Origin of the sequence: Sphingomonas phyllosphaerae (assembly GCF_029623345.1) — a bacterium.
GTDB classification, from domain to species: Bacteria; Pseudomonadota; Alphaproteobacteria; order Sphingomonadales; family Sphingomonadaceae; genus Sphingomonas; species Sphingomonas phyllosphaerae_C.
Genome location: NZ_JAPYKH010000010.1, coordinates 57,672 through 140,266 on the forward strand (window position 1 = coordinate 57,672; position 82,595 = coordinate 140,266).

An 82,595-nucleotide genomic window follows, 5' to 3' on the forward strand; every position below is an offset into this window, starting at 1 on the left:
TGACGGTCGCGCCCGAGACCAGCCCAGGGAGCGCCTCGGGCAGCAAAGCGCGCGTGACGATCTGCCAGCGAGTCGCCCCCATCGCCTGCGCGGCCTCGATCGTGGCGCGCGGGATCTCGCGCAGCGCCTGCTCGACCAGCCGCGCGTAGAAGGGCGCCGCGCCGACCACCAGCGGCGGGATCGCGCCCGCGACGCCGAGGGAGGTGCCGACCAGCAGCAGCGTCAGCGGGATCATCACGATCAGCAGGATGACGAACGGGATCGAGCGCAGCACGTTGACCACCACCCCCGCCGCGCGGTTGAGCCAGCGCCGCTCGGCCAGCCGGCCGCGATCGGTGAGGAACAGCAGCACGCCGAGCGGCACGCCCAGCACGATCGTCAGCGCGAGCGAGGCGCCGAGCATCACCAGCGTGTCGCGCGTCGCGACCGCGATGTCGCCCCACACCAAGTTGCCGAACCAGCCGCTCACGCCGCCTCGCCCAGCAGCGCCAGCGTGGCGGCGTGGCGCGCGTCGCCGAGCACCGCGTCGGTCGCGCCGCTCTCCACCACGCGCCCGCGGTCGATCACCGCCACCTCGTCGCAGATCGCGCGCACCACCGTGAGCTCGTGCGTGATCAGCACGATCGTCAGCCCCAGCTCGCGGTTGAGCTCGCCCAGCAGCGCGAGCACCGATCGCGTCGTCTCGGGATCGAGCGCGCTGGTCGCCTCGTCGCACAGCAGGATGTCGGGCCGGGTGGCGAGCGCGCGCGCGATGCCGACGCGCTGGCGCTGCCCGCCCGAGAGCCGCGCCGGGTACGCGCCGGCCTTGTCCGCCAGCCCGACACGCGCGAGCAGCGCGGCCACGCGCGCGTCGCGCTCGGCGCGGGGGACATCGGCGAGCTCGAGCGGCAGCGCGACATTGCCCGCGACGGTGCGGTTGGCGAGCAGCCCGAACGACTGGAAGATCATGCCGACGCGCCGCCGGAGCGCGCGCAGCCCGGCGGCGTCGAGCGTCGACAAAGCCGCGCCGTCGACGCGCACCTCGCCCGCGCTCGCGCGCTCCAGCCCGTTCAGCAGCCGCAGCAGCGTCGACTTGCCCGCGCCAGAGCGACCGATCACCCCGAACACCGCGCCGCGCGGCACCTCCAGCGTCACCTCGTCGAGCGCGAGCGTGCCGTCGGGGAAGGTCTTGGACACGCGCTCGAGCGCGATCATGCGGTACCCATGACCTGCGCGGCGAAGCGCTCCATCTCCTCCGCCTGGGGGCTCATCTGGAGCAGCAGCAGGTCGAGCCCGGCCGCCTCATATTCCGCGATCCGCTCCCTGAGCTGCTCGGGCGTGCCGACCAGATTGGGGCGCAGCCCGCGGTTGGAGACCGCATATTCCTGCAGCTTGAGCTCGCGTTCCAGCTGCGTGCCCGACAGCCACTGGTCGAAATTGGCGTAGCCCACGGGCAGCTCGGCGACGGTGGTGATCCGCTCCAGCTCGCGCTTCGCCTCGGCCTCGCTGTCGCGCACGATCGCATAGGCCGCCATGCCGTACTGCATCGGCGTGCCGCCCGCGGCCGCGCGGCGCGCGCGCATGTCCGCGATCTTGGGCGCGATCGCGGCGGCGGGGTCGCCGTGCATCACGTACGCGTCGCACTGCGCCGCGATCATCGCCTTGGCCTTCTCGCTCTCGCCGCCGGCATAGACGGTCGGGCGCTTGGCCGGCTTGGGCGCGCAGATCGCCGCCTCGGTCTGGTAGAAGTCGCCCGCGAAGCTGAAGCGCTCCTCGGTCCACAGCCCGTTGACGACCCGCAGCCACTCGCTGGTGCGCGCGTAGCGGTCGTCGTGCTGGTCGAACTGGAGGCCGTACTGCCGCGCCTCGTCCGCCCACCAGCTCGACACGACGTTGAGCGCGAGCCGCCCGCCCGCGATCCGGTCGATGTTCGCCGCCGCCTTGGCGAACAGCGCGGGGTGGTGGAAATTGGGGCGCACCGCGACCATCAGCTCGATCGTCTCTGTCACCGCGGCGAGCGCGGCGGCGGTCGACCAGGCGTCGAGCGCGGGCTGGTCGATCCCCTTGATGTCGTTGAGGTTGAGCTCGGCGATCAGAGTGAGGTCATAGCCCCAGCGCTCGGCGTTTCGGGTGAGATCGCGCGTGTATCCCCAGGTCGCGTCCATACCCTCGTCGGGGACGTTGCGCAGCCAGCCGCCGAAGACGGGGGTCCAATAGCCGTATCTCACGCGCGTGCCTCTAGCAGCCGCTCGGCCAGCCAGTCGACCAGCCGCTCGTGCGGGTCCCAGCCCAGCACATTGAGCGGGTCGGCGACGAAGTTGGAGAGCGCGTTGATGTCGTAGAAGCGGGCCACGCCGTCCCGGTCGTCGATCAGCAGCTCGACCCCGCCGACGTCGATCCCTGCCTTCTGCACGATCGCCTCGACCGCGGCGATCGTGGCGGCGTCGGGCTCGACTCGCGTCATCGTCACGCTCGCGCGGCCGGGAACGGTGCAGGCGTCGGCGGGGCACAGGTCGAAGCTGCCGCCGCCGTCGACCGCGATGGCGTAGAGATAGCGCCCACCGAGCGTCTCGACGCGCGTGATCGTGCCGCCGCGCGTCGGCGCATATTCCTGCGCGAGCAGCACCCGGTCGATGCTGTCGGTCACGCCGCCCTCCGCCACCGCGGCGGCGAGCGCTTCGGCATCGTCGTAGCGCGTGATCCCCGCGCCGGAGCCGCCGATGTTCGCCTTGACCACGATCGGGAAGCGCAGATCCGCCGCGGCGGTGGGCAGGTCGGCGGCGCGGTGGACGACTCGCGTGGCGGGGATGGCGAGTCCCAGCCCGGCGATCAGCGAGAGCTGGCGCGCCTTGGACGAGTCGATCGCCAGCGCGGCGGCGCCGTTGAGCACGCGCGCGCCGCGCGACTCCCAGTGCGCCAGCGCTGCCGCCGCGTGAAAGATCGGGTGTTCGGCCGAGCGCAGGAAGCTCGACATCGCGATGCGGTTGAACACCAAAGGCGAGGGCGCCGCGCCGGCGGGGTCGAAGGCGAGACCGTCGGCGTGCACCGCGTCATAGCCGATGCCGCGGCGATCGAGCGCGGCGAAGAGCGGGCGGAACCATTGCGGGTGCTCGTATAGGATGGTGAGGTCGGTCATATGGTCCTGGTCACGCGAGCGGCGAGGGCTAGCGCGCACGCCCCGCGCTGGCGGCATAGTTCGCCTTGCCGACGCCGTAGCTCGGCTTGGACCGGATCGCCAGTCTGAGCACTGGTCACTTGGACGGGGCAGCACCATTTCGCTAGTGTCACGCCGGAGTGCTGCAAAACATTGACGCTCGTTTACCAGTAATCTGCACTTAACCTCGTTCGGTGACGAAGCTTTCCATGCTCGTCCCGTAATAGCCGTCCCATCAGATCACCTCTGGATTGGGCGACGACAATGCAGAACTCCGTTTATATCGACAACAGCATGAACTCGGTCACGCAGAACGCAGCCTGGCTTAACAGTCACCTTGACGCGATCCAGCTGGTCGGCGGCTTCGGCAGCTGGTGGGACTTCAACGAGTCGCCGAAGTGGATCGCGCAGCAGGTCGCCGGCGCCGACGTCGACATCAAATGGTCGATCGGCCTGATCCCCTGGGGCGCGACCCTGGAGAACGCCGCCAAGGGCCAGTACAACAACAACTATCGCACGCTTGCCAAGGACATGGCCGCGATCGCCGGCGACGACGACAAGATCCATATTCGGCTCGGCTGGGAGATGAACGGCAACGGCTGGTTCCCCTGGTCCGCCAACGGACACGAGAAGGCTTATGTCGGCGCGTTCCAGCAGTTCGTCGACACCTTCCGCTCGGTCTCGGACAAGTTCGTGTTCGAGTGGACGCCCAACATCGGCAGCCAGGGCATGGACGTCGCCTCGGTCTATCCGGGCGACAAGTACGTCGACGTGATCGGACTCGACTTCTACTATAACACGCAGTGGGATCCCAAGGACCCGGTCGCGGCGTTCAACTATTTCGTCAATCAGCCCTACGGCCTGCAGTGGCAGCAGGATTTCGCCGACGCGCACGGCAAGCCCACTGCGATCGGCGAGTGGGGCGTCAACTCGGACACGTCGGGCGCCTTCATCGAAATGGCGGCGCAGTGGTTCGAGGACCACAACATTACCTACCAGAATTACTGGAACTCGAACGCCGACTTCAAGGGCCGCCTCTCCGACGGCCAGTATCCGAACGCGGGCAAAGTCTTTCAGGCGATCTTCGGCCAAGGCATCGACCCCTTTGCCAATGACACCACGGTGGTGAACCGCAGCGGGGGCAGCGGCGTCGACATGCTGATCGGCCATGCCGGCAACGACACGCTCTCGGGCGGCGCGGGCAACGACTTCCTTCACGGCCGCGCCGGCGACGACGTGCTCAACGGTGGCGCTGGCAACGACTTGCTCGACGGCGGCACCGGCGCCGACAAGATGACCGGCGGCACCGGCGATGATACCTACCGCGTCGACAATGTCGGCGACAAGGTGATCGAGAAGGCGGGCGAGGGCTATGACACGGTCGAGGCGTCGATCGACTTCGACATGGCGGGGCTCAACGTCGAGGCGTTGCGCCTCACCGGCACCGTCGACCTGAAGGCCTATGGCAGCGCGGGTGCGGACAAGATCACCGGCAATGACGGCAACAACGTGATCGACGGTCGCGCCGGCGCCGACACGATGGCGGGCGGGCTCGGCGACGACACCTATTACGTCGACAACGCCGGCGACAAAGTGATCGAGGCGCAATATCAGGGCAACGACACCGTCTATGCCTCGGTAAGCTTCAATCTCGCTGCCACCTTCGTGGAGACGCTGCAGCTGACGGGCACCGCCGACATCAACGCCACCGGCAACAGCCAGGAGAATGCGTTGTATGGCAACGTCGGCAACAACGTGCTGGACGGCAAGGGCGGCGCCGATCTGATGGTGGGCGGACTCGGCAACGACACCTATTATGTCGATCACATCGGCGACCGTGTCGTCGAGAACGTCGGCGAGGGCAACGACACCGTCTATGCTTCGGTGAGCTTCGATCTCGCCGGCACCAACGTTGAGACGCTACGCCTCACCGGAAAGGCCGATCTGTCCGGCTTCGGCAGCGACCAAGCCGACGCCTTGTTCGGCAACACCGGCAACAACGTGCTCGACGGCCGCGGCGGCGCCGACGTGATGACCGGCGGCGCGGGCAATGACACTTATTACGTCGACAATATCGGCGACAAGGTGGTGGAGCTGCAGGGCGCGGCGCAGGGCAACGACACGATCTACGCCTCGGTCAGCTACAGCCTCGCCGGCAGCTTCGTCGAGACGCTGTCGCTCACCGGCACGGCGAACCTCAACGCCACCGGCAACGGCCAGGCCAACACGCTGATCGGCAACAGCGGCAACAACGTGCTCAACGGCATGGGCGGCAACGATGTGCTCACCGGCGGCGGCGGCAGCGACACGTTCGTCTTCGCCAAGGCAGGCCATGCCACGATCACCGACTTCGGCGCGGGCGACACGCTCGATCTCGCCGGGCTGCTCAAGGGCGGCAAGGTCGCCACGGTGACGCAGGATCACGACGGCGTGATGGTGACGATCGACTCGGGCAGCTCGGTGCTGCTCGAGGGGCTCGACATGGCGCACCTGCTCAAGACCGACGCCGGCTTCCACTTCGTGTGAGCCGACCGCGCTGAAGGGGGAGAGGAGGACCGGGTCGGCGCGCGCCGGCCCGGTCCTCTCTTTCGCGCTCCCCTCCTGGGCAGTTGCTACCCGCCCAGATATCGGGGAAGGCATCGGCAGGGATTGGGGGACGATCATGCAGGTTCTGGTCACCGGCGTCGCCGGCTTCATCGGCAGTCATGTCGCGCGACGGCTGCTCGCGCGCGGCGACACCGTGGTCGGCATCGACAATCTGAACGACTACAATCCGGTGCAGCTCAAGCGCGACCGGCTCGAGGCGATCACCGCGGCGGGCGGCGCTGAGCGCTTCACCTTTCACCAGCTCGACTTCAGCGATCATCAGGCGATCGACGCCGCGCTCGACAGCACCGCGATCGAGCGCATCGTCCATCTCGGCGCGCAGGCGGGCGTGCGCTACTCGCTGAGCAACCCGCGCGCCTATGTCGCGTCCAACCTCGCCGGCCACGTCAACATGCTCGAGCTAGCGCGCGCGCGCCGCGTCGACCAGATGGTCTACGCCTCCTCATCCTCGGTGTACGGCACCAGCCCCGACCTGCCGTTCCGGGTCGAGCAGCGCGTCGACTTCCCGATCTCACTCTACGCCGCCACCAAGAAGGCGGACGAGCTGATGAGCGAGACCTACGCGCATCTCTATCGCATCCCGCAGACGGGGCTGCGCTTCTTCACCGTCTACGGGCCGTGGGGCCGGCCTGACATGGCGGTATGGGGCTTTACCGACAAGATCCTCTCGGGTGTGCCGATCGAGGTCTATAACGGCGGCAACATGCGGCGCGACTTCACCTATATCGACGACATCGTCACCGGCATCGTCGCCGCGCTGGACCACCCGCCCGCCGACGATGGCCAGACGAAGGCGGGCGGCAGCGTCTCGCCTCACCGCATCTACAATATCGGCAACAACAAGGCCGAGGAGCTGGAGACGCTGATCACGCTGATCGAGGAGGCATGCGGGCAGAAGGCGATCCGTGTCGACAAGGAGATGCAGCCCGGCGACGTACCGGCGACCTATGCCGACCTCACCGCGATCCGCGACGACCTCGGCTTCCACCCGACCACGCCGATCGCGGTCGGGATCCCCCGGTGGGTCGAGTGGTACAAGGGCTATCGCGCGCGGCGCGGCTGAGCCGCGGCTTGTCAGCGCGCCGCGCGCGCGCGATGGTGGCGCGATGGCACGCGAGACTGACAGGCGAATAGCGCCGACGACGATGACCGGGCTGGTACGGCGCACCACGATCGAGCTGGGGCCGCTGCGCATCACGCGCGAGGTGGCGATGACGACGCTGCCCGCTCTGGCCCGCCCGCGCCGGCGGCTGTGGCCGGCGCTGCTCGCCGCCGCGGCCGCGACCGGCCTCGGCGGACTCGCGGTCGCCGCGACCAAGCTGCCGCCGCGCGCGAGTTATTCGGTGAGCGTGCCGGTGCCCGAACGCGTTACGGCCTCGGCGCCGCGCCACGCGTCCACGGCACCGTCGTACCCCGCGCGCCACGCTATCCCCCGCCCGACGCCGAGCGCCACTCCGTCCGACGTGCCGGCAGAGGTACTGCCTGGTGCGGCGAACCGTGCAGCGGCCGTCGCGGAGGCGCTGCGCAGCGGCGACATGACCGAATGGCACCAGCCCGGCGGCGCGCACGGCTTCGTCGTCGCGGGCGCGGCCGAGCCCGATGGCGCGCGCACCTGCCGCGCGCTCTCGGTGCTTACGCGGGGCGACGGCGGCGATCGGGTGGAGCAGCTGCGGGCCTGCGTGCCGGGAGTTGGCGCCGCGGGCTGAGCGGGATCGGCGTGCGATCGATCCATCTGCCGTACCCCGGCGAAGGCCGGGGCCCACTTGGATCACGGTGGCGAGCCCCACGACGGTCCTCGCACCTGGGCCCCGACCTCCGCTGCGGCACAAGCTTACGAGCACCGCGGCCGCTCACTCGTTTAAGTACGACCACAGCTGCGAGATCACCACCGATCCCTCGCCGACCGAGGACGCCACGCGCTTGACCGACCCCGCGCGCACGTCCCCCACTGCAAACACACCGGGGCAGGAGGTGGCGTAGGAGCTCGCGCCACCGGCGGCGCGTCCGGTCAACACGAAACCCTTGTCGTCGAGCGCGACCAGCCCTTCGAGCCAGCCGGTATTGGGTGCCGCACCCACCATCACGAAGGTGGCGCAGGTGTCGACCGTGCGCTCGGCACCGTCCTGGCGGATGGTCACCGCTTCCAGTGCGTCGCCGCCGTGGACCGCGACCAGCTCGGCGCCATAATCGATCGAGATCGCCGGGTCGGCCTCAAGCCGGCTGGTAAGATAGTTCGACATGGAGGTGGCGAGCGAGTGGCCGCGCACCAGCAGCCGCACGTGCCGCGCCACCCGGCTGAGGTACATCGCCGCTTGTCCCGCCGAATTGCCCCCACCGATCACGATCGCCTGGGCGTCGCGGCAGAAGCGCGCCTCATTTTCGGTCGCGGCATAATAGATGCCGCTGCCTTCGAACTCGGCGAGGCGGTCGATCGGCAGCCGGCGGTACTGCACCCCTGTCGCCACCACCACCGCGCGCGCACGGACGCGCTGGCCGTTGTCGAAGGTGGCACAGAACTGGCCGTCCTCAAGCCGGTCGAGCGCGGCGACGCGCAGTGGCATGGCGAAGCGCGTGCCAAACTTCATCGCCTGCACCTCGCCGCGCCACACCAGGTCCGCGCCCGAGATGCCGGTGGGGAAGCCCATGTAATTCTCGATCCGGCTCGACGTGCCCGCCTGCCCCCCGATCGCGGTGTCCTCCACCACCAGCGCGCCCAGCCCCTCGGCGCCGGCATAGACCCCTGCAGCGGTACCCGCCGGCCCCGCGCCGACCACCAGCACGTCGACCGCCTCGTCATCGACGAACTCGCGGCTGAGCCCGAGCAGCTTGGCGACCTTCTCGGGGGTGGGATCGGTCACCACGCGGTCGCGCCCGAAGATCACCGCCGGGCGATCGGCGCCGACGGCGCAGCTCGTCGCCACCGTCGTCGCGTCCGCCGTGCCGAGCGCGTAGCTGGTATAAGGGATGCGGTTGCGCGCGGCGAAGTCGGCGACGCGCCGCACGCCGCGATCCTGCTCCTCGCCGAGCAGCACCAGCGAGCTGTCGTGCGACTCGAGCTGGCGCCGGCGCCGCGCCGCGAGCACAGTGATGATGATGTCCGACATCTCGGGCACCTGCGCCATGAGCTCGAGCATGCGCGCGCGCGGCACCTCCACCACGCGCGTGTCGCGCGCGGCACGCATCGCCATGGACCAGCTGCCGCCGCTGAGGAAGCCGATCTCCGCCATGAACTGGGTCGGCCCCAGCGTGGAGGGGACATGGCGCTCGCCGGTGAAGCTGTTGACCACCTCGATCTCGCCGTCCTCGACGTAGACGAAGCTCTCCACCGGGTCGCCGGGCTGGACCAGATAGGCGCCCGCGGCGTATTGGCGCGCGGCCCCGGCGGCGCGGATCGCGGCGACATGCTCGGGGTGGAGCGGCACGCGCTGCATTTCGCGCAGGTCGCGCCCGATGGTCTCCATGGTCTGCCCTCCGCCGCGCTTGCCCCGTGACGCGCATGATGGCGAGCGCCGCTGAGCGCCGCAACGGGTCGGCTGCGACAATCGCGCGACAAAGCTGCAACAAAGCGCCATCCGCGCGCATCATCTGCGGGATAGGCCCGACGCTCCCCGATGCGAGAGACCGACGTGCCCGCGCTTGCCCCCGCCTCTTCCATGATCGACGCGCTCGCGGCCGGCGCGCTGCTGGACCGCGAGCTGCGCCGCGTACGCCGCGTCGCGACCATGCTGCACGACCACCGCTCGATCGCGGAGCTCGCGGCCTATGAGCGCGAGCTGGAGGCGCAGCTGGCGCGTACGCGGCGCGGCGTCGACCTGCTCGATGCGACGCTGCGCACGCTGGGCTGAGCGCGTCGCGCGCTCGGTCGAACGCGTGTCATCGCGCGGTGGCGCGGCGCATCAATCCGTCGACGGGTACGTCGTGGAGGCGGCGGAAGCGTGCCTCGATGAGGCCGAACAGCCCAAAGGCGAGTAGCCCTGACGCCACCACCATGTCGAACGGCCGCTCCAGCCAGGCGAGCACCTCGGCCATCCCAGCCGCTGCACTCGCGCGTGCCTCGAACCCGGCTCGCACGAGGAACCAGGCGCTGATCAGGAACACCGCACCCCGCGCGGCATAGCCCGCGCGCCCGCTCCAGCGCGCCCAACGCTTAGACGCCACCGCAGGATCGAGGTAGCGCAGGAAGCTGCCCTTGGCCGCCTTCGCCAGCTGCGCCACGCCAACCGCGGCGAGCAGCGCCCCACCCAGCATCACCAACGCGCCGCCGCCGGGCAGTGCCAGCGCGGTGCGCGCACCCTGCTCGGTCCCGTCGCCCGCGCGCGCAACACCCTGGATCAGCTGCGCCGCCTGCCAGGTAAGGAACAGGTGCACCGCACCGCTCGCCGCCGCGCCGATGCGCTCGAGCGCGCCCTTGCGATCGCTGCCGTGGCGCTCGATGTTGAGCACCGCGTCGGCGAGACGCCAGATGCCGTAGCCGAGCAGCCCGGCCGCCATCAGGCCGAGCAACAGCCGCCCGCCTCCCTCGCCCAGATAGGCCAATGCGCCGGCGGGATCCTCAGCGCGACCAGTCCGCAGGATCAACAAAGCGATCACGATGTACAGCGCGCCGCGCACCGCGAAGCCCAGCCGAGTGAGTGTCGTCAATCGCGCGCCCGTGTTCATCCGCATCCCCCCGTTATCCCTGATCAAACAGCAGAGACACCGCACCGTTCCCGCCCGACAGCCCACACCGGTCAAGTCAAACTCGTAGGAAAACCAGCTTCTTATTCCTTGATCACTGATGACCGTTAACGGTTTGTCGAGGGCAGAGCCCGTAAGAAACGGCGAGGAGTTGCGCAGTGCCATCACGCGATCGTCCCTCGTCCGCACGCTTCGGTCCGCGCTTTATCGCCGCGGTAGTCGCGCCCGTGCTGCTGCTCGCGCTCGGCCTCACCGGCTTCGCGGTCTCCGCGCTGCGCTCGGCCGCGGCGCAGGCGGATCGCGTCTCGATCGAGCGGCAGCAGCGCGAGGTGCAGCTCGCGGTCGACGCCGCGCTCGACGAGCTGGCGCAGAGCCAGTCCGGGGTCGGGATCTGGACGCCGCTCACGCTCGAGCTGCGCAAGAGCGCGCCCGACTGGACCTGGGTCGACGAGAATGTCGGGGTATGGCTCAGCTATGTCTTTGCGCACGACGCCGACGCGATCCTCGCCGGCGATGGCCATCCGACCTATCTGATGCGCGACGGCGTGCGACGCACCCCCGCCGACTACGCCGCGCTCGCCGTCGCCGCTACGCCGCTGGTCCGTGCCGTTCGCGGTGAGGCGCACGCCGCGCCGAACCCGCACGAGCGGCTACCCGGGCGCGCGCTGCCGCCCGGCTCGACCGTGCGCACCTCGCCCCGCGCGGTCCATGCCACCGACCTGGTCGCGATCGACGGCCGCCCGGCGATCATGAGCGTGATGCGGATCATCACCGAGGACCCGGGCACGCCCACGCCGCAGGGTGGCGCGCCGCTGCTGGTAAGCGCGCGGTATCTCGACACCAGTTTCGTCCAGCGGCTGGCGCGCATCCAGCTCGTCGCGGGCGCGCGGCTGAGCGGGTCGCCGCGCCTCGCGCCAGGCGAGCAGGCGCTGACGCTGGTGTCGAGCCGCGGCCAGCGTGTCGGCTATCTGCTGTGGCGACCCGACCGGCCCGGCGCGGCAGTGTGGCGCACCATGGCGCCGAGCGCGCTCGCCGCGCTGGTTGCGCTGCTGGCCACGCTCGCCGCGCTGATCGCCAGCGTCTTCAAGCTGGTGCGCAGCGACTCCCGCTCGCTTGCGAAGCTCAACGCGGCGCATCTCGCGCTCCAGGCCAAGGAGGCGCAGGCACACCATCTCGCCTATCACGATACGCTGACCGGACTGCCCAACCGCGCCGCCTTCAATCAGGCCGGCGACCAGCTGCTGGCGCACGCGCCCGACGAGGGAGTGCACGCAGTGCTGCTGATCGATCTCGACCGTTTCAAGCAGGTCAACGACACGCTCGGGCATCTCGGCGGTGATCAATTGATCCAGCTGGTCGCGGCACGGCTTCAGGCGCTGATCGGCGCCGGCGACCTGGTGGCGCGGCTCGGCGGCGACGAGTTCGCGGTGCTGGTCAGCACGCGCGCCGACGAGGAAGCGGTAGGCGCGCTCGCGGGCGCGATGGTGGCGGCGCTGCGTGAGCCGTTCACGGTGCTGGGCACGCACGTCTTCATCGGCGCGAGCATCGGTATCGCCTGCCACCCGCGCTGCAGCGGCGATCGTTCCGAGCTGATGCGAATGGCCGATATCGCGATGTACCGCGCCAAGGCGGGGGGCCGCGACGGTCACTGTTTCTTCACGGAGGACATGGACGAGAGCGTCAAGATGCGCCGCGCGATCGAGCACGACCTGCGGCGCGCCCTCGCGACGCAGCGCGAGCTGATGGTCCATTACCAGCCACGCATGAACGCGGATGGAGGTCGCGTGATCGGGCTGGAGGCGCTGGTGCGCTGGCATCACCCCGACCGCGGATTGCTCGCGCCCGATGCCTTTATCCCGATCGCGGAGGAAACCGGGCTGATCCACGAGCTCGGCGCCTGGGTGCTGCGCGACGCCTGCGCGGTGGCGCGCGCCTGGCCATCGCTGTCGATCGCGGTCAACCTCTCACCGGTGCAGTTCCGTGCCCGTGGCATCGCGGCGGATTTGATCGAGATCGTGCGCCATGCCGGCGCGCGCCCGCAGCAGATCGAGCTGGAGGTGACCGAGAGCATCCTGCTCGACGATGACGACGCGGTACACGACGCGCTGGCAGCGCTGCGACACGCCGGCTTCCGCATTGCGCTCGACGATTTCGGCACGGGCTATTCCGGCCTCGGCTATCTCAGCAAGTTCGAGGTCGACAAGATCAAGATCGACCAGAGCTTCACCCGCCGCTTGGGCGAGAGCGCCGACGCCGCCGCGATCATCCAGGCGGTCGTGCGGCTAGGCCAAGCGATGGGGCTGGCGGTCAGCGCCGAAGGCGTGGAGACGCGCGAGCAGCGCGCCTTCCTCGAACATGCCGGTTGCAACGAGCTGCAAGGCTTCCTGTTCTCCGCCGCCGTGCCGTCCGGCGCACTCGCGGCGCTGCTCGGCGGGCGCGTGGAAGCGGCGGCATAGGCGACATCCCTCGTCGTGTGCGAGAGAAGAAGCGGCGCAGAGGGAGTAACGCCGCCGCGCGCTGGCGGCCGACCGGTGCGGCAGTGGAACAATCCGAATCGTCGACGATTATTTTCCGCGACTTCGGATCGACCAGAGGGGAATGCCATGAAGAAGCTTGTCACCGCCGTTGCCGCCTTCGGGCTGGTGTCGCTCGCCGCGTGCAACTCCAGCCCGCGCGAGCAGGCCGCCGACAATATCGAGGCCAATGCCGAGTCGGTCGCGGACAATCTCGAGGAGATGGCGGACAACGCCACCACCGACAACGCCGAGGACGCGCTCGAGAACAAGGCCGACGCCGTGCGCGCCACTGGCGAGAACAAGGCCGACGACATGCGCACGCACGACGCCGACACCAATCTGTCCAACGGGATCTGATCCCGCGGTCGACGCGACGTCGGCCGGGTATCGCGGGGGGCGTTCGGGGTGACCCGGGCGCCCCCCCGCCGCATTCAGGCGGCTGGCTTACTCATCCGGCCCGCCGGACGCCGCGCTTGCGCTCGATCACGCCGCGATAATGCTCCACCAGCGCCACCGCATGCTCGCGGTCGCTGAGCACGGTACGCGACGCCACCTCGGCGGCGCGCCGCACCAGCGGCTGGTCGCGCGAGAACAGCGCCACGATCGCCTTGGCGCAGGCGTAGGCGTCGCCGCTGCGATAGGTCTCGGCGAAGGCCGGCCGCGCCACCGCGGAGGAGCCGCCGCGATCGGGCACGATCATCGGCAGGCCCGACGCCAGCGCCTCGGACGCCACCATCCCGAACGGCTCGCTGTCGCCGCCGTGGATGAAGGCGTCCGCGCTTGCCATGATCGAGGCGAGCTGGCCGCGGTGGTAGATCGGCTGGAACATGCGCACGTGCGGGCTCTCGGCGATATGGCGCTCGAGCGTCCGCGTGTCGGGGCCGAGGCCGAGCAGCATCATCCCGACCGGGATCTTGGTCCCCGCGCGGCGCGCCGCGTCGATCACCATCGGCCAGCGCTTTTCGGCGTGGTGGCGCCCGATGCCGATCAGCAGGTGCGCGTCCTCGGGCAGGTCGCACTGCGCCAGCATCGCGGCGCGCAGCGCGGGACTGCGCAACGCGGGCGAGAAATGCTCGCGCTCGATCCCCAGCGTCATGGTCGCGTCGACGCGCAGCCCGCGCGCGCGCAGCCGATCGGTCAGCACCGGGCCGTTGGTCACCACCGTGTCGAACGGCGCGAGGCAGCGCGCCATGTAGCGGTCGTACCAGCCGAACACGCGCTCGATCGCGCCCTCGGAGGCGATCTTGGCGAACCAGCGCTTGGGATAGGCCTCCATATTGTCGTTGTGCATGAACCAGGCGCGGATCGCCGGCCCTTGCCACGAGGTGACGATCGAGGCCGAGCGCCACGGCGAGCAATTCTCGATCACGTCGGGCTGGAGCTGGTCGAGCAGAGCGTGAACCGGCGCCGCGTCCCAGAACAGCCCGTAGTTGGAATCGAACGGCATGCCGGGCGACTTGACATAATAGAGCAGCGCGCCGCCGGGCCGCTCCTCGACGCGGTCCTCCTTGCCGGGCGCGATCACGATCTGCTGGTGTCCGAGCTCGGACATGATCGCCATCTTGCGATCGAGATACGAGCGCACCCCGCCGCCGTTGGGCGAGTAGAATTCGTTGACGTCGACGATCCGCATCGCGCGCCTCCCTCAGTCAGCGAAGCCGAAGCCGCCGAGCCCGCGCAGATATTGCAGCCGGATCGTGGCACGGGTGACGCCGGGCCCGACGTCGATCAGCGAATCGACCAGCTTGGGCTTGGCGCGGCCGATCTTGTGGTTGCTCGGGAAGCCGGCGCCGTCGCTCCAGAAGTTGAACTTGCGCTTGCCGTCACGATCATGGCCGAGGAAGAGCGCGTAGCGGCCGGGCCGCGGCACGCGGATGCAGATCTCCCCCGCGAGGCTCGCGGGCGGCGCCACGTCGATTCGGCGGAAGGTCTTGCCCGCCTCCAGCAGCTTCTTGTCGCCGGCGAGAAAATCCTCCTCGGTGGCGGGGTAGAGCTCGAGCTTGAGCGTGCCCTTGCGGTCCTTGATCCCGGACACGCTGGCGAGGATCGCAGGGCCGGGCGCGCCGGGCGCGCAGGCGGCGGCGTCCTGGCCGAGCACCTGCGCCGCGCCCGGGGCCGCGCTCATCGCCGCTCCCAGGACTGCGGCGGCGAGCATCACGCCCCGCCGGTATGTCGCCATTGCTGCGTCCTTTCCCACACGTACACGACCCCAAATAGGAGCGTCAGCAGCAGATGCATCACCAAGGTTGACGCGCCCGTGAACGCCATGAGGTCCGACAGCGTGCGGTCATGCCCGATTACCAGGATCGCGAAGTTGGCGAAAAGCAGGTCTTTGTTGGGCACGAGCGGCAGGCGCGAGACAAGCTGGCGCCCCGCCACCAGGAACAGCCACATGCCGATCGAGACGCTCGGCATCGCATAGGACCAGGCCAGCGCGATGGTCAGGCACGTCAGCGTGATGCGCAGCCAGTCGATGCCGAAGATGAACCACAGCTCCCCGCGCGACAGCGAGAAGACGCGGCTGGAGAAAGCGACCACGAGCACCGGGACGGCCAGCGCAAGGCCGAGCGACCACAGCATCGTACGCACCAGCTCGGGATCGATCAGCTCATAGCCGAGCGGCAGCGCGACCGCGCCGAGCAGGATTGCGGTGAGATTGCCGACGATGCCTGAGACGATGCTGACGTCCTTCACCGCGCCGAACGGCGCCGCCACCATCTTCAACCGCGCGCGCGCCCAGGCATAGAAATAGGCGTCGCCCGAGTAGCCGATCAGGATGTCGTTCGCGATCCGCTTCTTGTTGAGCGCGAGGAAGGCGCCGGGCGGAACGCCCCATAAGCGGCGGAAGATGACGAAGTCGCACACCGGCAGCGCGAGATAGGAGAGTAGGAAATAGACGTAGAAGCCCGGCGTCTCCGGCACGGTGCGGCGCAGCCCGGCGAGGCCGTGATCGAGCAGCTCGTGCAGCAGCCCGACCATCATCGCCACCGTCACCGCGGCGCCGAGCAGGGCGGGCCAGCGCCGCCGCAGCGTCTGCACCGGGCGGAGCGCGACCAGCGGCGCGTCCGCAAGCGGAGCGCGGTCGGCGGTGCTAACGGGGGCTCGCTCGGTCAGTGGCTCGTCGGCGCGCAATTTTTTCGTCCTGTCCCGCGCGCTAGCGGGGATCGACGGCGTCTAGCAGCGCGTCGCAGCACGCGCCAGCGACCGCCGCGGCGTGGCTGTCCCGCGCGCGGTCAGGCGCCCGCGGCGCGGCTCAGGCCGAGTCGCCGGCACCGTCGCGGTCGTCGTCGAGCCGCTCGGAGCGGCGCTCCATTGCGGTCTTCACCATCGCGGTCATCGGGTCGGCCAGCGCCAGACCGAGGATGCCGAACAGCGCGCTCGCCAGGATCTGCGTGCCCAGCGTGAGCGCGGGCGGCAGGTCGACGGTGCGTTTCGCCACCATCGGGATCACGACATAGCCGTCGAAGGTCTGCACCACGACGTAGACGACGATCGCCAGCACCCCGATATGGATCCCCGCCGAGAAGCCCACCGCCACCATCAGCCCGCCCGAGATGAAGGCGCCGATGTTGGGGATAAAGGCGAGCAGTCCGGTGAGGATGCCGAGTATAAGCGCCATCGGCACACCGACGATCCACAAAGCGATCGCGACGAGCACGCCCTCGAACGCCATGCCGAGCAGCCGCCCCGCCAGCAGCCGCCGCAGCGTCCGCCCCATGCGGTTGACGGTCAGCGCGAACTCAGGCCGGTCCGCCTCGGGCACCATCCATTGCAGTCCGCGGTCATAGACGCGCGGGTCCATCGCCACGAACAGCCCGATCACCATGATCATGAAGAGCGTGGTGAGCGCCCCGACCGCGGTGCCGACCCAGCTCGTCACGCGCCCGACCGAGGAGAGCGCCTGGCGCGACAGGCCGCTGAGGTCGGAGGCGGCGGGCATCAGCCCCTGTGCGCTGAGCCAGCCGGTGGCGCGCATCGCCTGGGTCTCGACCGTGCTGCGCAGCTGCATGACCTGCTCGCTGATCTGCACCCCGGCGAGGTAGAAGGTGCCGAGCAGGAAGGCGATCGTCAGCAGGCAGACGATCAGCAGCCGCCAGCCGCGTCCGATCGGCAGCACCCGCCCGAGCAGCCGCACCCCGCCGTCGAGCAAGGCGGCGAAGACCAGCCCGCCGAAGATGATCAGCAGCGGCTGGACCAGCAGCACCACCAAGGCGATCGCGCAGGCCATGCCGAGCCACACCGCGGCGCGGCGGATCTCGTCGCGCGTTGCGGGGTCACGCACCTCGTGCGGGCTCGCGCCCGCGGTCACCTTCACCCGCTCGCCGCGGCGATCGAGCGGCGGGGTGGCGTCGCTCAACGCACGCGCTCGGGATGAAGCGAGGTGCCGGCGCGACCGGCGCGCAGCGCGTGCGGCCATGTCAGCGGGTTCCACGTCGCCCCGCCGTCGACCGAGAAGGTGATGAACTCGGCGCGGCCGCCCAGATTCTCGTACGGCACCGGACCGCCCAACCCGCGCTCGAACCCGCCGAGCGCGAAGCGACTGTCGGCCGAGCGGTCGCGGTTGTCGCCCATCAGAAAGACGCGGTTGGCCGGGATCTTGATCGGGCCGTAATTGTCACCGGGGCTGTCCGGCTCGAGGTCCACGGTGTCGTAGCGGCGGCCGTTGGGCAGCGTCTCGGTCACGATCGGCAGGCGGCACACGATCGTGCCGTCGGCACGGGCGACGCGTGCGCCGGGATATTGCGCCGGGTCGCAGGTGGCGTTGGCGTCGACCGGCAGCTCGCGATAGTGTTTCTCGCCGCGCTGCACCGCCACGCCGTTGAGGAAGACGACGCCGCCGCGCACCGCCAGCGTGTCGCCGGGCAGGCCGATCACGCGCTTGATATAGTCGCTGCTCTGGCCCGGCGGGGTGACGATGACGACGTCGCCGCGCTCGGGCAGTTTGCCCCAGACTCGGCCGTGCAGGAAGGGCAGCTGCACCGACCAGCCGTCGACCGGGCGGTGGAAGACGAGGTCTTCGACGATCGCGACGGGGTTGGGGATGGTCGGGGAGACGAACGACCAGCCATAGGCATATTTGGAGACGACCAGCCGGTCGCCCACCATCAGCCCGGGCAGCATCGACTCGCTCGGGATGTAGAAGGGCTTGGCGATGAAGCTGTGAAAGCCGAGCACGGCGAGCACCAGCCCGACCAGCCCCTTCACCTCGCCCCACCAGTCGAAGCGCGCGCGCGGCGCCTCGGCGCGGCGCTCCAGCGGGCGCTCGCCGCTCAAGCTGATCTCATCGGCCATGGCGTCACGCCGCTCCCTTGCTCTCGACCGGCACCGCCTCGATGATCACGAAGGCCTGCGCCCAGGGGTGATCGTCGGTCAGCGTCAGATGGACGCGGGCGACGTGGCCCTCGGGTATCATCGCGTCAAGCCGTTCCTTGGCGCCACCGGTCAGCGCCAGCGTCGGCGCGCCCGAGCGCGCGTTGACCACGCCGATGTCCCTCATGAACACGCCCGCCTTGAAGCCGGTGCCGACCGCCTTGGAGAAGGCCTCCTTGGCGGCGAAGCGCTTGGCATAGGTGCCCGCGCGCGTGAGCGGCCGGCGCGCCGCCTTGGCGCGCTCGACGTCGGTGAACACGCGCGCCTCGAAGCGCTCGCCGAAGCGGTCGAGCGAGGCCCGGATTCGCTCGATGTTGCACAGGTCCGAGCCGAGGCCGATGATCATAAGATCCTCCCCGGCACGGAGCGGCATGCGCCTCTCACCGCGCACTCTCCATCGCGTCGCGCATGCGGCGGACGCTCGCGTCGAGGCCGACGAAGATCGCCTCGCCCACCAGGAAATGCCCGATGTTGAGCTCGCGCAGCTGCGGGATCGCCGCGACCGCCGCGACATTGTCGTAGGTCAGCCCGTGGCCGGCATGGACCTCGATGGCGTTCTTGGCCGCGAGCGCCGCGGCGTCGGCCAGCCGGCGCAGCTCGCGCGCGCGCGCCTCGCCGTCCAGCTCGGCGTAGCGACCGGTGTGGAGCTCCACCACCGGCGCGCCGAGCTGGAGCGCGGCCTCGATCTGGCGCGGGTCGGGCTCGATGAACAGCGACACGCGCACCCCCGCGTCGCGCAGCGCGGCAACGATCGGGGCGAGCGCCGCGCTTTGCCCCGCGGCGTCGAGGCCGCCCTCGGTGGTGCGCTCCTCGCGCTTCTCGGGGACGATGCAGGCGGCGTGCGGCCGGTGGCGCAGCGCGATCGCGAGCATCTCCGCCGTCGCCGCCATCTCGAGGTTGAGCGGGATCGCGAGGCCGGCGGAGAGCCGCGCGATATCGTCGTCGGTGATATGGCGCCGGTCCTCGCGCAGGTGCGCGGTGATCCCGTCCGCCCCCGCCTCGGCCGCAAGCAGCGCGGCGCGGACCGGGTCGGGGAAGGCGCCGCCCCGCGCGTTGCGCACCGTGGCGACATGGTCGATGTTGACGCCGAGGCGCAGCGACGACGACGCGGGCGCCATCACGCGGCGGCCCGGCTGCCCGGCTTGGTCGCCGGGATCGCGGCCAGCTCGGGCGGCAGCGAGTCGGCCTCGTAGGTCGGCACGTCGAGCCGGATCAGCGGAAAGAAGGGCACGCCGATGTCGGCTTGGCCGTTCGAGCGATCGACCAGCGCGGCGCCAGCGACGACTCGCCCGCCCGCCGCCGTGATCGCGGCGATCGCCTCGCGACTGGAAAGGCCGGTGGTGACGACATCTTCCATCATCAGCACCTCCTGCCCGGGGGCGAGTCGGAAGCCGCGGCGCAGCTCGAACGTGCCGGTCGGCCGCTCGACGAACATCGCCTCGACGCCGAGCGCGCGCGCCATCTCGTGCCCCGCGATCACCCCGCCCATCGCGGGCGCGACCACCGCGCTGATCCGCTGCCGCAGCGCGTCCGGGATGCGCTGGGCCAGCGCCTCGGCCAGCCGTGCGCCGCGGCGCGGGTCCATCAGCACGCGCGCGCACTGGAGGTAGCGCGGGCTGCGCAGCCCCGAGGAGAGGATGAAATGTCCCTCAAGCAGCGCGTCGGCGGCGCGGAACTCGGCCAGCACCTCGTCGTCGGTCATCGTCGCGTCACGCTCCTCCACGGCCTCTTCGCGCCATAGGAGCGGGCGGGCCCGCGCGCAACGCGCCGCGCTCGCGAAAACTGCCGTCGCGCGGAGGGCCTTGAGGCGAGGGGTCGGTCTGCTATACGCCTAGGCAGGAGGGGCAGGTTTGCCCGGCCCACTGACGCGTGCGCCAGAGAGGGGTTTAGAACACAACATGCTGACAACCGGGTTCAAGGCAGGTTTCGGGGCAGGTCGCCGGGGCGCGCTGACAGGATTGATGCTCGCGGCCGGGCTCGCGCTGGCGGGCGTCGCCGGCGGGGCCTCCGCCCAGGCCGCGGCGCCCAGCGCCGGCCCCGCGACGAGCGCCACCGCCGCGCCGAGCGGGCTGCGCCCCGCCGACGCTAACCAGGGCCCCGCCGGCGGTACCGTGCAGAAGGCCGATGCCGCGCCGGCCGCGCCAGCGCTAGCGATGGACGGCGCTCCGGCCATGGACGCGCGGGTCGTCAGCACGATCCCCAAGATCGGGCAGCCGGTCGACGGCGTCATGCACATCCAGCCGCAGGTGACCAAGAATGGCCTGCGCGCGCACTGGTTTCACGATCGCATCCTGTTCCCGCTGATCACGATCATCTCGCTGTTCGTGCTGGCGTTGCTGGTGTTCGTGGTGATCCGCTTCCGCGCCAGCCGCAATCCGACGCCGTCCAAGACCAGCCACAACACCGTGATCGAGGTGGTGTGGACGCTCGCGCCGGTGCTGATCCTGGTCGCCATCGCAGTGCCCTCGATCGGGCTGCTCCAGGCGCAGTTCCGCCCCGCCCCGGCGGGCGCTGTGACGCTCAAGGCGATCGGCAACCAGTGGTTCTGGAGCTACCAATATCCGGACCACGGCGGGATCGAGATCACCGCCAACATGCTCAAGGAAGGCAGCCAGGTCGCCGCGGGCGAGCGCGCGCGCAGCGACGCCGACGGGCCGCGGCTGCTCGCCACCGACAATCGCGTTGTGCTGCCGGTCGGCGTGCCGATCCGGTTGATCACCACCGCCAATGACGTGATCCACAGCTGGGCGGTTCCCGCCTTCTGGATCAAGCTGGACGCGATCCCGGGCCGCCTCAACGAGACCAGCTTCACCATCGACAAGCCCGGCCTCTACTTCGGCCAGTGCTCGGAGCTGTGCGGCGCTCGTCACGCCTTCATGCCGATCGCGGTGGAGGCAGTGCCGCCGGCGCAGTTCGCCGCCTGGGTGCGCGCCAAGGGCGGCTCGATGCCGGCCGCAGGCAAACCCTCCGACAAGGTGATCCCGCAGCCCGGCGCCGACGGCTCGGCCGCGGTGATGGACGAGGCGGCGATGAGCAACGCGCTGACCGGTCCGACCGAGAACGGCACCGACACTCCCACCCCTTCCCCGCAGGGCGCGACCGGCAACCCCGGTGGCGTCGGCGAAGCCGGACGCTAAGACGATGACCGACACTGCGCTCCACCCGTCCGCCTTCCAGGCGCACGATCACGGCCACCATGACGCGCACGCCGACCACAAGCCCGGCTTCTTCGCGCGCTGGTTCATGTCCACCAACCACAAGGACATCGGCACGCTCTACCTGATCTTCGCGATCTGCGCGGGGATCATCGGCGGCGCGATCTCGGGGCTGATGCGCGCCGAGCTGATGCATCCGGGAATCCAGTACCTGCCCAAGTGGGTGGCGATGCTGCACGGCGGCACCGAGCAAAGCTTCGACCAGGCGCTCCACCTGTGGAACGTGCTGGTCACCGCGCACGGCCTCATCATGGTGTTCTTCATGGTAATGCCGGCGATGATCGGCGGCTTCGGCAATTGGTTCGTGCCGATCATGATCGGCGCGCCCGACATGGCCTTTCCGCGGATGAACAACATCAGCTTCTGGCTGCTGGTCCCCGCCTTCACGCTGCTGCTGGCCTCGCCCTTCTTCGGCGGCGCGGGCACCGGCTGGACGGTCTACGCGCCGCTCTCCACCTATGGCGAACCGGGGCCGTCGGTCGACATGGCGATCCTGTCGCTCCACCTCGCCGGCGTCAGCTCCATCCTCGGCGCGATCAACTTCATCACCACGATCTTCAACATGCGCGCGCCGGGCATGACGCTGCACAAAATGCCGCTGTTCGCCTGGTCGGTGCTGGTCACCGCCTTCCTGCTGCTGCTGGCGCTGCCGGTGCTCGCCGCGGCGATCACGATGCTGCTGACCGATCGCAACTTCGGCACCACCTTCTACGACCCCGCGGGCGGCGGCGACCCGGTGTTGTACCAGCATCTGTTCTGGTTCTTCGGCCACCCCGAAGTGTACATCATGATCCTGCCGGGCTTCGGCATCATCAGCCACATCGTCGCGACCTTCAGCCGCAAGCCCGTGTTCGGCTATCTCGGCATGGCCTATGCCATGGTCGCGATCGGCGTGGTCGGCTTCGTGGTGTGGGCGCACCACATGTTCACCACGGGCATGAGCGTCAACGTGAAGATGTACTTCACCGCGGCGACGATGGTGATCGCGGTGCCGACCGGCATCAAGATCTTCTCCTGGATCGCGACGATGTGGGGCGGCTCGCTGCGCTTCCCCACGCCGATGGTCTGGGCGATCGGCTTCATCTTCATGTTCACCGTCGGCGGCGTGACCGGCGTGGTGCTCGCCAACGGCGGCGTCGACGATTACATGCAGGACACTTATTACGTGGTGGCGCACTTCCACTACGTGCTGAGCCTCGGCGCGGTGTTCTCGCTGTTCGCCGGCTTCTATTACTGGTTCCCGAAGATGACCGGGCGGATGTACTCGGAGCTGCTCGGCCAGTTGCACTTCTGGGTGTTCTTCGTCGGCGTGAACGTGATGTTCTTCCCGATGCACTTCCTCGGCCTGCAGGGCATGCCGCGGCGCTACCCGGACTATCCCGACGCCTTCGCGCATTGGAACCAGGTCGCGACGGTCGGCTACATGATCATGGCGTCGGGGATGGTGATCTTCTTCGTCAACGTCGTGTGGTCGATGTTGGGGGGCAAGAAGGCGCCCGACAATCCCTGGGGCGCGGGTGCGACCACGCTGGAGTGGACGCTGTCGAGCCCCCCGCCCTTCCACCAGTTCGAGACGCTGCCCAAGATCGACTGATCGGGCGCCCGCTCGTGAGACCATGGCCGGCGCCGCGTCCACCGACGCGGCGCCGGTTGGCGTTTGCGACGCTGAGGAGCGGGCGTGAGGACCTCCCTTCCCCCTTCCTTCGTGGGGATGACGGTCAAGGGAGTGAGGGCGGGCAAGTCGCCCCCACCCCTAGCGATTCCGTAACCCCTCCCTCGCTACACCCGCCGCGATGGAACTCGCGCGCGCCTACAAGCAGCTGATCGACCAGATCATCGCGATCGCCGGGCCGGCGCCGCTGCTTCACGTCCACGCCGGACTCGCGATCTACCTCTTCGCCCGAATCGTCCTGCGCGAGCGGCGCGGCTCGCTCGCGGCGCTTCATGTCGTGTTCGCGGCCGAGATGCTCAACGAGGCGCTCGACTGGCTCGCGGCATCGCCGAGCTGGACGCTGCGGGATACGCTCGGCGACGTAACGCTGACGATGCTGTGGCCCGTCGCCATCGCCGCGGTGGCGCAGCACCGCCGCCGACGCTGGCGCCGGTCGACCGCGCGCCGACCCCACGCCGCTGTACCAGCCGCCCCATATCCAAGCAGTTGAATGCTGCACTGCACCGCTTGCGGCTTGCCAGACCGCGAACGTAACGGGTAGCGCTCCGGGTGAGGGGCCGATCGCGTCCCATCGTCAATCAACGAGGAGCGACCACCTTGCGCATCACCATGATCGGCTCGGGCTATGTCGGGCTGGTATCGGGCACCTGCTTCGCCGATTTCGGCCACGACGTCGTCTGCGTCGACAAGGATCAGGGCAAGATCGAGCGGCTGCTCGCCGGCAAGATGCCGATCTACGAGCCCGGTCTCGAGGATCTCGTCGCGCGCAACGTCCAGGCCGGGCGCCTGCGTTTCACCACCGACCTCAAGGAGGGCGTGAAGGACGCCGACGCGGTCTTCATCGCGGTCGGCACGCCCTCGCGCCGCGGTGACGGCCACGCCGATTTGTCCTACGTCTACGCCGCCGCCAAGGAGATCGGCGAGGCGATCTCGGGCTATACCGTGATCGTCACCAAGTCGACCGTGCCCGTCGGAACCGGCGACGAGGTCGAGCGGATCATCGGCGCGGCCGCTCCCGACGCCGACTTTGGCGTGGTCTCCAACCCGGAATTTCTGCGCGAGGGCGCCGCGATCGACGACTTCAAGCGGCCCGATCGCATCGTCATCGGTTCGGAGGACGAGCGCGCTACCGACGTGATGCGCCAGGTGTACCGCCCGCTGTACCTCAACGCCGCGCCCATCCTCGTGACGCGCCGTCGCACCGCCGAGCTGATCAAATATGCCGGCAACGCCTTCCTCGCGACCAAGATCACGTTCATCAACGAGATCGCCGATCTGTGCGAGAAGGTCGGCGCCGACGTGAAGGACGTCAGCCGCGGCATCGGCCTGGACAATCGCATCGGGTCCAAGTTCCTCCACGCCGGTCCCGGCTACGGCGGCTCGTGCTTCCCCAAGGACACGCTGGCGCTCCTCAAGACCAGCCAGGACTATGACGCGCCGCAGCGCATCGTCGAGGCGGTGGTCGCCGTCAACGACAACCGCAAGCGCGCCATGGGTCGCAAGATCGTCCACGCGATGGGCGACGACGTGCGCGGCAAGACCGTCGCGGTGCTGGGCCTCACCTTCAAGCCCAACACCGACGACATGCGCGACTCGCCCGCGATCGCGGTGATCCAGACGCTGCAGGACGCCGGCGCGACGGTGAAGGCCTATGACCCGGAGGGCATGGAGCAGGCCGAGAAGCTGCTCGGCGACGTGATCTATTGCAAGGGCCCGTACGAGGCGATCGAGGGTGCCGACGCGCTCGCGATCGTGACCGAGTGGGACCAGTTCCGCGCGCTCGACTTCGATCGCGTCAAGTCGCTGCTCAAGGCGCCGGTGCTGATCGACCTGCGCAACATCTACACGCCCGACGAGCTCGCCGCGGCGGGCTTCCAGTATACCAGCATCGGTCGCTGAGCCCGAGCGGCGCCGCTTCTCCCCTGCTGCGGGAGGATCGGCGCCGCGCTCCGCGCTTGGCAGCGGCACGCGGGTCTGCTGTCTGGGCGGCATGACCCGCCTCCTTCCCCGTGCGCTCGCCGTCGCGCTGCTGCTCGCCGCCGCGCTGCCCCAGGCCGCCGCGGCGCGCACCGTGCTCTTCATCGGCAACAGCTTCACCTTCGGCGCCAACTCGCCGGTACAGCGCTACCGTCCCGATCGCGTCACCGATCTCAACGGCGAGGGCATCGGCGGCGTGCCCGCGCTGTTCAAGACCTTCGCCGACGAGGCCGGGCTCGACTGGCAGGTCAGCCTCGAGACCTCGCCGGGCAAGGAGCTCGCCTGGCACTTCGAGAACCGGCGCAGGCTGATCGATCGGCCGTGGGACGCGGTGGTGCTGCAGGGATACAGCACGCTGGACCCGGCGCGCCCCGGCGACCCGACGCGCCACGTCGCCGCCGCGCGCGACCTCGCCGCTCTGTTCCGCGCGCGCAACCCCGCGGTGATCGTCGATCTCGTCGCCACCTGGTCGCGCGCCGACCTCACCTATCGACCGGGCGCGCGCTGGTCGGGGCAGCCGATCGTCGCGATGGCGGACGAGCTCGCCGCCGCGACCGACCGCGCCGTCGCGGAGGGCGGCGGCCTCACTGCCGCGGTGGCGGTGGGCAGCGCGTGGAACCGCGCGATCCGCGACGGGCTCGCCGATCCCGACCCCTATGACGGAGTCGCCTTCGGCCAGATCAGCCTGTGGAGCTGGGACCAGTATCACGCCAGCGCCGAGGGCTATTATCTCGAGGCGCTGATGACCTTCGGTACGCTGACCGGCATCGACCCGCACCGGCTCGACGGGCGCGAGCGCGCCGCCGACGACCTCGGACTGAACCCGCGCGTCGCCACGCGGCTGCGCGCCATCGCCAGCGACGAGCTGCGCGCGCGCGGCCGCCTGGGGTGAGGGCTTGGGGCGGTCGCGCGATGGCACTTGATCGTTGTGAGAACGGGCGCGGATCGAGGCGCGCCTGACGAAGCGACGGAGTGTCGAGGGTCTCCCTCCCTTGCCCCCCTCCCTTGCCCCTTTCGTCATCCCCGCGAAGGCGGGGATCCATAAACGCTGAGGTCGCGGCTCAAAGCGGGACTCGCGCGTCTGAAACACCGCCTTCGCAGGGATGACGGTGTGGGGGGCCGAACAATCGCGGACGACGAACAAGGGAGATGACGAGCGTTGGGGAATGACGCCGGGCAAGGACGATCCTCGTCGGAGACCTTCGCGTATGCCGAGGCCATACACCCCCGCCCCTACACCGGCGCCTCAACCTCGAAACGCGCCCCCTCCGGCGGGTAGGCGACCGCCACCCGCCCGCTGACATGCGGCGCCAGCACCCGCTCGATCATGCGCGAGCCGAAGCCGGTGCGCGTCGGCGCGGTCACCGCCGGACCGCCCTGCTCGATCCAGGAGAAGCGGAGTCGGCGCGCGCCGTCGTCGGTCGCCAGCGCCCAGCGGATCGTCACCCGTCCCTCGGGCACCGACAGCGCGCCGTACTTGATCGCGTTGGTGGCGAGCTCGTGCAGCGCCATCGACAGCGCCAGCGTGATCTCGGGACTGAGCCGGATCGGGGGTCCCCCCGCGTCGAAGCGGCGCCCGTCGCGGTCCGCGAAGGGCGCGAGCACGCGCTCGACGATGTCGCCAATCGCCGCGCCCTCGACCTCGTCGTGGACCAGCAGCTCGTGCGCGGCGCCGAGACTGGCAATCCGCCCCGCCACTGCGCCGCGCGCCGCCGGCAGCGAGGGGGCGTCGCGCAGCGTCTGGCTTACCACCGCGCCGACCGTGGCGAGGATGTTCTTCACCCGATGCGTCAGCTCGCGCGCCAGCATCGCGCGATGCTCCTCGGCGAACTTGCGATCGGAGATGTTGGTGGTGAAGCCCACCATCGCCAGCGGCGTGCCGTCGGCGCGATATTGCATTTCGGCATGGACCGCGATCCAACGCTGCTCGCCCGCCGGGGTGAGCACGCGATACTCGATGTCATAGGCCGCGCCGCGCTCCAGCGTGGAGGCCAAGGCGGCCACGACGCGATCGCGGTCGATCGGGTGGACCGCGGCGATCAACTCGTCGAGCGTGACATCCTCGTCGGATACGCGACCGAAATTGGCCTTGCAGCTCGCCGAGGAGGTGATCGCGCCCGTTGTCGGATCGACCGAGAAGGTACCGAGCCCGCCCGCGCGCAGCGCCAGTTGCAGCCGCTCCTCGCGCTCCGCTAGCGCGGCGTCGCGCTCGGCCACCTCGGCGGCGAGCTGCTCGCGGTCCTGCTGCAACCGCGTGAGCCGGTGGCGCTCAAGCGTGACGTCAAGCTGTGACGAGACGAAGTAGCGCAGTGCCCCGCCCGCATCATGCACCGGCGCGACGGTCAGCCGGTTCCAGAAGGGCGCGCCGTCGCGACGATGGTTGAGCAGGTCGACCTCGATCCGCTCGCACCGCGCGATCGCCCCGCGCAGCCGCGTCACCTCGGCAGGGTCGGTCAGCGGACCCTGCATGAAGCGGCAGTTGCGGCCGACCAGCTCGGCCGCGGTGAAGCCGGTCAGCGCCTCGAACGCGCGGTTGACGTAGAGCAGCGGGTTGTCCGGCAACGTCGGGTCGCTGATCGCCATCGGGGTGATCGACTCGTCGAACGCCGCGACCCAGGGATCGCCCTGCGCCAGGCGCGCGGCGAAGGCGGCCACCGCCGCGCGGACCGCGGCGTCTGGCTCACGCGGGAGCAGCGGTGGGGAGGCGCGGGAAGGATCGTCCAAGATGCTGGCTAGCATAGATTAGTCCTTCCCCTACAGCAACTCGGCGCAGCCTGCCGCGCGGCAGCACGATGCCGCCTAGGCGAGCGCTGGCGGCGCCACTAAAGGTCGCGCACGACCCGGGATAAGAAAGAGGATCTATGCTGCGGAATCTATTGGCCTTCACGACGATTTCCGCGGCCTTGGCGGGATGCGGCGGCACGACCGCCCCGGCCGGCAACCAGCAGCAGCAGCAGAGCGCCGCCGCCCCGAGCAGCGGCGCGCCTACCACCGCGGCCGCTCCCGTCAATTACGGCAACGCCAAGCCCGCCGCGGCCAAGCCGTTCGACAGCGCCACCGTGGCGACCTTCGACCAGCCCTGGGCGCTCGCCTTCCTACCCGACCGGCGCATGCTGGTGACGGAAAAGCCGGGGCAGATCTGGCTCGTCACCGCCGACGGCAAGAAGACCAAATTGAGCGGCGTGCCCAAGGTCCACGACGACGGCCAGGGCGGCCTGCTCGACGTTGCGGTGTCGCCGCACTTCGCCACCGATCATGCGGTGTACATCAGCTACAGCGAGCCGGGCACCGGCGGGGACGCGCTCGCGTTGGCGCGCGCGACGATCGACCCGGCCGCGGCGGCGCCCGCGCTGACGGGGCTCAAGGTGATCTGGCGCCAGCTGCCGCGCGGCCAGGGCGGCCAGTTCGGCGCCTATATCGCCTTCGCGCCCGATGGCCAGCACCTGTTCCTTGCCGCGGGCGATCGCCAGCGCATGACCCCGGCGCAGGACCCCGACCAGCCCGTGGGCAAGATCCTGCGCCTGACGCTCGACGGCAAGCCCGCGCCCGGCAATCCCGGCGAGGGAAAGACCGGCGCCACCACGCTGTCGCTGATCGACCCGCCCGAGAACACCGTCGCGGCGGCCAAGGCGAAGGGCCGGCAGGTCACCGTGCCGGCGCCCAACCTGACGCCGGCGGAGACGTGGAGCAGCGGGCACCGCAATCCCTATGGCCTCGCCTTCGACTCGCAGGGCCGCCTGTGGTCGGTTGAGATGGGCCCCAAGGGCGGGGACGAGCTCAACCTGATCGAGCCGGGCAAGAACTATGGCTGGCCCTTGGTGTCGTACGGCTCGAACTACGACGACGTGCCGATCCCCAGCCCAACCACGCGGCCTGACATGGCCGAGCCCGCGCTCTACTGGAACCCGGTGATCGCGCCGGCGGGGTTGACCTTCTACGACGGCACGTTGTTCCCCGACTGGCGCGGCTCGGCCTTCGTCGGCGGGCTGGCGGCGACCGCGCTGGTGCGGATCGCCTTTGACGGTACCAAGGCGCGCGAGGCGGAGCGCTGGGACATGGGCAATCGCATCCGCGCGGTGGTGAGCGGCCCGGACGGTGCGCTCTGGCTGCTCGAGGACGGCGCCGAGGCCAAGCTGCTGCGGCTCACCCCGAAGAAGGCGGGCTGAGGCGGATCGCCCTCTCCCCGCGCGGAGAGGGCGTCACCGCGCGCGCACGTAGCTGCCCGGGGCGGGCTCGATCGCGGGCAGCGCGCCAGCGCCCGGCACGCGCGCGCCGGTGGCGGGCACCTCGTCGGGCGCGAGCGCGCGCAGCCACGCCGCCCAGTCGGGCCACCAGCTGCCCTTCACCTCGCGCGCGCCGGCGACGAACTCCTCCAGCGACGCCGCGCCCGCCTCGTTGATCCAGTGCTGGTATTTGCCCGCGGCCGGCGGGTTGACCACGCCCGCGATATGGCCCGAGCCGGCCAGCACAAAACGCAGCGGGCCGCGGAAATGCTCGGTGAGTTTCCACACGCTCTCGGCCGGCGCGATATGGTCCTCGCGCCCGGCCTGGACGTAGCTCGGCGTGGTCACGCGGGCGAGGTCGATTGGCACGCCCGCCACGACCATCTCGCCCTTCGCCAGCCGATTGTCGCGGTACAGGTCGGTGAGGTAGGCGAGATGCCATTTGGCCGGCAGGTTGGTGACGTCGCCGTTCCAGTGAAGCAGGTCGAACGGCACGTGATCCTTGCCGAGCAGATAGTTCTGCGTGACATAATTCCAGATCAGGTCGCGCCCGCGCAGCAGGTTGAAGGTCGCCGCGAGATAGCGGCCGTCGAGGAAGCCCTGCGGACTGAGCGCCGCTATGACCTTGAGCTGCTCGTCGTCGATGAAATGGAGCAGGTCGCCGGCGCGGCTGAAATCCACCTGTGCGGTGAGGAAGGTGGCACTGACGACGCGGCTCTCCTCGCCCCGGGCGGCGAGCAGCGCCAGCGTCGCTGCCAGCGTCGTCCCCGCGACGCAATAGCCGATGCTATGGACCGCGGGCACGTCGAGCAGCGCGCGCACCGTGTCGATCGCGTCGAGCTGCGCGGCGACGTAATCGTCCCAGGTCACGTCCGCCATCGCGGCGTCGGCCGAGCGCCACGAGACGATGAAGACGGTGACCCCCTGCTCCACCGCCCAGCGGACGAAGCTCTTTTCGCGCGTCAGGTCCAGGATGTAGAAGCGGTTGATCCAGGGCGGAAAGATCACCAGCGGCGCGGCCAGCACCCGCTCGGTCGCGGGGGCGTATTGGATCAGCTCGTAGAAGGGCGTCCGCTTGACCACCTGCCCGGGCGTGGTGGCGAGATCTTCACCCAGCGTGAAGGCGCCCTCCTTGCTGTGGGTCACCTGCCCGCGCTGCAGGTCGTCGAGCAGGTGTTGCAGCCCGGTGAGCAGATTCTCGCCGCGCGTCGCGATCGTGCGCTCGATCACCTCGGGGTTGGTCAGCGCGAAGTTGGACGGGCTCATCGCCTCGACGAAGCCGCGCGCGGCAAAGCGCAGCTGCGCGCGAGTCCGTTCGTCGACGCCGTCGAGCTGATCGACGCCGCGCAGCAGGTGGTCGGCGACCAGCGCGTAGCTCTGCCGGATCCAGTCGAACAGCGGATGGTCGCGCCACGCCGCGGCGGCGAAGCGGCGGTCCTTCTCGGGCCGCGCCGCGACCGCGCGGTCGGGCATGGCGACGCGCTGCCACAAAGCGAGATAGTCGCTCCAGAAATCCTGCACCTGCGCCGCCGCTTTCTCGGGCGCGGCGAGCGGCACGCCCGCCTCCATCAGCATCTGCTGCGCGCGACCGGCCACCCAGGTCCAGTGCTGGAGTTCGGCGAGATCGGGGATCGGCGGCTTGGTCGTCGCGCTCACGGCTCGTCGCTCCTCGTTGGCGTGCCCGGCATAGCGCAAGCGCCTGACGCGGCGAAGCCGAGGCGCAGGCTTTTTCTGCCGGGCGGGTGCCGTGCGGAGCGAATGGCGATATAGGTGAGCGTGAAGGAGTGCCCGCCCGTGTCCGATGAATTCTACCGCATGAAGCGCCTGCCGCCCTACGTCATCGCTGAAGTCAATGCGATGCGGGCACAGGCGCGCGCGGGCGGAGAGGACATCATCGATCTCGGCATGGGCAATCCCGACTTGCCACCGCCCGAGCATGTCATCGCCAAATTGATCGAGGTGGCGCAGAAGCCGAGCGCGCACGGCTACTCGCAGTCGCGCGGCATCCCGGGGCTGCGCCGCGCCCAGGCCAATTACTACGGCCGCCGTTTCGGGGTGGAGATCGACCCCGAGACCGAGGTGGTGGTGACGATGGGGTCGAAGGAGGGGCTCGCCAGCCTCGCCACCGCGATCACCGCGCCGGGCGACGTGGTGCTGGCGCCCAACCCGAGCTACCCGATCCACACCTTCGGGTTCATCATCGCGGGCGCGACGATCCGCGCGGTGCCGACCACGCCCGACGAACATTATTTCGCCAGCCTCGATCGCGCGGTGGCCTTCACCGTGCCGCGGCCGAGCGTGCTGGTGGTCAATTACCCCTCGAACCCGACCGCGGAAACGGTCGATCTCGCCTTCTACGAGCGGCTGGTCGCCTGGGCGCGCGAGAACCAGGTGTGGGTCATCTCCGACCTCGCCTATTCCGAGCTGTACTATGACGGCAAGCCGACCGTCTCGATCCTTCAGGTGCCGGGCGCGCGCGACGTCGCGGTGGAGTTCACCAGCCTCAGCAAGACCTATTCGATGGCGGGCTGGCGGATCGGCTTCGCAGTCGGCAACCGCAAGCTGATCGCGGCGATGACGCGGGTGAAGTCGTACCTCGACTATGGCGCGTTCACGCCCGTCCAGGCGGCGGCCTGCGCCGCGCTCAATGGTCCGCAGGACATCGTCGAGAAGAACCGGCAGCTCTATCACAAGCGCCGCGACGTGCTGGTGGAGAGCTTCGCGCGCGCAGGTTGGGACGTGCCCGCTCCGCCCGCCTCGATGTTCGCCTGGGCACCGCTGCCGCCCGCGCTGGCGCATCTCGGCAGCCTGGAATTCTCCAAGCAGCTGCTCAGCCATGCCAAGGTCGCGGTGGCGCCCGGCGTCGGCTATGGCGAGAACGGCGAGGGCTTCGTGCGGATCGCGCTGGTCGAGAATGAGCAGCGGCTGCGCCAGGCGGCGCGCAATGTGAAGCGCTACCTGCAGAGCATGGGCGTCAACGTGCCGGGCAAGGCGGCGGGGTGAGCTGAGGTGCGGGCGGGACTTCGAAGCAAGCCCCTCCCCTGAGGGGGAGGGGAGAGGCGCACGGCATCCTAGTCAAAGCCTCTACTGACGAAGGCGCCCCTCAGCTCCGCGCCACCGCCGGGGACAGCTTCAGCTCACCCAGCACGCGGTCGAGATGCGCCAGCGCCTCGGGGGTCGGCCCCGGGTACGGCCCCTCGGTCGGCTGGTCGCCGATATAGCCCATGTCGGCCTTGCCCTCGGGCAGACTGTAATAGCCCGTGACGAAGAGGTAGCGCAGCTTGTCCATGAAGGCGACCGGCGCGACCATCCGCGGTGCGGGCGTTTCCACCATCAGCGCGTCCATCAGCGTCGTGCGCTGCGCCGGCGCGAGCGCGACGAACGAGCGGCCGCCGAGCGCGCGGCTCTGCGCGTCGAGCCAGGCGAGCCCGGGCAGGATCCGCTCGCGGTCGGCGCGCTGCACCGGGTAGGGCGCGCTGACCCACTCGTCGACGAAGGCGGCGACGCCCAACTTGCCCGCGCCCGGCGCGTCGCCCTCGGGCGGCAGGATGAGGTCGCCCAGCAGGTCGAGCGTGGCGCGCTGCGAGCGGTCGAGCGTCAGCGGCCAGGGCACGCTGGGCTCCATCAGCTTGGGGTCGCGGCCATAGCCGGGGGCGGGCTTGGCCGCGGGCAGCGCGGGCCAGTCGACCACCGCGAACGGCGGCGCGGCCGCGGCGGCACCGGCCTGCGCCAGTGCGGGCGGCTCGAACAGCGGCAGAGCGGCCGCGGCGGCGAGCCATTGCAGCGTGGTACGGCGCGATAGCGTCACGCGAGAGCTCCCGTCTTGATCCGTTGCGCCAGCCGCTCCGAGTTGCGCAGCGCGAGCGCGAGGATGGTCAGCGTCGGATTCTTGTGTGCGCCCGAGGCGAACACCGCGCCGTCCATCAGCACGAGGTTGGGCACCTCCCACGCCTCGCCGTAGCTGTTCACCACCGAATGGCGCGGACTGTCCCCCATGCGCGCGGTGCCGAGCTCGTGAATGATCTCGCCGCCCGCGGTCATGATCTGCTCGACCGGCAGGTCGGGGCTGAGGATCGTCCCGCCGAGCCGCTCGAACACCGCGTGCGCGGAGCGGCGCCCGTGCGCGACCTGGTTGACCTCGTTCTGCGACCATTTGAACGCGAAGCGCAGCACCGGGATGCCGAACTTGTCCTTCACGCCCGGGTCGATCTCGCAGAACGTGTCCTTGTTGGGGATCATCTCGCCGCGCAGCGTGAGCCGCAGCGTCGCGCCCGAGGACTGGCGCACCGCCTGGCGCAGCGCGCTGCCATAAGCGCGCGGCAGCGTCGCGGGCGGCGGGATGTCGAAGCGGCCGCCGATCTCGAAATGATAGCCGCGCGCGAAGTCGAGCTCGCCGCGCGCCTGCTCCTTGTACTGCCAGAAGGGGATGTAGATGTGCTGCCCGCCGATTCCGTCCTCATTGTAGCGCGGACGCCCGGCGAGCTTCGGGATATAGGCGCTGAACGAGGCGCCGGTGGAATCGGTGAGATTGCGCCCCAGCTCGCCCGAACCGTTGGCCAGACCGCGCCGGTCGGTGCCCGAGTTGAGCAGCAGCCGCGCCGTCTCGCCGGTGCCCGCCGCCAGCACCACCGCGCGCGCGCTCACTTGGTGGCGCTGCCCGGTCTTGCGGTCGACATACTCTACCCCCGTCGCGCGGCCGTTCGCCCCCGTCAGCACGCGCGCCACCATCGCGTCGGTGACAACGCGCAGCCGCCCGGTCGCGCTCGCCTGCGGCAGCAGCGAAGTGGTGGTCTGGAACATCGCGCCGATGGTGCAGCCGCGCGTACACGGAGTCGCGTTGAAGCAGGCGCTGCGCGGCGCGACGTCGTCGGGCATGTCGCGCGTGAGCACCGCGGTGTGCGCCGCGCGCACCGGGATGCCGATGCTCTCCGCCGCGGCCTTGATCATCATCTCGGTGACGCGCGGCTTGGGCGGCGGCAGCAGACAGCCGTCGGGCGAGTCGGGGTGGTTCTCCAGCCCGAGCTTGCCGCCGTTGACGCCGATCATCTTCTCGACGCGATCGTAATAGGGCGCGACGTCGTCGTAGCCGATCGGCCAGTCGACCCCGAGCTTGTCGCGCGAATAAGGCTTGAAGTCGTACGGGCCCCAGCGCGGCGAGTGGCGGCCCCAGTGGTTGGTGCGGCCGCCCAGCATGCGCGGGCGGTACCAGCGAAAGTCACTGCCCGGCCGCGAGGTATAGGGCTCTCCCTCGACCTCCCAGCCGCCGCCCACGGTGGCGTCGAAATAGCCGAACGGCTTGTCCGGCGTGGAGGCACCGCGCAGCGGCGCGTCGCTCTCGGGCGCGAACATGTTGACCTCGGCCTTGGGGTCATAGTCGCGCCCGGCCTCGAGCATCAGGCAGCGTAGCCCCGATTTGGTGAGGCTGTGCGCCGCCATCGCGCCGGCGGCACCCGATCCGACGATGATCACGTCGGCGGGCGCGTCGATCGCGCCCGCGCGCACCGGTGCGGCGCCCGCCGCTCGGGCTTGTGTCGACATGATCTCTCCCACTCCACCCACGCTCGCCGCCCTTCCTAAAGGTCGAGGCAGTCAGCGCAATCCCCTGATCGCGGCGGGATCAGCGAGGGCGGCGCGCGTTGTCAGCCGGGTAGGGCATCACCCCAGGCCGATGCGCCTGGCGTACTCGGCGCGCTGCGGGTCAATCGCCAGCGCTTCTTGCGCGGCCGCGCACGGGGCGGCAACCATCGCTGCGCCTGGTCAGAACGCGATCGTTCCGGCCCTGACGCATCCTTTTCGCCGCCCCCTCGTATCCCTCCTGCGGCCGGCATCGCGCCGCGTCGGTGAACGGGGAGCGCGGGATGGCGGCGGGCGAGAGACTGATCGAGGCGCATGCGCGCCGCCGCGACGAGCGCCGCGCCTTCTTCCGCGGCGCGGCGACCGCGGCCGTGCTGGGCGCGGGCGGGCTGATGCTGTCGCGCGAAGCGATCGCGCAGACCGCGCCGAGCGACGTTGATATCCTCAACTTCGCGCTCAATCTCGAGTATCTCGAGGCGCAATTCTACAGCTACGCGGTCTCCGGCGCGGGGCTGGCGGCGGACCAGCTCAGCGGCACGCAGACGCAGGGGGCGGTGACCGGCGCGCGCCGCGCCGCGCTGAGCGACCCCGCGGTGATCCAGTACGCGCGCGAGATCGCCGCCGACGAGGTCGCGCACGTCGCCGTGCTGCGCCGCGTGCTCGGCAGCGCCGCGGTGGCGCAGCCCGCGATCGACCTCTCGACCGCGGTCTTCACCGCCGCTGCCAAGGCCGCCGACATCGACCTCGACGCCAGTGGCGGCGTCTTCGACCCTTACGCGAATGACGACAATTTCCTGCTCGCCGCCTATCTGTTCGAGGACGTCGGCGTCACCGCCTACAAGGGTGCCGCGCCGCTGCTGAGCGACGTCGCGATCGTCGACGCCGCGGCCGGGCTGCTCGCCGCCGAGGCGTTCCACGCCGGGCTGATCCGCAGCGCACTCTACCGCCGCGGCGTCGACGTCGACGACCTGCGAGAGAAGGCGGACAAGATCTCGGACGCGCGCGACGACCTCGACGGCGACGACGAGTCGGACGGCCCGCCGCGTCGCGTCGACGACGACGACCAGGGCATCTCCCCGGTCACCTCGATCTACGGCCGCGCCGCCAATGTCGTCCCCACCGACGGGCGCGGCCTGGTGTTCGGCCGCACCGTCGAGCAGGTCCACAACATCGCCTATCTCACCAAGCAGCAGGTCAGCGCGGGCGGCTTCTTCCCGGCGGGGACCAACAATGCCAATGCAGCGCTGCGTCGCTCCGGCGCGAACTGAGGAGCACGGCGATGAGCGACCCAATCGAGTTCCTCGACCTCATGGAGCGCGCCGAGCAGCAGCGCCAGGCGCGGCGCGGCTTCATCCGGCTGTGCGGCGGTGCCGCAGCGATGACGGGTGGGCTGGCTTTGCTGTCGGGCTGCGGCGACGACAACGGCGGCTCCTCGCCGACGCCCTCACCCACGCCGACGCCAAGCGGCGCGATTACCGACGTCACAGTACTCAACTTCGCGCTCCAGCTCGAATATCTCGAGGGTGCCTATTACGCTTATGCAGTGTCGGGCAGCGGCGTCGACGGCGCGCTGCTCACCGGCATGGGCACGCAGGGCGCGGTGGTGACCGGCAGCGGCGCCGGCGCGGCGCGCGCGGTCGACTTCAGCGACGACGTCGTTGCCGAATACGCGCGCGAGATCGCCGCCGACGAGATCGGCCACATCCGCTTCCTGCGCGAGACGCTGGGCAGCGCGCGCGTGGCGCAGCCCGCGATCAACATCTCGGGCAGTGCGATCGTGGACGTCGCGGGCACCACCGCTGTCGGCGCCTTCACCGCGGCGGCGCGCGCCGCGGGGGTGATCGGCGCGGGCGACATCTTCGACCCTTATGCCAACGATGAGAGCTTCCTGATCGGCGCCTACCTGCTCACCGACGTCGGCGTCAGCGCTTATCGTGGTGCTGCGAAGCTGCTCACCAACAAGACCTATCTCGAGGCGAGCGCGGGCATCCTCGCGGCCGAATGCTACCATGACGCGACGATCCGCGCCGAGCTGTGGCGCCGTGGGCTGACCGTGCCGAGCATTTACACGCGGGTGAGCCAGATCTCGGCGCTGCGCGACTCGCTCGACGGCGCCGGCGAGACCGACCAGGACATCGGCACGGCGACGGCCGCCAATGTCGTGCCGACCGACAGCGATGGGCTGGTGCTGGGGCGCAGCGCGGCGCAAGTGCTGAACGTCGTCTTCCAGAGCAGCGCTGCGGTGACGGGCGGCGGCTTCTTCCCCGCCGGGCTTAACGGCACGCTCCTGACGAGCGGGGCGGGCGGTTGAGCGCGGCGACGCGCGCGTCTTCCGCCGTGCTACGGCGAACGCCGGAGCCCAGGGCGGCATAAACAGCGCTCCTGGCCCTGGGCTCCTGCGTGCGCAGGAGCACAATGCCGGTTCGAACGCGGCGGTTCAAACCGGACGGATCATGCGCTAGGGCTAAGCCATTGGTCCGGACCCCGGAGATGACATGGCCAGCGCCCTCAAGATCGCGCCCGGCGACAGCGTCGCCACCCTGCTAGACGATGCGCGCGCGGGCGAGACCCTCGCGCTCGCTGGCGCGACGCTGACGCTCGCGCAGGACGTGGCGCGCGGGCACAAGGTCGCGGTCGCCGCGGTCGCGCCGGGCGAGGCCGTGTTCAAATTCGGCTATCCGATCGGCCATGCCACGGCGCCGATCCGGCCGGGCGAGCACGTCCACTCGCACAACCTCGCCACCGCGCTCGACGCCACGCTCGACTACCACTACGCGCCCGCGTCGCCGGCGACGCTGGAGCGCCCGGCGCCAGCGAGCTTTCTCGGCTATCGCCGCGCTGACGGACGCGTGGCGACACGCAACGAGATCTGGGTGCTGCCGACGGTCGGCTGCGTTGCCCGCACCGCCGAGCGGATCGCGACGCGCGCCGCCGCGCTGGTCGGCGACGCGGTCGACGGCGTCCACGCCTTCACCCACCCGCACGGCTGCTCGCAGCTCGGGCAGGACCTGGGCGGGACGCGCGCGATCCTCGCCGCGCTGGCAGCGCATCCCAACGCGGGCGGGGTACTGATCGTCGGGCTCGGCTGCGAGGAGAACCAGGTCGCCGCGCTGATCGAGGCGATCCCGCCCGCGGCACGCGGCCAGGTGCGCGCGCTCACCGCGCAGGCGAGCGCAGACGAGGTGGAGGACGGCGTCGCGATCGTCGCCGAGTTGGCCGAGGCGGCGCGCGCGACGCGCACGCCCTGCGCGCTCGGCGAGCTGGTGCTCGGCGTCAAGTGCGGCGGCTCGGACGGTCTGTCGGGGCTCACCGCCAACCCGCTGGTCGGCCGCATCAGCGACCGCGTCGTCGCGGCGGACGGCAGCGTGGTCTTCACCGAGATCCCCGAGATCTTCGGTGCCGAGCAGGCGCTGATGGATCGCGCCAGCGACGTGCGCGTGTTCGACGGCATCACCGGGCTGGTCAACGGCTTCAAGCGCTACTTCCTCGACCATGGCGAGACGGTCTCGGAGAATCCCTCGCCCGGCAATGTTGCGGGCGGGATCACCACGCTGGAGGAGAAGTCGCTCGGCGCGGTGCAGAAGGCCGGGCGCGGGCCGATCAGCGACGTGATCGGCTATGGCGCGGCGGCGCGCACGCGCGGGCTGACGCTGCTCGAGGCCCCGGGCAACGACGCGGTGTCCTCGACCGCGCTGGCCGCCGCGGGCGCGACGGTGATCCTGTTCACCACCGGGCGCGGCACCCCGCTCGGCTTCCCCGTGCCGACGGTGAAGATCGCCTCGAACAGTGGCTTGGCGACGCGCAAGCCGGGCTGGATCGACTTCGACGCGGGCGCGGTGCTGGAGCGCGGCTTCGACGCCACCGCCGACGCGCTGCTGGCGCGCATCGTCGCGATCGCCTCGGGCGAGTCCACCGCGGCCGAGCGCAACGGCGAGCGCGAGATCGCGATCTGGAAGCGCGGCGTGACGCTGTGAGGGGAGCTCTACTCGCCTGACGTTCTTACCAGTCCTCCCCTGCGTGGGGAGGTGTCCGCGCGTCAGCGCTGACGGAGGAGTGTCCCCAATCGTGAGTCAATTGACGCTCGCTGCCCGAGTCACCGCTCCGTCAGGCCTGCGGCCGGCCACCTCCCCTTACAGTGGAGGATCAGCCGGAGCCCGCTGAGGATCTACAAGGCGATCCGCTTGCCCGCCACCGCCGCACGCCTCCCCCGCCGCGCCGCGCTCACCCGCGCACGCGTAGTCCAGAAGCCATAGACCGCGAGGCTGCCGAGTAGCGCCAGCGCCAGCCCCGAGGCGGTGATCGCCAGCTTCCACGCCAGACCGCCGACCTTGGCCGCGTGAAGCGGGTAAAGCTTCTCGCGCATGCGCTCGTGCGCCCCGCCGGCCGTGGGGTCGGCGACGCCGACGATCGCGAGCGTCGCCGGGTCGGCGTAGACGAAGGTGCGCCCGTTCGGCGTCCATTCGAACGGCTGTCGCAGCCGCAGCGCCAGCGGCGCGCCCGTGCCGCGCGGCCATTGCACCCGCTGCAGTTCCGCTCCGCGGAAGCGTCGCGTCGCCGCCGCGAGCAGCGGGGCGAAGCGCATAGGCGCCGCCGTCGGCGCAACGGTCGTCGCCAACTTGGGCGGCTGCGCCCGATCGCTCGCGCCTAGCGGCGCCAGCAGCAGCCGCTCCACCGTCGGCAGCGCCATCATCGTGCCGGTGAGCAGGGACACTGCGAGCAGCGGTGCGGTCAGCACGCCGAGGTCCCGGTGATGGTGGACGATCGCGCCCGAGGTCATCCGCGCCGGCCACAGCCGCGGGCGGAAGCGCGCGCGCGTGCGCCACCACAGCACCACGCCGCTCACCACCAGCACCAGCCCGACCAGCGCCGCGACGCCGTTCACCGTCTCGCCTGCCTCGCCGAGCAGCAGCCGGTGGTGGAGGTCGAACAGCAGCAGCTCGGGCCGCTGCCACGCGCTCGACCAGCGCGCCACCACCTCGCCGCTCTGGCTCAGATAGGCGCCACCGCCGTCGCGGAACACGACCTGGTGCACGCCTAGTCCTTCCCCCGCGAGCGTCACGCGATCGAGCGGTCGCGCGCCCGCCGCAAGCATGTCGAGCACGCGCGCCAGCGCCGCCGGGTCGCGCGACACCGCGTCGCCGGCGTGCGGCACGAACGTCAACCGGTCGCGCCACACCAGCAGCGCGCCGGTTGCGCCGAGCAGCGCGAGCAGCGCGCCGACGATCGCGCCGACCCAGCGGTGCAGCAGCGTCAGCGCGCGCATCAGAAACTCGCCTGCCAGCTCAGCGTCGCGTTGCGCCCGCGCCCGGTATAGAAGCGCGCATTGTCGGTCGGCCCCTGGGTGTCGCTGTAATAAGTGACGTAATCAGTGTTGCCGAGGTTCTGCCCGCTCAGCATCAGCCGGCCGACCGGCGCGTCATAGGCGAGATAGGCGTCGAACAGGCGGTATCCGCTGAAGTCGTTTGCGATCGGCTGGCCCTGGAAGCGGCGCGACAGGTAAAAGCGTCCCTGCACCCGCGCGCTGAAGCGCCCGGCACGATAGTCGGCGCTGAGATTGAGCCGGTCGGGCGAGATGTTGGCGCCGTCGAGGTCGGCGTCGAGCCGGCCGTCGCCGTTCGTGTCGGCCCGGCCGGTGACGTGGCTGTAGCCGAGCGCGACGTTAAGCCCCGGAAGCGGCGTGAGCGTGTCGAGGTTGATCTCCAGCCCTTCGATGTCGATCGGCTGGCGCACCACATTGAAGATGCCGTCCTCGCCTCGCACCAGCACCGAGCCCGCCTCGCTCGACGAGCGATAATAGGTGCTGCTCGCGGTGAGCGGGCCGCGCTTGAGCTCGACGCCGACCTCACGGTTGTTCGAGATAACCGGGGTGAGATCGAGGAAGTCGTCGATCCGCACGTTCGGCTGGTTCACCGCCCGCAGCACGCGGCCGATGTCGGCGATCGTATAGCCCTCGGCGTAGCTGGCATAGGCGCGGATGCCCGCGGTAGGCTCGAGCACGACGCCGCCGTTCCACAGGGCGCGCTCGAACGCGGGCGAGCCGCCGGTGACGCGACGCGCGCCCGAGGTCGCCAGCGTGGTGTAATCGGGCACGTCGAGCCTGACATTCTCGTAGCGCACGCCGCCGGCGAGCCGCACCAGCCCGTCCGCCAGCTTCAGGTTGCCCTGCGCGAACGGCGCGAGGCTGCGGAAGTCGGTCTGCGGCACCCATTCGCGCTTCGTCTGCACCAGCGTCTGCGCGGTGCGGTCGACCAGTGCGTCGAAACCGGCGGTGAGCGTCAGCGCCTCCCAGCCGGGCATAGCACGCTCGTAGCTCACCTTGCCGCCGAGCTTGCGCGAGACGTTGCGCGACTGGTCGAAGAGCGTGCCGACGGGCGCGATCGCGGCGTCTTGAAAGGTCGCCAGCACGCCGCCGCCGAAGGTGTCGCTGGTGCGGTTGTAGAAGCCCTGCAGCGTGAAGGCGCCGCCCCCCAGGTCGCGGTCGGTGAGCGAGGCCGAGACCATCTGCGCAACGCCGGTGGAGGGCTGCCCCGGCGTCGAGCCGCGCCGCGTCGTCGCCGGGATCCCCAGCGCACGATTGCCCTCCACCGGGACGTAATGGTCGCGCCCCTCGAGGTGGAAGCGGCTCGCCACCACCTCCAGCCGCGCGCTGTCGCTCAGCGCGACGCCGGCGCGCGCGAAGAAGGAGAGCGTGTCGGTGTCCTGAATCTCGCTCTGGTTGCCGTCATAGCCGACCCGGCGTCCGCGCCCGTCGAGGAAGGCGCCACGCCGCTCGAACGCCGCGCCCGCGGTCGCGTCGACGCGGCCGGCGCGATAATTGACCAGCGCGCCGAGCTTGCCGCCGAGCGACTCGCCCGAGAGATCGTTTCCCGCATTGCCCTGCACCAGGGCGCGCCCGCTCCAGCCGTCGCGCCCGGGCGCGCGCACCGTCACCTGGTTGACCACGCCGCCGGTGGCGCCGATCCCCTGGAGCGCGTTCGAGCCGTAGATCACCTCGACGCGGTCGATGAAGAAGGGATCGATCGTATAGCCGTCGCGCGCGCCGTCGCGGATCGGCGTGGTCTGCGGGATGCCGTTGATCGCGTAGAGCGGCGAGCGGCCGCGCAGCGTCTCGCCGACGCCGGTGATCTTCTCGCGCGTCGGCGAGAAAGCGGGGAGCAGCGCCGACACCGCGTCGACCACCGAGCCCGACACCGCGACCTGCCGCGACAAGGTCTCTCGATCGATCACGTCGACGGTCAGCGGCAGCGCGCTCGCGGGGAGGACGGTGCGCGCCGCGGTGACGACCACCTCGCCGCGCGCGTCATCGGCGCGCGCCGGCTCGCCGGGCAGCTGCGCGCTCGCGCCCGAGGCGCATAGGCCCGCCAACACTCCCCAGCTGATCCGCATTCTCGTCCTCTTCCCCGGATCGGGTGTTCGGCCATTCTCCTCATGTTCTCCCGCGCATGCGGAAGCCCAGCAGCCCTGAGCGCCACCGCTTGTGGCTCTGCTTGGCTCCGGGTTCCCGCGTCCGCGAGAAAACAGACGACGGCCGGGCCGACGATCCCTCAGCCCGCGATAGACGTCGCATCAAGCTAATGCAAGTCGATCGCATTAGGGCGCACCATCGATTGTGTGCGGCGGTCACTGGCGCCGCTGCATCGCTGTGCTACGCTGGTCGCAAAGGCGGACACGTCGGAGAGGGAGCCGGTTATGGCATGGGGTTCGAAGGGCCTTGGCGCGGTCATCGCCGCGGCAGTGATGGCGGCGCTGGGATCACCGATCGGCGCGGCCGCTCAGATCACCCCCGCTCAATCGGCTGAGCTGCCCACCGCGTCGACCTACACGCCCGCCGCCGCCAATCTCGCCGCGCGGACCTGGTTCCAGGACGCCAAGTTCGGCGTGTTCCTTCACTGGGGTCTGTACAGCGAGCTGGGGGGCAGCGGCTCGCCCGGGCTGGCCGAGTGGATCATGCAGGAGAATAAGATCCCCGCCGCAAAATACGAGCGGCTCGCGCATTTCTTCAACCCGACCCGGTTCGACGCCGACGCCTGGGTGCGCTCCTTCAAGGACGCCGGCGCGCGCTACATCGTCATCACCAGCAAGCACCATGACGGCTTCGCCATGTTCGGCAGCAAGGTGTCACGCTACAACGTCGTCGACGCGACGCCCTTCAAGCGCGACCCGATCGCCGAGCTCGCCGCGGCGTGCCGGCGCCAGGGCGTGAAGCTGTTCTTCTATTACTCGCAGCTCGACTGGCACAACCCGGACTATTACCCGCGCGGCCGCACCGGCCACACCACCGGCCGCCCCGAGTCGGGCGACTGGGAGCGGTATCTCGACTATCAGGACGCCCAGCTGCGCGAGCTGCTGACGCAATATGGCCCGATCGGCGGGATCTGGTTCGACGGCTGGTGGGATCAGGAGAAGACGGCGCTGCGCGACCGCTGGCGGCTCGACCGCACCTACGCGCTGATCCATTCGCTCCAGCCGGGCGCGCTGATCGTCAACAACCATCACCACGCTCCCTTCCCGGGCGAGGATTACCAGACGTTCGAGCGCGACCTGCCCGGCGAGAACACGATGGGCTTCAACGGCGACAAAGCGACGATCGGCCGCCTGCCACTCGAGATGTCCGAGACGATGAACGGCAGCTGGGGCTTCAACCTCGTCGACGACAAGTACAAGTCGCCCGAGACGCTGGTGCGCACGTTGGTCGGCGCGGCCGGGCGCAACGCCAATTTCCTGCTCAACACCGGGCCGATGCCCAACGGCGAGATCCAGCCCGAGAACCTCGCCACCTTCCACGCCATCGGCGAGTGGATGAAGCGCCACGGCGAGAGCATCTACGGCACGCGCGGCGGCCCGGTAGCGCCCGGCGACTATGGTGTGACGACGCAGCGCGGCGAGACGGTCTACGTCCACCTGCTGCGCGCGCACAACGGGCGAGTGCGGCTGCCGCTCGCGGCGAACGTGCGCTCGGCGCGGCTGCTCGACGGCGGCGCGGCGGTGACGATCGCCGCGCGCGATGGTGCGATCGAGCTCGCCGGACTGCCGCCGCTGGGCGACGCCTGGGACCAGGTGGTGGCACTCCAGCTGCGGCGCTGAGCCGGTGGCTTCACCTTTGTCACCGGACTGAGCCACCATCCTATAGTTGCGATTGACACGCATTAGTGATTCGTGGCGATAGCTCCCAGCGCCGCAAGAAAGCGGTGAATGGGGGAAGATCGATGCACGCATTACGGGCGACCGCGCTCTTTATCCCATTGTTCGTCGCTAGCGGCACCGCGCGCGCCGGCGAGCCAGGCGGCGACGACGTGGTCGTCACCGGCAAGCGCGACGGTTACGGCGCCGCCGACACTGCCGCGGCCAAGACCGTGGCGCCGCTGCGCGAGCTGCCGCAGTCGATCGCCGTCATTCCCGCCGCCGTGCTGCGCGACCAGCGCGCGCTATCGCTGCAGGATGCGCTCAAGAACGTGCCCGGCGTTGGCTTTTCCACCGGCGACGGCCAGCGCGACCAGGTCACGATCCGCGGCTTCACTGCGATTGCCGACCAGTATGTCAACGGCTTCCGCGACGACGCCCTCTACTTCCGCGATCTTTCGAATGTCGAGCGGATCGAGGTGATCAAGGGTCCCGCCGCGGTGCTGTACGGGCGCGGCTCGTCCGGCGGGCTGATCAACCGCGTGCTCAAGCGGCCCGACTTGGACGTCACCTCGGCCACTCTCACCGGCGGCAGCTTCGGTCGCAAGCGCGCCGAGTGGGACCTCGGCCGCTACGCCGCGACGAGCGGGGTCGGCCTGCGCCTCACCGGCGCCTATGAGGACAGCGGCAGCTTCCGCGACCAGCAGTTCCTGCGCCGTGTCGCGCTGGCGCCCTCGCTGCTCGTGCAGGGCGCGTCGACCAGCCTCTACGCCGTCGCCGATTATGTCCGCGACCGCCGACTGATGGACCTCGGCATCCCCGCGCTCTACGGCCGCCCCGTCGACGTGTCCCCGCGCACCTATTACGGCGCCGCCAACGCGCGCGACGCCGACACCACCGAGAGCCAGGTGCTGTCGCAGACCGTCGTCGTGGAACATTCCCTCACCGAGGGACTGCTCTTTCGCGACGGCTTCCGCCACTATGACTATGCGCTCGCGCGCCACAGCACCCTGCCCGACTCGGTCGACGCCAAGGCGCTCACCGTCACGCTGCGCCACGGCCGGCTCGACCGGCGCGAGGAGGGCTGGTCCAACCAGGCCGAGCTGACCCAGACGCTCGCGCTCGCCGGCACGCGGCACCAGTTGCTCTACGGCTATGAGGCGGCACGCCAGCTCAAGGACGCCACCACCTACGCGCAGCGCGTCGTCGCGCGCACCGCGCTGTTCGATCCGGTGCTGCCGGTGGTGGACGATCGCAACTTCACCGCGCTGAGCGCGCGCACCAGCACGACGCTCGAGACCCAGGCGCTGTACCTCCAGGATCTCGCCGACCTCGGCTACGGCGTGAAGGCGCTGGTCGGCGCGCGGCACGACTGGTTCACGCAGCGCACGCGCCAGCTGCTGCCCGGGCAGCCTGATCTCGCTCGGCTCGATCGCACGTGGAGCCCGCGCGCCGGATTGGTGCTCCAGCCCGACGCATCGCAATCCTATTACGTCTCGTGGAGCCGCAGCTACCAGCCCTCGGCCGAAACCTTCGCGCTCGCCGCCAACAACGCCGAGCTCGCGCCCGAGCGGACCATCAACCGCGAGGTCGGCGCCAAATACACGCTGTTCGGCGGTCGGCTCGCGCTCCAGGCCGCGGGCTTCGTGCTGCGGCGCACGGGGATCAAGGGTAGCGACCCGGCCGTGCCGACAAAGCTGATCCCGATCGGAACGCAGCGCACGCGCGGGATCGAGCTCTCCGGACAGCTCGACCTCGCCGCGGGGCTCCATGCCATCGCCAGTTATTCCTATTTCGACGCGCGCGTCACCGCATCGGCCAACCCGGCCTTCGCGGGCAAGCGCGCGACGATCACCCCGCGCAACGCGGCCAACCTGTTCGTCACCAAGGACGTGGGCGGCCGGTTCGGCGTCGGCGGCGGGCTGAACTATGTCGGCGACCGATGGGCGGACCCGGCCAACACGACGGTGCTACCGCATTACGTCACCGCCGACGCGATGGCCTGGTGCCGCGTCGGTGCGGCCCGGCTCCAGCTCAACGGCTATAACCTCGGCGACAGGCGCTACATCGTCGCCGGGCACGGCACCTCGCCGCTGCTCAACCTGCCGGGGGCGCCGCGGACCGCGCTGGTAACGTTGCGGGTCGCCGGCTGAGCAGGCGCGTCAGAAGTCGATAGCGATCCCGTCGCGTTCCCAGTCGCCGTAGCGCACCGGGTCGCGGCCGAGCGGGTCCTTCGCGGGCCGGTCGAGCGGCTCCGGGGCGGGCACCGGCGGGTTGGGGCTGAGGTGCGCCGGTGGCTTCACGTGGTCAGGGCGCTGGCCCATGCGGACGTCCTTCCGATTGATCGCTCGCGTCGACAAGGACATATGCGAGGGCATGACCCGCTTCAACCCGCGCGCGCCACGCTGATCATGGCGCGCCCCGCCACAACGTCGGCCAAGCCTGTCCGCGCCGCCCGCGGTCCCGATCCGCTCGGCACCGCCGCACGCCGCGCCGCGCTGCGCCTGCTTGACGCCGTGCTCCGTCGCGGCGAGCCGCTCGAGTCCGCGCTCGCGCTCGCCACGCGCGCGCTGCCCGGCGGCCCCGACCGTGGATTGGCGCACGCCATCGCCGCCGAGACGCTGCGCCGCCTGCCCGACCTTGACGCGCTGATCGACTCGGCGACGCGCCAGCGCCTGCCCGACGACGCCAAGGCGCGTTTCGTGCTGCGCGTCGCGTTGGTCCAGGCGCTCGTGCTGGGCACGCCGCCGCACGCCGCCATCGCCACCGTGCTGCCGCTGGTCGACGGCGGCCCCAAGCGACTGGTCCACGGCGTCTTCGGCACGCTGATGCGCGGCGGGGCGACGCTGCCCGAGGTGCCGAGCCTGCTGCCCGCGGTCGCGGAGCGCTGGCGCGCGCACTGGGGCGAGGACGCGGTGGCCGCCGCGGCGCGCGCGATCGCTGCGCCGCCGCCGCTCGACCTCACGCTGCGCGACTCCGCATCGACCGCCGATTGGGCCGAGCGGCTCGGCGCCACCAGCCTCGCGCCCGGCCATGTCCGCCTCCCCGCCGGTGCCGGCGCGGTGAGCGAGCTGCCCGGCTATGCCGAGGGCGCCTGGTGGGTGCAGGACCTCGCCGCCTCGATCCCGGCGCGACTGCTCGCGACCAGCGCGGCGCCAGGGGCGCGAGCGCTCGACCTGTGCGCCGCGCCGGGCGGCAAGACGCTCCAGCTCGCCGCTGCGGGCTATGCCGTCACCGCGGTCGACGTGTCGGAGAGTCGCGCGGCGCGACTTCGCGACAATCGCGATCGCACCGGGCTCGCCTTTGACATCGCGCTTGCGGACGTGCTCGACTGGACGCCCGATGCGACCGCGCAGGCGGTGCTGGTCGACGCGCCGTGCAGCGCCACCGGCATTTTCCGCCGCCACCCCGACGTGCTCTACCGCGCCGGCGACGCCACGATCGCCGAGATGGCCGAGCTGCAGACGCGCATCCTCGACCGCGCCGCCGACTGGGTCGCGCCGGGCGGGACATTGGTCTACGCCACCTGCTCGCTCGAGCCGGAAGAGGGCGAGGCGCAGCTGACGCGCTTCCTCGCCGCCCGCGGCGACTTCGCGCTCGCACCGCCGACCGAAGGTGAGCTGCCGCAAGGTGTTGCTACGACGCACGATGGCTGGATCCGGACCCTGTCGGGAACGGTCGAGGCGGTAGGCGGGTGCGACGGCTTCTTCGTCGCGCGGCTCACGCGGCTTTAACCCGGCGCCGCATCGCGCTACCTCGGCGCGCATGACCAGACCCGTGCGCATCGCCCCGTCGATCCTCTCCGCCGACTTCGCTCGGCTGGGCGAAGAGGTGCGCGCGATCGACGCCGCGGGTGCCGACTGGATCCACATCGACGTGATGGACGGCCATTTCGTCCCCAACATCTCGATCGGCCCCGCCGTGGTCAAGGCGCTGCGCCCGCACACCGCCAAGCCGTTCGACGTCCATCTGATGATCTCGCCCGTGGACGCCTATCTCGACGCCTTCGCCGAGGCCGGCGCCGACACGATCACGGTCCATCCTGAGGCGGGGCCGCACGTCCATCGCACGATCCAGCACGTCAAGGCGCTGGGCAAGCGCGCCGGCGTCGTGCTCAACCCCGCCACCCCCGCCAAGATGCTCGACTATCTCATCGACATGGTCGACCTGGTACTGGTGATGAGCGTCAATCCCGGGTTCGGCGGGCAGCATTTCATCGACAGTCAGCTTCGCAAGATCGCCGCGATCCGCAAGATGATCGACTCGACCGGCCGCGCGATCGACCTCGAGGTCGACGGCGGGATCGACCCGGACACCGCGCGCCGCGCGATCGACGCCGGGGCCGACGCGCTGGTCGCCGGCACCGCCACCTTCCGCGGTGGGCCCGACTGCTACGCCGCCAACATCCGCGCGCTGCGGGGCGACTGACACGATGAGCACGGACGGACGCGGTCGCGGCCCCGAGGCGCGCGGGGGAAAGGCGCATCACGACGAGATCGAACCGGGCAAGCGGCTGGTGCGCGCCGCCCCGGCGACCGGCGCGCCGCTGGCGCAGCAGGTGGTGCGCTGGTTCGAGCGGCTGACCTGGCGCACCCCGCTGCACGACCGCCGGCTCGATGGGCAGCACCCGCCCAAGCTGCTCGCGGTGCCGGTCGATCCCTTCCCCGGCGACGAGCTGGCGGGCGAGGCGCTGCTCGAGGGCTGGCTGTTCGCCGCGGGCGAGCAGCGCGCCATCGCCGAGCTCGACCCGCTCGCCACGGCGCGGCCGGGCTTCACCGACTATCTCCACGGCTTCGCCTGGCTGCGCGACCTCGCCGCAACCGGCGAGCGCGAGCGCGCCGCGATCGTGGCCGAGACGCTGGCGCAGCGCTGGCTGATGGCGCACGGCGAGCGCCCGACCGAACCGGCATGGCGCCCCGACATTGCGGCGCGGCGTCTGTTGATGCTGTTGTTCCACGCCCCGCTGCTGCTCTCAACGAGCAACCTGGTGGCGCGCTCGCGCGTGCTCACCGCGATCGCGCGCGGCGCGCGTCACCTCGATCGCACCGCGGACAAGGCGCCGGCCGGGGCGCTGCGCGTTCTCGCCTGGGCCGGCGTGGTCGCCGCGGGGCTGCTGCTGCCTGGCGGCGAGACGCGGCGCAGCGTCGGCGAGGACGGCTTGACGCGCGCGCTCGCGGGCGCGCTGAGCGACGACGGCGGCGTGATCAGCCGCTCGCCGGCGCAGCTGCTAGCGGTGCTGGAGACGATCGCGCTGCTGCGCGCGCTCTATGATGCGCGCCGCGAGCCGCTGCCTGAGGCGCTCGCGGCCACGCTGACGCGCGCGACGCCGGCGCTGCTCGGCAGCGCGATGGGCGACGGCGGCCTCGCCAGCTGGCAGGGCGGCCTGCCGCTCGACGCCACGCGGATCAACGACGCCTTGCAGGCGAGCGGCGCGTTCGGTCGACCTTTGCGCCAGTCGCGCGACTGGGGTTATCAGCGGCTGAGCGCTGGCAGCGCGGTGCTGCTGGTGGATGCCGCCCCGCCCCCCGCCGCCGTAGTGCCCGACGGCGGCTGTGCCGCGACGCTGGCGCTGGAATTCTCCGACGGCGCGGAGCGGCTGATCGTGAGCTGCGGCGGCGCCGGCCACGCCCGCGCGCGCGGCAACGACGCGATGGCGCAGGCGCTGCGCACCACCGCGGCGCACTCGACGCTGGTGATCGCCGACACCAACTCGACCGCGCTCAACCCCGACGGCACACTGGGCCGCGGCGTCACCGCGGTGGAGCTGGCGCGGCAGGAGTCGGACGTGGGAAGCAGGATCGAGGCCCGCCACGACGGCTATGCGCGGCGCTTCGGCTTCGTCCACCAGCGCACGCTACTGCTCACCGCGGACGGCGGCGAGCTGCGCGGCGAGGACGCGGTGCTGCCCGCGCCGCAGCCGGCGCGCTGGGGCCGCCGTGTCGAGGGCGCGATGACCCCGCTGGCGTTGCGCTTCCACCTCGGCCCCGGGGTCGACGCGGTCGCCACCGCGGACGCGCAGGCGGCGATGCTGCGCACCCCGTCGGGCGCCTTCTGGCAGCTGCGCGCACGCGCCGACCGGCTGACGGTGGAGGACAGCGTGTGGAGCGACCCGCACGGCCGGCTGATCCCGACCAGGCAGATCGTGATCGACTCGCTCGCCCCCGCGGGCGGCGCGACGATCGCCTGGGTGCTGCGTCGGGCGCGGTAGGGGTCGAGGGCGGCCGCTCGGATCGGCTGTCGGCCGGACGGTCGGGCGAGGTTCTTCAAAGCGGAACTTCGCTAAGCGGCACGCCAGACTGCTGCGGGTAACCTAGCGCTGATCTCACCAAATTCCCTCCCCTTCAGGGGAGGGCTGGGGTGGGCCTCTCCGCTGGCGCGGCGTTCGCGGATGCGCCCCGCCCCGACCCCTCCCCTGAAGGGGAGGGGCTCTTCCACGTCAATCTGGTCGAGCAGTTGACGACGTGCCGGCGGAGGAACCAGCACATCACGGCGGCTTTCCCCGCCCACCCCTCACGGCGTTACGCGTGACCCGTCCGCGTTGAGCCCCAAGTTGTGAAGCAGCGGCGCCACCTCCGGGTCCTTGCCGTAGAAGGCGCGGAACATCGGCGCGTAATCCTCGGTATGCCCCTTCGACAGGATCATGTCGCGGAAGCGCTGGCCGTTCGCGCGGGTCATGCCGCCGTTGCGCTCGAACCAGTCGTACGCGTTGGCGTCGAGCATCTTGGTCCACTGATAGGCGTAATAGCCCGCCGAATAGCCATTGCCCCAGATGTGGAGGAAGTAGCCCGAGCGATAGCGCGGCGGCACGTCCGCGGTATCCAGCCCGGTCTCGGCCAGCGCCTTGGCCTCGAACGCGTCGGCGTCCTGCTGCCCCGCGCTGGCGGGGAGCGAGTGCCAGCTCATGTCCATCTCGGCCGCGGCCAGCGCCTCGCCGAACGAGTAACCGGTGTTGAACGTCGCGGCGCGCTTGATCTTGCCGACCAGCTCGGGCGGGATCACCGCACCGGTGCGGTAGTTGACCGCATAGTGCGGCAGCACCTTGGGATCGAGCGCCCAATGCTCGTTGAACTGCGACGGAAACTCGACGAAGTCGCGCGCCGTGTTCGTGCCCGAGACCGACGGATAGGTCTGGTTGGCAAACAGCCCGTGCAGCGCGTGGCCGAACTCGTGGAACATCGTCGTCACGTCGTCGAAGGTGATGAGCGCGGGCTGACCTGCCGCCGGCTTGGTAAAATTGCCGACATTGTAGATCACCGGCTTGGTGCCGAGCAGCTTCGCCTGGTTGACGAAGTTCGACATCCAGGCGCCGCCGTTCTTGTTGTCGCGCTTCCAATAGTCGAAATACATCAGCCCGATGGTACGCCCGTCGCCCTCGAACACCTCGTAGACCATCACGTCGGGCTGGTAGACGGGGATGTCGGTGCGGCGCTTGAAGGTGATTCCGTAGAGCTGGTTGGCGGCATAGAACACGCCGTCGGTCAGCACCTTGTTGATCTCGAAATAGGGCTTCAGCTCGTCCTGGTTGAGGTCGTACTTGGCCTTTCGCAGCTTCTCGGAATACAGGTCCCAGTCCCACGGCTTGAGCGCGAAGTTGCCGCCCTCGGCCTTGATCTGAGCCTGGAGCTCGCCCGCCTCACGCTTCTGCTCGGTCGCGACCGGCGCGCCGAGCTGGCGCATGAAGGCCAGCGCGGTTCTGGGTGTCTTCGCCATCTGGTCAGACAGGACATAATCGCCCCAGGTCGGGAAGCCGAGCAGCTTGGCCTTCTTCGCGCGCAGCGCCGCGATCTGGCTGATCGTCGTGCGCGTGTCGTTGGCGTCGCCTTTGGTGGCGCGGGTCCAGCTCGCGTTGAACAGCGCCTCGCGCGTGGCGCGATCGGTGAGCGTCGCGAGCGCCGGCTGCTGCGTCGTGTTCTGCAGCGTCAGGACATACTTGCCCGCGAGGCCGCGCTCCTTGGCGGCGTCGGCCGCGGCGGCGATCTCGGCGTCGGAAAGGCCGGCGAGCTTGGCCTTGTCGTCGATCACCAACGCGCCCGCCTTGGCGGCAGCGAGCAGTTTCTGCTGGAATGCGGTCTCCAGCGTGGAGAGCTGCGCGTTGAGCGCGCTCAGCGCCTTCTTGTCGGCGTCGTTCAGCTGCGCGCCGGCATGGACCATATTCTCATAGGTCAGCGTCAGCACCTGGCGCTGCTCGGCATCGAGCTGGAGCGCGTCGCGCTGGTCGTACAGCGTCTTGACGCGCCAGAAGAGCCTGGGATTGAGGTTGATGGCATCCTGGTGCGCGGCGAACTTGGGCGCGAGCACCTCCTGCGCCTTCTGCAGCGTGTCGTTGGTGTTGGCGCCATTGACGCCGGAGAAGGCGAGGGCGGCGCGTTCGAGCAGCCGGCCCGATTTCTCCATCGCGGCGATCGTGTTCTCGAACGTCGGCATCGAGCGGACGTTGACGATCGCGGCGATCTCGCGGCGCTGCTCGGCCATCCCCGCCTCGAGCGCAGGGAGGTAATTCGCGTCCTTGATCCTGTCGAAGGGCGGCGCCTGATACGGCAAGGTGCTCGGCTGCGCGAAGGGGTTGGTCGGGCTCAGCGTCTGCGCGACCGCGGAGGAAGACATCAGCGCCACGAGGGTGGCGGCGGCGAGGGAACGCATCGTTGCTCCTTGAGCTGGAGGATGCGTGCCTGATGCACCCGCGCGGAGGTAGGGGCAAGCGTGCTGCCCTAACGTGGGTTGGCCTGCCCTGCCCGCCCCCGAACCTATCGCTTCTGGCCGACTCGCAGGATGTCCGCGCCCCCGAACTGGCCCGTCATCCCGGGCTTGACCCGGGACCCATCGTGCCGCGTACGCCCACCCCGTCGTTCCTGCGGAAGCATGGATCCCGGATCAAGTCCGGGATGACAATGGCGTGTAGGGCGGCGGTCACTCCACGCGCCTCAGTCCGACAGCCTTCCGTCCTTGAGCGCCGCCGCGTCGAAGGTGAACAGCACGTCGGGGTCGGGCAGCGGCACCTCGCGCGCGATCTCGGGCGGCGCGGCGCGGTGGAGCAGGTGCGCCAGGATCGCGCGCCGCGCCGCTTTCTTGTCGTCGGCGCGGACGCAATGCCACGGCGCCAGCGGCGTGTGCGTGCGCGTCAGCATGACGTCGCGCGCCGCGGTATAATCGTCCCACTTCGACTGAGCGACCGCGTCCATGTCGGAGACCTTGAGCGCCTTGAGCGGATCCTCGCGCCGCGCCTCAAGCCGCTCGCGCTGCTCGTCCTTGCCGATGTCGAGCCACAGCTTCACCAGCTTGATCTCGCTCTCCACCAGCATGCGCTCGAAATCGGGCGCGTCGCGCAGGAACTCGGCCTGCTCGGCAGCGGTGGAGAAGCCCATCACCACCTCGACCCCGGCGCGATTGTACCAGGAGCGATTGAAGATCACGAACTCGCCCGCGGCGGGCAGATGCGCGACGTAACGCTGGAAATACCATTGCGTGCGCTCGCGGTCGGAAGGCTTGGGCAGCGCCACCACGCGCGTGGCGCGGACCGAGCTGTGCTCGACGATGCGCTTGATCGCGCCGTCCTTGCCGGCGCCGTCGCGGCCCTCGAGCACCAGCACCACCCGCTCGCCGCTGCGCGCCGCGGCCTGCTGGGTGTGCACCAGCGCGAGCTGGAGCTCCTCCAGGCTGGCATGCCCGTCGACGCGCCCCCCGTCGTGCTTGTCGTTGTGCTTGTCGCCGTGATCCTTGCCCATTCGTGCGCGCTCCGCCGCTCTGTCTCTGGCTATAACGCACGGGCGGCGGGAGGATGCGCGCGCCGCGGATCAGACCGTCAGCGTCACCCGCAGGAAGTCGGGCACGGGGCCGTTCCAGCCGCCGTCGTCGGGCGCCTCGTCGCGCTCGCGGCGGCGATCGGCGTAGCGCTCCTGCCGCGGCGCGGCGGCGCGCGGCTCGGCCGCGGGTCGCTCGGTACGGGCCGGGCGCTCGTCGCGCGCGGCGCGGCGCGGACGCTCGCGAGGCTCGGCAACCTCGGGCTCGGCCGCGACCGGCTCGGCCGGCGTCTCGCTGCGCGCGCCGCGACGCTGGCCACGCTCGCGCCCGCGGCGGGGGCGCTCCTCCTCGACCGCGTCCGCCCCGGTTTCAGCGTCGCCCCCCGGCAGCGCCTCGAGCCGCGCGATCTTCTGGCCGGTGAGCTTTTCGATGTTCTCGATATTTTCGAGATCGTCGGGCGCCGCCAGCGTGTAGGCCACGCCGGTCGCGCCGGCGCGACCAGTGCGCCCGATGCGGTGGACGTAATCGTCCGGATGCCACGGCGCGTCGAAGTTGAAGACGTGGCTGACGCCCTTGATGTCGAGCCCGCGCGCCGCGACGTCGCTGGCGACGAGGATCGTCACCTCACCCTTCTTGAACTTGGCGAGCTCGGCGAGGCGCGCCGGCTGATCCATGTCGCCGTGGATCTCGCCGCTGGCGAGGCCGTGCTGCTGCAGGCTCTTGTTGAGCTCGCGCACGGTGGTCTTGCGGTTGCAGAAGATGATCGCGTTGCGCACGTCTTCGCGCGCGAGCAGCTGGCGCAGAACGCGGCGCTTCTCGAACGAACTCCCCTTAACCGGTACCACCCACTGGGTGATGTTGACGTTCGTGCTGGCCGGGCGCGCCACCTCGATCGTCTTGGGGTTGCTGAGGAAACGATCCGCCAGCTTCTTGATCGGCGGCGGCATCGTCGCGGAGAACAGCAGCGTCTGGCGCGTCGCCGGCAGCTTGGTGCAGATCTCCTCGATGTCGGGGATGAACCCCATGTCGAGCATGCGGTCGGCCTCGTCGATCACCAGCATCGAACAGCCGGTGAGCAGGATCTTGCCGCGGCCGAACAGGTCCATCAGCCGGCCCGGCGTGGCGATCAGCACGTCGACGCCTTTCTCCAGCGCCTTGACCTGATCGCCCATCTGCACGCCGCCGATCAGCAGCGCCATCGAGAGCTTGTGATACTTGCCGTAGGTGGTGAAATTCTCGGCGACCTGCGCGGCGAGCTCGCGCGTCGGTTCGAGGATCAGGCTGCGCGGCATGCGCGCGCGGCTGCGGCCGTGTGCGAGGATGTCGATCATCGGCAGCACGAAGCTGGCGGTCTTGCCGGTGCCGGTCTGCGCGATGCCGATGATGTCGCGCATCATCAGCACGGGCGGGATCGCGCTCGCCTGGATCGGCGTCGGCTCGGTATAGCCGGTGTCGCCGACGGCGCGGAGAAGTTCGTCGGAGAGGCCGAGATCGGCGAAGCTCATGCAGATGTCCGGGCTGTGGGGCGCGGCGAAACCGCAGGAATAGCCTGGCGCCGAGCGCTTCCCTATCCGTGGTGAGAAGTCAAGGAGAATGCGGGCCGGGTCGGGTGTGGGAGGGTCACAGGCGACGGCGTCTGACCACTTCCTCCCCGGCGTCCTCCTGAGCTTGTCTCAGGATCCACCGCGCCGCGTACTCAGGTGCTTCGGCGCTTGTGGACCAGTGGCTCCTGAGACGAGCTCAGGATGACGCAGTCAAGGTCAAGCGGTCCATGCTCTCGCGCTTCGCCGACCCCGCTACTTCCGCTTCTTCGGCACCAAGGTGCGGAACTTGCTGATTGGGCACAGCGCGCCCGAGCGCGAGCGGATCGCATCACGCCCGGCGCAGATCTGGCCGTCGCTCGTCGGGCGCAGGTAGAAGCCGGCGTAGAAGTCGAGCGTCGGGCAGTCGTCGTCGAGCTTGGCGCGGATGCGGCGCGCGCCCTCGATGACGAGGTCGACGTCGCCCTTGGTGTCGATCGCTGCGCCGGTCAGCGCGGTGACGCGCAGGCACTCGGGGCCGCGCTTCTCCTGCCACTCGACCGGCGCCGGGGTGACGACCCGCGCGCCGCGCGGGGCGGGGGCGACGCGCGGGATGCGGATGATCAACCGCTCGTGGATCGTCAGCTGGGCATATCGCACCCCATCCCAGCCCGGATCGGGCGCGCGCGCCGACACCGCCAGCGGGGCGGCCAGCAGCAGCGACAGAACGGGCAGGAAGCGCTGGAACATGCGGCACGGCCCGTTGCGGAGAATCGGTTGAATGCCGGCTGAATTGAACGCGGGCGCTTTGTCGGGCAAGAGGCAGAGCGTGACCGACGCGCAACACCGCCTCGCCGAAATGCTCGCCCGGCAGCTCGCGCCCGGCGCGATCGTCACCGATCCGGACGCGATCGCGCCCTGGCTGGTCGACTGGCGGCGGCGCTGGCACGGCCGCGCCGCGCTGCTGCTCCAGCCGCGCGACACGGGTGAGGTGCAAGCGATCGTCACCGCGGCGCGCGACCTCGCCGTCCCGCTGGTCCCGCAGGGCGGCAACAGCTCGATGGTGGGCGGCGCGACGCCGCCGGCGGACGGCAGCGCCGCGATCCTGTCCCTGCGGCGGATGAAGCGGCTTCGCCACCTCAACCCAGAAGCGGGGCTGGCGGTGGCGGAGGCGGGCGTCGTGCTCGCCGACCTCCACGCCGCCGCGCTCGCGCAGGGGCGGCGCTTCCCGCTCTCGCTCGGCGCCAAGGGCAATGCCACCGTCGGCGGGCTGGTCTCGACCAATGCGGGCGGGACGCAGGTGCTGCGCTTCGGCACGATGCGCGGGCTGGTCGCGGGGGTGGAGGCGGTGCTGCCCGACGGCACGCTCCACGAGGGGCTCGCCGCGCTGAAGAAGGACAATCGCGGCTATGACCTCGACCAGCTGCTGATCGGCGCCGAGGGCACGCTGGGTGTCGTCACCGCCGCGACGCTGCGGCTGGTGCCCGCGGTCGCCGCACGCACGGTCGCCTGGGCGGGGGTCGCCTCGCCCGACGCCGCGATGGCGCTGCTGCGGCGCTTCCAACGCGCCACCCCCGCGCTGGAGAGCTTCGAGCTGCTGCCCGACGAGTCGCTCGCCGCGGTGCTGGCCTATCTGCCCGACGCACGTGCGCCGCTCGGCGGTCGCCACCCTTGGCACGTGCTGCTCGAGGTCACCGCGGACACCGTGGACGACGATCCCGCCGCGCTGGTCGCGGAGCAGCTCGCCGCCGCACTCGACGCCCGCGAGATCGCCGATGCGACGCTGGCGCAGAGCGAGGCGCAGGCCGAGGCGTTCTGGCGGCTGCGCGAGTCGATCTCCGACGCGGAGCGCGCCACCGGCCCCGCCGCGCAGCACGACATCTCCGTGCCGGTCGAGGCGATGCCGCGCTTCATGATTGAGGCCGCGGCGGCGTGCGACGCGCGCTTCCCCGGCACGAGCGCTTCGGGCTTCGGCCATCTCGGCGACGGCAACGTCCACTTCCACGTCCGCGCCGCGCCCGGCACCGATCCGGCGCATTGGTACGCCGAGCAGGTGCCGCTGGTGTCGCGCTTCGTCCACGACCTGGTTGCCGCGGCGGGCGGCTCGATCTCGGCCGAGCACGGCATCGGCCAGATGAAGCGCGCCGAGCTCGAGCGGCTCGGGCCGCCGGCGCGGCTCCACGCGCTGCGCGCGATCAAGCGCGCGTTCGATCCGGGCCAGCTGTTCAATCCGGGCAAGCTCGTCGTGCTTGCGCCCGACCGCGGCAGTGAATAACCCCGGCGACCATCCGCGCGGCGACCGGGGGCGACGCGCCGCGACCTGACTGCCAACCCTCACCGTCCTTTGGAGATTCGCATGGCCAGCGCGCCGCAACTGCCGCTCTTTTACAACGGTCTCGAGCCGCTCTCGAGCGAGACGCACGCCAATTACAAGGTGCAGCCCTCGACGGTGGCGCCCTTCCTCGCCAATCAGCACGCCATCCCGCTGACGGTCGAGGAATTCCCGCTGGTGCAGCGGCACATGCCGATCGTCTTCTCCTCGGGCGACGACGCCATCCCGCTGGCGCTGATGGGGCTGAACGAGGGCGTCAACGTCTTTCTCGACGACAGCGGCAAGCTGCTCGAGGAGACGATTTACGTTCCCGCTTATGTTCGCCGCTACCCGTACATGCTCGCGCGGCTGACCCCGGACGCGCAGGAGCTGTCGCTGTGCTTCGACCCAACCTCGCCGACGATCGGCGCGTTCGACCAGGGCGACGCGCTGTTCGAGAACGGCCAGCCCACGGAGCTGACGCGCAACATCCTGCAGTTCAACGAAAACTTCGAGCAGGCAGCGGCGCGCACGGCGCAGTTCATGAACGAGGTGCGCGAGCTCGGCCTGCTGATGGAAGGCGAGGTCTCGATCCAGCAGGACGGCGTCGAGCAGCCCTTCGTCTATCGCGGCTTCCAGATGGTGGACGAGCAGAAGCTGGTCGACCTGCGCGGCGACCAGCTGCGCAAGATCTCGCAGTCGGGGCTGCTGCCGCTGCTCTACGCGCACTTGTTCTCGCTGTCACTGATGCGCGATATCTTTGCGCGGCAGGTGCGGCTCGGCAAGATGCCGCAGCCGCAGCTGACCATGTAACCACCAGCGGGAGAGACGGCGATGGCGACGCGGGCATATCAGGCGGAGCGCTACTCGCGCGTCGCCATCGCCTTCCACTGGACCATCGCCGCGTTGGTGATCTTCAACATCGCAGTGGGGCTCGGGCACGACCCGATCCCCGCGCTGCGCGCGATGATGCCGGCGCATAAGGCGATCGGCCTCACCGTGCTCGCGCTCACCGCGCTGCGCGTCACTTGGCGCCTGGCGCACCGACCGCCACCGCTGCCCGCCGACACGCCCGGCTGGGAACGCGGCGCGGCGCATGCGACGCACTGGACGCTCTACCTGCTGCTCGTTGCGCTGCCGCTGAGCGGCTGGGCGATGGTGTCGGGGCCGCAGGGGCGCCGCCCGCTCAGCTGGTTCGGTGCCTTCGATCTGCCCTATCTGCCGGTCACCTCTCCTGCTGCCGAGGGCGCCGCCAAGGCGCACGGGCTGCTCGGCTGGGTGATGCTAGCCCTCGTGCTGCTGCACGTCGCCGCGGCGCTGCACCATCACCTGGTGCTGCGCGACCGCGTGCTGGCGCGCATGCTGCCGGGCGCGTGAGCACGGTCAGTTTCCACAGCTCATCGCAGCACGACGACAATTCGCGTCGCGGGGGTTGCAACCAAAATCCGTCGTCCTAAGTTAATGACGTACGGCGCTCGTGTCCCCCCTTTCGCGAGCCCGTATGACACGCCTTTGGCGTGTCTCCTCCCTGAACCTTGGCCACCGCGTGCTTGCACGCGGTGGTTTTTTTCATTCGGCCGCGAGTGGCGTACTGCCGGTCGCGGCCAGCGCCTCGTCGGCGAGCGAGTCGATCACCGCGCGGAGCAGCGCCACCATCGCTGGCGCACCCGCACCGAGCGAATCGAGCCGGCGATCGAGATAGAGCGAGCGGTCGAGCTCAAGCTGGATCGCGTGCACGCCGTGGTGCGGGCGCGCGTGACGCTCGAGGATATGCCCGCCCGCATAGGGGGTATTGAGCGTGTAGCCCAGCCGCGCCGCGCGGACCGCGCCTTCCACCCGCGCGACGAAGCGCGCGCCGGCGGCCCGGCCGAAGCGGTCGCCGATCACCAATCGCGTCCGCCCTCCCGCGATCGGCGGCATTGAGTGGACATCGAGCAGCACCGCGCAGCCGAAGCGCGCGCGCGCCTGCGCCAGCGCGTCTTCGAGCGCGGCGTGATAAGGTCGGTGCGCCGCCGCGATCCGCGCCTCCACCTCACCCGCGCTGAGCTTGCAGCGCCACAGCTCACCGGCCGCCGCGGTCCGCCGCGGCACCAGCCCGATGCCGGCGCGCACCTTGGCCGACAGCGGCGCGCCGCCGCGCGCGCCATCGTCGAGCAGCGGGTCGCGCTCGTGCTCGGCGCGATTGAGGTCGATCCAGGCGCGCGGGGCGTCCTGTACCAACAGCGTCTCGTCGCGGCGTGCGGCGAGCGCGAGCGCGTCGACCAGCCGATCCTCCAGCGTGGCGAGGCAGGACAGCGGCGCACGCAGCGAATCGCGCAGCGCGGGGGCGTAGTCGCGCCCGGCGTGCGGCACCGACAGCACCACCGGCGAGGCGGGCGGCGTGTCGCCGATCAGTCGGAAGCTGCGCGTCATCTGCGCGCGACCCTATGGAACCCGCCGCGGCACCGCAACGCATCGTCGCTCGTTATGGCCTAATGGGATGGCAAGGCCGTTCGTTCACCATGTCCGCTGGTGGAAAAATCAATGCGGATCGGGCATAAGCATCGGCTCGGGAGCATGGACACGTGATGATCAGGATTCTTCTGGCCGAGGATGATTCGGTGATGCGCGAGTATCTCACGCGCGCGCTGGAGCGGTCCGGCTACGCCGTCACCGCGGTTGACCGCGGCACCGCGGCGCTGCCGCTGATCACCGAGGAGCGGTTCGACCTGCTGCTCACCGATATCGTCATGCCCGAGATGGACGGGATCGAGCTCGCGCAGAAGGCGCAGGAGCTCGCGCCCGGCATGCGCGTGATGTTCATCACCGGCTTCGCCGCAGTGACGCTGAAGGCGGGCAACACGATGCCGCAGGCACGCGTGCTTTCGAAACCGTTCCACCTGCGCGACCTCGTCCTTGAGGTCGAGCGGCTGTTCGACGTCGACGCCGCCAACGAGCTGATCTGAGGCGCGCGCGAAAAGTCGCTTGCGCCCGCCGCCGCGGCCGGTTAGAGGCGCCACCCTCGGGCGTGTAGCTCAGTGGTAGAGCACTGTGTTGACATCGCAGGGGTCGCAAGTTCAATCCTTGCCACGCCCACCACCAAAAAATGCCAGCATCCCTCTGGGATGTTGGCATTTTTTGTCTCACCTGCCGGTGAGATCATCGCCTGAAATCAGCCTTGGCCTTCGCTCGTGAAGCAAATTTGTCACACGAGGAAATGAATGGCGACGATCACCAAGCGAGGCCAGCGATGGTCGGTGCAGATCCGGCGGAAGGGAGTGCCGACACAAAGTCGAACCTTCGGCACTAAGGCTGCTGCTTCAGCGTGGGCCGCAATCCAAGAGGCTCGCATCGAAGCGGGTGAACAGCCCGTTTCCCGAACGATCCTGCAATCGATTTCAGTGGGTAGCCTTCTCGACCGCTACATCGAAGAGGTCACGCCTCGTAAGCGAAGCGAGGTCACCGAGCGATATCGCCTGCGCCAGATGCAGCGTGATCCTTTAGCGAGCGTCAGCTTGGCGGATCTCACCTCCAAGCACGTAGCTGGCTACCGCGACCGCCGCCTCGTGAGCGTCAAGGCCGGCACAATCCGAAGGGAGTTGTCGCTACTTCAGCATGCCCTGGACGTAGCGAAGAAGGAGTGGGGCTTTCGGATACCGTCTAATCCGGTGAGGGACGTACAGCAGCCGCGGCTTGATAACGCGCGCAATCGGAGGCTTGAGGAGGGCGAGGCCGAGCGACTGGAGCAAGAGATACGATCCTCGCGCAATCGTTGGCTAGCACCTGTCGTCCGATTCGCCGTGGAGACAGGCATGCGGCGCGGTGAAATCATCAACCTGCAATGGCGGCACGTCGACCTGACGAGGCGCATAGCGCATGTAGCCCATTCAAAGACGGGCAAACCCCGCACCATTCCACTGACCGACGGTGCAATTGCCGTTTTGGAGGCAGCGGACCGGCTTGGTGCCTTTGTGTTTCCTGTTAGCGCCAACGCGATTAAGCTGGCCTGGGTCAGAGCAGTTCGTCGGGCCGGACTGAGCGACCTCCACTTTCACGACTTGCGGCATGAGGCCATCTCACGCCTCTTCGAGATCGGCCTCACCATGCCAGAGGTGGCTATCATATCCGGCCACCGCGATCCGCGCATGCTCTTTCGCTACACGCATCTGCGACCCTTCGAGCTAGCGAACAAATTGAAGGGTCTTCGGTGGGCAGACGCACGAGCCGATGGAGTGAAGCCCGAGTGAGGACCAGTCTCTCCCCACAAACCCCGCTGGCTCGCTCTCGCCGCCTCGGCCCCGAATCGCTTCATTTCTGGCCGTTTCACGCCACTTTAGGCCCCCCGCACTGCTAAGCTGAGTGGGGGTGCCACCCCCTCCCGTGTGCAGTCTGAGGCGAGTGCCTGGAGGCCACTTGTGCCGATTTCCGGCTGAGAGCAGATGCGGTGGCGGAGTCGATCGTGTGCGAATAGCATAGTGGATCGACACGCTGCCTCGCTCCTGACAACCGCATGGCTGTCGTCGTTCGTGTAGATTGGAGCGACACTTCGAACACGCAGGCGGCGGGTTCGACTACCGGTAACAGCGAAGCCGCTTCGGCGCCGAGGGTGCGAAAGCGTCATCGTTCAACGGGGCATCATGCCGCGAGAGGCGTACGGACAGCCCTGCATGCTGGGGCATAAGGAAGCCCGTCATGCCGGCGTATCCGGTATTCAACGCTCCTATTTGGTCATTCAATCCACGTATGTTGGGCATTAAATCCACGTTTACTGGGCATTGAATCCACGTACTTCGGGTATTCAATCCACGTGCTTCGAGCATTCAACCCACGTATTTCGGGCATTTAATCCCCGTTTTTCGGGCATTGAATCCACGTATTTCGGGCATTCAATCCACGTATATCGTGGTTTAATGCCCGTATATCGTGGTTTAATGCCCGATATACGTGGTTCCATATAATATAGAAGGAAGGAAGAAGGAATATAAAAGGGAAGATAGGGGCAGCCTGCGGCTGCTCTGCGTGTGTGTAGCAAACTCCGGCCTGCACGTTTGCGTGATCGCGCAGCTCCCACACCGGCGACGACAGCATCATACTCGCGCATGGTCATCGCCGTCACGAGCCGTTTCGGTAGGCGCGCCAACTACGATTGTCGCTCCGATGAGTGGCGGGGGAGTTTGGATCCAGTTGGCGCCACCTACTTTGCGCGTCGAGCATCCCTCCTTCTCCACATCGCACGAAATGCCTCTAGGAAGCTCGCCAGCGCTTTTCCGGCGACCAGCCTTCTCTGGGTACCCAGCGCGTCCGATTTGCGCTGTACGGCCGCGAGAGGGCAATTTAGCCCATATCTTTTCGCTTGCATCGCATATCGATACGGGCGGACGAATTAGCCTGCGCAAACGCTGCGGCTGCCGCGGCAGCAAGTCGCCTTGATCCCACACGCCGTTTGCCGCGGCACAGCGACGCTTATGAATGCCGTTTCGCCCTTCTCCGGGCCACTTCGGCGCCGATGATGCCAGCTGCACCATCGTGCTGGCGGTGAGCCACCCGCTCGTTCCATCATGAAGCGTCCGCTTGGGTATACTCTAGCGAGAGTTTCTTTGAGACACGTGCCGCGTCTCAAAAGGGTTGACCGAAACACGATGTCTATCCACTCTGCCGGGGTCTAAAGCCTATTGAGACGGGGTGCCGGATGATCGTTGGTTACGCGCGCGTCAGCACAGTAGGGCAAAGCCTCGACGTCCAGCTCAACCTCCTACGCGAGGCGGGCTGCGCCAAAGTCTTTGGTGAGAAACGGACGGGCCGCTCGCGTGATGGCCGTGAGGAGCTAGCGGAGGCGTTGGAGTTTGTTCGTGAGGGAGACACACTGGCTGTCACGCGGCTCGATCGACTGGCTCGCAGCGTCAGCGACCTGTTCGCCATCATCGACCAGCTGCAAGCGAAAGGGGTGCATTTCCGCTGCCTACAGCAGTCGGGGGTAGATACCGACAGCTCCACGGGTCGGCTGATGCTAGGAATCCTTGGGGCGGTCGCGGCGTTCGAGGCCGACATACGGAAGGAACGTCAAGCCGACGGCATAGCAAGAGCGAAGGCCGCGGGCGTCTACAAGGGCAGGAAGCCTACGGTCGACACCGCTCTCGTCCGCTCGATGCATAGCGAAGGCAAGCGGCCGGCAGACATCGCGCGCGAACTGAAGATCGGCCGAGCGAGCGTGTACCGCGCCATCCAAGGGGCTGCACAAGTCGAGTAGAGATCGATATTGATGCTGTGACATGAGAACGCCCTACGTTCCGCATTTCTTCGGCGATGCGGTAGTCGCACGGCTCGCAACCGGCCATGGTTGGCTCACCGCCGGCGTTGCCAGCTCGATTCCGTGGCCCAGCTCGGACGTTTGTATCGAGTACGATGGGTCTCCGTACATCTTGCGCGGCACGGAACGGAACGGCCGCGAGTCTCCGCCCGGTATCACAATCCCTTGCCGTGAGACGTCCCGCGAGGAGGGGATGGCCGACATATATCGCCTAACTTCAATCCTAAGCTGGTTCCACGGGGGCTACGTCGATGTGGGTGGATCGATGTGGGGATCGCATCCGACGCTCTTCGGCAATCAGCGAAAGGTCTATTCGACTACAGGCCTTGCAGGATCCCGATCGTTTAACTGTAATCACATGCCAATCATCGAGGACGATGCAACTCGCAAGGCACTCGCCTTTTGGCGGGAGGGCAAACGCCTCCAGAACGTCCATGCCGGCTACTCATTCTTAAGCTTCTACAAGGTGATCGAGTCCCAATTCCCCAAGGCGCAGCAGAAGGCGAAGACACTTTGGATATCTTCGCAGATCGACGCTTTAACTGGTAGGGCGGCTAGCCGTGTCCAAGCATTGCGAGCCGCTGGGACAGACGTGAGCAAACACCTCTTTGAAAGCTGCAGGTGTGCGGTGGCGCATGCCGGCCTCGGAAGAGAGATTGTTGATCCAGACGTCCCCGCGGACCGCGCGCGGCTTGATCAAGATCTTGACGTGATGGAACAGCTCGCAACCGTATACATTGCAGACGTTCTCTCTGTCCCTAACGCTCGATCCTCATACAGAACCAGGGACAGGCTTGCGCCTTGGGACACCTTGCTTGGTGAGCAGGCCGCATCAAGCCTTCGAGCGGGACGCGCGCTGGCAAGTAAACGCGCGATCGATGGGAAGACGATTGCTGTTGGCCTATGGCCAAATGGGCCGGTGACAGGGCTGGAAGCGATGAGATGCGCCGTCATTGGCGTTGGCGAGGGCCTCACCGTCATCCAATTGACAAATGACCGGCAAACTATCGCGTTAACGTTTCAACTCGACCATGTGCGAGGTCGGATCCACACTGACCTCGAACGAAGCGGCCTAGCCAGAGGCGCGGCTGCGACAGAGGCGGATGTCGTGTCGTTCGCGACCTTTTTCTATCATGTTCTTGCAAACGCGACCGCGGAACTGACCGTCGTCGGCTACGACCCCGTCGACTGCGAGGTCGTCATTCCTGTGAACGTGTTCCCCGTCGCACCGTCTGACGGGATCGCCGCCATGCTCAAGGAGTTTCGCCGGAAGTCCGGAGCGAATTAGGCCATGTCTGGCCCGAGACGCGCTACCGCAACTACGGATGACCATTGACCGCAGCGGGGGGGGGGGACGTGGTGCAGGACAGGCCGCCTAAGCTCAGAGTGGTTCCATGCAAGGTAGCTCGCAGGCTTGCGCTGACAGCAGCCTCCTCCCCGGCACGTTTCTGAGAGTACCTCTCAGGCGTCAACCACGCGGAGCGAACCGCCTTCTTATACAAGCTACGCGCTAGGCAACGAGACGAAACGTTGGATCAGCAAGCAGAGACAAGCATCGAGGACGCCCTTCGCCGATTGGGGAGCAACCTTCCCGGATTGGTGCGGCATCGACTCCTAAATAGTCTGACAAACTTTGCTCAAGCTGCGCGCCTGATAGATCTTGATCCGGGGATGGCAGCTTTTCGCGCGCTAACTGGCGAAGAGGAGGCGGCAACCGCCCTAATCAAGGCCGTCCAATTCCGCAAGTACGAACATGCTAACAACTTCAAACACCGTGACCATTTTCACAAGGCGGCTGTGATGGCGTGCGTAGGCGCTGTAGCCACAACCGTCAGGCCGTTGTTGGGCGAGTTCAAGCTTCTCTTCGACTTTAGGTCAACGCGTGTAGATCTACGCGTTCCACTTAGAGCCTTGGCAGCGGAGATGCCGGATGATTACGCCTTCCAACCGGTCGAACCACTTGGCATGACCTTCACGCGCGAGGGGCTGCCTCGCCACGAGCTTTATAGCGATGCACTCGCAGAGCTTGCCGCCGCCTCCAGCTTCGAAGGCATCCGTAAGATGGTGTCCGCGGCAGCGAACGAGCGTAATCTTCTACTCTACGCCTCCGACGGCGGCCCCCCTATTTGTAATATGACGTCCGCTTGGCTGAACCATCGCAAGCGCCGCGCGCAAGTTATGCTTGTTGTCGCGGTCATGGTCCTACAGACCCGGCAGCCGCTGCCGATGGTACAAGAAGCTATACTCGCGTTTCTCGGCGTGATCGCGAAGTTGCCTACGACCATCGCCGAACCAGAAGACGAGGACCACTCGCAGCAGCGGACGCAACAATGAGCCTGCTGCTACGACGAGGAAGAGGCCCGGCACTCCGAAGCAGGCAGCTGCTTTGACGAAGATGCAGCCTATGCCGCGGCGCGGCGCGGCGCATATCGCCAACGACGTGGCCGCCTTCAAAAGGATCCAGGAACAATCACAATTATGTCACACCGTTGCGCTGTGACAAGGCTTGCGGGACCGGAAAAGAACACGTAGGTTTAACCGTGGGTGGCGGCTAAGGCATTGCTATTCGGGCATTTTATTGGGGTGGGCGACACGGGAGCATGGGTTTGCACTGTGTTGACATCGCAGGGGTCGCAAGTTCAATCCTTGCCACGCCCACCACGTAAGTCGGCTCTATCCGGTCGACCCAGCTCTCGAGCTGGGCGATCGGATAGAGCGACTTCGCTGCGCCGCTGGCGCCATTGTATCCTTGATCATCGTCGACGCTGCGGGCGCCGGACTAGGCCTTGCCCTCGCGCGCCAGTACGCGCGGTGCCTCAACCGCGCCGATCACGCGCAGAAGGTCGGCCGCACCATAAGGCTTCGGCAGCAGCCGCACCCCCGCCGCTGCGGCGTCGACCGAGCCGGTGTCGCCGCTCGCCACCACGACGCGGATGCCCGGGCGTAGCTCGGCGGCGCGTTCGGCCAGTGCCAGCCCCGAGGTGCCGGGCAGGTGGATGTCGGTGATCAGCACGTCGATCGGCGCGGTCTGGAGCGCCGCCATGGCCTCCTCCGCGCTGGCGGCCTCGACCACCACCTGACCCGCCTCCTGCAGCACCTCGGCGGTGGCGGAGCGGATCAGCGCGTCGTCCTCGACCAGCAGGATCGTCGCGCGCGGCGGAGTCGCGACCGGCGCGAGGCTCACGACGGAGGTGGCCCGCGGTGGCAGCGCGACGCGCTGACGCTGGTTGGCGAGCACGTGCCCGATTTTCCGCGCCAGGGCCTCGCGCGTATAAGGCTTGGAGAGCAGCTCCACGCCCGCGTCGAGCCGCCCGCCATGGACGATCGAGTTCTCGGTGTAGCCCGAGGTGAACAGGACTGCGATCTCGGGTAACCGCTCGCGCGCCTTGCGCGCCAGCTCGGGACTCTTGAGCGTACCCGGCATCACCACGTCGGTGAAGAGCAGGTCGATCGCGATGCCGCTCTCCACCACGCTCAGCGCGCTCTGCGCGTCGACCGCCTTGAGCACGCGATAGCCGAGGTCGGAGAGCAGCTCGACCACGGTGGCGCGCACCTCGTCGTCGTCTTCGACCACCAGCACCGTCTCGGTGCCGCCGGTGATCGGCCCGATGTCGACAACCACCTCGACATCCTCGCTCTGCAGCGCACGCGGCAGGTACAGCCGGATCGTCGTGCCGTGGCCCGGCTCGGAGTAGAGGTTGACGTGCCCGCCCGACTGTTTGACGAAGCCGTAGACCATCGAGAGGCCCAGGCCCGAGCCCTTGCCTTCCGCCTTGGTCGAGAAGAACGGCTCGAACACCTTCTCCATGATCTCCGGGGTCATGCCGCTGCCGGTGTCGCTCACCGCCAGCATGACATATTGGCCGGGCGTCACCTCGTCGTGGCGGCGCGCGTAATCGTCGTCGAGGTGCGCATTGGCCAGCTCGATCGTGAGCTTGCCCTGCCCGTCCATCGCGTCGCGCGCGTTGATCGCGAGGTTAAGCAGCGCATTCTCGATCTGGCCGGGATCGATGAAGGTGTTCCACAGCCCGCCGCCAAAGATCGTCTCGATCTCGATGCCCTCGCCGATCGCGCGGCGCAGCATGTCGTCCATGCCGCGCACGAAGCGCGTCACATTGACCGTCTTGGGCTCAAGCGCCTGCCGCCGGCCGAAGGCGAGCAGCTGCGATGCCAACCGCGACCCGCGCGACACGCCCGCGAGCGCGTTGGCGACGCGCGTTTCGGCACGCTCGTTGCCCGCGATGTCCTTCTGCAGCAGCTGGAGGTTGCCCGAGACGACCTGGAGCAGGTTGTTGAAATCGTGCGCCACGCCCCCGGTGAGCTTGCCCACCGTCTCCATCTTCTGCGCCTGCGCCAGCTTGGCCTCGGCGGCGCGGCGCGTCGCGATCTCGTCGATCACGCGGTTCTCGAGCGTCTCGTTAAGCTGGCGCAATTGTTCCTCGGCGCGCTCGCGGTGGCGCACCTGACGCTCGAGCTGCTCGGCATGGTCGCGCAGCGCCGCCTCGGCGGCGCGCTGGTGCGTGATGTCGGTGTGGACACCGACCCATTCTGCGATCGCGCCCTTGTCGTCGAGCCGCGGCACCGCACGGATCGCGAAGGTGCGCCACGCGCCGCAATGGCGCCGCACGCGATGCTCGAACTCGAAAGTCGACTTGGCCGCGACCGCCTGCTCCCAGGCCGCCAGCGTCGGCGCGACGTCGTCGGGATGAACCGCGGCGGACCAGCCGTGGCCCTGATACTCTTCCATGCGCTGGCCCGTGAGCAGCGCCCAGCCGGGCTGCTCGCCGACCATCCGCCCGTGCGCATCGTTGGTCCACAGCACGCCGTGCATCGCCTCCATCGCGGCGCGAAAGCGCGCGTTGCTGGCGTGCAGCGCCTCCTCACGGCGGACCCGGTCCTCTACGTCAAGGACGATCACCTGGAAGCCGGCAATGCTGCCGTCGGCGGCGCGGCGCGGCAGGTAGCGCACGTCGGCGCGACGCAGGCTGCCGTCGCCGTGGCGGATCGCCGAGTCGGACTCGATCGTCTCGCCCGCCAGCGCGCGGTCCATCAGCGCGCGCCGTTGCGCATAATTCTCCGCGCCGATGACGTCGCGCGCGTGGCGGCCGACGACCTCTTCGGGGCTCAGCCCAAACCAGTCGAGATAGTAGCGGTTGGCGAAGCGGAAGACATGGTCGCGGTCGATGAAGGAGACGAGCAGCGGCAGCGCGTCGGTGACAGTACGCAGCTCCGCCTCGCTGTTCGCCACCTGGCGCTCCAGCTCGACCCGCCCGGTATTATCGATCACCGTGCAGAGCACGCCGCCGACGCTGCCGTCGGCCTCGTAGACCGGCGTGTAGAACAAATCGAAGATCAGCTCGACAGGCACGCCGTCGCGCAGCAGCGTGAGCGGCTGGTCGCGATAGGACACGATCTCGCCGGCGAACCCGCGCTCGAGCACGGCGCGGTTCCAGTCCCAGATCTCGGGGAAGACGCTCGCCGCGGCCTCGCCGAGCGCTGCCGGGTGACGCCCGCCGACGATCGCGCGATAGGCGTCATTGTAGAGCATCACGCCCGCGCGACCCCACATCAACACCTTGGGCACGGGCGAGTTGACCACATTGGCCACGGTGGTGCGCAGCTGCGGCGACCAGCCGGCGAGCGGGCCGAGCGCGCTGCGCCCCCAGTCGCGTGCGCGGATGAGCGTGCCGATCTCGCCGCCGCCGATCGGCCAGGCGGGCGCCGCGCCGGGTCCGCCGCGGTCGCGCAGCAGCGCCAGCGCGGTGCGCACCACCTCGTTGACATCGCCATAGTCACCGGAGGCGAGCGCGTCGGCGATCACGGCATGAAGCTCGGGGGTGAGCGACATGTCGGGCGACTGGCGTTGGGTCATGCCCGGCATGTCTCGCCTCCGCTGGGCTGTGTCAATCGACGGCATGGTATCATGTGTCTGATCCCAATCGCCTTTCAACTTGGTTAACGACACTGCGCGGTGCCGCCGACGCGCAATGAACCCATCGCCACCCGCGTTGGTTACCTCCCGGCGCAATCACGAGAGGATGACAGATGCCGCCGCAGCTCAAGCCGATCGACCAGCAGGTGATCCTGATCACCGGCGCCAGCTCGGGGATCGGGCTGGTCACGGCCCGCATCGCGGCGCATCGCGGCGCCAGGGTGGTGCTGGTCGCGCGCGACAGCGACGCACTGGCGACGATCGCGCGCGAGATCGAGGAGGCGGGCGGCCAGGCCGAGTTCGCCACCGCCGACGTCGGCGACCTGCGCGACGTCCAGCGCGCCGCCGCCAAGGCAGTCGAGCGCTTCGGTCGCATAGACAGCTGGGTCAACGCCGCGGGCGTCGCGATCTACGCCAAGCTGGTCGACACCCCGATGGACGAGCACGAGCGGCTGATGCGCACCAACTATCTCGGCGCGGTGCACGGCTGCCTCACCGCGGTCGAGCAGCTCCAGCGCGAGGGCGGCGCCTTGATCACGGTCGGCTCGATCGTGTCGGACATCCCGACCGCGGGCATGGGCGCCTATGCCGCGAGCAAGCACGCGGTGAAGGGTTACGTCGACTCGCTGCGGATCGAGATCGAGGGCGATCGCCTGCCGATCTCGGTGACGCTGGTGAAGCCGTCGGGGATCGACACGCCGATCGCCGAGCACGCGGCCAACCATCTCGACGGCGCTGCGCTGCTGCCGCCGCCGGTCTACGCCCCCGAACTGGTCGCCGAGGCGATCCTGGAGGCGGCGCAGCATCCCAAGCGCGACATCACCGTTGGCGGCACGGGACGACTCCAGGTGCTGGTGGCAGAGCATTTCCCGCCGCTGCTCGACAAGCTTGGGCATAAGTTGCTGCCGATGATCCAGGACCGCACGCGCGCGCCGACACGGCGCGACAATCTTGCGGCGCCGTTCGACGACGGGCGCGAGCGCTCGCGTGACCAGCACGGCCGCTCGATCAGCCTGTACGACGCCGCCGGTCGCCACAAATTCGTCGCCGCCACCGCGGTCGGCGCTGGGCTGGGGCTGGCGGTGCTGGCGCGGCTGCGCGGGCGAAGCTGAGCGCCAGCCTCTACCTAGGTTAGGCTGTTGCCGCGGAACGCCCCGCATGTCGGAGGGGTTTATCCGATAGATCAACAGGGTAGATCAGATAATGGGTCAGGTATGCGGCACCACCGTCCTTCTCGTCGAGGATGAGCTGTTCGTCCGCATGATCGGCGCTGACGCCTTATCCGAGGCGGGCTATCGCGTGATCGAAGCAAGCGACGCCGACGAGGCGCTGGCGCGGCTTGAGCGGAGCGCCGACGTCCAGGTGCTGTTCACCGACATCCGCATGCCCGGCTCCATGGACGGCCTCCAGCTGGCCAGCGAAGTGCATCGCCGCTGGCCGTCGATCCGCATCCTGCTGACCTCGGGCGACACGCGCCCGACGCGGGCCACCATCCCCGACGACGGCCGCTTCCTGGCCAAGCCGTACCGCTTCGAGGCGCTGTCGCGCGAGCTGGACCAGCTGCTGGCGCACTGATCGTCGGTCGCGCGCTGCGTCCCGCCGCTCCCGTCGCGGGCGCGGCTTGACGCGCGGAGCCGGTCGGCGGAGGCTCCTCCGCTCGTCTCCAGCGGAGCATCGATGACCGACGCCGCGGCCGCGCTTGACCTCTCCCCGTCCACCGCAGCCGCGCCGGCGACCGTGCCGCATGGCATGCCGCTGTACGCGCTTCTCGGCTTCGCCGCAGGGCTGCCCTTCTACCTCTTCTCCGCCGTGCTCGCCTTGCGGTTGCAGGCGCACGGCGTCGCGTTGGCGGTGATCGGCTTCTTCGCCTGGGTGCAGCTGCTGCCGACCTTTAAATTCGTTTGGGCGCCGCTGCTCGATCGCTACGACGTGCCCGGTTTCGCCGTCTTCTGGGGCAAGAGGCGCGGCTGGATCATGCTGGCGCAGCTCGGCATCATCGCGTCTACCGTGGCGATGGCGTTCACCGCCGCGGACACCAGCCTGCCGCTCACCGCGCTGTTCGCGGTGCTGCTCGCCCTCTGGACGACGACGCTGGAGATCGCCGCCGACGCGTGGCGCATCGAGCTCTACCCGACGCAGGACCAGCAGGGACCTATCGTCGCCGCCAACCTGTGGGGCTATCGAGGTGCGATGGTCGCGGCCGGGTCGGGCGCACTGCTGATCGCTGACGCTGCTGGCTGGACCGCGGCGTATCTCGCGATCGCCGCGGCGGCGTTCCTACCCTTCCCGCTGCTCGTCGCCGGCGCGGCGCAGCCCGGAAGTGACGCGGGCGGCGGGCGCTGGACTTCGCTAGCGGCAGGACTCTCCGCCGCGGCGGTGATCCTCGGCGCGGTCGCGCTCGCCACCGCCGCGCTGGGCTGGGCCGCGCTGGCGCTCGCCGCCGCGGCGGGGCTGAACGCGGCGAGCAACATCACGCCCTATGTGCTAGCGCTCTGCCTGCTGCCGTTCATCGCGATGGCGGCGGCACTGCCGCGGATCCAGCGCGCCACGCCTGAGTCGAGCCTGCGCCGCTCCGCCGCGCTCGGCCCCTATGTCGACTTCTTTTGGCGTTACGGCGGGGCCGCAATCGGTCTGATGGCGTTCGTCTCGATCTACCGCATGGGGGACGTGCTCGCGCTCAACCTCGCCAAGCCGATGATCAAGGGGCTGGGGTATAGCCTCAGCCAGATCGGTCGGGCCGACAGCCTGGTCGCGCTCGCCGCCAGCGTCGCCGGGGTCGGCGCGGGCGGCTGGCTGGTGACGCGTGCGGCGATGCCGCTCGCGCTCGCCGCCGGCGCGGTGGTCGCGGCGATCGGCAACTTCGGCTTCGTCTGGCTCGCGCACCAGCCGGTCGGCGAGCCGGTGCTGTACGTTGCCACCGCGGCGGACCAGTTCGGCAACGGCATGGCGGGAGCGGTGTTCGTCGTCTATCTCTCGCTGCTGGTGAACCCGCGCTTCCCCGGCGCGCAATATGCCTTCCTCACCGGCTTCGCCTTCCTGCTGCCGCGGCTGCTCGCCGGCGCGGGCGGGGCGATGGTGGGCGCGATCGGCTACGACCGCTTCTTCCTGCTCTCGGGCACGCTGAGCCTGGCCGCGCTGCCCTTCCTGCCGTGGCTGGCGCGGGTGCGCCCGCGCGCCGACGACACCGCCGCAGCATGATCGAGCGCGCGGTCGCGGCCGGCTTCGCTCCCGCCGCGGCGGCGGTGGAGTCGGGTAGGATCCCCGGTGCCGCACTCGGCGCGGTGACGCGCGACGGCGCGCGCGCGGTGCGATGGGCAGGCTGGGCGCGGCGCGTGCCCGATCGCGAGCCGCTGACGCGCGCGCATTGGTTCGACCTCGCCTCGGTCAGCAAGGTGCTCGCCACCACCCGCCACGTGCTGCGCCTCGCCGACGCCGGGCGGATCGACCTCGACCGCCCGCTCACCGACGCGATCCCCGACCTGCGCCAATATGACGTCGCCGGCGCGGCGGAGCGGCGGATCACCTTCCGCGACTGCCTCGCGCACCGCACCTTCCTGCCCGCGGTCGAGCCGATCTACACCTACGGCGACGACCCGGCGCGGCTGCGCGCCTTCGTCCTCCAGCGCGCGTGGCGCCAGGGGCCGCCGGTCTATTCCGACATCAACTTCATCCTGCTCGGCATCGCGATCGAGCGGCTGACCGGCGCTGGGCTGGACCAGCTACCGCGGGGGAGCCACGGGCTCGCCTGGTCGCCGCCGCCTGGCCCGGTGGTGGCGACCGAGTCCTGCCCGTGGCGTGGGCGCGTGCTCCAGGGCGAGGTGCACGACGAGAATTGCTTCGCGATGGGTGGCCGCACCGGCCACGCCGGGCTGTTCGGCACGGTCGACGGCGTGCTCGACGCCGCGCGGGCGCTGCTCGACGGCAGCCAGGACTCGCCCGCGGCGCTCGCGGCGATGCGTACCCCGGTCGCGGGGGTGCGCACGCACGGCTGGGAGATACGGCACGACGGCTGGTCGGGCGGTCAGGCCTGCTCGGCGGGGACGATCGGCCATACCGGCTTCACCGGCACCGGGCTGTGGATCGACCACGATCGCGGGCTCGCCTGGACGCTGCTGACCAACCGCGTTCATCCGACGCGGCATGACGATAGCGGCATCTTCGCGCTGCGCCCCGCGGTGGGCGAGGCGCTGGTGGCGGCGTGGGACGAGTGAGCCGCGACCGCGCCGCGCTCGCTCAGTAGGGCGGCGCGACCCGTCCGCGCTGCGCTTTCGCCGCCGCGGCCCACCAGGCGAGATCGTCGGCGAAGCGGCCGAACTGGCGCTCGAGCGACTCGCCCGCGCCGCCGGTCGGCCGCGCCTCGGCGTCGAGCGTCTGCGTGATCGGGCCGACCACCAGCGTGCTCGAGATCACCGGCATCCCCATCTCGGGGAGGATCGCGTGCCACGCGCTGTTGCTGCGCGCGCCGCCGAGCCGGCCGGCCGAGTAGCTCGCCACCGCCGCGGGCCGCCAGAACCATTCCTCGAGGAAATGGTCGGTGAGGTTCTTCAGTCCCGGCTGCGGACCCCAGTTATACTCGCCGGCGACGAACACGAAGGCGTCGGCGCCGCGGATCTGGCCGGCGAGCCGCTCCATCGCCGCCGGCGCCTCGCCCGCCGGATATTCCTTGTACATCCGGTCGAGCAGCGGCAGCCCGACCGCCTTGGCATCGACCAGCGTCGGCGTGTCGCCGCGCGCGGCGAACCGATCGACGAGATAGCGCGCGAGCCGGATGCCGGTGCGATCGGCGCGATACGAGCCGTAGAGGATCAAGACCTTCATCGTTCCGTCCTGCCCGCCGCGCCGGGCCGGGTAAAGCCCCGCGCGGTGGCGCCGCGCGCGCGGGCGCGCTAGGCGCAGGCGCGATGACCGACGCCCCGCACCGCCTCGACTGTTCCGCCGCCGCGCTCACCGCCAACTGGCGCGCGCTCGCCCGGCTGAGCGGCGCGGCGGCGTGCGGCGCGGCGGTGAAGGCCGACGGCTATGGCCTTGGCGCAACAGCGGTGGCGACGCGGCTCGCCGACGCGGGCTGCCGCGACTTCTACGTCGCGAGCTGGGCCGAGGCGGCGGCGCTCGCCCCCGCGCTCGCCGGCGGTGCGGCGCGGATCGCGGTGCTCCACGGCGCGCGCGCGGCCGATCTCGCGCTCGCCGACCTGCCCGGCGTTCGCCCCGTCCTCTCCACCGCGGCGCAGGTGCGGCGCTGGCGCGACGCCGGCGCCGGGCGCGCGTGCGACGTCATGGTCGACACGGGCATGAACCGCCTCGGCGTCGCGCCCGCGGAGGTCGCCGAGGGGCTGCTCGACGGGCTCACGCTGGACACGCTGACGAGCCATCTCGCCTGCGCCGACGATCCTGGCCACCCGCTCAACGCGACGCAGCGCGCGCGCTTCGCCGCGCTGACCGGTCGCACCGCGGCGAAGCGGATGAGCCTGGCCAATTCGGCCGGCATCGCGCTCGGCGCTAGCTATCATTTCGACCTGACCCGCCCGGGCCTCGCGCTTTACGGCGGCGTGCCGGTGGCCGCGCTCGGCGATGTGCTGCGCCCGGTCGCGACGGTCGTGGCCGAGGTGTTGCAGCGTCGTCTGGTGCGCGCGGGCGAGACGGTGGGGTATAATGCGACCTGGCGCGCGCCCGCGGACACCGCGGTGGTGATCGCCAATCTCGGCTATGCCGACGGTTATTACCGCGCCTTCTCCGACCGCGGCCGCGCCTATGCCGGAGACGCCGCGCTGCCGGTGATCGGCCGAGTCTCGATGGACCTGGTCGCGCTCGACGCGACCGGGGTCGACGTCGACGAGGGCGACTGGCTGCGCTTCGACCCCGACCTGCCCGCGATGGCGGCGGCGAGCGGGACGAGCCAGTATGAGCTGCTCACCGGCCTCGGACGGCGACTCGAGCGGCGCTGGGCCTGAGGCGGGCGACCGAGCGGCCGCGCTCACGCCACCACTCCGCGCAGCCATTCCGCGAGCGGATCGTAGAGCAGGGCCCGCGCTCGGCCGCCGACCATCATCCCGACGTGCCCGGCGCCGACGTCGCGCCGCTCGGCCAGCCCCGCCGCGGTCGCCGCGGGCACGATGCGATCGCTCAGCGAGACGAACTCGATCGACGGGCAGGCGAGGTCGCCCGGCGCGATCACCCCGCGGCCGACCCGCCAGGCGCCGGCACCCGACAGGTCGTCGGCGACCAGCGCGCCGAACAGCTCCGCCCCCGCGGCATAGGTCAGCGGCGCACCGGCGTTGGCCCAGTCCTCGAGCAGCACGAAGCGCGCCAGCGTCGCCGCGTCCGCCGTCGCCAGCGTCTCATATTTGGCGACGGTGCGCGCCGGGTCGAGCTGCCAGAAGCCCGATTGGAGCACCTCCATCGGCAGCACGCCGAGCGCGCGGCAGGCCGGCTCGGCCTGCTCCCACGACGCGCGCATCGCAGCGCGTGCGGCCTCGCCATAGCCGGCGAAGCGCCACGGCGCCGCGACCGTCACCACGCCGGCGCAGCCCGGGCCGAGCAGCGCCGCCGCGGCGAGCGCCAGCGTACCGCCGAGGCAGTAGCCGACCAGCAGCGGCGGCCGGTCGAGCCGCGCCAGCAACGGCAGCAGCCGCTCGGTAACATGGCCGGCGAGGTCGAGCGCGGCGTCGCGCGCGCGCGGATGACCCCAGTCGAGCAGCCAGGGACGGAAGCCCGCGTTGGCGAGATGGTCGACCAGCGAGCGACCGCGCGCGAGGTCAAGCACCGAGGGCGGGTTGATCAGCGACGGCACCAGCACCACCGACGGCGCGCCTGGGTCGCCCCCCCCGTCGCGCAACCGTGCCGCACCGCGGCGGTACCGCGCCGGCTTCATGCGCCGGTGCACGCGCGGCGCCTCCTGGTAGCGTCGCAGCCCCGCCAGCGCGGCGGCACGACGCTCTGGCGATGCTGCGGTCTCGCGGCGCAGCATGTCCAGGAACAGCGGCAGCGGCCGGGGCACGTCGCGCTTGTGTTGCGGCGCGAAAAATTGTGCGTTACCGAAGGGACTATCGGTCATGGGGGCTCGCGCGATGAAGAAACAGCAGGGCGATGGCGTGGTCGTCATCAAGAAGTACGCCAACCGCCGGCTCTACAACACCGAGAGTTCGTCCTACATCACGCTCGAGCATCTCGCCGCGATGACTCGCGCCGGCCGCGAGTTCAAGGTGGTCGACGCCAAGACCGACGAGGACATCACCCACAACGTCTTGACCCAGATCATCATGGAGGAGGAGAGCCGCGGCCAGACCATGCTGCCGGTCAACTTCCTGCGCCAGCTGATCGCGCTGTACGGCGACTCGATGCAGGCGATGGTGCCCGACTATCTCGAGGCGTCGATGGAGAGCTTCCGCCGCAACCAGACGCAGTTCAAGACCGCGGTCGAGGGCGCGTTCGCGGGCTCGCCCTTTGCCGAGATCGCCAAGCGCAACCTGGAGATGTTCGAGGCGGCGGCGAACGCGTTCAAGCCGGGCGCCACGCCCGCGGCGACGACGGGCGCCGCTCCCGCGGCGGGCAAGGACGGCGAGATCGCCGCACTCAAGGCCGAGCTGGCGCAGCTGCGCGACAAGGTCGACAAGCTGGGCGAATGAGGGCGTTGGCCGGACGGTAGCGTGTCGCTGCGGAAGCGGGACCACGGCGCGAATGTTGCGAATGTTGAGTCGCTGGCGCGTCTCGGGCGAACGTTGAGTCGCGGGTGCGCGTCGAGGGCCGAGGATCGAGGAAGGCGTCACCCGGCCCGTCTACCAGGACGCAGGTAGCGTAGGACAGCGCGCGACGTCCGAGTTCCTCACTGGCGCGCGGGAAGCACTGTCCCGGCCGACACCTCGGCGCATCCACGAAGGCTACGTCGGGCAGACAACGACCTTTCCACCACGCGCACGCGCCGCGCGCCGGCCCGGGCGCACCCCGGCCCCTAGGCGTCATCCTGAACTCGTTGCAGGCTCCACCTGTCCACGAACCCGCCGACGCCCGGGTCCGCGACACCGTGGATCCTGAGACTAGCTCAGGATGACGCCAGCGTGTGAGGGCGGGAAAGCCCCCGCCCTCAGCGCGGCTTGACGAAGCGCAGCGTCATCCGGTCGCTCTCGCCGATCGCCGCATATTTCGCGCGATCCTTATCCTTGAGCGCGTAGCTCGGCGGCAGCGTCCACACGCCCTCGGGCCAGTCGGCGCTGTCCTTGGGATTGGCGTTGATCTCGGAGCGCCTCGCCAGCTTGAACCCCGCCGCGGTGGCGAAGCCGATTACCGAGCTGGGCTTCATATAGCCGCTCTTCTCCTCCGCCGCGCTCGGGCGCGACTCGGGCAGGCGGTGCTCGACCACGCCGAGCGTCCCGCCCGGTTTGAGCATCTTGTAGATTGCCGCGAACATCGCGCGTGCGCGGTCCTCGCCGCCGAAACGCCAATTGTGGACGTTGCGGAAGGTCAGCACCACGTCGGCGCTGCCGTCGGGCACGCCGGGCTGCCCCGCTTCCGCCGGGAAGGCGGCGAGCTTGACCTTGCCGTAGGTGGCGGCATCCTTGCTCTGCAGCCCGCGCACCGCGCCCAGCCCCTTCTCCCACGGACCGGCGGCGTAATAAGCGCCGGTGCGCGCCGTCAGCGGGGCGAGGATCTCGGTGTACCAGCCGCCTCCCGGCCACACTTCCACCACCGTATCGCCGGGCTTGACCCCGAAGAAAGCGAGCGTCTGCGCCGGGTGGCGATAGCGGTCACGCGCCACGTTGGCGGCGGTGCGCGTCGGCGCGGCGACCGCGGCGGCGATCGGCGCGGGGACATTGGGGGTGCTGGCCGCGGCGAGCAGCGGCGCGGCGAGCAGCAGGGAGCAGGCGAGACGATGCATCGGCGATCCTCCGGGACAATGACGCACAGGCTGACGCGCGCGTGACCGATGCGCAAGCCTCCCTCGTCGTGATCGCTTCGCTGGCGTTCGCGCTGGCGCTGTTCGCCGGCTGGCGCGCGCACCGCCGCACCCGTCGCGCCGACCCCGACGCGGTCGGCTGGATCGACTGGACGCTGGTGCAGATGGCGGCGCTGATCGCGCTGGCGGTGTCGGGCTATGTCGCGCTGAAAGGATGAGGCCGTGCAGGAACGCTGGCCGGCAGCCCGCGCTCAGTAGAAGCGCCGCAGCACCAGCAAGCGCTCGCCCGCGCCGTCGCACAGGCTGAGCCGCACCGCGCGTCCCGGCGCCCCCGTCGCCCAGCCAGCCACCGGCTGGCTCGCATAGCCGGGCGCGATCGCGACGCCGTCAACCGCGCAGATCGTATCGCCGACGTGCCAGCCCGCCGCCGCCGCGGGGCCGCCGCGCATGACGTGGAGCACCTTCAGCCGGTCGCTCGCCAGCCCGAGCAGCAGCCCGCTGGTCGAGCGCGCCACCGGCGCGCCGGCGGGCAGCGCGCGCAGCAGCATGTGCCCCGCGCCCGGATCGAGCAGCACGCGGTAGCGCTGGAGAAAGCCCGAGCCGATCCGCCCCGCCACCCCGATCGTGTCGGAGAAGCCGCCAACGGGCTCGACCCGCAGCTCCACGTCGCGCGCCGCGACTCGACCGACCTGGAGCCGCGGCACGATCGCGAGCTCGCTCACCACCGCCCCGGCCAGCCCGTAGGAGACGGTGGTGGTGGTCGGCACCGCGCGCGCCGCCGCGCCCGCCGTCGCCCAGGACTCGGCGCCGAGCGTGATCGACGAGCCGTCGCCGGTGTCGACCACCATCGGGCGCAACCGCGCGCGCCCGAGCGCCACCTCGCTGACATAGACCAGCCGGTCGGGCGCGATCGACAGCGGCGCGCTCAGACCGGCGAAGGGCACACGACCGCTGCGCAGCAGGCGGAAGCGCCGCGCGCCATAGTCGATGTCGAGCGCATAGGCGGCGGTGAGGTCGCGCCCGACGAGCAGGTCGACCGGAGTGGCGCTGCCGGTGGCGGCGGCGGGCAGCTCGGCCACCGCGAGGCTGCCGCCGCGCCGGGCGAGCCCGCCGAGCGACAAAGTCGTGGTGTCGACGCGCCCGACGTCGACGCTGCCGCCGATCACCGTCGCCTGTCCCTCGGCCCGCACCGTCAGCCGGTTGGCGACGGCGTAGCGCTTGGCCAGCACCGAATAGCTCACCCCGGTGTCGAGCACCGCGGTGACGTCGCGGCCGTCGAGCGCCATGCGGAAGCGGATCTGGTTGCCGGGGGTGAGGTCGAAGTCGACCCAGTGCGCCTCGGTGTCGGGCGCGAGCGCGCTGCGGCCGGCCCAGGCGGCGCGCGGCTCGGGCAGCGGCGGCGCGGCGGCGAGCAGCAGCGGCAACAACAGGAGGGATCGGGCGCGCACCGCGCGGGTGTAGCGCATCGCCGCGGCGAGTCACGGGGAGAGCGGGAGGACTTGTGTGTCGCTATGGGTGGCTAGCTGGCTGCCGTCGCCGACTACGTCCCGATCGTGCCCGGGGCCTCATCACACACACGATCAATCCTCCCCTGCACGCGAAGGACCGAAGGGCAGTCGTTCTGCTGCGTGTCTGCGAAGGCTAGAAGCTCGCCTCGGCATAGACCTTCGATACGTCGCCGCCCCAGGCGCCGTGGTAGCGCTCGAGCAGCTGCTCGGCGGGCACCTTGCCGCTGCGGACGATCTCGCGCAGCGGCTCGAGGAAGCCGGTCTCGTCGTCGCCCGCGGCGTTGGTGCGCCCGCGCGCGCGGAGGCCCAGCGTGGCGATGTCGAGCGCCGCGCCGGCGATGTCGCGCAGCGTGCCGCCGCCGGGCAGCGGCGCGGCGAGCCCCAGCCGCGGCACCGAGTCGCGCAGCGTCTGGCGCTCCTCGAGCGTCCAGTCCTTGACGAGGTCCCAGGCGGCGTCGAGCGCGCCCTGGTCGTAGAGCAGCCCGACCCACAGGGCCGGCAGCGCGCAGATCCGGTTCCACGGTCCGCCGTCGGCGCCGCGCATCTCGAGGAAGGTCTTGAGCCGTACCTCGGGAAAGGCGGTGGAAAGATGGTCGTTCCAGTCGTCGAGCGTCGGCTTCTCGCCCGGCAGCACGCTCAGCTCACCGCGCAGGAAGTCGCGGAACGACAGCCCGGCGGCGTCGATGTAGCGGCCGTCGCGGTAGACGAAGTACATCGGCACATCGAGCATATAGTCGGCGTAGCGCTCGTAGCCGAAGCCATCCTCGAACACGAAGGGCAGCATGCCGGTGCGCGCCGGATCGGTGTCGGACCAGATGTGGCTGCGGTAGGAGAGGAAGCCGTTGGGCTTGCCTTCGGTGAAGGGCGAGTTGGCGAACAAGGCGGTGGCGAGCGGCTGGAGCGCGAGCCCGACGCGGAACTTGCGCGCCATGTCGGCCTCGGACGCATAGTCGAGGTTCACCTGGATCGTGCAGGTGCGCAGCATCATGTCGAGCCCCATCGTGCCGACCCGCGGCATGTGGCGCAGCATGATCGCGTAGCGGCCCTTGGGCATGATCGGCAGCTCGGCGCGGGTCTTGTCGGGCCACATGCCGAGCCCGAGGAAGCCGATCCCCAGCGTCTCGCCCGCGGCCTTGACCTGGGCGAGGTGGCGGCCGGTCTCGGCGCAGGTCTGGTGCAGATTCTCGAGCGGCGCGCCGGAAAGCTCGAACTGCCCCGCTGGCTCAAGGCTGACGCTGCCGTCGGCGCCGCTGAGCGCGATGACCTTGCCGCCCTCCTCGACCGGGCGCCAGCCGTGCTGGACGAGTTCGCCGAGCAGCGCGCGGATGCCCGCGGGCTCGTCGTAGGAGGGGGCGTGATGGTCGCCGCGCGCGTAGACGAACTTCTCGTGCTCGGTGCCGATGCGCCAGCGCGCCGCCGGCTTCTCTCCCGAGGCGAGATGGGCAATCAACTGGTCGCGCGATTCGATGACCGCCGCGCTGTGATCCGAAACGGTCTTCGTCGTCATGGCGCCGCGCTTACGCGCGGATGAACGGACGCGCTAGAGCCGATCGACGCCCGTTTGACGATGGATCGCGAGGCAGCGCGACGATAGAGCGGGTGGCGACGCGATGCTTGAGCTCACGGGTATAAAGCGACCGGTTAGCGTATACGATCTTGCCGGAAAGCCAATGATGCGCGCTGCCTTGCTCCTCTTTTGCCTCGCACCCGCGCTCTCGCCCGCCGCGGCGCAACCGGACGGCGCCGCCGCGATTGCCACCGCCAGCTACGGGATCGGCGGCTTCACGCTCGCGCTCCGCCGCGACACGCAGACCGCGGCGAACCTGCGCCGCGACGGTGGCGCCGACTTCGACGTCCTCCCCGCCGCGCGCGCGGCCGAGCGCGCGGGCGACAGCAATGTCCATCTCGGCGACCTTCGCCTGCGGCTGCGTACCCCCGGTACGATCCTTTATCCGGCTGGCTGGCGTTCGGCGGCAACCTGCGCGAGGCGGGCGGCGCGGTGACGGTGGCGCCGGCGCGCGCGTGGATCACGCCGAAGGTGGGCAAGATCGCCTTGGCGCTTCACGCCGGCGAGCGGCGAGATCCGGCTGACGCTCGATCCGGCGCGATCCGAGACGCCGGTCGCGGCTGTTCGTGGGGGACGGCGGCGGCCGGGGCTATGCGCCCGCAGGTGCTCCGTTCGAGCGCGGCGGGTACACGATCGCGCTGAGACCGAGGACGACCGAGGCGGTGCTGCGCCCGTGGTGAGACATCTCTCCAGCGATCCTCCCCGGCACGGAGAAGGGGACCAGCCGAAGGCTGGTGGAGGGAGGGGCTTCCGAGAGCGCTG

Annotated in this window: 69 protein-coding genes and 2 tRNA genes (1 of these 71 only partly in view); 39 read left to right on the plus strand and 32 right to left on the minus strand. The window is 69.8% G+C overall.

The window, feature by feature from the left end; translation table 11 throughout:
* The 4 genes in view from QBJ89_RS11405 to QBJ89_RS11420 are tightly spaced (each overlapping or abutting the next) and all read right to left on the minus strand, a layout consistent with a single transcriptional unit that may run on beyond the window.
* Positions 1-469, minus strand: the 5' portion of a protein-coding gene (locus QBJ89_RS11405; protein ID WP_223011485.1) for a methionine ABC transporter permease. It extends 197 nt beyond the left edge of the window; 469 of the gene's 666 nt are visible here — the first part of the coding sequence; its start codon is at positions 467-469; its stop codon lies beyond the left edge, outside the window.
* Positions 466-1,194: a methionine ABC transporter ATP-binding protein gene (locus QBJ89_RS11410; RefSeq protein WP_277980623.1), complete on the minus strand. Its 729-nt coding sequence runs from the start codon at positions 1,192-1,194 to the stop codon at positions 466-468. The genes QBJ89_RS11405 and QBJ89_RS11410 overlap by 4 nt, the downstream gene beginning before the upstream one ends.
* On the minus strand, positions 1,191-2,207 hold the full coding sequence (locus tag QBJ89_RS11415) for an LLM class flavin-dependent oxidoreductase (RefSeq protein WP_277980624.1): 1,017 nt from the start codon (positions 2,205-2,207) through the stop codon (positions 1,191-1,193). Before QBJ89_RS11415 ends, QBJ89_RS11410 begins: the two co-directional genes overlap by 4 nt.
* Complete coding sequence (locus QBJ89_RS11420) at positions 2,204-3,115, minus strand: ATP-grasp domain-containing protein (protein WP_277980625.1); 912 nt, start codon at positions 3,113-3,115, stop codon at positions 2,204-2,206. Before QBJ89_RS11420 ends, QBJ89_RS11415 begins: the two co-directional genes overlap by 4 nt.
* 282 nt (positions 3,116-3,397) lie before the next feature.
* Here QBJ89_RS11420 and QBJ89_RS11425 point away from each other — a divergent pair, with 282 nt between their 5' ends.
* From QBJ89_RS11425 to QBJ89_RS11435, 3 genes are all read left to right on the plus strand, one after another.
* Complete coding sequence (locus tag QBJ89_RS11425; protein WP_277980626.1) at positions 3,398-5,659, plus strand: glycosyl hydrolase; 2,262 nt, start codon at positions 3,398-3,400, stop codon at positions 5,657-5,659.
* Positions 5,660-5,795: 136 nt separating this feature from the next.
* The gene (locus QBJ89_RS11430) at positions 5,796-6,803 is read left to right on the plus strand and encodes an NAD-dependent epimerase/dehydratase family protein (protein ID WP_277980627.1); all 1,008 of its coding nucleotides are present in this window, start codon (positions 5,796-5,798) and stop codon (positions 6,801-6,803) included.
* 43 nt (positions 6,804-6,846) lie between these two features.
* Complete coding sequence (locus tag QBJ89_RS11435) at positions 6,847-7,446, plus strand: hypothetical protein (RefSeq protein ID WP_277980628.1); 600 nt, start codon at positions 6,847-6,849, stop codon at positions 7,444-7,446.
* 144 nt (positions 7,447-7,590) lie between these two features.
* On the opposite strand, the gene QBJ89_RS11440 is transcribed toward QBJ89_RS11435, so the two are convergent.
* A complete protein-coding gene (locus QBJ89_RS11440; RefSeq protein WP_277980629.1) occupies positions 7,591-9,201 on the minus strand; it encodes an FAD-dependent oxidoreductase in 1,611 nt (536 codons plus the stop codon).
* A 150-nt stretch (positions 9,202-9,351) separates the two neighbouring features.
* On the opposite strand from QBJ89_RS11440, the gene QBJ89_RS11445 reads away from it, so the two are divergent.
* Positions 9,352-9,585 (plus strand): hypothetical protein, encoded by a 234-nt coding sequence (locus QBJ89_RS11445; RefSeq protein ID WP_277980630.1) that lies wholly within the window; start codon positions 9,352-9,354, stop codon positions 9,583-9,585.
* A 28-nt stretch (positions 9,586-9,613) separates the two neighbouring features.
* Here QBJ89_RS11445 and QBJ89_RS11450 read toward each other — a convergent pair whose 3' ends face one another.
* Complete coding sequence (locus tag QBJ89_RS11450; RefSeq protein WP_277980631.1) at positions 9,614-10,405, minus strand: DUF1206 domain-containing protein; 792 nt, start codon at positions 10,403-10,405, stop codon at positions 9,614-9,616.
* A gap of 170 nt (positions 10,406-10,575) precedes the next feature.
* On the opposite strand from QBJ89_RS11450, the gene QBJ89_RS11455 reads away from it, so the two are divergent.
* Positions 10,576-12,873, plus strand: coding sequence for a putative bifunctional diguanylate cyclase/phosphodiesterase (locus tag QBJ89_RS11455; RefSeq protein ID WP_277980632.1), 2,298 nt, complete (start codon positions 10,576-10,578; stop codon positions 12,871-12,873).
* Between the two features lie 147 nt (positions 12,874-13,020).
* A complete protein-coding gene (locus tag QBJ89_RS11460; protein WP_277980633.1) occupies positions 13,021-13,290 on the plus strand; it encodes a hypothetical protein in 270 nt (89 codons plus the stop codon).
* Between the two features lie 91 nt (positions 13,291-13,381).
* Here the strand turns inward: QBJ89_RS11460 and QBJ89_RS11465 are convergent, their stop codons facing one another.
* The 8 genes from QBJ89_RS11465 to pyrE form a co-directional block, all read right to left on the minus strand.
* Positions 13,382-14,566, minus strand: coding sequence for a glycosyltransferase (locus tag QBJ89_RS11465; RefSeq protein WP_277980634.1), 1,185 nt, complete (start codon positions 14,564-14,566; stop codon positions 13,382-13,384).
* A gap of 12 nt (positions 14,567-14,578) precedes the next feature.
* The gene (locus QBJ89_RS11470) at positions 14,579-15,058 is read right to left on the minus strand and encodes a DUF2141 domain-containing protein (RefSeq protein ID WP_277980635.1); all 480 of its coding nucleotides are present in this window, start codon (positions 15,056-15,058) and stop codon (positions 14,579-14,581) included.
* A 29-nt stretch (positions 15,059-15,087) separates the two neighbouring features.
* Positions 15,088-16,065, minus strand: a complete 978-nt coding sequence (locus tag QBJ89_RS11475; RefSeq protein ID WP_277980636.1) for a hypothetical protein — start codon at positions 16,063-16,065, stop codon at positions 15,088-15,090.
* Between the two features lie 121 nt (positions 16,066-16,186).
* Positions 16,187-17,290, minus strand: a complete 1,104-nt coding sequence (locus tag QBJ89_RS11480) for an AI-2E family transporter (protein WP_431522532.1) — start codon at positions 17,288-17,290, stop codon at positions 16,187-16,189.
* Entirely contained in the window at positions 17,287-18,225 is a 939-nt protein-coding gene (gene lepB / locus QBJ89_RS11485; protein WP_277980637.1) for a signal peptidase I, read from the minus strand. Before lepB ends, QBJ89_RS11480 begins: the two co-directional genes overlap by 4 nt.
* A gap of 4 nt (positions 18,226-18,229) precedes the next feature.
* A complete protein-coding gene (acpS, locus tag QBJ89_RS11490) occupies positions 18,230-18,649 on the minus strand; it encodes a holo-ACP synthase (protein WP_277980638.1) in 420 nt (139 codons plus the stop codon).
* Positions 18,650-18,683: 34 nt separating this feature from the next.
* Positions 18,684-19,421 (minus strand): pyridoxine 5'-phosphate synthase, encoded by a 738-nt coding sequence (locus tag QBJ89_RS11495; RefSeq protein ID WP_277980639.1) that lies wholly within the window; start codon positions 19,419-19,421, stop codon positions 18,684-18,686.
* On the minus strand, positions 19,421-20,005 hold the full coding sequence (gene pyrE / locus QBJ89_RS11500; protein ID WP_277980640.1) for an orotate phosphoribosyltransferase: 585 nt from the start codon (positions 20,003-20,005) through the stop codon (positions 19,421-19,423). The genes QBJ89_RS11495 and pyrE overlap by 1 nt, the downstream gene beginning before the upstream one ends.
* Before the next feature lie 196 nt (positions 20,006-20,201).
* Between pyrE and coxB the strand changes: the two genes are divergently transcribed.
* The 5 genes from coxB (at position 20,202) to QBJ89_RS11525 (ending at position 26,059) form a co-directional block, all read left to right on the plus strand.
* Entirely contained in the window at positions 20,202-21,440 is a 1,239-nt protein-coding gene (gene coxB, locus QBJ89_RS11505) for a cytochrome c oxidase subunit II (RefSeq protein WP_277980641.1), read from the plus strand.
* A 4-nt stretch (positions 21,441-21,444) separates the two neighbouring features.
* Entirely contained in the window at positions 21,445-23,112 is a 1,668-nt protein-coding gene (gene ctaD / locus QBJ89_RS11510; protein WP_277980642.1) for a cytochrome c oxidase subunit I, read from the plus strand.
* Positions 23,113-23,311: 199 nt separating this feature from the next.
* Complete coding sequence (locus QBJ89_RS11515) at positions 23,312-23,680, plus strand: hypothetical protein (protein ID WP_277980643.1); 369 nt, start codon at positions 23,312-23,314, stop codon at positions 23,678-23,680.
* A 107-nt stretch (positions 23,681-23,787) separates the two neighbouring features.
* Complete coding sequence (locus QBJ89_RS11520) at positions 23,788-25,089, plus strand: UDP-glucose dehydrogenase family protein (RefSeq protein ID WP_223011505.1); 1,302 nt, start codon at positions 23,788-23,790, stop codon at positions 25,087-25,089.
* Between the two features lie 91 nt (positions 25,090-25,180).
* Entirely contained in the window at positions 25,181-26,059 is an 879-nt protein-coding gene (locus QBJ89_RS11525; protein WP_223011506.1) for a PEP-CTERM sorting domain-containing protein, read from the plus strand.
* Between the two features lie 341 nt (positions 26,060-26,400).
* On the opposite strand, the gene QBJ89_RS11530 is transcribed toward QBJ89_RS11525, so the two are convergent.
* Positions 26,401-27,906 carry an HWE histidine kinase domain-containing protein gene (locus QBJ89_RS11530; protein ID WP_277980644.1) on the minus strand — a complete coding sequence of 502 codons (1,506 nt, stop codon included), beginning with the start codon at positions 27,904-27,906 and terminating at the stop codon, positions 26,401-26,403.
* Positions 27,907-28,028: 122 nt separating this feature from the next.
* On the opposite strand from QBJ89_RS11530, the gene QBJ89_RS11535 reads away from it, so the two are divergent.
* On the plus strand, positions 28,029-29,333 hold the full coding sequence (locus QBJ89_RS11535) for a PQQ-dependent sugar dehydrogenase (protein ID WP_277980645.1): 1,305 nt from the start codon (positions 28,029-28,031) through the stop codon (positions 29,331-29,333).
* Between the two features lie 33 nt (positions 29,334-29,366).
* On the opposite strand, the gene QBJ89_RS11540 is transcribed toward QBJ89_RS11535, so the two are convergent.
* Positions 29,367-31,046: a PHA/PHB synthase family protein gene (locus QBJ89_RS11540; RefSeq protein ID WP_277980646.1), complete on the minus strand. Its 1,680-nt coding sequence runs from the start codon at positions 31,044-31,046 to the stop codon at positions 29,367-29,369.
* Positions 31,047-31,184: 138 nt separating this feature from the next.
* Between QBJ89_RS11540 and QBJ89_RS11545 the strand changes: the two genes are divergently transcribed.
* Complete coding sequence (locus tag QBJ89_RS11545; protein ID WP_277980647.1) at positions 31,185-32,393, plus strand: LL-diaminopimelate aminotransferase; 1,209 nt, start codon at positions 31,185-31,187, stop codon at positions 32,391-32,393.
* A gap of 100 nt (positions 32,394-32,493) precedes the next feature.
* On the opposite strand, the gene QBJ89_RS11550 is transcribed toward QBJ89_RS11545, so the two are convergent.
* Both QBJ89_RS11550 and QBJ89_RS11555 read right to left on the minus strand, forming a co-directional pair.
* Positions 32,494-33,198 carry a gluconate 2-dehydrogenase subunit 3 family protein gene (locus QBJ89_RS11550; RefSeq protein WP_277980648.1) on the minus strand — a complete coding sequence of 235 codons (705 nt, stop codon included), beginning with the start codon at positions 33,196-33,198 and terminating at the stop codon, positions 32,494-32,496.
* Positions 33,195-34,928 (minus strand): GMC oxidoreductase, encoded by a 1,734-nt coding sequence (locus QBJ89_RS11555; RefSeq protein ID WP_277980649.1) that lies wholly within the window; start codon positions 34,926-34,928, stop codon positions 33,195-33,197. Before QBJ89_RS11555 ends, QBJ89_RS11550 begins: the two co-directional genes overlap by 4 nt.
* A 320-nt stretch (positions 34,929-35,248) precedes the next feature.
* Between QBJ89_RS11555 and QBJ89_RS11560 the strand changes: the two genes are divergently transcribed.
* From QBJ89_RS11560 to QBJ89_RS11570, 3 genes are all read left to right on the plus strand, one after another.
* Positions 35,249-36,232 (plus strand): ferritin-like domain-containing protein, encoded by a 984-nt coding sequence (locus tag QBJ89_RS11560; protein WP_277980650.1) that lies wholly within the window; start codon positions 35,249-35,251, stop codon positions 36,230-36,232.
* Between the two features lie 11 nt (positions 36,233-36,243).
* Positions 36,244-37,275: a ferritin-like domain-containing protein gene (locus QBJ89_RS11565; protein WP_277980651.1), complete on the plus strand. Its 1,032-nt coding sequence runs from the start codon at positions 36,244-36,246 to the stop codon at positions 37,273-37,275.
* 184 nt (positions 37,276-37,459) lie between these two features.
* A complete protein-coding gene (locus QBJ89_RS11570; RefSeq protein WP_277980652.1) occupies positions 37,460-38,938 on the plus strand; it encodes a UxaA family hydrolase in 1,479 nt (492 codons plus the stop codon).
* A 191-nt stretch (positions 38,939-39,129) separates the two neighbouring features.
* Here the strand turns inward: QBJ89_RS11570 and QBJ89_RS11575 are convergent, their stop codons facing one another.
* Entirely contained in the window at positions 39,130-40,227 is a 1,098-nt protein-coding gene (locus tag QBJ89_RS11575; protein ID WP_277980653.1) for a PepSY-associated TM helix domain-containing protein, read from the minus strand.
* Complete coding sequence (locus QBJ89_RS11580; RefSeq protein ID WP_277980654.1) at positions 40,227-42,350, minus strand: TonB-dependent receptor; 2,124 nt, start codon at positions 42,348-42,350, stop codon at positions 40,227-40,229. The genes QBJ89_RS11575 and QBJ89_RS11580 overlap by 1 nt, the downstream gene beginning before the upstream one ends.
* Positions 42,351-42,653: 303 nt before the next feature.
* Between QBJ89_RS11580 and QBJ89_RS11585 the strand changes: the two genes are divergently transcribed.
* Positions 42,654-44,048 (plus strand): alpha-L-fucosidase, encoded by a 1,395-nt coding sequence (locus tag QBJ89_RS11585; RefSeq protein WP_277980655.1) that lies wholly within the window; start codon positions 42,654-42,656, stop codon positions 44,046-44,048.
* 122 nt (positions 44,049-44,170) lie between these two features.
* A complete protein-coding gene (locus QBJ89_RS11590) occupies positions 44,171-46,237 on the plus strand; it encodes a TonB-dependent receptor (protein ID WP_277980656.1) in 2,067 nt (688 codons plus the stop codon).
* A gap of 9 nt (positions 46,238-46,246) precedes the next feature.
* Here QBJ89_RS11590 and QBJ89_RS11595 read toward each other — a convergent pair whose 3' ends face one another.
* A complete protein-coding gene (locus QBJ89_RS11595; RefSeq protein WP_277980657.1) occupies positions 46,247-46,408 on the minus strand; it encodes a DUF1674 domain-containing protein in 162 nt (53 codons plus the stop codon).
* Positions 46,409-46,495: 87 nt separating this feature from the next.
* Here QBJ89_RS11595 and QBJ89_RS11600 point away from each other — a divergent pair, with 87 nt between their 5' ends.
* Genes QBJ89_RS11600 through QBJ89_RS11610 form a run of 3 tightly spaced genes read left to right on the plus strand, consistent with a single transcriptional unit; the run spans position 46,496 to position 50,292 of the window.
* Positions 46,496-47,818, plus strand: a complete 1,323-nt coding sequence (locus QBJ89_RS11600; protein WP_277980684.1) for an RsmB/NOP family class I SAM-dependent RNA methyltransferase — start codon at positions 46,496-46,498, stop codon at positions 47,816-47,818.
* Positions 47,819-47,849: 31 nt separating this feature from the next.
* Positions 47,850-48,512, plus strand: a complete 663-nt coding sequence (gene rpe / locus QBJ89_RS11605) for a ribulose-phosphate 3-epimerase (RefSeq protein WP_277980658.1) — start codon at positions 47,850-47,852, stop codon at positions 48,510-48,512.
* Between the two features lie 4 nt (positions 48,513-48,516).
* Positions 48,517-50,292 (plus strand): heparinase II/III family protein, encoded by a 1,776-nt coding sequence (locus QBJ89_RS11610; RefSeq protein ID WP_277980659.1) that lies wholly within the window; start codon positions 48,517-48,519, stop codon positions 50,290-50,292.
* Positions 50,293-50,594: 302 nt separating this feature from the next.
* On the opposite strand, the gene QBJ89_RS11615 is transcribed toward QBJ89_RS11610, so the two are convergent.
* From QBJ89_RS11615 to QBJ89_RS11630, 4 genes are all read right to left on the minus strand, one after another.
* Positions 50,595-52,724, minus strand: a complete 2,130-nt coding sequence (locus QBJ89_RS11615) for a M3 family metallopeptidase (protein WP_277980660.1) — start codon at positions 52,722-52,724, stop codon at positions 50,595-50,597.
* A 281-nt stretch (positions 52,725-53,005) separates the two neighbouring features.
* On the minus strand, positions 53,006-53,806 hold the full coding sequence (ppk2, locus tag QBJ89_RS11620) for a polyphosphate kinase 2 (RefSeq protein WP_277980661.1): 801 nt from the start codon (positions 53,804-53,806) through the stop codon (positions 53,006-53,008).
* Positions 53,807-53,875: 69 nt separating this feature from the next.
* Entirely contained in the window at positions 53,876-55,327 is a 1,452-nt protein-coding gene (locus QBJ89_RS11625; RefSeq protein WP_277980662.1) for a DEAD/DEAH box helicase, read from the minus strand.
* 291 nt (positions 55,328-55,618) lie between these two features.
* Entirely contained in the window at positions 55,619-56,092 is a 474-nt protein-coding gene (locus tag QBJ89_RS11630) for a hypothetical protein (RefSeq protein ID WP_277980663.1), read from the minus strand.
* 109 nt (positions 56,093-56,201) lie between these two features.
* Here QBJ89_RS11630 and QBJ89_RS11635 point away from each other — a divergent pair, with 109 nt between their 5' ends.
* The 3 genes from QBJ89_RS11635 to QBJ89_RS11645 all read left to right on the plus strand — a co-directional run bounded on the left by QBJ89_RS11635 (position 56,202) and on the right by QBJ89_RS11645 (position 59,030).
* A complete protein-coding gene (locus tag QBJ89_RS11635) occupies positions 56,202-57,617 on the plus strand; it encodes an FAD-binding oxidoreductase (RefSeq protein WP_277980685.1) in 1,416 nt (471 codons plus the stop codon).
* 81 nt (positions 57,618-57,698) lie between these two features.
* Positions 57,699-58,466, plus strand: coding sequence for a SapC family protein (locus QBJ89_RS11640; protein WP_183922193.1), 768 nt, complete (start codon positions 57,699-57,701; stop codon positions 58,464-58,466).
* 21 nt (positions 58,467-58,487) lie between these two features.
* Complete coding sequence (locus tag QBJ89_RS11645; protein WP_277980664.1) at positions 58,488-59,030, plus strand: cytochrome b; 543 nt, start codon at positions 58,488-58,490, stop codon at positions 59,028-59,030.
* Between the two features lie 192 nt (positions 59,031-59,222).
* On the opposite strand, the gene QBJ89_RS11650 is transcribed toward QBJ89_RS11645, so the two are convergent.
* Positions 59,223-60,065, minus strand: coding sequence for an N-formylglutamate amidohydrolase (locus QBJ89_RS11650; RefSeq protein WP_277980665.1), 843 nt, complete (start codon positions 60,063-60,065; stop codon positions 59,223-59,225).
* A 155-nt stretch (positions 60,066-60,220) separates the two neighbouring features.
* Between QBJ89_RS11650 and cpdR the strand changes: the two genes are divergently transcribed.
* The 7 genes from cpdR to QBJ89_RS11685 all read left to right on the plus strand — a co-directional run bounded on the left by cpdR (position 60,221) and on the right by QBJ89_RS11685 (position 66,600).
* Positions 60,221-60,598, plus strand: coding sequence for a cell cycle two-component system response regulator CpdR (gene cpdR, locus QBJ89_RS11655; RefSeq protein WP_183922199.1), 378 nt, complete (start codon positions 60,221-60,223; stop codon positions 60,596-60,598).
* 58 nt (positions 60,599-60,656) lie between these two features.
* Positions 60,657-60,731 (plus strand) — tRNA-Val (locus QBJ89_RS11660).
* Positions 60,732-60,853: 122 nt separating this feature from the next.
* Complete coding sequence (locus tag QBJ89_RS11665; protein ID WP_277980666.1) at positions 60,854-61,879, plus strand: site-specific integrase; 1,026 nt, start codon at positions 60,854-60,856, stop codon at positions 61,877-61,879.
* 1,442 nt (positions 61,880-63,321) lie between these two features.
* Entirely contained in the window at positions 63,322-63,879 is a 558-nt protein-coding gene (locus QBJ89_RS11670) for a recombinase family protein (protein ID WP_277980667.1), read from the plus strand.
* A 253-nt stretch (positions 63,880-64,132) separates the two neighbouring features.
* Positions 64,133-65,227, plus strand: a complete 1,095-nt coding sequence (mauJ, locus tag QBJ89_RS11675) for a methylamine utilization protein MauJ (RefSeq protein WP_277980668.1) — start codon at positions 64,133-64,135, stop codon at positions 65,225-65,227.
* Positions 65,228-65,469: 242 nt separating this feature from the next.
* Positions 65,470-66,273 carry a hypothetical protein gene (locus QBJ89_RS11680; RefSeq protein ID WP_277980669.1) on the plus strand — a complete coding sequence of 268 codons (804 nt, stop codon included), beginning with the start codon at positions 65,470-65,472 and terminating at the stop codon, positions 66,271-66,273.
* A gap of 260 nt (positions 66,274-66,533) precedes the next feature.
* Positions 66,534-66,600: transfer RNA gene (locus tag QBJ89_RS11685), tRNA-Val, on the plus strand.
* A gap of 118 nt (positions 66,601-66,718) precedes the next feature.
* Here QBJ89_RS11685 and QBJ89_RS11690 read toward each other — a convergent pair.
* Positions 66,719-69,820, minus strand: a complete 3,102-nt coding sequence (locus tag QBJ89_RS11690) for a PAS domain S-box protein (RefSeq protein ID WP_277980670.1) — start codon at positions 69,818-69,820, stop codon at positions 66,719-66,721.
* A gap of 164 nt (positions 69,821-69,984) precedes the next feature.
* Between QBJ89_RS11690 and QBJ89_RS11695 the strand changes: the two genes are divergently transcribed.
* The 4 genes from QBJ89_RS11695 (at position 69,985) to QBJ89_RS11710 (ending at position 74,082) form a co-directional block, all read left to right on the plus strand.
* Positions 69,985-70,983 (plus strand): SDR family oxidoreductase, encoded by a 999-nt coding sequence (locus QBJ89_RS11695; protein WP_277980671.1) that lies wholly within the window; start codon positions 69,985-69,987, stop codon positions 70,981-70,983.
* A 91-nt stretch (positions 70,984-71,074) separates the two neighbouring features.
* Positions 71,075-71,446, plus strand: a complete 372-nt coding sequence (locus QBJ89_RS11700) for a response regulator (protein WP_277980672.1) — start codon at positions 71,075-71,077, stop codon at positions 71,444-71,446.
* 102 nt (positions 71,447-71,548) lie between these two features.
* Positions 71,549-73,069, plus strand: a complete 1,521-nt coding sequence (locus QBJ89_RS11705; RefSeq protein ID WP_277980673.1) for a permease — start codon at positions 71,549-71,551, stop codon at positions 73,067-73,069.
* Entirely contained in the window at positions 73,066-74,082 is a 1,017-nt protein-coding gene (locus QBJ89_RS11710) for a serine hydrolase domain-containing protein (protein WP_277980674.1), read from the plus strand. Before QBJ89_RS11705 ends, QBJ89_RS11710 begins: the two co-directional genes overlap by 4 nt.
* Positions 74,083-74,104: 22 nt before the next feature.
* Here QBJ89_RS11710 and QBJ89_RS11715 read toward each other — a convergent pair whose 3' ends face one another.
* Positions 74,105-74,689 carry an NADPH-dependent FMN reductase gene (locus QBJ89_RS11715; RefSeq protein WP_277980675.1) on the minus strand — a complete coding sequence of 195 codons (585 nt, stop codon included), beginning with the start codon at positions 74,687-74,689 and terminating at the stop codon, positions 74,105-74,107.
* 83 nt (positions 74,690-74,772) lie between these two features.
* Between QBJ89_RS11715 and alr the strand changes: the two genes are divergently transcribed.
* Positions 74,773-75,819 (plus strand): alanine racemase, encoded by a 1,047-nt coding sequence (gene alr / locus QBJ89_RS11720; protein WP_277980676.1) that lies wholly within the window; start codon positions 74,773-74,775, stop codon positions 75,817-75,819.
* 23 nt (positions 75,820-75,842) lie between these two features.
* Here the strand turns inward: alr and QBJ89_RS11725 are convergent, their stop codons facing one another.
* On the minus strand, positions 75,843-76,922 hold the full coding sequence (locus QBJ89_RS11725) for an alpha/beta fold hydrolase (protein ID WP_277980677.1): 1,080 nt from the start codon (positions 76,920-76,922) through the stop codon (positions 75,843-75,845).
* A 13-nt stretch (positions 76,923-76,935) separates the two neighbouring features.
* On the opposite strand from QBJ89_RS11725, the gene phaR reads away from it, so the two are divergent.
* Positions 76,936-77,493: a polyhydroxyalkanoate synthesis repressor PhaR gene (phaR, locus tag QBJ89_RS11730; protein WP_277980678.1), complete on the plus strand. Its 558-nt coding sequence runs from the start codon at positions 76,936-76,938 to the stop codon at positions 77,491-77,493.
* A 455-nt stretch (positions 77,494-77,948) separates the two neighbouring features.
* Here the strand turns inward: phaR and QBJ89_RS11735 are convergent, their stop codons facing one another.
* Positions 77,949-78,740: a class I SAM-dependent methyltransferase gene (locus tag QBJ89_RS11735; protein ID WP_277980679.1), complete on the minus strand. Its 792-nt coding sequence runs from the start codon at positions 78,738-78,740 to the stop codon at positions 77,949-77,951.
* 41 nt (positions 78,741-78,781) lie between these two features.
* Between QBJ89_RS11735 and QBJ89_RS11740 the strand changes: the two genes are divergently transcribed.
* On the plus strand, positions 78,782-78,976 hold the full coding sequence (locus QBJ89_RS11740) for a hypothetical protein (protein WP_223011827.1): 195 nt from the start codon (positions 78,782-78,784) through the stop codon (positions 78,974-78,976).
* 33 nt (positions 78,977-79,009) lie between these two features.
* On the opposite strand, the gene QBJ89_RS11745 is transcribed toward QBJ89_RS11740, so the two are convergent.
* Both QBJ89_RS11745 and QBJ89_RS11750 read right to left on the minus strand, forming a co-directional pair.
* Positions 79,010-80,224 carry an aspartyl protease family protein gene (locus QBJ89_RS11745; RefSeq protein WP_223011538.1) on the minus strand — a complete coding sequence of 405 codons (1,215 nt, stop codon included), beginning with the start codon at positions 80,222-80,224 and terminating at the stop codon, positions 79,010-79,012.
* 175 nt (positions 80,225-80,399) lie between these two features.
* Positions 80,400-81,773, minus strand: a complete 1,374-nt coding sequence (locus tag QBJ89_RS11750; protein WP_277980680.1) for a glutamate--cysteine ligase — start codon at positions 81,771-81,773, stop codon at positions 80,400-80,402.
* A gap of 178 nt (positions 81,774-81,951) precedes the next feature.
* On the opposite strand from QBJ89_RS11750, the gene QBJ89_RS11755 reads away from it, so the two are divergent.
* Positions 81,952-82,269 carry a DUF5695 domain-containing protein gene (locus QBJ89_RS11755; protein ID WP_277980681.1) on the plus strand — a complete coding sequence of 106 codons (318 nt, stop codon included), beginning with the start codon at positions 81,952-81,954 and terminating at the stop codon, positions 82,267-82,269.
* Positions 82,270-82,595: the final 326 nt, after the last annotated feature.

Bases quoted from the DNA above. Each gene is read 5' to 3' on its own strand.
- QBJ89_RS11410 (WP_277980623.1), bottom strand. From the start codon at position 1,194: ATGATCGCGCTCGAGCGCGTGTCCAAGACCTTCCCCGACGGCACGCTC.
- QBJ89_RS11420 (WP_277980625.1), bottom strand. From the start codon at position 3,115: ATGACCGACCTCACCATCCTATACGAGCACCCGCAATGGTTCCGCCCG.
- QBJ89_RS11425 (WP_277980626.1), top strand. From the start codon at position 3,398: ATGCAGAACTCCGTTTATATCGACAACAGCATGAACTCGGTCACGCAG.
- QBJ89_RS11430 (WP_277980627.1), top strand. From the start codon at position 5,796: ATGCAGGTTCTGGTCACCGGCGTCGCCGGCTTCATCGGCAGTCATGTC.
- QBJ89_RS11435 (WP_277980628.1), top strand. From the start codon at position 6,847: ATGGCACGCGAGACTGACAGGCGAATAGCGCCGACGACGATGACCGGG.
- QBJ89_RS11440 (WP_277980629.1), bottom strand. From the start codon at position 9,201: ATGGAGACCATCGGGCGCGACCTGCGCGAAATGCAGCGCGTGCCGCTC.
- QBJ89_RS11445 (WP_277980630.1), top strand. From the start codon at position 9,352: ATGCGAGAGACCGACGTGCCCGCGCTTGCCCCCGCCTCTTCCATGATC.
- QBJ89_RS11450 (WP_277980631.1), bottom strand. From the start codon at position 10,405: ATGCGGATGAACACGGGCGCGCGATTGACGACACTCACTCGGCTGGGC.
- QBJ89_RS11460 (WP_277980633.1), top strand. From the start codon at position 13,021: ATGAAGAAGCTTGTCACCGCCGTTGCCGCCTTCGGGCTGGTGTCGCTC.
- QBJ89_RS11465 (WP_277980634.1), bottom strand. From the start codon at position 14,566: ATGCGGATCGTCGACGTCAACGAATTCTACTCGCCCAACGGCGGCGGG.
- QBJ89_RS11470 (WP_277980635.1), bottom strand. From the start codon at position 15,058: ATGAGCGCGGCCCCGGGCGCGGCGCAGGTGCTCGGCCAGGACGCCGCC.
- lepB (WP_277980637.1), bottom strand. From the start codon at position 18,225: ATGGCCGATGAGATCAGCTTGAGCGGCGAGCGCCCGCTGGAGCGCCGC.
- acpS (WP_277980638.1), bottom strand. From the start codon at position 18,649: ATGATCATCGGCCTCGGCTCGGACCTGTGCAACATCGAGCGAATCCGG.
- QBJ89_RS11495 (WP_277980639.1), bottom strand. From the start codon at position 19,421: ATGGCGCCCGCGTCGTCGTCGCTGCGCCTCGGCGTCAACATCGACCAT.
- pyrE (WP_277980640.1), bottom strand. From the start codon at position 20,005: ATGACCGACGACGAGGTGCTGGCCGAGTTCCGCGCCGCCGACGCGCTG.
- coxB (WP_277980641.1), top strand. From the start codon at position 20,202: ATGCTGACAACCGGGTTCAAGGCAGGTTTCGGGGCAGGTCGCCGGGGC.
- ctaD (WP_277980642.1), top strand. From the start codon at position 21,445: ATGACCGACACTGCGCTCCACCCGTCCGCCTTCCAGGCGCACGATCAC.
- QBJ89_RS11515 (WP_277980643.1), top strand. From the start codon at position 23,312: ATGGAACTCGCGCGCGCCTACAAGCAGCTGATCGACCAGATCATCGCG.
- QBJ89_RS11525 (WP_223011506.1), top strand. From the start codon at position 25,181: ATGACCCGCCTCCTTCCCCGTGCGCTCGCCGTCGCGCTGCTGCTCGCC.
- QBJ89_RS11530 (WP_277980644.1), bottom strand. From the start codon at position 27,906: ATGCTAGCCAGCATCTTGGACGATCCTTCCCGCGCCTCCCCACCGCTG.
- QBJ89_RS11535 (WP_277980645.1), top strand. From the start codon at position 28,029: ATGCTGCGGAATCTATTGGCCTTCACGACGATTTCCGCGGCCTTGGCG.
- QBJ89_RS11555 (WP_277980649.1), bottom strand. From the start codon at position 34,928: ATGTCGACACAAGCCCGAGCGGCGGGCGCCGCACCGGTGCGCGCGGGC.
- QBJ89_RS11560 (WP_277980650.1), top strand. From the start codon at position 35,249: ATGGCGGCGGGCGAGAGACTGATCGAGGCGCATGCGCGCCGCCGCGAC.
- QBJ89_RS11565 (WP_277980651.1), top strand. From the start codon at position 36,244: ATGAGCGACCCAATCGAGTTCCTCGACCTCATGGAGCGCGCCGAGCAG.
- QBJ89_RS11570 (WP_277980652.1), top strand. From the start codon at position 37,460: ATGGCCAGCGCCCTCAAGATCGCGCCCGGCGACAGCGTCGCCACCCTG.
- QBJ89_RS11575 (WP_277980653.1), bottom strand. From the start codon at position 40,227: ATGCGCGCGCTGACGCTGCTGCACCGCTGGGTCGGCGCGATCGTCGGC.
- QBJ89_RS11580 (WP_277980654.1), bottom strand. From the start codon at position 42,350: ATGCGGATCAGCTGGGGAGTGTTGGCGGGCCTATGCGCCTCGGGCGCG.
- QBJ89_RS11585 (WP_277980655.1), top strand. From the start codon at position 42,654: ATGGCATGGGGTTCGAAGGGCCTTGGCGCGGTCATCGCCGCGGCAGTG.
- QBJ89_RS11590 (WP_277980656.1), top strand. From the start codon at position 44,171: ATGCACGCATTACGGGCGACCGCGCTCTTTATCCCATTGTTCGTCGCT.
- QBJ89_RS11595 (WP_277980657.1), bottom strand. From the start codon at position 46,408: ATGGGCCAGCGCCCTGACCACGTGAAGCCACCGGCGCACCTCAGCCCC.
- QBJ89_RS11600 (WP_277980684.1), top strand. From the start codon at position 46,496: ATGGCGCGCCCCGCCACAACGTCGGCCAAGCCTGTCCGCGCCGCCCGC.
- rpe (WP_277980658.1), top strand. From the start codon at position 47,850: ATGACCAGACCCGTGCGCATCGCCCCGTCGATCCTCTCCGCCGACTTC.
- QBJ89_RS11610 (WP_277980659.1), top strand. From the start codon at position 48,517: ATGAGCACGGACGGACGCGGTCGCGGCCCCGAGGCGCGCGGGGGAAAG.
- QBJ89_RS11615 (WP_277980660.1), bottom strand. From the start codon at position 52,724: ATGCGTTCCCTCGCCGCCGCCACCCTCGTGGCGCTGATGTCTTCCTCC.
- ppk2 (WP_277980661.1), bottom strand. From the start codon at position 53,806: ATGGGCAAGGATCACGGCGACAAGCACAACGACAAGCACGACGGGGGG.
- QBJ89_RS11625 (WP_277980662.1), bottom strand. From the start codon at position 55,327: ATGAGCTTCGCCGATCTCGGCCTCTCCGACGAACTTCTCCGCGCCGTC.
- QBJ89_RS11630 (WP_277980663.1), bottom strand. From the start codon at position 56,092: ATGTTCCAGCGCTTCCTGCCCGTTCTGTCGCTGCTGCTGGCCGCCCCG.
- QBJ89_RS11635 (WP_277980685.1), top strand. From the start codon at position 56,202: ATGCTCGCCCGGCAGCTCGCGCCCGGCGCGATCGTCACCGATCCGGAC.
- QBJ89_RS11640 (WP_183922193.1), top strand. From the start codon at position 57,699: ATGGCCAGCGCGCCGCAACTGCCGCTCTTTTACAACGGTCTCGAGCCG.
- QBJ89_RS11645 (WP_277980664.1), top strand. From the start codon at position 58,488: ATGGCGACGCGGGCATATCAGGCGGAGCGCTACTCGCGCGTCGCCATC.
- QBJ89_RS11650 (WP_277980665.1), bottom strand. From the start codon at position 60,065: ATGACGCGCAGCTTCCGACTGATCGGCGACACGCCGCCCGCCTCGCCG.
- cpdR (WP_183922199.1), top strand. From the start codon at position 60,221: ATGATCAGGATTCTTCTGGCCGAGGATGATTCGGTGATGCGCGAGTAT.
- QBJ89_RS11665 (WP_277980666.1), top strand. From the start codon at position 60,854: ATGGCGACGATCACCAAGCGAGGCCAGCGATGGTCGGTGCAGATCCGG.
- QBJ89_RS11670 (WP_277980667.1), top strand. From the start codon at position 63,322: ATGATCGTTGGTTACGCGCGCGTCAGCACAGTAGGGCAAAGCCTCGAC.
- mauJ (WP_277980668.1), top strand. From the start codon at position 64,133: ATGGCCGACATATATCGCCTAACTTCAATCCTAAGCTGGTTCCACGGG.
- QBJ89_RS11690 (WP_277980670.1), bottom strand. From the start codon at position 69,820: ATGCCGGGCATGACCCAACGCCAGTCGCCCGACATGTCGCTCACCCCC.
- QBJ89_RS11695 (WP_277980671.1), top strand. From the start codon at position 69,985: ATGCCGCCGCAGCTCAAGCCGATCGACCAGCAGGTGATCCTGATCACC.
- QBJ89_RS11700 (WP_277980672.1), top strand. From the start codon at position 71,075: ATGGGTCAGGTATGCGGCACCACCGTCCTTCTCGTCGAGGATGAGCTG.
- QBJ89_RS11705 (WP_277980673.1), top strand. From the start codon at position 71,549: ATGACCGACGCCGCGGCCGCGCTTGACCTCTCCCCGTCCACCGCAGCC.
- QBJ89_RS11710 (WP_277980674.1), top strand. From the start codon at position 73,066: ATGATCGAGCGCGCGGTCGCGGCCGGCTTCGCTCCCGCCGCGGCGGCG.
- QBJ89_RS11715 (WP_277980675.1), bottom strand. From the start codon at position 74,689: ATGAAGGTCTTGATCCTCTACGGCTCGTATCGCGCCGATCGCACCGGC.
- alr (WP_277980676.1), top strand. From the start codon at position 74,773: ATGACCGACGCCCCGCACCGCCTCGACTGTTCCGCCGCCGCGCTCACC.
- QBJ89_RS11725 (WP_277980677.1), bottom strand. From the start codon at position 76,922: ATGACCGATAGTCCCTTCGGTAACGCACAATTTTTCGCGCCGCAACAC.
- phaR (WP_277980678.1), top strand. From the start codon at position 76,936: ATGAAGAAACAGCAGGGCGATGGCGTGGTCGTCATCAAGAAGTACGCC.
- QBJ89_RS11735 (WP_277980679.1), bottom strand. From the start codon at position 78,740: ATGCATCGTCTCGCCTGCTCCCTGCTGCTCGCCGCGCCGCTGCTCGCC.
- QBJ89_RS11745 (WP_223011538.1), bottom strand. From the start codon at position 80,224: ATGCGCTACACCCGCGCGGTGCGCGCCCGATCCCTCCTGTTGTTGCCG.
- QBJ89_RS11750 (WP_277980680.1), bottom strand. From the start codon at position 81,773: ATGACGACGAAGACCGTTTCGGATCACAGCGCGGCGGTCATCGAATCG.